The 83,861-nt window shown below is 30.3% G+C and carries 72 protein-coding genes, 2 pseudogenes and 1 riboswitch; of the genes and pseudogenes, 55 read left to right on the forward strand and 19 right to left on the reverse strand.

Going from position 1 to position 83,861, the window contains the following annotated elements; translation table 11 throughout:
- Nucleotides 1-130: 130 nt before the first annotated feature.
- Complete coding sequence (locus KMP12_RS02875; protein ID WP_215756240.1) at nt 131-2,386, forward strand: DEAD/DEAH box helicase family protein; 2,256 nt, start codon at nt 131-133, stop codon at nt 2,384-2,386.
- Nucleotides 2,387-2,681: 295 nt separating this feature from the next.
- Here KMP12_RS02875 and KMP12_RS02880 read toward each other — a convergent pair whose 3' ends face one another.
- A complete protein-coding gene (locus tag KMP12_RS02880) occupies nt 2,682-3,314 on the reverse strand; it encodes a superoxide dismutase (protein WP_215756241.1) in 633 nt (210 codons plus the stop codon).
- Nucleotides 3,315-3,464: 150 nt separating this feature from the next.
- Between KMP12_RS02880 and yaaA the strand changes: the two genes are divergently transcribed.
- From yaaA to KMP12_RS02935, 11 genes are all read left to right on the forward strand, one after another.
- Nucleotides 3,465-4,190, forward strand: coding sequence for a peroxide stress protein YaaA (gene yaaA / locus KMP12_RS02885; protein WP_215756242.1), 726 nt, complete (start codon nt 3,465-3,467; stop codon nt 4,188-4,190).
- Nucleotides 4,191-4,200: 10 nt separating this feature from the next.
- Nucleotides 4,201-4,785 (forward strand): flavin reductase family protein, encoded by a 585-nt coding sequence (locus KMP12_RS02890; protein WP_215756243.1) that lies wholly within the window; start codon nt 4,201-4,203, stop codon nt 4,783-4,785.
- A 261-nt stretch (nt 4,786-5,046) separates the two neighbouring features.
- Nucleotides 5,047-8,319: a DNA polymerase III subunit alpha gene (locus KMP12_RS02895; RefSeq protein ID WP_215756244.1), complete on the forward strand. Its 3,273-nt coding sequence runs from the start codon at nt 5,047-5,049 to the stop codon at nt 8,317-8,319.
- Nucleotides 8,320-8,434: 115 nt separating this feature from the next.
- Nucleotides 8,435-9,397: a 6-phosphofructokinase gene (gene pfkA, locus KMP12_RS02900; RefSeq protein ID WP_215756245.1), complete on the forward strand. Its 963-nt coding sequence runs from the start codon at nt 8,435-8,437 to the stop codon at nt 9,395-9,397.
- A 13-nt stretch (nt 9,398-9,410) separates the two neighbouring features.
- Nucleotides 9,411-10,853 (forward strand): pyruvate kinase, encoded by a 1,443-nt coding sequence (gene pyk / locus KMP12_RS02905; protein ID WP_215756246.1) that lies wholly within the window; start codon nt 9,411-9,413, stop codon nt 10,851-10,853.
- A gap of 1,001 nt (nt 10,854-11,854) precedes the next feature.
- Nucleotides 11,855-12,502: a phosphatase PAP2 family protein gene (locus tag KMP12_RS02910; RefSeq protein ID WP_215756247.1), complete on the forward strand. Its 648-nt coding sequence runs from the start codon at nt 11,855-11,857 to the stop codon at nt 12,500-12,502.
- Nucleotides 12,492-12,974, forward strand: a complete 483-nt coding sequence (locus tag KMP12_RS02915) for a GNAT family N-acetyltransferase (protein WP_215756248.1) — start codon at nt 12,492-12,494, stop codon at nt 12,972-12,974. The genes KMP12_RS02910 and KMP12_RS02915 overlap by 11 nt, the downstream gene beginning before the upstream one ends.
- 108 nt (nt 12,975-13,082) lie before the next feature.
- On the forward strand, nt 13,083-13,586 hold the full coding sequence (tpx, locus tag KMP12_RS02920; RefSeq protein WP_215756249.1) for a thiol peroxidase: 504 nt from the start codon (nt 13,083-13,085) through the stop codon (nt 13,584-13,586).
- Between the two features lie 9 nt (nt 13,587-13,595).
- Entirely contained in the window at nt 13,596-14,216 is a 621-nt protein-coding gene (locus tag KMP12_RS02925) for an MptD family putative ECF transporter S component (protein ID WP_215756250.1), read from the forward strand.
- A gap of 1 nt (nt 14,217) precedes the next feature.
- A complete protein-coding gene (locus KMP12_RS02930; RefSeq protein ID WP_215756251.1) occupies nt 14,218-14,913 on the forward strand; it encodes an energy-coupling factor transporter transmembrane component T family protein in 696 nt (231 codons plus the stop codon).
- Between the two features lie 58 nt (nt 14,914-14,971).
- Complete coding sequence (locus tag KMP12_RS02935) at nt 14,972-16,411, forward strand: ATP-binding cassette domain-containing protein (RefSeq protein ID WP_215756252.1); 1,440 nt, start codon at nt 14,972-14,974, stop codon at nt 16,409-16,411.
- Between the two features lie 346 nt (nt 16,412-16,757).
- Here KMP12_RS02935 and KMP12_RS02940 read toward each other — a convergent pair whose 3' ends face one another.
- From KMP12_RS02940 to KMP12_RS07790, 3 genes and pseudogenes are all read right to left on the reverse strand, one after another.
- Nucleotides 16,758-17,252, reverse strand: a complete 495-nt coding sequence (locus KMP12_RS02940) for a universal stress protein (RefSeq protein ID WP_215756253.1) — start codon at nt 17,250-17,252, stop codon at nt 16,758-16,760.
- A 163-nt stretch (nt 17,253-17,415) separates the two neighbouring features.
- Nucleotides 17,416-17,661: an immunoglobulin-like domain-containing protein gene (locus KMP12_RS07785; protein WP_371821656.1), complete on the reverse strand. Its 246-nt coding sequence runs from the start codon at nt 17,659-17,661 to the stop codon at nt 17,416-17,418.
- Nucleotides 17,641-17,961: pseudogene (locus tag KMP12_RS07790) on the reverse strand (YuzB family protein); the annotation flags it as partial. The gene KMP12_RS07785 and the pseudogene KMP12_RS07790, both read right to left, overlap by 21 nt.
- A gap of 766 nt (nt 17,962-18,727) precedes the next feature.
- On the opposite strand from KMP12_RS07790, the gene KMP12_RS02950 reads away from it, so the two are divergent.
- Nucleotides 18,728-19,036: a methionyl-tRNA formyltransferase gene (locus tag KMP12_RS02950; RefSeq protein ID WP_215756255.1), complete on the forward strand. Its 309-nt coding sequence runs from the start codon at nt 18,728-18,730 to the stop codon at nt 19,034-19,036.
- A gap of 26 nt (nt 19,037-19,062) precedes the next feature.
- On the opposite strand, the gene KMP12_RS02955 is transcribed toward KMP12_RS02950, so the two are convergent.
- Complete coding sequence (locus tag KMP12_RS02955; protein ID WP_215756256.1) at nt 19,063-19,962, reverse strand: LysR family transcriptional regulator; 900 nt, start codon at nt 19,960-19,962, stop codon at nt 19,063-19,065.
- Between the two features lie 298 nt (nt 19,963-20,260).
- Between KMP12_RS02955 and KMP12_RS02960 the strand changes: the two genes are divergently transcribed.
- The 4 genes from KMP12_RS02960 (at nt 20,261) to KMP12_RS02975 (ending at nt 24,067) form a co-directional block, all read left to right on the forward strand.
- A complete protein-coding gene (locus tag KMP12_RS02960; protein WP_215756257.1) occupies nt 20,261-20,455 on the forward strand; it encodes a hypothetical protein in 195 nt (64 codons plus the stop codon).
- 157 nt (nt 20,456-20,612) lie between these two features.
- Nucleotides 20,613-20,780: a hypothetical protein gene (locus KMP12_RS02965; protein WP_215756258.1), complete on the forward strand. Its 168-nt coding sequence runs from the start codon at nt 20,613-20,615 to the stop codon at nt 20,778-20,780.
- A 595-nt stretch (nt 20,781-21,375) separates the two neighbouring features.
- Nucleotides 21,376-22,491, forward strand: coding sequence for an alanine dehydrogenase (ald, locus tag KMP12_RS02970; RefSeq protein WP_215756259.1), 1,116 nt, complete (start codon nt 21,376-21,378; stop codon nt 22,489-22,491).
- 202 nt (nt 22,492-22,693) lie between these two features.
- On the forward strand, nt 22,694-24,067 hold the full coding sequence (locus KMP12_RS02975) for an amino acid permease (protein WP_215756260.1): 1,374 nt from the start codon (nt 22,694-22,696) through the stop codon (nt 24,065-24,067).
- A gap of 107 nt (nt 24,068-24,174) precedes the next feature.
- Here KMP12_RS02975 and KMP12_RS07500 read toward each other — a convergent pair.
- Together KMP12_RS07500 and KMP12_RS02990 are read right to left on the reverse strand one after the other, a co-directional pair.
- Nucleotides 24,175-24,696 (reverse strand): annotated as a pseudogene (locus KMP12_RS07500) (SDR family NAD(P)-dependent oxidoreductase).
- 107 nt (nt 24,697-24,803) lie between these two features.
- Nucleotides 24,804-24,953, reverse strand: a complete 150-nt coding sequence (locus KMP12_RS02990) for an SDR family NAD(P)-dependent oxidoreductase (protein ID WP_215756262.1) — start codon at nt 24,951-24,953, stop codon at nt 24,804-24,806.
- A 346-nt stretch (nt 24,954-25,299) separates the two neighbouring features.
- Between KMP12_RS02990 and rnmV the strand changes: the two genes are divergently transcribed.
- The 16 genes from rnmV (at nt 25,300) to KMP12_RS03070 (ending at nt 41,192) form a co-directional block, all read left to right on the forward strand.
- Nucleotides 25,300-25,848 carry a ribonuclease M5 gene (rnmV, locus tag KMP12_RS02995; protein WP_215756263.1) on the forward strand — a complete coding sequence of 183 codons (549 nt, stop codon included), beginning with the start codon at nt 25,300-25,302 and terminating at the stop codon, nt 25,846-25,848.
- Entirely contained in the window at nt 25,845-26,714 is an 870-nt protein-coding gene (gene rsmA / locus KMP12_RS03000) for a 16S rRNA (adenine(1518)-N(6)/adenine(1519)-N(6))-dimethyltransferase RsmA (RefSeq protein ID WP_215756264.1), read from the forward strand. The genes rnmV and rsmA overlap by 4 nt, the downstream gene beginning before the upstream one ends.
- An 18-nt stretch (nt 26,715-26,732) precedes the next feature.
- Nucleotides 26,733-27,017 carry a nucleotide pyrophosphohydrolase gene (locus KMP12_RS03005; RefSeq protein ID WP_215756265.1) on the forward strand — a complete coding sequence of 95 codons (285 nt, stop codon included), beginning with the start codon at nt 26,733-26,735 and terminating at the stop codon, nt 27,015-27,017.
- Nucleotides 27,018-27,055: 38 nt separating this feature from the next.
- Nucleotides 27,056-27,367 (forward strand): metal-sulfur cluster assembly factor, encoded by a 312-nt coding sequence (locus KMP12_RS03010; protein WP_215756266.1) that lies wholly within the window; start codon nt 27,056-27,058, stop codon nt 27,365-27,367.
- A 325-nt stretch (nt 27,368-27,692) separates the two neighbouring features.
- Complete coding sequence (locus KMP12_RS03015; RefSeq protein WP_252344679.1) at nt 27,693-28,934, forward strand: MFS transporter; 1,242 nt, start codon at nt 27,693-27,695, stop codon at nt 28,932-28,934.
- A gap of 150 nt (nt 28,935-29,084) precedes the next feature.
- Nucleotides 29,085-30,077 (forward strand): YybS family protein, encoded by a 993-nt coding sequence (locus KMP12_RS03020; protein ID WP_215756268.1) that lies wholly within the window; start codon nt 29,085-29,087, stop codon nt 30,075-30,077.
- On the forward strand, nt 30,078-32,030 hold the full coding sequence (locus tag KMP12_RS03025; protein WP_215756269.1) for a DHH family phosphoesterase: 1,953 nt from the start codon (nt 30,078-30,080) through the stop codon (nt 32,028-32,030). It begins immediately after the preceding gene.
- A 44-nt stretch (nt 32,031-32,074) separates the two neighbouring features.
- Complete coding sequence (gene rplI, locus KMP12_RS03030; RefSeq protein ID WP_215756270.1) at nt 32,075-32,518, forward strand: 50S ribosomal protein L9; 444 nt, start codon at nt 32,075-32,077, stop codon at nt 32,516-32,518.
- 89 nt (nt 32,519-32,607) lie between these two features.
- A complete protein-coding gene (dnaB, locus tag KMP12_RS03035) occupies nt 32,608-33,963 on the forward strand; it encodes a replicative DNA helicase (RefSeq protein ID WP_215756271.1) in 1,356 nt (451 codons plus the stop codon).
- A 3-nt stretch (nt 33,964-33,966) separates the two neighbouring features.
- A complete protein-coding gene (gene sppA / locus KMP12_RS03040; RefSeq protein ID WP_215756272.1) occupies nt 33,967-34,932 on the forward strand; it encodes a signal peptide peptidase SppA in 966 nt (321 codons plus the stop codon).
- Between the two features lie 10 nt (nt 34,933-34,942).
- On the forward strand, nt 34,943-35,623 hold the full coding sequence (locus tag KMP12_RS03045) for an RDD family protein (RefSeq protein ID WP_215756273.1): 681 nt from the start codon (nt 34,943-34,945) through the stop codon (nt 35,621-35,623).
- A gap of 96 nt (nt 35,624-35,719) precedes the next feature.
- Nucleotides 35,720-36,628, forward strand: coding sequence for a class I SAM-dependent methyltransferase (locus tag KMP12_RS03050; protein ID WP_215756274.1), 909 nt, complete (start codon nt 35,720-35,722; stop codon nt 36,626-36,628).
- Nucleotides 36,629-37,033: 405 nt separating this feature from the next.
- Nucleotides 37,034-38,767, forward strand: a complete 1,734-nt coding sequence (locus tag KMP12_RS07795; protein ID WP_371821655.1) for an ABC transporter ATP-binding protein — start codon at nt 37,034-37,036, stop codon at nt 38,765-38,767.
- Nucleotides 38,754-40,496 (forward strand): ABC transporter ATP-binding protein, encoded by a 1,743-nt coding sequence (locus tag KMP12_RS03060; RefSeq protein ID WP_215756275.1) that lies wholly within the window; start codon nt 38,754-38,756, stop codon nt 40,494-40,496. The genes KMP12_RS07795 and KMP12_RS03060 overlap by 14 nt, the downstream gene beginning before the upstream one ends.
- Nucleotides 40,497-40,531: 35 nt before the next feature.
- Entirely contained in the window at nt 40,532-40,894 is a 363-nt protein-coding gene (locus KMP12_RS03065; protein WP_215756276.1) for a DUF1304 family protein, read from the forward strand.
- A 16-nt stretch (nt 40,895-40,910) separates the two neighbouring features.
- A complete protein-coding gene (locus tag KMP12_RS03070; RefSeq protein WP_215756277.1) occupies nt 40,911-41,192 on the forward strand; it encodes a hypothetical protein in 282 nt (93 codons plus the stop codon).
- 147 nt (nt 41,193-41,339) lie between these two features.
- Here the strand turns inward: KMP12_RS03070 and glmS are convergent, their stop codons facing one another.
- Together glmS and KMP12_RS07800 are read right to left on the reverse strand one after the other, a co-directional pair.
- Complete coding sequence (glmS, locus tag KMP12_RS03075; RefSeq protein ID WP_215756278.1) at nt 41,340-43,139, reverse strand: glutamine--fructose-6-phosphate transaminase (isomerizing); 1,800 nt, start codon at nt 43,137-43,139, stop codon at nt 41,340-41,342.
- A gap of 363 nt (nt 43,140-43,502) precedes the next feature.
- Complete coding sequence (locus tag KMP12_RS07800; RefSeq protein ID WP_371821657.1) at nt 43,503-43,880, reverse strand: DUF6612 family protein; 378 nt, start codon at nt 43,878-43,880, stop codon at nt 43,503-43,505.
- Nucleotides 43,881-44,069: 189 nt separating this feature from the next.
- Here KMP12_RS07800 and KMP12_RS03085 point away from each other — a divergent pair, with 189 nt between their 5' ends.
- The 5 genes from KMP12_RS03085 to KMP12_RS03105 all read left to right on the forward strand — a co-directional run bounded on the left by KMP12_RS03085 (nt 44,070) and on the right by KMP12_RS03105 (nt 50,292).
- Nucleotides 44,070-44,945, forward strand: coding sequence for a YitT family protein (locus KMP12_RS03085; protein WP_215756280.1), 876 nt, complete (start codon nt 44,070-44,072; stop codon nt 44,943-44,945).
- A 191-nt stretch (nt 44,946-45,136) separates the two neighbouring features.
- Nucleotides 45,137-45,775: an ATP-dependent Clp endopeptidase proteolytic subunit ClpP gene (gene clpP / locus KMP12_RS03090; RefSeq protein WP_215756281.1), complete on the forward strand. Its 639-nt coding sequence runs from the start codon at nt 45,137-45,139 to the stop codon at nt 45,773-45,775.
- Nucleotides 45,776-46,051: 276 nt separating this feature from the next.
- Nucleotides 46,052-47,794, forward strand: a complete 1,743-nt coding sequence (locus KMP12_RS03095; RefSeq protein ID WP_215756282.1) for an ABC transporter ATP-binding protein — start codon at nt 46,052-46,054, stop codon at nt 47,792-47,794.
- A 65-nt stretch (nt 47,795-47,859) separates the two neighbouring features.
- Nucleotides 47,860-49,569 (forward strand): ABC transporter ATP-binding protein, encoded by a 1,710-nt coding sequence (locus KMP12_RS03100; RefSeq protein ID WP_215756310.1) that lies wholly within the window; start codon nt 47,860-47,862, stop codon nt 49,567-49,569.
- Between the two features lie 126 nt (nt 49,570-49,695).
- Entirely contained in the window at nt 49,696-50,292 is a 597-nt protein-coding gene (locus KMP12_RS03105; RefSeq protein WP_215756283.1) for a TetR/AcrR family transcriptional regulator, read from the forward strand.
- A 157-nt stretch (nt 50,293-50,449) separates the two neighbouring features.
- On the opposite strand, the gene KMP12_RS03110 is transcribed toward KMP12_RS03105, so the two are convergent.
- The 8 genes from KMP12_RS03110 to gshAB form a co-directional block, all read right to left on the reverse strand.
- Complete coding sequence (locus tag KMP12_RS03110; protein ID WP_215756284.1) at nt 50,450-51,595, reverse strand: MFS transporter; 1,146 nt, start codon at nt 51,593-51,595, stop codon at nt 50,450-50,452.
- 484 nt (nt 51,596-52,079) lie between these two features.
- Nucleotides 52,080-52,931: a hypothetical protein gene (locus tag KMP12_RS03115; protein ID WP_215756285.1), complete on the reverse strand. Its 852-nt coding sequence runs from the start codon at nt 52,929-52,931 to the stop codon at nt 52,080-52,082.
- A gap of 6 nt (nt 52,932-52,937) precedes the next feature.
- On the reverse strand, nt 52,938-54,161 hold the full coding sequence (locus tag KMP12_RS03120; protein WP_215756286.1) for an MFS transporter: 1,224 nt from the start codon (nt 54,159-54,161) through the stop codon (nt 52,938-52,940).
- Nucleotides 54,154-54,906 carry a pepsin/retropepsin-like aspartic protease family protein gene (locus tag KMP12_RS03125; protein ID WP_215756287.1) on the reverse strand — a complete coding sequence of 251 codons (753 nt, stop codon included), beginning with the start codon at nt 54,904-54,906 and terminating at the stop codon, nt 54,154-54,156. Before KMP12_RS03125 ends, KMP12_RS03120 begins: the two co-directional genes overlap by 8 nt.
- 779 nt (nt 54,907-55,685) lie before the next feature.
- Nucleotides 55,686-56,102 carry a cytidine deaminase gene (locus KMP12_RS03130; protein ID WP_215756288.1) on the reverse strand — a complete coding sequence of 139 codons (417 nt, stop codon included), beginning with the start codon at nt 56,100-56,102 and terminating at the stop codon, nt 55,686-55,688.
- A 1-nt stretch (nt 56,103) separates the two neighbouring features.
- Nucleotides 56,104-56,979, reverse strand: a complete 876-nt coding sequence (locus KMP12_RS03135; protein ID WP_215756289.1) for a Cof-type HAD-IIB family hydrolase — start codon at nt 56,977-56,979, stop codon at nt 56,104-56,106.
- Nucleotides 56,980-57,153: 174 nt separating this feature from the next.
- Nucleotides 57,154-57,480, reverse strand: a complete 327-nt coding sequence (locus tag KMP12_RS03140; protein WP_215756290.1) for a DMT family transporter — start codon at nt 57,478-57,480, stop codon at nt 57,154-57,156.
- Between the two features lie 153 nt (nt 57,481-57,633).
- Complete coding sequence (gene gshAB, locus KMP12_RS03145; RefSeq protein ID WP_215756291.1) at nt 57,634-59,889, reverse strand: bifunctional glutamate--cysteine ligase GshA/glutathione synthetase GshB; 2,256 nt, start codon at nt 59,887-59,889, stop codon at nt 57,634-57,636.
- A gap of 210 nt (nt 59,890-60,099) precedes the next feature.
- On the opposite strand from gshAB, the gene murA reads away from it, so the two are divergent.
- From murA to KMP12_RS03170, 5 genes are all read left to right on the forward strand, one after another.
- A complete protein-coding gene (gene murA / locus KMP12_RS03150) occupies nt 60,100-61,368 on the forward strand; it encodes a UDP-N-acetylglucosamine 1-carboxyvinyltransferase (protein WP_215756292.1) in 1,269 nt (422 codons plus the stop codon).
- Between the two features lie 10 nt (nt 61,369-61,378).
- Nucleotides 61,379-61,579, forward strand: coding sequence for a DNA-directed RNA polymerase subunit beta (locus KMP12_RS03155; protein WP_215756293.1), 201 nt, complete (start codon nt 61,379-61,381; stop codon nt 61,577-61,579).
- Between the two features lie 18 nt (nt 61,580-61,597).
- The gene (pta, locus tag KMP12_RS03160; RefSeq protein ID WP_215756294.1) at nt 61,598-62,587 is read left to right on the forward strand and encodes a phosphate acetyltransferase; all 990 of its coding nucleotides are present in this window, start codon (nt 61,598-61,600) and stop codon (nt 62,585-62,587) included.
- 51 nt (nt 62,588-62,638) lie between these two features.
- Nucleotides 62,639-62,744, forward strand: a riboswitch (SAM riboswitch).
- 126 nt (nt 62,745-62,870) lie between these two features.
- A complete protein-coding gene (gene metK, locus KMP12_RS03165) occupies nt 62,871-64,052 on the forward strand; it encodes a methionine adenosyltransferase (protein ID WP_215756295.1) in 1,182 nt (393 codons plus the stop codon).
- Between the two features lie 83 nt (nt 64,053-64,135).
- The gene (locus KMP12_RS03170; RefSeq protein WP_215756296.1) at nt 64,136-64,495 is read left to right on the forward strand and encodes a truncated hemoglobin; all 360 of its coding nucleotides are present in this window, start codon (nt 64,136-64,138) and stop codon (nt 64,493-64,495) included.
- A gap of 337 nt (nt 64,496-64,832) precedes the next feature.
- Here KMP12_RS03170 and KMP12_RS03175 read toward each other — a convergent pair whose 3' ends face one another.
- Nucleotides 64,833-65,162, reverse strand: a complete 330-nt coding sequence (locus KMP12_RS03175) for a hypothetical protein (RefSeq protein ID WP_215756297.1) — start codon at nt 65,160-65,162, stop codon at nt 64,833-64,835.
- A gap of 225 nt (nt 65,163-65,387) precedes the next feature.
- On the opposite strand from KMP12_RS03175, the gene tig reads away from it, so the two are divergent.
- From tig to lpdA, 7 genes are all read left to right on the forward strand, one after another.
- Nucleotides 65,388-66,662: a trigger factor gene (gene tig, locus KMP12_RS03180; protein WP_215756298.1), complete on the forward strand. Its 1,275-nt coding sequence runs from the start codon at nt 65,388-65,390 to the stop codon at nt 66,660-66,662.
- Nucleotides 66,663-66,791: 129 nt separating this feature from the next.
- Nucleotides 66,792-67,676 (forward strand): GIY-YIG nuclease family protein, encoded by an 885-nt coding sequence (locus tag KMP12_RS03185; RefSeq protein WP_215756299.1) that lies wholly within the window; start codon nt 66,792-66,794, stop codon nt 67,674-67,676.
- A gap of 325 nt (nt 67,677-68,001) precedes the next feature.
- Complete coding sequence (locus KMP12_RS07685; RefSeq protein WP_256442614.1) at nt 68,002-68,127, forward strand: hypothetical protein; 126 nt, start codon at nt 68,002-68,004, stop codon at nt 68,125-68,127.
- 531 nt (nt 68,128-68,658) lie between these two features.
- Nucleotides 68,659-69,639: a thiamine pyrophosphate-dependent dehydrogenase E1 component subunit alpha gene (locus KMP12_RS03190; protein WP_215756300.1), complete on the forward strand. Its 981-nt coding sequence runs from the start codon at nt 68,659-68,661 to the stop codon at nt 69,637-69,639.
- A 50-nt stretch (nt 69,640-69,689) separates the two neighbouring features.
- Nucleotides 69,690-70,676 carry an alpha-ketoacid dehydrogenase subunit beta gene (locus tag KMP12_RS03195; RefSeq protein WP_215756301.1) on the forward strand — a complete coding sequence of 329 codons (987 nt, stop codon included), beginning with the start codon at nt 69,690-69,692 and terminating at the stop codon, nt 70,674-70,676.
- A gap of 31 nt (nt 70,677-70,707) precedes the next feature.
- Nucleotides 70,708-71,826 carry a dihydrolipoamide acetyltransferase gene (locus KMP12_RS03200; RefSeq protein ID WP_252344680.1) on the forward strand — a complete coding sequence of 373 codons (1,119 nt, stop codon included), beginning with the start codon at nt 70,708-70,710 and terminating at the stop codon, nt 71,824-71,826.
- A 68-nt stretch (nt 71,827-71,894) separates the two neighbouring features.
- The gene (gene lpdA / locus KMP12_RS03205) at nt 71,895-73,643 is read left to right on the forward strand and encodes a dihydrolipoyl dehydrogenase (protein ID WP_215756302.1); all 1,749 of its coding nucleotides are present in this window, start codon (nt 71,895-71,897) and stop codon (nt 73,641-73,643) included.
- Nucleotides 73,644-74,190: 547 nt separating this feature from the next.
- Here lpdA and KMP12_RS07690 read toward each other — a convergent pair.
- The gene (locus KMP12_RS07690; protein ID WP_256442615.1) at nt 74,191-74,313 is read right to left on the reverse strand and encodes a hypothetical protein; all 123 of its coding nucleotides are present in this window, start codon (nt 74,311-74,313) and stop codon (nt 74,191-74,193) included.
- A gap of 202 nt (nt 74,314-74,515) precedes the next feature.
- On the opposite strand from KMP12_RS07690, the gene KMP12_RS03210 reads away from it, so the two are divergent.
- The 5 genes from KMP12_RS03210 to KMP12_RS03230 all read left to right on the forward strand — a co-directional run.
- A complete protein-coding gene (locus tag KMP12_RS03210) occupies nt 74,516-75,973 on the forward strand; it encodes a S1C family serine protease (protein ID WP_215756303.1) in 1,458 nt (485 codons plus the stop codon).
- A gap of 196 nt (nt 75,974-76,169) precedes the next feature.
- Nucleotides 76,170-77,048 (forward strand): UTP--glucose-1-phosphate uridylyltransferase GalU, encoded by an 879-nt coding sequence (gene galU / locus KMP12_RS03215; protein WP_215756304.1) that lies wholly within the window; start codon nt 76,170-76,172, stop codon nt 77,046-77,048.
- A 253-nt stretch (nt 77,049-77,301) separates the two neighbouring features.
- Nucleotides 77,302-77,763, forward strand: a complete 462-nt coding sequence (locus KMP12_RS03220) for an S-ribosylhomocysteine lyase (protein WP_215756305.1) — start codon at nt 77,302-77,304, stop codon at nt 77,761-77,763.
- A gap of 65 nt (nt 77,764-77,828) precedes the next feature.
- Nucleotides 77,829-79,175: a glucose-6-phosphate isomerase gene (locus tag KMP12_RS03225; RefSeq protein WP_215756306.1), complete on the forward strand. Its 1,347-nt coding sequence runs from the start codon at nt 77,829-77,831 to the stop codon at nt 79,173-79,175.
- Between the two features lie 255 nt (nt 79,176-79,430).
- The coding region (locus tag KMP12_RS03230; protein WP_215756307.1) for a DUF1542 domain-containing protein at nt 79,431-83,861 on the forward strand (4,431 nt) is incomplete at its 3' end.

Genomic DNA, 83,861 nt, shown 5'->3' on the forward strand with positions numbered 1-83,861 from the left:
GAAAACTATTTATTAGCTCGGGTATCTTCTTATCAAGAAGCCATCAAAGAATACTAGACGAAAAAAAGATAAGCATAACAGAAATTCCAGAATATTACTACAGAAGTGAACTTAAGGAGGTTGGAGAAATATGATTGGATTAAAATTAAAAAACTTTCAAGAAAAAGCAGTAGACTTTCTTTTTGAAAAAACAACAAATAGTGAGTCTAAACCCAAAATTGTCCTGCAAAGTCCTACAGGAAGTGGGAAAACAATAATTTTAGTAGCCTACATTGAAAAATATTTAGATTATCATGAAGATGATATTATTTGTTGGTTTTGTCCGGGCAAGGGAGAACTTGAAGAACAGTCAAAAGAAAAAATGTGTCGATTTTCACCGACTTTAAAAACAGGAACTTTATTTGATATTTTATCTAGTGGATTTGTTTCTGGTACAAACTACTTTATTAACTGGGAAACAATTACTAAAAAAGATAATACTGCCATAAGAGAAAGCGAAAGAAAAAATCTTTTCGAAAGAATTTCTGAAGCACATAGAAAAGGTAAAAACTTTATTATTATCATAGATGAAGAACATCAAAATAATACATCTAAGGCGGATGATATTATTTCAAGTATCAATGCAAAATATGAAATAAGAGTATCTGCTACACCAAATAAAAGAGTTGTTGGAGAATTTTATGAAATACCAGAACTTGATGTAATCAACGAAGAATTAATTACACGTTTTATGTATATTAATAAGGGATTAGAATCGGTAAGTGTGATTGACCCCAAAAATGAAGCAGAAATACTACTAGAAAAAGCAGACGAGCTTAGAAAAGAAATTGCACAAGCCTATATAGATGAAAAAGAAGATGTAAGACCTCTTGTTTTAGTTCAATTTCCAAATTTAAATGATGAACTTATTGAATTTGTAGAAAACAAATTGAATAACATGGGCTATAATTATCAAAATAAACTACTGGCTTCATGGTTTAGTGCAGAAAATAAGGAAGACAAAGACAGGAAATCTAAAAAACTAGGAAAAATAAATATCGGAACAAGAGATGAAGACAGCATTACAAAAGCTAATGCAAGCCCTGTATTTTTACTTTTCAAACAAGCACTAGCTACTGGCTGGGATTGCCCTCGTACCAAGATACTTGTAAAACTGCGTGAGAACATGAGTGATACATTTGAAATTCAAACGCTAGGTAGACTTAGAAGAATGCCAAAGGCAAAACATTATGGAAGAGATATATTAGACTGTTCATATCTATATACATTTGATGAAAAATATAAATTAGATGTAATAAAAGCTGGTAGCGGATTTGAAACGCAGAGATTATTTTTAAAAGATGAAGCAAAAACTATAAAACTTAAAAAAGAATTTAGAAATCAAGACGGCAACTATGTAGACGAACAAGAAATGCGTAATCGTATCTATGAATTTTTTAAAGAAAAATATTCATTAGACAGTATAAAACAAGAAAATAGAAAAAGACTAGAAAATGCCGGTTTTATTTTTGGTACAAGCTTAAAAAGAAAATACCTAAGAGGTAAATATTCTACCCTAATGCAAGTAAATGAAGAACATGCACAATATGGAATAATGGATATTGAAGTAAATACCCACATTCACGGTATTGATAGACAGCATTGCGTTGATGCCATTAAAAAACATATCGGACTTAGCTATGACAAGACACATCAAATACTTAAAAATCTATTTTTAAAAGGTTTTGCTAATAAGAGATATAAATTATTAAATTTAAACCTAAGAGAATTTTACGCTTTTATTATTAATAATGTCGATAGATTAAAAGAAGATTTTATTACATTTTCCGGAATAAAATATTTGCAGGCCCAGTGGCTGGAAAACAGAATTGAAGATTTTGTAATTCCGTCTGAAGAACATTATCGCTATCTTCCATTTGAAACCAACGTAAGAAATTTAGAAACGAATGTGTATAAGGAATATAATACATCTATGATTACAGACGATTTTCGTTCTACATCAGAAAGACTATTTGAAAAATATTGCGAGAAAAATCCTAATGTGAAATATGTGTATAAAAATGGAGATAGTGGACAACAATATCTATCAGTAGTTTATGGAACAAATTTTGATAAACAAAGACTATTTTATCCCGACTATATTATTCAACTTCAAGATGGTTCAATCTGGTTGATTGAAACTAAAGGAGGAGAGAAAAACGGACAAAGTAAAAATATCGATATTCAAGTAGAAAATAAGTTTGAAGCATTTAAAGAATTTGCAAAAAAACACGGATACAAGTTTGGTTTTGTTAGAGATAGAAATGATGAACTATATTTAAATAATACAGAATATGTAGAAGATATGAAAAATAATAGTTGGCTTTTACTTGCGGAGATATTCTAGTATGCAGTAAGTTCAAATAAATTTTATCAGGTCTGAAAAATTTGGGTAATAAGCAGTAAAGATTTAAAAGACATAAGAAATAAAAAGAGGGGGAGCAGAGAAAAAATTGTTAGTAATAAATACTGGGGAGTGCAAAGAAGATACAGAAAAATTTGAAATATAAATACTTATAATTTATTTTAAAAATTTAAAATGAAATTTATTATGGCATAAAAATTTTAAGAATATATAAAAAATTTATAATTTACCTGAGAAAATAAAAATCAACTAAGAATTTCTTAGTTGATTTTTATTTTTATTTATTGCAACCACAGTGGTTTTTAGCTTTTTCTAAACGAGAGTTTACGAAATCCCAGTTTACTACCCTGAAAAATTCTTTGATGTATTCTGGTCTGCGGTTTTGGTAATTTAAGTAATAGGCATGTTCCCAAACATCTAGTCCAAGAAGTGGGAATTTTCCTTCCATTACAGGCGAATCCTGGTTTGGAGTTGAGATAACTTCTAGTTTACCGTCTTTGTTAAGAACAAGCCAAGCCCAACCACTTCCAAAACGACTAGTTGCCGCCGCTGAGAATAAGTCTACAAATTTTTCATAACCTCCAAGGTCGCCCTCTATTTTTTCTTTTATTTCTCCAGTCAAGACAGAAGTATCTGGAGCTGCTAGAGATTTCCAAAATAGTAGGTGATTTAAGTGGCCACCTCCATTGTTGATTACAGCCTGTTTAATGTCGGCAGGAACTTTATCAATATTTTCCAATACACTGCCTATACAGGTAAACTCAAAGTCGGAATGTTTTTCCAGGGCTGCGTTTAGGTTATTTACATAGGCGGCGTGGTGTTTAGAGTGGTGTATTTCCATAGTAGCCTTGTCTATTACTGGTTCTAAGAAATCATAGCCGTAGGGTAATTTTGGTAATTCAAACTTCATTTTTTATTCCTCCAAGAAATTAATTTATATTTATTATAACTAATTTTAATATTTTCAACAAAGTATTTGCTTATATCTAAAATAGTTTTTAATTGCAAAAGAAATTTTTTTGTATATAATGGTTAGTGTATTAAATTATAGGAGTTGTACATGAAAATTTTAATACCTACTGCTAAGGAAATGAAAATTGATAGTAGTAACCAAAAACTTCAGACCTTGCCTGAAAAAAGTAAGATGATTTTAGACGTTTTATTGAAGTATGATATAAAAGACTTAGCAAGGATATACAAAATTAAAGAAGAGCAGGCTCAAAAAGAAATCCTGCGTTTAAAAAATATAGCTAGTCTTGATGCCAAAATATACGAAGCTATAAACTTATTTGACGGTTTGATGTATCGTAATATAAAAAGAGTGGACCTAACCTCCAAGGAGAAAGACTATGTGGGTGCTAATGTTTTTATTGCCTCGTCCTTTTATGGTATTATTAGTGCATACGAAAAAATATCCGAACACAGACTAGATTTTCTTCAAAATATCAAGGTAGGGAGTATGTCCTTAAAACAATACTGGCGTAGTGAATATGACGAATTTTTAAAGAATGAAGATTTTGCTATTTCTCTACTCTCAAAAGAATTTGAAGAAGTTTTTTCAAAAGACTTGAGGAGTAAACTTATAAAAATCATATTTATGGAGAAAAAAGACGGAGAATTAAAAGTTCATTCTACTATTTCTAAAAAGGCTAGGGGTAAATTTTTAAGTCAGCTCATAGAAAAGAATATTGATAGTATTGAAGAAATAAAAAATATAGAATTTGATAATTATCGTTACAAAGAAGACTTATCTTCTGAGAAAGAATTAATTTTTGTTAGAAATTAAGAGGGAAAATATGTTTATAAAAGAAAAATCTGAAATTCACACTAAAAAATTATATTATGCTTTCCCAGTGGTTTTGGTTGGCTACAAGGATGATAAGTTTAAGTACAATGCAACAACAATAAGCTCGACATATTCTTTGGGAAATACAATTAATATGGGAATAACTTCGGATAGTCATGCGGCAGAGCAAATAAAAAAATATGGCGAATTTACAATAAATTTACCCTGTGATAGTCTGATGTCTGAAATAGAAATATGCGGTTTTTTCAGTGGTAACAACAAGTTACAGCAGGCTGACCTGCCCTATACGGTAGGAAATTTTGTAGACGCCCCCCTAATTGATGAATGTTTTTTATCAATGGAATGCAGGGTGAGTGAGTGTATAGAATTTGAAGGTTATGTACATTTTATAGGCAAGATAGAACGCCGTATTGCCGACAAAAATCTTGTTGATGAAGATGGTAATTTTATAAGTGAAAAAGCAAAAACGGTACACTTTATAGGTTGTTCAAACAAGCGTGTTTATCGCTATCTCAAAGAAGAAACTAAGGACTTGGGGGACTTTATAGAGGGTGGCACAAGCAACTGTGGCTAAGTCAAGGCAGTAATTCAAGAAATTGAGTTATTGCTTTTTATTATGACCATATTAAAGTTTAAAATAATTTGTATTTAAAAATTTTAAATATTTTTATCCACTTACTGAAAAAAATATTTTATGAGCAACAAAAAAATAAAATTAATATTTTTTATTCATATTCACTGAAAATATTTTTTTTAAAATATAAATTAGCTAAATTTTATTTTTTTTCTATTTATAGTATAATTAAAATATTATTAATTAAGAAGGGTGGATAGTATGAAATATTATAACTTGCAGGTGCACACCAGCTATGACTTGTTAAATAGTACCATAAAATTAGAAAATTTATTTCAAAAATTAGAGGCTGACAAGCAAGAAGCAGTCTGTATCACAGACCCAAATATGTATGCAGCTATCCAAAGTCATAAACTAGCTAAAAAATATAATATATCTTTAATCCAGGCCCTAGAAATAAAAGTAAGCAACGAACTAGATTTTCTAAACTTAAATATTTTATGTAAAAATGAAAAAATGTTTAAGCAACTTCTAAAAATTTCTAGTCTTATACAAACTAAGGGCAAAGAATTTTCTTTAGAAGAAATGGCTGAGACCTTATCTGATTTTAAAGATGACTGCCTCCTTATAGTTGCATCGGAAATATTTTCTGTAAATCAAGCAAAAGATATTGTAGAAAAAATAAAAAATTTAGATTACTACTTCGCATTTAATGAAAGTTATAACTACAAGGTCTATCAATATATTAGTAAATTAGTTTATTCCAAAGCAAGTTACTATTTAGACTATAATAATTATCAAACTCTTGTTGTTGCTAGGGCAATAAGAGATAACAGAAAATTAAATATAGAAGAATTAGTTGTAACTAGGGGTAATGATTTTGTTTACACCCAGGATAATATCATAAAACTTCTTGATAATATTATTAATCCCTTGGCTAAAAATTTATTGGAAAAAGCTATTGCAAGGCAAGAAGAAATTATTAAAAAAACTAAATACAGCTTAGAATTTAAGGGCTATCATCTACCCAAATATGTCTATAATAAAGATGAAGAAATTTTCAAACAAAAATCAAGCCTTGAATATCTGCACTATCTTGTGGTGAAAGGAGCAAAACAAAAATTAGGTGGTAAAGATTTTTATAAATATAAAAAACGTTTTGATTATGAACTTAAAACAATTTATGAAATGGGCTTTGCTGATTATTTCTTAATAGTTAGAGATTTTGTAAAATATGCCAAAGAAAATGGAATTTCTGTTGGGGCAGGACGTGGTAGTGCAGCAGGAAGTTTGGTCTGTTATTTGCTGGATATTACAGAGGCTGACCCACTAGAATTTAATTTGCTATTTGAAAGATTTTTAAATAAGGATAGAATTTCTATGCCTGATATTGATATAGATTTTCAGGATACTCGTAGAGATGAAGTAATAAAATATGTAGAAGAAAAATATGGCAGCAATAGGGTAGCCCAAATCATAACCTTTAATACTTTTCAATCCAAAAGTGCTGCTAGAGAAAGTGCTAGGATACTGCAATTTTCCGATGAAAATTTAAAGTATATCAGTAGACTAATTAATTCTCGTATGAGTTTAGAAGAATGTTACGAAGAAAATTTAGACTTGAGAAATTTTGTTCATTCTAGCCAGCAAAATGAACGCTGGTTCATTGTTGCTAAGAGTTTAGAAAATTTACCACGCAATACCTCAGTACACGCAGCAGGCTTAATTATTAGTGATGAAAATAATTTATATAATTATACTGCCCTAGAAAAAGGAAATCTTGTAAGTAACCTAACCCAGTGGACTATGGACGATATAGAATATGTGGGACTTTTAAAAATAGATTTTCTTGGTATAAGATACTTAACAATGGTAGATAATATTGTTAAGGAAATTCAAAAAACAGAAAAAAATTTTGATATAAAAAATATAAATTACAAAGATAAAAATGTTTATAAGCTATTTGCTGAGGGTAAAACAGAAGGGATATTCCAGTTTGAAAATAGCGGTATAAAAGAAAAATTACGCCTCTTACAACCGACAGAATTTAATGATATTGTAGCCATGACTTCCTTATATCGACCAGGACCCATGTCCCACATAGAAACTTATATTAATAGAAAACACGGCAAAGAAAATGTAAAATATCCTCACCCCAAACTTGAGAAAATTTTAAAAGACACTTACGGAGTTATTGTCTATCAAGAACAGATTATGCTCATAGCCGTAAATTTTGCCAATATGAGTTTGAATGAAGCGGACAATATGCGTCGAGCAGTTAGCAAAAAGAAAAAAGAAGACTTAGAATATTACGGTAAAATCTTCATAGAAAAATCTGTTGCCTCTGGTTACGACCTAAAAATAGCCCAGGCTATTTTTGAAATGATAGTAACCTTTGCCAACTACGGTTTTAATAAATCTCACGCTGTGGTCTATAGTATGTTAGCTTACAAACTTGCTTACTTAAAATATTATTACAACCACTATTTCATGACAGCTTTATTAAATAATGTTGTCAACAGTGAAAATAAAATAAATGAATATAAACAAGAATTAAATATCCACAATATAAAATTACTCAATCCAGATGTCAACATAAGTGGAATTAATTTTACAGTTCATAAAAATAATATCAGCTTTGCTCTAGTCGCAATAAAAAATGTAGGTTTTAGGTCGGCAACAGAAATAGTAAATGACAGGCTAAATTTTGGTAAATACTTAGATATTGATGACTTTTTAAGAAGAATGAATAAAAAAGTAGACTATCAAGCGGCAACTTCTTTAGTAAAGGCTGGGGCCTTGGATAGCTTTGGTTATAATCGAGCCACTGTAATGAAAAAAATAAAAGATTATTATGAAGATACTAGACAACACATTGACAAGGTGAGATTTGCTATAAATACAGAAGGTCTAACTTTGAAAATTGAAGAAGTTGAAGACTATACAGTACAAGAAAAAATAAAAATGGAAAAAGAAGTTACAGGAACTTATTTTTTAAAACATCCAGCCCAAGTAGAAAAAGAAAAATATCACTACCTGCCACTTAAATATCTAACAAATGAAAGTAGCGATACTTATGTAGAAGTAATTAATATCAAAGAAATAAAAACTAAAAAAGGAGATACAATGGCATTTTTAACCGTAAATGACGGCAGGGCTGACTACGACCTTACAGTATTTCCTGATGTATATAAATATGTCCTTGCCATGTTAAAGACAAATAATTTTTTTGTAATTTCTGTCAAAGCCCAAATTAGAAATGACAGACTACAATATATTTTAGAAAAAATAAGGACACTAGAAAAATATCGAGATTATTGCTTAAATAATATCAAACAAATATATGTTCTGATAGACGAAGAAAATATTAATTTTGTAAAAGAGTATATTGCTAGTGATGCAAAGGTTAAATTAATTTCCGTTTTTAAAAATAATAAAATAACTAAAAAAACTCACATAAAAAACGAACAAGAATTTGTTTGTAAATTTTTGCAAGCCTACCCTGAAAAAGCTATTAAATTAACTTATACATAAATTAAATAAAAAGAAAAAACAAACAAAAAAACAAAAATAATCCTTTTTTCTCTAGTAATAAAATAAAAAATATGTTATTATTTATATGAATAAAATAAAAAAGGAGTTCTTTAAGATGAAAAAAATAGCAGTCTTAACAAGTGGTGGAGATGCTCCGGGCATGAATGCTACCGTTCGTGCAGTTGTAAGAACAGCGATTTTTAATGGTATCGAAGCCTACGGTATATTTCAAGGATACAAGGGTATGCTAGAAGGTAAAATAAAAAAACTTGAATGTGGGGATGTTGGTAACATTATAAATCGTGGGGGAACTTTTTTAGGTTCTGCAAGATTTCCAGAATTTGCCAATCCTGACGTAAGAAAAGGCGCTATTCAAAATTTAAAAAATCTGGGTATTGATGGGCTTGTAGTTGTTGGTGGTGATGGTTCTTATCGTGGTGCCATGGCACTTAGTAGGGAAATGGATATAAAAACTATTGGTATCCCAGGCACCATAGATAATGATATTTGCGGGACTGATTTTACTATCGGTTTTGACACAGCCTTAAATACAATAATTGACGCCATAGATAAAATTCGTGATACAGCATCAAGCCATGAAAGAGTATTTGTTATAGAAGTAATGGGACGTAATGCAGGAGATTTAGCCCTAGTTGCAGGTATTGCAGGTGGTTCAGAATCAATAATAATTCCAGAAAAAAAAGAATCTCTTGAAGATGTAATTTCAAGAGTACGCCAAGCAGAAGCTAGGGGGAAAAAACACTCAATCATCATCTTAGCAGAAGGAGTTATGTCTGCACCTGAACTATCAGAAATGATAAAAAAAGATTATGGCATCAATGTAAAATATGCCATTTTAGGTCATATTCAACGCGGTGGGACACCTAGTGCTATGGATAGGTTGCTAGCATCAAGACTTGGTAACTATGCAGTGCAATTACTTATTGCTGGAGAATCGGGAAGAGCAGTAGGTATTCAAAATAATAGATTGGTAAGTTCACGCTTTGAAGATGTCTTTGAAGACGAACACACAGTAGACTTAGATATGTATGAAGTGTCAAAACAACTTTCAATATAAAACGAGGTAAAGAATGAGTAAAAAAACAAAAATAATTTGTACAATAGGGCCAAAATCAGAAAAAAAAGAAATCTTGAAAAAAATGGCAGAACTAGGAATGAATGTTTGCCGTCTTAACTTTTCGCACGGAGATTATGAAGAACACGCGGCACGTATCGCTACAATAAAAGAGGTTCGAGAAGAAACTGGGAAAAATATAGCCATACTTTTAGATACTAAGGGTCCAGAAATTAGAACTAATGAAATGGAAAATGGAGCCATACTTTTAGAAAAAGGAAAAGATGTTATCGTATCTATGAAAGAAGTATTAGGAAGTCCTAAGATGTTCTCAATTACTTATGGAGAATTGGTTCATGATGTAAAAGCTGGTGATACAATATTATTAGATGATGGCTTAATAGGACTTACGGTAAATAAAGTTGATGTGGAAGCTGGATTGATATACACAACTATTCAAAATGGTGGAGTTCTTAAAAATAAAAAAGGTGTAAATGTGCCAGGTGTATCAACTAAATTACCAGGTATTACTGAAAAAGATGAGCAAGATATTCGTTTTGGCTGTAAACAAGGTATTGACTTTGTCGCTGCATCATTTGTTCGTACTAAAGAAAATGTTTTAGAAGTACGCCGTATTTTAAAAGAAGAAGGTTGCGAACACGTTCAAATAATTCCTAAGGTAGAATGCCAAGAATGTGTTGATAATATAGAATCAGTTTTAGAAGTATCAGAGGGAATTATGATTGCTCGTGGAGATTTAGGTGTAGAAGTTCCAGCAGAAGAAGTGCCGATTATCCAAAAAGATATTATTCGTCGTTGTAATAAATCTGGAAAATTTGTTATCACTGCTACACAAATGTTAGATTCAATGCAAAAAAATCCACGACCAACACGTGCAGAAGTATCAGATGTAGCTAACGCTATTTTTGACGGTACAGATGCAATAATGTTATCTGGAGAATCAGCCGCGGGTGCTTATCCTGTTGAATCGGTAGAAACAATGGCAACAATCGCCAAACGTGCAGAAGATATGCAGGACTATTCAAGCATTATCAAAGAAAGATCAAAAACTGACAAAAAATGTAATGTTACGAATGCCATAGGTATTTCTGTTGGCTATACGGCCCTTAATTTAGACTTGCATACCATAGTAACTTATACAGAATCAGGTCAAACAGCCCGTCTAATTTCTAAATATCGCCCTAACGCTTCAATCCTAGCAGTTACTCCAAGTGAAAAAGTAGCTAGAGGACTAAGTTTAGTATGGGGAGTGGATGCAAAAGTTTCTCATCAAGTAACTTCAACAGATGAAATGTTAGAAACTGCAAAAGATATTGCTGTTGAATCTGGTTATGCTAAAAAAGATAATGCAATTATCATAACCGGAGGTATCCCAGTAAATGCAGGTAAGAGTAGTGTAGGAACTACTAACTTTATCAAAGTTTCATTAATAGATTAAGCTATGAAAATATATTAAAAATATAAAATATTAAGAAACACAGGTAAAACTAAACGTTATAATAAACATATCAAATGGAGTTTGACAATTAAGCGATTTTCTAGATCTATTGTAAAACTCCATTAGATTTTTTATTAATTCTACCAAGTTAATTTTAAGTAAATAAATTTCCTTGCTACAATAGCCTATAAGCAATTAGTTAGGCTTTTTTTACTAGCTCTTTATCAGGCTGAATGGCTAGTAAGAAAAATATGGCTCTATTCCCATTTTCTCAATTTCTTTTTAATAAGAAAATTCTTTCCCACTTTCTCAAATAAAACTTTTTAAAGTGAATTTTGCTAAAGAACTTATCAATTTTTCATAGTTTCAAACATTTAATCTTTACTACTTTTATATTTTTTATTATAGAAGTTTCATTATTAAATTTTCCTCTACTTTCTTTAGCAATTTTTGTCCTAGTTTTTTTAAGTTTGGTGATATCAAATTTATAAGGACAGAGTAAGGGCAAATATACAGTTTTAAAATAAACTAAAGCCTATAATAGTGCAGAAGTAATTTGTGCTTACTTAGCATTTAATATATTAATCCCTATAATTTTAATCCTATAAATAACTTTTGTCTTTATCTATTTTTATAGTTTTATAAATTACTTTACACCTTTTAAGTTCTCTAGCCTTTCTATAATGCTGAAGTCCTAAAGTTTTCTATTATTCTAGTCTAATATCCATAAGTCCTTAAGCCTTTTATCTTATTTATATCATTTAGTTTTAAATATTTTTAATTCATGATATTTTCTTGTTTTTTTGTCGTTTTTAATATTTTTTATGAAGTTAGTATGTTTTTTCTTATATAGAATGTAGATTTTTATTTTATAATATATATTTGCTCAATATATTAAGCTTTATTTAAATATTTTTTACTTTATCAAAACTTTTGCTATAATTATAAAAATTTATATATAATAAAATTAAAAATTTTTCTGAATGGAGAAAATATAAATAATGAAAAATAAAAATTTATATTTATTAAGTCTTATCAGTAGTTTACCTTTTTTTATAATTATTTTATTTGGTTTGGGTGAACCTAGTAATAATAAGTGGCAAATTGATAATAAAATTTGGTCTTATATTTTAGAAATAAGAAATATTAATATGACTAAAATTATTGTAACTATTACTCACATGGGTGGTTCTTTATTTTTAACAATTTTAGTTCTTGTAGTTTGTTTGATATTAATATTAAAGAAAGAATTGAAATTAGCTATTTTCTTGGCTATGAGTAGTTTGTTAGGGGCATTTTTCCTAAATAGAATTTTAAAATATATTTTTGCAAGACCTAGACCTTATTCAGATTCTTATATAGAAAATTTAATTTCTGTTAAGGGTTATTCTTTTCCGAGTGGACATGCTATGGCATCTGCAATAATATATATTCTTTTGGCTTATATCCTAACAAAAAATATAAAAAATAAAAAGATTATTTTGTTTATATACTCTTTAGCTATAATTTTTAGTTTATTTATTTGCTTTACTAGAATTTATTTAGGAGTTCATTATCCGACTGATCTTATAGCTGGATTTTCAATGGGTTTATCTTGGGCTATATTATCAATTTTAATATATAAGAGGTGGTTAAGTAATGAAAGTTAGAAAAGCAAGAATGGAAGATTTAGAGGAAGTATTACTTATATATTCTATTGCAAGAAATTTTATGATTGCAAATAATAATCCTCAGCAGTGGAGAAATAATCATCCTAAGAAAGAATTATTAGTTGATGATATAAAAAAGGGGCAACTCTATGTTGTTGGAGATGAAAAAAACATCTATGGTGTCTTTGCCCTTATCTTTGGTATGGACGAAACTTATAATTATATAGAAGGAAATTGGCTTAATGATAATGACTATGCAGCAATTCATAGAATAGCAAGTAGGGGTAGTAAAAAGGGAATTTTTGATTTTGCTATATCATATTGTAAAAGGCAAATTTCAGATTTAAGGATAGACACACACGAAGATAATTTGCTAATGCAAAGACTCATTACAAAAAATAATTTTCAGTATTGTGGTATTATTTATGTAGAAGATGGGTCTGCTCGTTTAGCCTACCACTATTCAGACTAGAATTATAATTTTTATTACATGTTTTCAATTGATAACTATTCTCTTTTATAATAAATTATGATATTATAATATTATAATATATAGTATTCTAGGAAGGAAGTAGAAATTATGAATAAAAATATTACATTTAAGGGACGTCCAGTCGAAGTTACTTTTAAGGGGATAGAAATTGGTAGTAAGTTTCCAAATTTTAAGGCAGTTAATAAGGATATGACAGATTTTAATTTGGCAGATTATGCTGGAAAGATTATAGTTGTTAATGCTTTTCCCTCAGTAGATACTGGTATCTGTGCTATGCAAACTGTAAGATTTAATCAAGAAGTAAAAAATTATGAAGATTTAGTAGTTGTTACGGTATCGAAAGATTTGCCTTTTACGCTTAATAGATTTTGTGCAGATAAAGATGTAAATAATGCTATCACTGTTTCAGATTATCGTTATAGAGATTTTGAAAATAATGTCGGGGGCCTGATTAAGGATATAGAATTATTGGCTCGTCAAGTTATAGTTTTAGATAAAAGTGGTCAAGTTAAATATTTAGAATTGTGTGATGAAGTTAGTTCAGAACCAAATTTTGAGGCGGCCTTGGCAGTAATAAAGGAATTAGTGTAGGTAGTTATTATGACTGAATTAAAGTATATTAATAAAGAAAATGATAATAAGTTGAAAACAAAAGATTTAATAACTTTAGGGCTATATACCCTACTTTTAATTTTACTAATGGCAGTAGGTCTCGGAGTTTGTGCAGGGGTATTTTCTGTTTTATTTGCTGGTAAATTATATTTTTCTGTTTTTACTACGGTAGCAACAGGACTTTTTGCCGCACCTGCCTATACCCTAATATTTAATAAAATAAAAAAAGACTATGCCGTGTTTATTGCAGCTTTTATAATTGGTGTCTTTTTACTTTTATCAGGGCATCCATATATTGCCTTTCCTATTACTATTTTAGGAGGTTTACTAGCAGAATATTTCTTTAGAAAAAATAATGAGTATCTTTCTTATATTTTCTTCACATTGGGTGGGCTAGGTGCTTTGATGCCTATGTACTTTATGCGTGATAGTTATATTGAACACTTAAAAGCCAGAGGTTTCAGTCCAGAAAAAATAGATTTTGTAATGTCTAATTCAAGTATGAATATTTTTATTGTTGTAGTTGTGCTAACTATTGTTTTTTCTGCACTAGGAACATACATAGGAAGAAAATTATATTTTAGAAATTTTGACAAAGCAGGCTTATAAAATGAATCTAAGATTAGATATTAGAACAAAAATATTGCTACTTTTACTTGCCAATGTTTTTATGTTTAAAAAAATGTCAATTTATGAACATCTAATACTAGCAACTATTTTCAGCCTAATAGTTTTTATATTTTTTAATCAGTATCGGGCTTTAAGAATATATGCCATATACCTATTATTTACACTTTATGAATTATTTTTAGCTAAGGTAGGTAGTCTAGGTTTTATAGACAATCTTGTATTATTTAGTTCTTTGTTGTTTAAGACGGTTTATTTTCCTATATGTGCAGGTATGGTATTGGTTGGTAGTTCTAAGGTTTCTGAGTTAATAACTTTTTTACGCAAGATTAAACTATCCAATAGTGTAATTATCGTCTTGGCAGTTGTTTTCAGGTTTTTTCCTGTTATGTTAGCTGATTATAGTATGATAAAAAATTCTTTGAAGATTAAGGGTGTAGGGAATAGTCCTTTTTACTATTTTAGACACCCCTTAAAATTTATGGAATATGTTTTTGTTCCCTATGTAATTATAAGTACCAACATAGCTAATGAATTATCAATATCTTGCTTGTGTAGGGGGATTGAACACAAGGGTAAAGCAAGTTCTATACAAGTATTAAAATTTAAAATTACTGATTATTTATTTATGATATTTTTAGTTAAATTAGTAGTTTTTGTATTTATATTTAAGATATAGTAACTTGGTTATTCAACGAAAATTTGAGGAGTTAAGTTATATAGTTAGTAGGTAAATTATGATAGAATTTAAAGACTTTAATTTTAAATATAGCAAGTCTGAAAAATTAAATATAGAAAACTTAAATTTAAAAATTTCTAAGGGTGAATGTGTCTTATTTACGGGTTCGTCTGGTTGTGGGAAAACTACAATTTTAAGAATGTTAAATGGCCTAGCCCCAGAATTTTTTGAGGGTGGCTTTAGTGGTAGTATGAAGCTTGCTCATCTAAAAATTGGCGATAATTTAACCGAATTTTCTAGTATTGTAGGAAGTGTTTTTCAAAATCCAAAAAATCAGTTTTTTCATCTAGATTCTACAAGTGAATTAGCCTTTAGTATGGAAAATTTTGGTTTTGCTCCTCAAAAAATTTTAGAACGTATAAATTTTTTGGTTAAAGAATTTGAAGCAGAAAATTTACTAGACAGAAATATTTTAGAAATTAGTGGGGGAGAAAAACAAAAATTAGCCTTTATGGCTAGCATGATGTTAGATGCTGATATTTATGTTCTTGATGAAATAACAAGTAACCTTGACCTTAAAGCCATATCTTTAATAGCAGATATTATTGCTAAATTAAAAAAAGAGGGTAAGACTATTGTCATAGCAGAACACAGGATATACTACCTGAAAAATTTAATTGATAGAATGTTTATAGTTAAAGATGGAAAAATTATTCATGAATTTTTTAAAGAGGACTTAAAAAATTTTGATGGCAGTCATTGTCGTACACGTCAATTAGATTTGAACTTGGTCAAGTTAGCAGACAAGAAATTAAAAAATATTGGTAAAAATTATTTGCAATTAAAAAATTTTGAATATAAGGTAAATAATAAAAACCTTATTCATAGGGAAGAAAATTTCCCTAGTGGTTTAGTTTATGCCATAATAGGAGATAATGGTTGTGGCAAGACTACTTTTGCAAATGCTCTGTCAGGATTTTTAAAATCAAAAGGTCAGCTAATTTTAAGTGGTAAAGAATTGAAGAAAAAAGATTTAGTAAATACTTGTTTTCAAGTTATGCAAGATGTCAATTATCAACTATTTACTAACAGGGTAGAAACAGAAATAAAGTTGGGTTGTAAAGACTTAAGAAATTTTGATAATATAGTTACTAAATTAAAGTTAAACCATTTACTTGATAGGCACCCCAACACCCTATCAGGCGGAGAAAAACAGCGTGTTGCCATCGCTTCTGCCCTCCTGTCAGGGAAAAAGATTTTAATATTTGATGAGCCAACAAGTGGTTTAGATTTTATCAACATGAACGAATTATCAAATCTCATTCAAGAAATAAGTAATAAGGAAATAATTATATTTATTATTACGCATGATTATGAATTTTTATGTAGTAGTTGTGATGAAGTTCTTTATTTTGATAAAAAAGGAATTGCAGAAAGAATAAGCCTAAATCTTGAAACAAAAGATAGAATATTAAAAATTATGACTAGGGTAAAGTAGGATTTTATTTTTATCAAATTTAAGAAATAGTTTTATAAAAAGAAATTAGTGTGTGGGAGAAACTTACACTAATTTTTTTATATTTTTAATAGATATGTATAAAAATTTTTTATTAAAATTGAATAAAGTTTTAAAGATATTTTTTAAAAACAAGCTAATAAATATTTATTTAAAAAAGTAAATTATTAATACAGAAATTGCATACTAATAAAATTTATTTTCAGGGAAATTAATAAGAAATTATTTTAAAATAAAATAGATTAGTGCAAAAAAGTTGCACTAATTTTTTATAAAAACTTATTTAAAATAAAAAACCTGCAAAATAAATTGCAGATTTTATAATAAATTAATCTTCTTTTTGGAATTGTAAAGCAATTTTTGGTTCGAAATCTTCTGGTATAGATTTTTGTTTGATGATTATAACATCACATTTAGCATAACGCACTATTCCTTCTGATACAGACCCCATAAGCATTCTCTTGAATCCTGTTAGACCAGAAGAGCCACAAACCACTAGGTCAATATCTTTTTCGTCAACTATATCTTCACTAAGAACTATTTTGGGAATACCTTGTTCAACGATACCATGTACATGATTTAGTCCTTCTTTTTTAGCAACTTCTACATAACTTTCAACTAAAGCCTTGGTTTTTTTGTAGAAAGAATTAAAAATGTATGGGTCTGATAGACCAGATGTTGCTATTGTAGCATCAATGACTGAAGCTATATATAAGTACGCATTTTCATTACGTTTTGCGATTGATACTGCATATTTGAATGCCCATTCTGCTTGTCTTGAACCATCAACTGCGACTAGAATTTTTGAATATCTGTTTTCCATGATAGATACCTCCTTATCCTTTATAGCTTTATTATAACACAGATTTCATAAAAGTAAATAATTTTAGAATTTTCTTTTTCTAATTATTAATATAATTTTATGTTTTTTAGAGTAGAGTAAAAATTTTTTGAATTGTTAATATTTTATTAGGATATAATATACTCTATTCTACTGTAATTAATCTAGTTCTCGTATAGTGTTTTCCTTCTATATCAACCGAATATATAATTTCATAAACCCCTTCTTTATTCGTGTCAAGATTAGAAGATATTTCCACCTTATCCAAGAATGACCTGCTGGCTTTTCTTGCAATAATTCCCTCTTTAGTAATTGAAAAATTTTCATTTCTTTTTATTGTGGTATTTTCTGGTACAACAAAGTAAAAAGTTCTTTCTAGCCTGCGTTGCATGCGTTTATAATATTTTTCCTCATCTTCAGCTGATACTTTTTCCTTTAATTTTTCATCAACTAGAGGCATTAATTCAATTTCTGTATCGGCTATACAAATTCTACTATTTACCAGAGTAAAAGTTTGTTTTCTACCCGGTCCACAATAAGATTGACATCCTATAATAAATTCAGCATTGGGAGCCTTCTTTTTAAGTTTTGGTATTAAAGTTTTTAAGTTTACGCCAAGGCATTCATCACAAACACGAAAAATAACTTTTTCTTCTGTAACTAAACCTTTATTATTTTTAATGTCGCTCATTTTTTATCCTTTCAAAAATTATCTTAAATATTATAGCATATATTGACCTTAAATTAAAAATAAATTTTTGTAGAATTTTATTTAGAACTATAATAATTAGTAATAATAAAAAATAACTAATTATTTTAATATAAAATAAATAGAAATAGAAATGTGCTTAATAATAAGTATTAATTCAAGTGAATAGAAAAATTTTAAGTTATAAATAAGCACTAAATAATTTCATCTAGCTTAGTTATGTGTTTCTCAAATTAATAGAGTTAATAAAAATGTCTTTGTAAGAGATGAGAAATTATTAGATATATAATACTTACTATGTTGAAGATATGATGGTTTATTTTTATTTAGGATATATTTTAATTATAAAAAGATTAGTTTATAAATAAATCTTATGATAATATGCTATTTATGATGGTTATATGTATGTTAGGACTTAAAACATAACTTTTTCAAAATTATTTAATGTAGAAAAGAAGATATTGAGTTAATTTCTGAAAAAATACTTGTTACTGAAAATAATTTTAATATTGCTAGACAAGCTACGGAAAATTCGATAAACTCTAAACAAGCATATTTTATTACAAATACTTTTATAAATATAAATAATTTGGATAAAATAGCCAGAGATATAATTAAATTGTAAATAAATATAAAATACCAAATTTTAAAATGAATTTGGTATTTTTCTTTTTATAAGGGCATTTTTTGATTTTTTTTTAATAGCATAGTATAATTATTATGATTAAATTTCAGGAGAATATTTGTTATGAAAAATAAAAAAATAGCATTTATGGGAACACCTAATTTTTCAGTTCCAATTCTGAAAATGTTGATAGATGATTTTGGTGTCGATTTAGTAATAACACAAGCAGATAAAAAAATAGGGAGAAAAAAAATATTAACTCCTTCTCCTGTAAAAGTATTAGCAGAAGAACATAATATAAAAGTTTTACAACCTATTAATATTAGCCATGATGAAGAAGTATTTAATGAATTAAAAATTTTAAATCCAGATATTATAATAACCGCTGCCTATGGACAATTAATACTAATACAAGAAAAAATTTATAAATAAAAAAGTTGCTAAAATTTAGCAAGCCTTTAATATGTTTTTATATATTTACTTAATTTATAATTACTTACATATTTTATAAATTCATAAACAACAGGTATGTTCACCAGGTCTTTTAAATAGGCTAGATAAAAAATTCTATTTTGTTCTATGTCTTCTATGTGTATTTTATTAAGATCTAAACTTTCTAAAATTGGCATATCTGGAACTATAGAAATTCCAAATCCTTGTGCAACCAAACCAGCAACTACTTGGTCTTCTTCTGCTGTGTATTTTATATGAGGGTATTTTTTTATTTTTGCAAAGTTGGGCATAATTATATTGTTTAAACCTGTATTTTTTTGGAAACCTACAAAATCATATTTTAAAATTTCTTCTAAACTTACAGTGTTTCTGTCGCTTAACTCATGATTTTTAGGAGTTATTAAAAGAAGTTCTTGTTTTCCTAAGGGGACATATTCTATAGACTCATCACTATTTATTTTAGATGTAAATACTACATCATACTCGCCACTTTTTAAGCCTGCTATCAATCTTTCTGAAAAACCGTTATAAAAGTTAAAATTAATTTCCTTGTCCTTATTATCTTCTTTAAATTTTCTACATAAGGTAGGTATTGAAGATACACCTAAGGTCCTTAAAAATCCAATATTTATTAATCCATCTCCAGCATTTATTTTTTGTACATAATCAACGGCGTCATCTATATTGGTAACTGCAGCTTTAATTATATTAAAAAATATGTTTCCAGTTTTTGTAAGAATAATATTTCTACCTTTTTTTTCAAAGAGTTTTACATTTATTTCTTCTTCTAAGCTAGCTATTGCATGACTAAGGCTGGGCTGAGTTATATTTAATTCTTTTGCCGCTTTGGTATAATGTTCTAACTCTGCTAATTTAATAAAATATTTAAGATGAAATAGATTCATATTAATAGCCTCCATTTTTATATTTAAATAATATTTAAATTTGATTATATATCAAAGTATGAAAAAAATCTATTAATTTTATTGTTTTTATTAATTAGACAATAGAAAATTTAGGGTGTACAATAACAGTGAAAAAATTAATTTTAGGAGCTTTTATTTTTATGAACTCAAATTCACAAAAAGTCCGTAATTCATTGACGACTTAACGCCAGTTGTAAAACTGGAAGGAGAGGTTAATACATTAGTAAATAACAATGAACACTTACTAGGAGATACTACTGATGGAACAGGTTGTATAATGGCTCTTGAAGAAAGAAGATATAATACAAAAGGGAAAACTTTAACTATTTTAGGTGCGACTGATCTAGCAACAAGTATCATCTCTCAAACGGCTATTAATGGAGTAGGAAAAATTAATATCGTCTCACTGGAAGACAAATACTTTGAACCTATGAAAAAACGGGTAGCAAAAATCAACGAAACAACAGATTGAACAGCATAACTATGTACTTTTTATAATCTTGATTTATTTAAAGAAAAAATGAACCAAAGCGACTTTTTGTTCAAGTTACTGGAGTAGGAATGAAACCTCAAGAAGAATCAGTAATTCCTGATGTATCATTCTTCAAAAAAGATTTAGTAGTTAACGAATGTATTACAATCCTCGTGAAACTAAAACAATGGAATTATCAAAAGAAGCTGGCTGTAAAGAAATAATAAACGGTCTTGACATGATGATTTATCAAGATGCCACAGAATTCAAACAATTTACTGGAGAAAGTAGGTCAGTAAGTTTTATAAAATATATAATCCTTTAAAATATTTTTTGTTTATAAAGTATAATTGCTTTTAAATAGAAATAATTAATTTTTATTTTTAATTTAGCTACTATAGAAAGTTTTAAAAATTTTTAAAGATGGTAGATATATTTGTCAAAAAAATTTAAAATCAATTTTTTAATTTATTTCAGATAAAATATTTATGTATAAAAATAATGTTATAATTAATGAAATGTCAAAATTTTTAAAAAAGATGTTTTTCCTACATTGCAATGATTTAGTAATTATAATTTAATACAAGAAAGAATCTAATTAAAATATGTCAAGTATTAAAAATGGGTAATAATTATAGTGGAGAAAAATTTTATGATAATTTATTTTGTACCTAAGTTCAATATTTTTATATAGGAGATATATAGTAATTAATTAGTTGCATTAGGACTTTATAAGGTTTATTTTATTGGAAAAATATAATACAGTAGACTATTAATTTACAAAACACATTTCAAATAATAGAATGATGTATTGAAAATAAACATTTTGATAAAATTAATTCATAAAATAAAGTGTTTTCAAAATGCTATGCTTATGTTAGAATATAAATGTACAAAACAAAATACTAAGGAGGGGTATAATGAAAATAGGAATACCAACAGAAATAAAAAATAACGAGAACAGAGTTTCGGCTGTACCAGGAATAGTACAAGAACTTGTTTCAGCTGGACATGAAGTGTTCGTCGAGAAAGGAGCAGGATTAGGTTCAGGAATTACTGACTCTGAGTATGAAGCATCAGGAGCTATTTTATTAGATACAGCAGAAGAAGTATGGAGCAAAGCTGAACTAATATACAAAGTTAAAGAACCACTAGAATCTGAATACAAATACTTTAGAGAAGGGCAATTAATTTATACTTATTTACATTTAGCCGCCGAACCACACCTAACAAAAGCACTTGTAGATAGTAAAGTAACAGGTATAGCTTTTGAAACAGTTAGAGTTGGAAGAGGTTTACCATTACTAAGACCGATGAGTGAAGTAGCAGGAAGAATGGCTGTTCAAGAAGGTGTAAGATTCTTAACAAAACCTCATGGAGGAAAAGGATTATTAATTCAAGGTGTGCCAGGTGTTAAAGTTGGTAAAGTTGTAGTTGTAGGTGCAGGTATTGCTGGTTCTGCTGCTACAACAGCTGCTGTTGGTCTTGGAGCAAACGTTACAGTATTAGACGTTAATATTGATAGATTAACAGAATTATCTAACCAATTTGGTCGTGATATAGAAACTCTATATTCAACAAAAGCAAACATAGCTCAAGCAGTAAAAAATGCAGACTTAGTAATTTCTACTGTATTAATTCCTGGAGCTAAAGCACCTAAATTAGTAACAAAAGAAATGGTAGCAAGTATGCAAAAAGGTTCTGTAATTGTTGATGTAGCTATTGATCAAGGTGGGTCAACAGAATATACTGAAGGACGTGCGACAAGCCACTCTGAACCAATATTTGTAGAAGAAGGAATTTTACATTATTCTGTAGCTAACATTCCTGGGGCTGTACCAATCACATCATCTCATGCTTTATGTAATGCAACTTCTAAATATATTAAAGTTATTGCAAACCTAGGATTAGAAAGAGCAATTGAACGTTTTCCTGAATTAGCAGGTGGAGTAAATACTCTAAATGGTCATGTAACTTATAAAGCAGTAGCGGATGATTTAGGATATGAATATGTAGAAGTAGCAAAAGCTTTCTAAAATAGAAATAGTTTAAACTAAACATTTTTATTTCTCATATTAATATTATAAATATGATAATAACTTTTAATTTAAAATAACAATATAATTATTTTAAAAATTAAAAAGCATATTTCACTTTTCTTTTCTTTTCTTTTCTTTTCTGTTATAATTTTAAAACAGTTTATACTGTGTTTATATTTATTAAAAGGAGGATATTAATATGAGTATTTTTAGAAAAAAATCTATTACAAATATACTGAATGAAAATAAGAAAAAAACCCTTACTCCCACACTGAAAACAATAGACTTAATTTTATTTGGTTTAGGTGCAATTATTGGTTCTGGAGTAATGGTTCTTACAGGTATAGCCTCAGCTAGTGCAGGACCAGCTATAATTTTTTCTTTTTTAATAGCAGGTATTGCTTGTACAATTGTAGCTTTATGTTATGCAGAAATGGCTTCTGCTTTACCATCTAGTGGTAGTACTTATACTTACATGTATGTTTCAATTGGAGAAATTGGTGCTTACGGAATAGGTTGGGTACTTATGGGGGGTTATATAATTATTGCCGCCGCTGTTGCTGCTGGTTGGTCAAAATATTTTAATTCATTACTAGCAGGCTTAAATATAAACCTGCCAGAGGAATTTTTAAACATACCAAAAGAAGGCGGTTATGGGAATATCCCTGCTATATTACTTGTATTGCTACTTACATTTATTATTTCAAGAGGAACAAGTGAAAGTAAAATTATCAATAATTTTTTGGTATTTATAAAAATAGGAGTAGTAGTTTTATTTATTATAGTAGGTGCTTTCTATGTTCAACCACATAATTTGACTGATAATTTTGCTCCTACTGGGGTTAATGGTGTAATGTTAGGTGCGACAACTGTATTCTTTGCTTATTTAGGTTTTGATGCTATATCAACTTCATCAGAAGAAACAATCAATCCTGAAAAAACCATGCCTAGGGCAATTATTATCACGTTATTAATATGTACTATAATTTATATGATGGTTTGTCTTGTTTTAACGGGAGCAGTTCATTATTCTGAATTAGGTTCAGGTAATGCTCTTGTTTATGTTTTAAATAAAGTTGGTCAAACCAAAGTTGCAGGTATAATTTCTCTAGGAGCGACCATAGGACTTATGGCAGGAGTCTTGTCATTCATTTTTGCAAGTGCTAGGATTGGTTTTACAATGGCTCGTGACGGCTTGTTACCTAAAGCTTTAACTAGTGTTAACAAAAAACATGTACCTAGTACTATAACTTGGTTAGTAGGTATTTCCGCTGCTATTTTTACAGGCTTTTTACCTCTTGATCAATTATCAGAAATAGCAAATGTATCTTCTATGATAGGATTCATGTTAGTTTCTTATTCAACAATAGTATTTAGAAAAACACATCCAGATACTAAAAGAGGATTTGTTATGCCAGCAGTTCCAGTATTGCCAGGAATAGCTATTTTAATATTCGGATTTTTATTATTATTTACTGTTAGTTCATTAACTTGGTTAATCTTCTTTGTATGGTTGTTTATTGGATTAGCTGTTTACTTTATATATTCAAATTCACACAGTAAATTAAAATAAAAGAAGTGGAAATTTTCCACTTCTTTTATTTTTTTCTATTTTTTAAATATTCTATTGCTTAACCACGTCTGCCACCTGGTTTTGGTGTCATATCACCCATTATAATATCAAAGACACCTTATAATCGTAAATCTTGTAGCGTTTGTATAATTATAGAGGTCGCTTGATAAGTAAAGAACAGCGTTAGCTACATCTTGAACATTACCTATACGTTTAGAAGCTGTTAGTCGTTTACGTCCTTCTTCTACTTCTTGGTCAGCATAAAAACTGGCTGATAATGGAGTTTGTACAAAGCAAGGTAGGATAAAATTACTTCTTACTCCATGTTTTCCCCACTAAGCTGCAACTTGTTTAGATAACATATTTACTGCTGCTTTTGTCATTGTGTATGCACCAGAGTATCTTTCTGGGAAGTGAGGAGCTATTGATGATATGTGAACTATATTTCCGTATTTTTGTTCAATCGTTATACATCCAAAACCTTGTGTCATTAAGAAATATCCCTTGATGTTTACGTTGATAGTTGCATCATAATCAGCCATATCTAAATCTTCAAATGGAGCAAAGTGTAAAATCGCTACTGTATTTACTAAAATATCAACACGTCTACTAAAATATCGACACGTCAAAATTCTTCCTTTACTAATTTCACTGCCGCGTCTACCGATTCTTCACTTGTAGTATTACATTTAATTTCTAAAGTTTTTACTCGGTATTTAGTGTTAAGTTCTTTAGCCTACTCTCTTGCTTTGTCTACTAATAAATCTACTAAGACAACATTTGTTCCTTGCATAGCAAATTTTTTACAAATTTTTGAACCCATTCCAGCTAAAGCACCTGTTACTACTGCTACTTTATTTTCTAAGTTTAACCAATTATTAGTCATTAAATAATAACCTCCAAATTTTATTTTATTATTTGTTACAAATTAATTATAACTAGTAAAAATAAGCCTAGTCAATACAATAAAATATGAAATAGTTTGCTAGAATGTATAAAGAAAATTAATAATTTTTATTTTGTTTTTTAATTGATAAGAGCTAGTATATTTTTAAAAATTTTAAGTAGTTTTTTATTTATTTCTTATAGTAAAAATTATTTTTAATTTGAAATTATCAAAATTATATTTTTTGCTGAAAAATTATATTTTAAAATTTAAAACTTTATTTTTTAATTGTTAGGAATTTTGAAATGTGTTATTATAAGTAGAATAAATTTTTTAAGGATAAGAAATGAGAATAAGAGAAATTATTGTAGTTGAAGGAAGAGATGATACAAATAGGGTGAAAGAAGCTCTTGATTGTGATACTTTTGAAACGAACGGGTCAGCTATTACTAGAGAAAAATTGGAAAGATTAAAAGTTTTAAATAAAAATCGTGGTATAATAGTTTTAACTGACCCTGATTATGCTGGCAAGAGAATTAGAAATATAATTGAACGTCATATTCCTACTGCTAAGCATGCTTATATTTCTAGTAAAAAAGCTATTGATAGTAAGGGGAAAATAGGTATCGAAGCTGCGAGCAAGGAAGATATTATTTTTGCTTTGGAAAAATGTTATACTCCTGCTAGTGAGCTGAAATACGATATAAGTAATGATTTGTTGATAGAACTTGGTTTGGTTGGGGGTAGCTTGTCAAAAATACTTAGGGAAAAGTTGTGTGAAGAGCTGAATATTGAATATACAAATGGCAAACAGCTACTAAATAAGTTGAATATGTATAGTATTTCTAAAGAAAAATTGATAGAAACGATGAAAAAGATAGAGGATTATGTATGATAGGAACTTCTAAAAAAACTTTTCAAATTTTAAAAAAATATAATTTTAATTTTAAGAAGAGTTTAGGTCAAAATTTTTTAATTGATAGTAATATTTTAAATAAAATAGTTAATTCAGCTAGTATTGATAAGGATACTGGAGTTATAGAAATAGGTTCTGGTATTGGTTCTTTAACAGAAGTTTTAGCCAAGTCAGCAAAAGAGGTGATTTCTTTTGAAATAGACGGCAGATTATTGCCGATTTTGGCAGATACCTTAGCTGCTTATGATAATGTAGAAATCATTAATAAGGATATATTAAAGGTTGATGTTGATAAAATTATTAAGGAAAAATTTTCTACTTGTTCTAAGATTATGCTAGTTGCAAATCTACCTTATTATATTACCACACCAATCCTAACTCATTTATTAGAAAATACAAGTTTAATAGACGGTTATGTGGTTATGATGCAAAAAGAAGTTGCTAATCGTTTGAATGCTAAAGTCGGAACGAAAGATTATAATTCTTTAACCATATTATTAAATTATTATACTGATGTTGAATATTTATTTACCGTACCTAAAAAAGTTTTTGTCCCAGCTCCTAATGTTGAGAGTGCAGTGGTGAAAATTATGACTAAAAAGGAAAAGGATATTTATATTGCAGATACAGAAGAATTTTTTAATTTTGTACGTAATTGTTTTGCTCAGCGTCGTAAAACTTTAATGAATAATCTTATTGCAATTTCTGGAAAAGATAAAAAAGAATCTTTGTTGTCAGCTTGTCAAAGTTTGGGTATAGAACCTAGTAGGAGAAGTGAAACATTGACAATATTTGAATTTAATAAACTACATACAGACTTAAAAAATAGGGAAGTTATTAAATAAATTTATAGGGGGAACATTATGGAAGAATTGAAGAAAACTATTGTAGAATTTAGGGAAAAAAGAGGCTGGATAGAATCTAATACGGAGGCGAATTTGGCTCGTAGTATTATTATTGAAGCGGCAGAACTTTTGGAACAGTTTCAGTGGCAGGACAATAATTTTGACAAAAAGGCAGTTTGTGATGAGTTGGCAGATGTTCTAATTTATTCTTTATCTATGTGTTATCACATGGGAGTAGACCCCAAGGATATTATTACTGAAAAATTGAAAGATGTAGCTAGACGCTATCCAGAAAAGAAATAAATATGTTATAATAATAAAAAAATAGAAAGGAAGCACACATGTCAGAACTAAAAGATAGAGTTATTGAGGCTTTAGAAACGGTTATAGACCCAGAATTAGGTATTGATATAGTAAATCTTGGTTTGTTATACGATGTTAAGATGAATGATGAAGGTCATGCAATCGTAGAAATGACACTTACTTCTATGGGTTGTCCCCTAGCTCCGCTAATTATTGAACAGGTAGAAATGGCTATGCTAGGTATTGACGAAGTAAAAGCAGTAGATGTTGAATTAATCTGGGATCCACCTTGGACAAAGGATAAAATGTCTCGCTATGCAAAAATAGCTCTAGGCATAGCAGATTATTAATAAGAATTAAATTTTTTATTTACAAGATTTTATTTTACAAAGATAATTTTAAATTAATATAATTTATAAATGTAATTTTTAATGTAGCTTAATAGTTATATAAAAAATAATAAATATTTATTATAAATGAAAATATAAATCAAAAAATTAAAATTCTTATTAGAATTTAATAAAATAAAAATAAAATTTAAAAAGTGAGGTTATTAATAATCTCACTTTTGTTTTGAATTAATTAAAATAGTATAAAAAAATTTTTTTTGCTATAATGTATAGGAAAATATATAAGAGAGGATTGAGAAAGATTAAAATTTTATTTTCTATTGTAATGATTTTTATAATTTTAGCTGTCGTTATTTTTTTAACAAAAAAATATAAATTAAATAAAAATCAAATTATTATTTTTTGGATTTTAGTTTTATTTTGGTCAACAATAAGTATTATTAGGGCATATAGAAAATTATATGCCATAACTCCCGCAGAACAAGGAGGCTTGTCCCTAACGGCAGAAATGGCAGCCCAAATAGCTGCTGCTTATGGTTTAATGAGTTTATTTGTTAGGCTACCCATGTTTGTTATAAGTGATATTTTAAAGAAAAGAAAATTCTTTATTCAGATAGCCTTATTTACTTTAGTGGTTTCATCATTTTTAGTTTTTTATAAACCTTCTTATGATAGCCTTTATTTTTCATCTCTAGCTTTGGGTCTTGGAGCTACCATGCTAGCCATGTTTAATGTTATTTTTTCAGAAACATTTGAAAGTGATGAAGTGGTAGTGTCGGTTTCTATCCTATCGGTAGCACCACTTCTGGCAGAGTTTATAGCAGCACCTATACAATATCTGTTTACTTATGACCAATATAAAAATTATAATTTTATGTGGCTTTTTGCTGGATTTTTAGCCTTACTAACATTTATTTTAAGTTTTAAGATGAAAGATTACATACCGACAGAAAAAATTTTTTCATTTGATAAATTAAAAGTAGTAATCAAACATAAGAGTTTTATTTATATTTGTCTTTTAGCCCTATTAGTTTCCTTTATAAAATTTTCAACGAGTGGGGCTAATATGCTTACTTTTGGCAAGGTTGAATTGAAAATGTCGCCTCTTATGTTAGCTTATATGGATACTGTTTTTGCTCTGCCACAATTAATTGCCGGAATACTGGCTGGAACCTATTTTGCTAAAAAATTTGGTATTCAAAGAACTATGATTTTTTCATTCTTATTAGCCATAATATTTTTCTTAGTAGCTCTTTATGTTAATAATCCCTATATCGTTTATGTTGCTTATATTTTTAACGGCTTTTTTTATGGAGGTATCTATAATCTTCTAATTTCTATGGCTATGCAATACTTCGACAAATATTATCGCAATATAAGTATGGGGGTTTATCAAGCCTTTTTTGCTTTAGGAATTTATTATGGAGATTACGTATATGTTGTTTTGGCAAGACATTTAAAAGATGGTCTACTTGGGTTTAACCAAAATAAATCCATATTTTTAATAACATTAATATTATCAATAATTAGTATTTTTCTATTAAAATTTAGAGTAAAGAATAAATAAGAGGATAGCTATGTAAGATAACTGCTCTTTTATTTTCAATATACTAGCCAAAAAATTACTAATAGGGTATAATAAAATGATTGAGATATATTAAAATTAAAAAATAAGATTAATTTTTAGATTAATCAAATTGTTAAGGAGGCAACTATATTGACTAATGAAGTTGCTAAGTTTGAAAAAAAATTACAATTAATTTTTAGTAAACAATTTTTCTTTAGAGAACCAGAAAGAAAAAAAATATGGCTACACAGTATTTCATATTTATTAATCAATTCGTTAGGAATTGTTTTGAATATATGGCTTATTACAGGAATAGCTTCTGTTTCTCTTGCCATATATACACTAGGAGCTAAGGGCTATAAAATTTTCACACCACTTGCCTCATTATCCATATTAATTGCCCTTTTATTCGGTAGTTACTATGCTCTTATTTGGACGATAATACACACTATTATAGTTTTAATAATATATTTTTCTATAATTAATAGATTTTCAAAAATATTAATATTAGTTTACACAGCAGTATTTTTATTTTTTTCTATAAGTTTATCCTTTAGCATTTTAATAAAATTAGGCTATATCAATTTCAATCCTCAAGCTATTCAAAACTATATTGATGAATATATAAGAAGCGTAGTTAGCTTGCAAACAAATATTGATGTTGATTTATTACGTTTAAGTTTTGAAGATATAAAAAGGCATTTCCCATCGCTTGTCTTTTCTACCATATTTTTATATTCTTTAATTTTATTAAATTATAGCCTAATATTTTTATCAAAAGAGAAGGTAATAACGCCAGTATTTCCTAGGTTTAGTTATGTTTTGGTACGTTCAAGATATACTATTTACTATGTGATACTATCTTTTATCGTGTACTTTGCACAGCTATTAATAAGTAATAAGTATGATATGAGCCTACTAATATTGGAAAATTCTCTTTATATATTCCGTTGGATTTTTGTCTTAAATGGTTTGTTCACTTGTTTTTATTTTGTAGAAATTAAAAATAAAAATAATATGTTTGTAAAAACACTATTAGCTGTATCTGCATATTTATTTAATTCTATATTTGAAATTATTGGAATTGTCGATTCTGTATTTCAAATTAGAGAAATGTACTCTAGGCATAAAGGAGGTAAGTAGATGTTTAAAAAAGGAAATTTTTATCTTAGTATTGCAACTGCTTTTGTGGTACTAGGAGGAATAATTTTATTATTAATTGATATATACAGTTTTTTTGTCTATCTTGCTGTAATTATTGGCTTGTTTTTACCAGCATATATGTATGGTAGAAAAATTGAACAGACTAATCAGGAGTATGTAAACGAAATAACAAATAAAATTAAGGATTCTTCTGACAAGGGGCTTAATAAATTTCCTATTGGAATTATTATTATTGATGAAAAAAATAATATTGAATGGGCAAATAATTATATCTATAAGCACTTAGACTTAGATGATATTATAGGAGAAAATATATTAGAAGTTATCCCAGAAATAAAATCTTTATTTGGAGTAGAAGCATCAGTCGACAACCAGTTTATCATAGAAGACAAATATTTCAGGGTAAACTATAAAAAAGATAGTGGATATATTTATTTTTTTGATATTACAGAAATTAAGGTTGTTATGCAGAGATTTAGGGATACTCGACCAGTAGTAATGTCTATAAATATTGATAATCAAGAAGAAGTTTATGACGGCTTAGAAGATGAAGTAGCGACTAGACTAGATTCAAAAATAACAAGTATGCTTACTGATTGGGCTAAGAAAAATGGGGTATATCTAAAGCGTACTGATGAAGATAGATTTTTAGGTCTACTTAATATTAAAGACTTAAAAATTATAGAAAAAGAAAAATTTTCCATACTAGATGAAATTAGAAATTTAAAAGAAGAATTTGACACCCAAGTAACAATTAGTGTTGGTGTTGGTTTGGGAACTGACTTTTTACCAGAATTGGGAGAACTTTCCAAAACAGCCTTAGACCTTTCTTTAGGAAGAGGGGGCGACCAAGTTGCCATAAAAGAAGTTGACGGTACTATCAGACTTTATGGAGGAAAAACCAATCCTCAAGAAAGACGTACTCGTATTAAGGCGCGTGTCATTTCTAATGCCCTAGCTGATATTGTAAAAGAAAGTGATAGGCTTATAGTTATGGGGCATATTCAACCAGACTTTGATGCCATAGGAGCTTGTATAGGAATTTACGAATTTGCAAAACTTAATAACAAGGAATGTTACATTGTTTTAAATGATAGTGATAAGGATGAAACTATTAAAAAAATAATGACCGAAATTGAAAAAGAAGAGAATTTAGCTGAAATTTTTGTTGATAGCGATAAGGCTTGGGACTTGATGACACCTCTAACAACTTTGGTAATAGTAGATACGTCAGATTCTGACAGGGTAATAGATGTAGGCATATTAAATAAGGCTAACAAAAAAGTAATAATCGACCACCACAGAAGAGGGGAAGATATAATTGCTAATCCTCTATTAACCTATATAGAACCCTATGCTTCATCAGCTTCTGAACTTATAGCAGAACTTATAGAATATCAAGCTAAGGGTAAAAGATTAGATAATTTATCTGCAACCATTATGTTGGGTGGAATTGTTGTTGATTCACAAAATTTTGCTATAAGAACAGGATCAAGAACATTCGATGCGGCAGCCTATTTAAGAAGTAATGGGGCAGACCCTATAAAAATAAAAGCAATTCTTAAAGAGCCACTAGAAAACTTTATTAATAGGGCAGAAATAATTAGTTCGGCTACTCAGATAGCTGATAACATTTTAGTATCTCTTGCTCCTGACTATAAAGAATATACTAATGTTATGCTTGCTCAGAGTGCTGATATACTTTTAACAATTAAAGGAATTGATGCTAGTTTTGTAGTGGGTAAATTAGGAAAAGACAAAATAGGAATATCAGCCCGATCTTTAGGCAACTTAAATGTTCAAGTTGTTATGGAGCGTTTGGGTGGTGGAGGACATCTATCTAATGCTGCTACGCAGATAAGTGGAGATAATTTAGAAGATGTAAAAGTTGAACTTATCAAGGCTATTGAAGAAATATTAATTTCAAAATAAATTATTCAATTAAGAAGAAAAAATTAAAAAGTGAGGTAAATTAAATGAAAGTAATTTTTATTGAAGATGTAAAAGGAAAAGGGAAAAAAGGAGAGGTCAAAGAAATTGCTGACGGTTATGCAAAATTTCTTTTATCAAATAAAAAAGTTTTAGAGGCTAATAATGCCAATATGGCAGTATTAAGAGGTCAACAACAACGTAAAGAAAAAGATAAGGCTGAAGAATTGGCTAAGGCTAAAGAAGTCGCAGAAAAATTATCAAAATTAGAAATCAAAATACTTGTAAAAGCTGGTGAGGGTGGTCGTCTATTCGGTTCAGTTTCGTCAAAACAAGTAGCAGAAGAATTAAGAAAACAACATGACCTAAAAGTTGACAAGAAAAAAATTGAATTACCTTACGGTATTCAATCATTAGGCTACACAAATGTAAAAATAAAACTGCACAACCAAGTAGAAGGTGTGATAAAAGTTCATGTAGTAGAAAAATAATTTTAATAATTAAATTGCAATAAGAAGTTAAATAAATTCTTACTAAAATTAAAAATTATTTCATTATCCTATAAGAAAGGAGAGAAAGTATGAACAATAATGAATATGAGGCAATACTCCAGGCAGAGCAATCTGTTTTAGGAGCCTTGATGATAGATTCTGATAAGCTAGTTGAAGTTCGTGGTATTTTAGAAGAAGATGATTTTATAGATGAGCGTAATAAAGAAATTTATAGGGCAATAATCAAATTAAATGATGAAAATATAGAACCCGACCATGCAACTATTTTTAGTGAAGTCTATGGCAAGGGAGCCTTTAGAAATATTGACGCCTCAATTTATATAGTAGAAGTTTATGAGATTACACCAACATCAAGAAATGTTAGCCATTATGCCAATATAGTAAAACGTAATTCTATTTATCGGGAAGTCAAGAGTGTCTTATCAAATAATATTAAAAAAATGAATGATGGAGAAACTGACCTTGATTCGATAGTTGCAACGCTAATGGAGCAAATAGAAAGAGCGACAGAAAGAGCAAAAACTTCTGAATTTAAGGATATAAAAAATGTAACTCAAGACGTTTTTAATGAAATTATCGCTAAGATGACCGGTGATGGAAATAATAATGCAGTGCCGACTGGTTTTACAACTTTAGATAATATTTTGCATGGTTTTTCTAAGGGAGATTTGGTTATATTAGCGGCTCGTCCGTCTATGGGCAAAACAGCATTCGCACTTAATATAGCCTTAAATGTTGCAGGGAGAAACGAAAAACCTGAAAATAAAAAAACGGTAGCTTTATTTTCATTAGAGATGGGGGCAGAACAGTTAGTATCTCGTATGCTTTGTAGTGAAGGTATGGTTGATTCGGAGAAAATTCGCACAGGAAATATGTCGCAAGAAGACCTGCAAGCTCTTGAGGTGGGTATGGCTTTTTTAAATAATAAAAATATCTATATAGATGATAGTCCTTTTATCAAGGTTAATGAAGTTAAAGCCAAGTGCAAGACCTTAAAAAATGAAGCTGGCTTAGATTTGATAATTATAGATTATTTACAGCTATTACAGAGTTCAAGAAAAACTGATAATAGGCAGCAGGAAGTTTCAGAAATTTCAAGAAGTTTAAAACAGATGGCAAGGCAATTAGAATGTCCAGTAGTAGCCCTTTCTCAATTATCTCGTAGTGTGGAAAGTCGTCAAGATAAAAAACCTATGATGAGTGATTTGCGTGAATCGGGAAGTATAGAGCAAGATGCCGATATTGTTGCATTTTTATACCGAGACGACTACTATAATCGTGATAAGGATGAAGACATGCCAGAAAACAAGGATGTAGCAACCGTAGAAGTAATTGTCGCAAAACACAGAAATGGTTCTACGGGTAATGCAGAATTATTATTTTTAAAGAAATACAATAAATTTAGTGTCAAACAAGGAGCGTAATCAATGAAAAATAAGAAAAGACTAATAGCATTAATATCATCAGTAGTAATATTAATATTGTCAATATCTTTTGGAAATTCTGTTTCTGTAAATAAAAAATCTGATGATAATTCATTTGTAAAATCTTTACTTAATAAAGAAATTACTGGTAGTAAAATAGTTTTACGTGATGGAGATAGCAGTAATGTAATCCAACGTATAAAAGTTAAGGGAACTATTGATGATGCAATGGCAGATGAAGAAGCGGCTTATTCTGTAATCAACCAAATTCACATGGCAAAAAACGACCCTAATGTAAAAGCAATTTTACTTGTAGTAGATAGTCCAGGTGGTGGTGTATATGAAAGTAATGAACTATATAACGCCTTGGTAAAAAGTGGTAAAGATGTTTATGTTTCAATGGAAAGTTTAGCTGCGTCTGGCGGTTATTATATTTCTATGGCTGCTAAAAAAATATATGCACATCAAGAAACTATTACAGGTTCCATAGGGGTAATCATGAGTAATCTTTCTGCCCAACAATTTTTAAATGAACACGGTATAAAAAATCAAATTATTCGTTCAGGAGAACAAAAAGCAGTTGGTGGCTTAACAGAGGATATGAATGAAGCAACTATTGCAACTTATAAAGAACTGAATTTAGAATCTTATAATCGTTTTGTAGACCTTATAGCCAAAGGTCGTAACATGGATAGGGAAAAAGTATTATCTCTAGCAGATGGAAGAATTTATAGTGCAGAGCAAGCCCTAAAAAATGGTTTGATTGACAAAATAGCTTCGCAAAAAGAGTTAATAAGTGATATAGAAGCTGATAAAAAAATATCTAATGCTCAAGTGGTAGAATACAAGGCTATTGATGTTAATGCAGGACTGTTAAATAGATTTATTAATGGTTTATCAAAATCAATAGTAAAAGAAATTCAGTCTGCATCAGCAGAAACAAATATCCAAAGAAATTATTTAGGTTAGGAGTAAACTTATGAGTGAACAAAATAACCCAAAAGAAACTAATTACATTGAAGAAGAAAATATTGCTGAAAATAATTTAACTACTAAAACTACTGAACAAGTAAACAATAATTTTTCAGATTTTGAAAATCAAATAAAAGAAAATACTGAAGAAAATCATAATAAAAAGGCTAAGGATATAAAAATAGAAAATACACTAGATGAATATTTAAGTATTTCTAAAAATTTTTATGGAGGATTTTTCCTTAGATTTGTAGCCTACTTAGTAGACTTATTAATTGTAATTCATTTAACAAGATTACTTAATACTTTGACCTTTGGTTTTTTAGATTTTGATTACAGCATACCAGTATTTAATTATACAATTTTATTTGCCATTACTTATTTTCTTTATTTCCTTTCTATGACTTATTTCTTATCTCAAACTTTAGGTAAGATGCTATTAAAATTAAAAGTTGAAAAATATAATGGAGAAAAACTTTCTTTAGTAGATACTTTTTACAGGGAAATAATAGGAAGATTTTTATCTCAAGTATTATTCTTGCTACCTTATTTAGCAGTAGCTTTTACAAATAGAAAAAAAGGTTTACATGACTATATAGCTGATACGGTAGTTATCAAAGAAGATTTTTCTAATTTAAGAGCCAAATTAAATGAAAGTTTGAAAAAGGAAGTTAAGATTATAAATTAGCTAGTTATAATTTTAAGTATGACTAGCTATATATTTTAATAAGATAGATTTATATTAATCTTAAAATATAAATTATAAAATTATTTAGGAGTATATATGTCTAATATAGAAAAATTATTTAATAAAATAGATAGTAAAACTGAAGAGATAAAAACAAAAACAGGTGATAATTATTTAAAGGCACTTGTAAAATATTTAAAGTTAGAAGATGATAATGAATATTTTGAAATAGTAGATAATTATTCAAAGGAAGAAATAAAAAAAGTTTATCACTTTTTAGTTTTAAAATCTTTTAAGGAATTGCAAAATATTAACTATAATGTTACACCAGAAATTATAGGTTTTTATATAGCTAATCTAGTTAAAGAAATTTATGACGATAAAAAAATTAGTGTAACAGACTTGGCTAGTGGTAGTGGAACACTCTTACTTTCATTAGCGGAAAAATTAAATTTAGAAACTAACTTTACATCTGTTGATGTAGATTTTGATTATGCTAGTCTACAAGCAAATATTTTTAATTTGCTGGAACAAAAAGTAGATATTATCAACCAAGACGGACTAAAAAAAATAAATATTCCCAAGCAAGATGTTATTGTTAGTGATACGCCCTATGGTTATTATACTGATGAAGACAACAGCCTTAATTTTAAATTATGTAGCGAGGAAGGTTATAGCCTAAATGCCCTATTATTTTTAGAGCAGGCAACAAATTATTTAAAAGATGATGGTCTTGCAGTTTTGCTTATGCCAAAAGAAATAATGAACTTTGATGAAAAAATTAAAAAGTTTATTGAAAAAGATATTAATTTTAATGCCTTTATTGTCTTGCCAGAAGAAATGTTTAAAAATAAAAATCAACAAAGAGTAATAGTCCTTGCAACTAAAAAGGGGCAGACTATCTTACCAAAGCAGGTGTTTTTAGCTGAATTGCCAGCCTATCAAAATAAGAATGTTTATTTGAATTTCATAGCCAACTTTAAAAAATGGTTAGCAAGTAAATAATAAAGAAAATATTTAGTTTAGTAAAAAGCTAGGCTAAATATTTTTTTTATTTTTTCTAAAAGAAAATTAATTTTGAATTTATTACTAGTAGAAGTATAATGTTTTTTTAAATACTTATTGAAATTTTAAAAAGTTTTGCTAAGTATAGTACATTAAAAAATTTTTTTGCTGGAAAGATTAATAAAATTTTAAAAGTTTTTTTGCTTTGCCACATAAAAATAAAAATTTTTTCCAAAATAATTTAGAAATTTTTTTATAGTTTGATTTTGAAATATTTTTAAGTGAAATTTTATTTGATATTTTTCTTAAGGATTTATTTAATTATTTTTGTAATTTTAAAATTGAAAAAAATTTTTATTTATGCTAGTATTATATGATGTTAAAATGTAGTAAGGAGGGGATTTTGTGAATAGTGTTTTAAGATTTTTTAAAAGAGATAAGTGGCGTGTTTTTGCAGTAACGATAACTTCCATGATTTCAAATTTATTGACCCTTTATCCTGTAACGAGGGTGTCTTATATTGTGGATAGTATTTCAACAAATACTATAACCTATAATGACGTTGTTCGAGAAACTTTGCTTTTACTTCTTGTCGGTGTCTTAAAATATTTAATTAGTTCTTTAAATGACTATATTACTTTTCTAGGTTACTTTTCTTCTATAAAATATTTGAGCCAAGATGTGCAAGAGGCAGTTTATAAGCATACGCCAATTTTATTTAATAAGATTAGTATAGGTGATGTTATAAGTAGGTCTACCAATGATGTTATTGACTATATAAGTCCCATGGCTTCTTTTGGTCTTTTTTGTTTTTTAGAGGGAGTTATTTATAACGGCTATATCACTTTTTTAATTTTTTCTAAGTCAACACTTACCTATACGGTACTAATAATTTTACCCTACATAATTCAAACAATTTATCTGTATCGTCATAAGGGCAAGCAGGAAATTTATTACGACAAAATGTTAAAAATTATGGATAAGATTACAGACGAAACTTTAGAAAATGTTAAGGGTGTAAGAGTTATTCGTACCTATAATTTATTAAATAAAGTAAGACAAAGTTTTGTAGAAAAATTAAATCTTTATGCTGATAATAATTTAGAATATATGAAAAATGTTAAACTATTCCAGCCAATTAATATGATTTCAACAGCAGTTTCTTATTTTATTTCTGTTGTATATGGTTTCTATTTAATTCAGTCATCACAAATGACTATCGGCGGAATTATGGCAATTTTTATTGTCCTTGTTTTGATACAATGGCCCTACATAGCCCTATCACAATTTATAATTTCTTGGGTGGAAACTAAAAAGGGAATGGAGCGTATCGAAGAAATTGAAAATGAAAAAATTCTAGTGAACAATGACTTAGCAACAGAAAATTTCGATTTTGATAGTGCCATAGAATTTAAAAATTTTTCTTTTAAATATGACAATGAAGAAGTTTTAAAAAATATTAATCTAAAAATTAACAAGGGAGAAACTATCGGCATAGTTGGCAAAACAGGTTCAGGCAAATCAAGCTTAGTAAAACAATTATTGCGTCTGTACCCGGTAGCAGAAAATCAATTAATTTTAGACGGAAAAAGTATCGAAAAATATTACGACTATTCAATAAGGTCTAAAGTAGCCATAGCTCTGCAAGAGTACCAACTATTTTCTAAAAGTTTAAAAGAAAATATTTTGTTTTATAGAAATAATCTTGAAGAAAATTTAGAAGAGGCTTTACTTATTGCTGATTTAAAAAAAGATGTTGATAGGTTTGAAGATGGAGTAGAAACTCTAATTGGAGAAAATGGTCTGTCCCTATCTGGAGGTCAAAAGCAGCGTATCGGAATTGCTCGAGCTGTAATTGGCAATCCAGAAATTTTAATTTTAGATGATAGTCTTAGTGCAGTTGATGCAACAACAGAAAAAAATATTATAGCTAATATTAAAAATAGTCGTCAAGGCAAAACAAATATTATTGTAGCCCACAGAATTTCTGCGGTTCGTCATGCTGATAAGATAGTCGTTCTTAGTGAGGGTGAAATTATCGGACTAGGTAGCCATGAAGACTTGATAAAAACTTGTCTGTGGTACAAAGAGTTAGACGAATATCAAAATAAGGAGGTAGAAAAAAATGAAGAAGAATAACAAAACTTTATTTCAGTTCATTCCTTATATGAAAGATGCTAAACGTGAATATATTTTTGGGTTGGGTGCAGCCTTGCTATCAACTTTAGGAAGTGTAGTGGCAGTTTATCTTCTTGCCAAAATTTTTGATAATGTCGAGGGAACTATCACCCAAAAAATAATCTATCGTTCCCTGCTTATTGTTGCAGGTTACGGAATAATGCAAATGGCTTCAGGTCTACTTACCTACATCAGAAATATTTTTTTGGTTGCTGGTGCAAACAAGGTTTATGTGAGTATTCAAACAAGGATATATGACCATATTCAAAATTTACCTATCAGTTATTTTGATAATATGCCAGCAGGTTCTGTGGTTTCAAGAATAATAAGTGATGCTAATGTAATAAGAAAATTTTTTACCGATACCTTTGTCAATATAGTAGTAATATTTTTAAAAGTATTTTTTATCTATATCGTTCTCTTTAGCGTAGATATTTACTTTGCATTCTTTATGCTGCTTTTGATACCACTTATGTATTTTATAATGGTGCTTTACAATAAATTTACTGTTAATACCATGATAAAATATCGTAAAACTTATTCAGAGTGTAGTGCTATTATAAATGAAAGTTATCAAAATTTAGAAATTATAAAATCTTTTAATAAAGAAGAAGAGAGTTTAAATTATTGGAAAAAAGCCAACGATAGACGCTATAAATACGGCTTGAAAATTAATTTTTTTGACGCAACTTTGTTGCATACTCTGACAGGTTTTTTACAAATATTAATTTTTACGGCAGTAATTTTTTATTACAGCTACTCATATTTTCATGATAATAAATTCGGTATTACAATCGGAATGGCTTATCTTTTTATTAATTACAGCCAAGATATTATTTATCGTTTGACTGATTTTACAGCAGAAATTTCAGTCTATACAAGGGCGATTAGTGCCGCAGTAAATATTGGAGAAGTTTTAGAATTAAAAGTAGAAGAAGATACTGGAAAAATTACAGCTAAAGATAATTTTCAAGGAAATATAAAATTTGAAGACGTATCTTTTGCCTACAAAGATGATAGCTATGTCTTAAAAAATATCAATTTAGAAATAGAAAAAAATCAAACTGTTGCCTTTGTCGGTTCTACCGGTAGTGGTAAGAGTACAATTATGAATTTATTAATTAAATTTTACGAGGCTAACAAGGGCAGGGTAAGTATAAGTGGCGAAGATGTAAAAAATTATAGCCGTAATTACTTGCGTGAACAGATAGCCATAGTTTTACAAGATTCATTTTTATTTGAAGGAAGTTTGCTAGACAATATAACTCCAACTGGTGATGAAAATTTAGCAGAAAAATCACTAGAACGTGTGGGAGGAAGTTTTATTTTAGAGCAGGGAAGAACTCTACAATCAAAAGTTGAAGATGGAGGTAATAATTTTTCGACTGGTGAAAAACAATTAATCTGTCTGGCTCGTGCCTTAGCAAAAAATCCAAAAATTTTAATTTTGGACGAGTCTACTGCCAATGTTGATAGCCAAACAGAACAATATGTCAGTCGTGCCATAGAAGAATTAAAAGTAGGACGTACAACTCTAATAATTGCCCACAGACTATCAACTATAAAAAATGCAGACAAAATTTTTGTCTTACATTACGGGGAACTCGTTGAAGCAGGAAATCATCAAGACTTGCTTGAACTAGGTGGACGTTACAGTAAAATGTACAGAACACAAACAAAGGGAGAATAATGTGAATATATAATTTTATAAAAGAGAGGAATTACATGAATTTATTAATCACAATATTATCAATCTTAACAGGACTAGAATTTTTATACATTATGTATTTAGAAACTATCGCAACAACTTCAAAAACAACATCAAGAGTATTTGAAATGTCTAAAGAAGAGTTAGAAAGAAAATCAGTAAATACCCTTTTTAAAAATCAGGGTCTTTACAACGGTTTGCTAGGTTTATTAATTATCACAGCTACAATTTTAGGAGATTTAAGATGGCAAATTTTACTGTTAGTCTATGTAGTTTTAGTAGCAGCTTACGGAGCCTTAACATCTAATCCTAAAATTTTATTAAAGCAAGGTGGTTTAGCAATCTTAGCCTTAATAATAATAGCTATAAATATTATTTAAAATATAAGGAGGGAATATGACAAGATATATCTTATTTTTTAGCGACAAGTGTCCAGATACGCAAGCGTTTGTTGCTGAGCTTAAAGCCCAAAATATCCAGTATCAAGAAGTAAATATTACAGACTCTATGGCAAACTTAAAACAATTTTTAAAATTACGAGATAGCAGAGTAGAATTTGAAGAAAGAAAATTGTGGGGCTTTGTTGGCGTGCCAGTTTTACAACTACCCAATGACAATTTAATTTTTGACCTAGCAGATTTAAAAGGTTTGTCTTGTAATCTAACAAGCAGAGATTAAAAAATATTTTGAAATAAATATTAAAAAATACTTTCTAAAACTTCTGAAGTTTCATAAAAAATAATTTCTAAAATTTAATTACTTCACGGCAATTTATAATTTATTTTCACTTTTTATTTGTTAAATTTATTTAAAAATTTTTTATTTTTATTCTACCGTAACTGATTTTGCAAGATTTCTTGGTTTATCTACATCTAAACCACGATTTACAGCTGCATAGTAAGCAAATAATTGAGTTACTACAATACTCACTATAGGTGCTAATTCTTCGTGAACATTAGGAATTGCATAATCTCCCTTGCGGGCAAGTTTTTCAAGAGTGATAACTAAAGTATTAGCTCCACGACTAGCAACTTCACTAATATTGCTACGAGTATTTAAGTCTAATCTTGTACTTGTTATTAGGGCAATAACAGGAGTTTTTTTCTCGATTAGGGCGATAGTTCCATGTTTTAATTCTCCACCAGCAAAACCTTCTGTTTGAATATAAGAAACTTCTTTTAATTTTAAGGCGGCTTCACAAGCAGAATAGTAGTCAGCTCCACGTCCTATATAAAAAGCATTTCTTTCTGTGAAGAGATTAGTAGCTAAGTTTTTAATATTTTTTGTATCATCTAAAATAGATTCTATGGCATTAGTAACTACTGATAATTCTTTTTCAATATCAATTTTTAGTTTGTTACCTAATCTTTTAGCAACTTCATAAGCAAGAATACTCAAGATTGCAATTTGAGAAGTATAAGCTTTTGTAGAAGCAACTGCAATTTCCACTCCGGCGTGTAAGAGCAAAGTATAATCACATTCGCGACTTAGGGTTGAAGCATCTACATTTGTTAGAACCAAAAATTTTAATTCTGGATATTTATCACGTACTTTTGTTAGAACTGCACGTAGGTCGGCAGTTTCTCCTGATTGTGATAGGAATATAAACATTGGTTTTTTTGAAAGTAGGGGCAGGTTATAAGCAAATTCTGATGCTAGGTGAACTTCTGTTGGAATTTTTGCCCATTTTTCAAAATATTCTTTTCCTACTAGTCCAGCGTTGTAACTTGTACCACAACCAATTATATATAATCTATCAGATTCTTTTACTGAATTTATTATATCTTCATCAATACTTACTTCTTTACCCTTAAAGTATTCAGAAATTATATTACGCATGGCAAATGCTTGCTCGTTTATTTCTTTAATCATATAGTGGGCGTAAACACCCTTGTCAATTTCCCCGTATTTTATGTTTGGTGTGAAAGATTTTCTATCGATACTTTGACCTGTGCTATCTTCTATAACAACACTATCTTTTTTTACTGTTACTATTTCACCGTCATTAATTTCTAAAAATTTGTTAGTGTATTTAATCATGGCAAGAGCGTCACTACCAACATAGTTACAGTCTTGCCCCAAACCTACAAGAAGTGGACTTTTATTTTTTGCTACATAGATAGTATCAGCATTTTCTTTATCCATTAAACATAGGGCGTAAGAACCATGTAATTTTGAGATTGCTTTTAAAAATGCTTCTTTTGTTGTTAAACCATCTTTTGCAAAAAGTTCAATTAGTTGGACTATAATTTCTGTATCTGTTTCTGAATTCATTTGAATTTTTTTGAAAAATCTATCCTTTAGTTCTTGAAAATTTTCTATTACTCCATTGTGAACAAGGGTAAATTTACCGCTAAAACTTTGATGAGGGTGTGAATTTTTTGTATTCACTCCTCCGTGTGTAGCCCAACGTGTATGACCGATACCGATATTTAATTCTAAATCACTTGGAATTAAGTCTTCTAAATTTTTAATACGACCAATAGTTTTTATAATTTCTGTTTTACCATCCACAACTCCAGCTATCCCACAAGAGTCATAGCCACGATATTCAAGACTACTAAGACCGTCAATTAAAAAATCTACTCCGTTATTATTTCCTATAAAACCTACAATTCCGCACATATATTTTTCTCCTAATTTATTTTTTAATAAGTAATAATAAAACTCTATTTACTTATGAAAATAGAGTTGATTATATACTACTCTTTACATAAGCAAATAAAGGTTTATGCAACCTTATTTTGAATATTGTAAGAGATAGTAACAATTTTGTGGAATAATAATTCTTTTGTATGTTATCTAACGAAACTCTAAATTCCGAAAAAGTATCCGCCGAATTTTCGATAACTTTTTTCCTCGGCAAGTAAATTTATTTTAAACTTTAAAACTTAGTTCGGGAGCTATAATTATAAAAAAATATCTCCGATTTTTAACAAATCAGAGATATTATAACATAATAATATTTTTTTTGCAAATTTACATTTATTAGTCCTTGTATGCTACTTGAGCATTAAGTGCTTCTGCTGGTAGAATTATTTCTGCAACATTATTTATATTTGAAAATTCTGTTTCTGAAATCATAGTAACAATCTCGCTACTTCTTTGTCCCTTATTAAGAACATAAAATTCTGCTTTTGTAGTTGCTGATATAATTTGGAAAGTATTTTTATTTACTAGATACTCCATGCTAGCAGATTTTATTTCTATGTTTTCTATTGCATCATCTAAATCAGTTGCCTCTCTAGCAGAAGAATTTTCTAGAGCATCTTTTATTATATCTTTATATTGCTCATCTGTTCCCTCATAAACTATTTGATATTTGCCATCTTTTTCATTTATTTTAATTCCTTTGTATAGTAATATTTATTATAATTTAAAAATTTTAAATATAAAGAATTTAATTATAGGCTTAGTATATATTTTATATAGCAATTGAAATTAAGCAAATTAACTTTTAATTTTATTTTAAAAATATTTATAATTTTCATCTTGCTTTTTTCTATATTACTTATTACAATAGTAGGGTAAATATATGAAAGAATGAGAAAAATTATGTTTAAAGATTTTTTTTTCCAAGTAGAACAAAAGAAAACTACAAAACAATTTTTATTTCTATTTGTAGGAATAATTATATTTTCTGTTTATGCAGGAATATTGCTACCTGCTAATGATTTAGGAACTGGTGGAGCCTTGGGGCTTGCCTTTGTTTTAAATAAGTTTACAGGTATTAATTTAGGGACAGCTCAGCTACTGTTAAATATCCCTTTATTTTATATAGGTTTTCGTTATGTAGGAAAGAATTTTATGATTTTAACAACAATAGTTGTCCTATCTTCAGCCTTTTTAATTAATTATTTACCCCTGGTAATTCATCCGGTAGACTTGCAAGACAAGTTAGTTGCTACCATATTTTCTGGAATTCTATCTGGTATTTCTATGAGTTTTATTATTATAGCTGGTGGCTCAACTGGGGGTACTGATATTACAGGGAAATATATTGTTAAAAAATTTAATTTAAATCTTCCTACGGTATTTTTGGTGCAGGATCTTATAATATATTTAATAATTTGGTTTTCTTTTGATATTCGCTACGTTATGTATGCCTTTATTATGAGTTTTGTTAGAAATCAAACTATGATAACTATTCAAAAATTTTTATCAGCCTATGTTCAGTGTACAATTATTTGCGACGATACAGAAGAACTTGTAGAAGTTATAAATACTAAAATGAATAGGGGTTCTACTATCATAGACGTAGAGGGTGGCTATAGTCATCAAAAACGCCGTATGATAATTTTAGTTATCCAACAAAATGAAATGCACATTTTAAGAAAAATAGTTAATAAACATTGCCCAAATGCCTTCATCACAACCAATAGTATTAATGCAATTATGGGTAACTTTAAAGAGCATTCTTACAGGTGGTAAGTAAATAATCTTTTAATTAATTTTATAAAAAATATTTAGTGGTTGGGCTGCTAAATATTTTTTTGTTTGAAAAAAATTTTTTTAAAAGTTTTATAAATTTTTTGTTTCAGTCCTACAATTATTTTAATTTCTTTACTAAAGCAAGTATTTCAAGTATAATTAAGATAAGAAAACTTTACGGAGGAAGAGAGATGAATTTAATTCCAACAGTAATTGAGCAGACTTCACAAGGTGAAAGAGCCTATGATATTTACTCAAGATTGTTAAAAGATAGAATTGTAATTCTTGGTTCAGATGTAAATGACCAAGTTGCTAACTCAATAGTTAGTCAATTATTATTTTTAGAAGCACAAGATAGTGAAAAAGAAATCTACTTCTACATAAATTCACCAGGAGGAAGTGTAACGGCCGGGTTTGCAATTTATGATACTATGCAACATATTAAATGTGATGTAGTAACTATATGTATGGGTATCGCCGCTAGTATGGGAGCATTTTTACTTGCTGCTGGAACAATAGGTAAGAGATATTGCTTGCCAAATGCAGAAGTAATGATTCACCAACCACTAGGAGGGGCTCAAGGACAAGCAACAGAAATAGAAATAGCTGCCCGCCATATCCTAAGAACAAAGGCTAAATTAAATAAAATATTAGCTGACAGAACGGGTCAAACTATCAAGGCAATAGAAAGAGATACAGAACGTGATAACTATATGACTGCTGAAGAAGCATTGGCTTACGGCTTAGTAGACAAGGTAATGTATCCAGAAAATAATAAATTACAAAAAAAAGAAAAAGTAAAAAAATCAAATAAAAAATCAGAAGAATAAAATTATGAACTAACCTGAAAAGTTGGAACTAAATCTAACTTTAGGTTAGTTTTTATTTTTTATAAAGAAAAATAATTTTTCTAATTAAAAAAATATAAAAGAAATTTTAGACAAAATTCTAAATAAAAATTTATAAAATAAATTAGCAATAGAATATTTAGGAAAAAATTTTATAAAAATAAAAACTTATTAAATAAAAATTTAATTAATCTTTACTTTTTTTTGTAAAAGTTGTTATAATAATTATTGCATTATAATTTGAAGAAAGGAATTTATATGAATCTCATAAAAAAATTGAGTTGGTTCTTAAAACTTGAAAAGAAGCAATATATTATAGCCATATCATCACTGATATTAGTTAGTATTTTAAATTTAATACCACCAAAAATTATAGGTATCGTGATAGACGGAATTACAGACGGTAATTTAACAGATTCTCAGTTGCTTATAGATGTTTTTGTTTTACTCTTGTCTGCTCTTGCCATGTATTTTTTACGTTATATCTGGCGTGTAAATTTATTTGGTTCGTCTAGTAGACTGGGAAAAATTTTGCGTTATAAACTTTATTCTCATTTTACAAAAATGTCGCCGTCATTTTATCAAAAATATAGGACTGGAGATTTAATGGCTCATGCGACTAACGACATAAATGCCGTAACGCAAACTGCTGGAGCTGGAGTTATGTCAGCAGTTGATGCAACAATTACTGCCTTTGTAACCCTGCTAACAATGTTTATAAGTATATCTTGGGAATTAACTTTATTAGTTTTAATCCCCCTACCATTTTTATCTTTTGCAACTAATCGTTTAGGAAAAAAAATTCATTTAAGTTTCAAAGAATCTCAAAATTCATTTTCTGAACTTAATAATAATGTTCAAGAAAGTGTTAAGGGTATCAAAGTTACAAAAGCATTTAACTACGGTAAGCAAGAAGTAGAGAAATTTAAGCAAACTAATGATAAAACTTATGCAAAAAATTTAAAAACTATGCGATATGATGTTTTATTCGACCCAGCCATTTTGGTATTTATAGGTTTGTGTTATTTAATTTCTTTAACTATGGGAGGTTATTTTGTATCTGTTGATAAAATAACAATAGGAAACTTGGTAACTTTTATTACCTATCTTGATATGTTAGTTTGGCCCTTGCTTGCTATGGGATATTTATTCAATATCATACAAAGAGGTAATGCTTCTTATGGAAGAATTGAAAAATTATTGAATGAAGAAAGTGATGTTGATAGCAACGAAAATTCTAATCTAACAATAGCAAATGGAAAATTAGAATATAATATAGAAGAATTTATTTATGAAGATGTTACGACACTTGCAAATATAAATTTTTCTTTAGAAAAAGGAGCAACACTGGGTATAGTAGGTCCAACTGGTTCAGGAAAAACAAGCCTATTAAAATTATTACTTAGAGAAAGAGATGTAAGTAAGGGAAATATCTCATTAAATAATCATAATATAAATGATTATAAGTTATCAGATTTAAGAAGTTTAATAGGTTATGTTCCCCAAGACCAAATATTATTTTCAGCATCAATTCGAGATAATGTAAAATTTGCTAATCCTGATTTATCTGATGAAGAAGTTGCAGAAGCAACAAGATGGAGCGGAGTTTATAGGGATATAATTTCTATGCCAGCTACTTTTGATACCATAGTTGGTGAACGTGGAGTAGTCTTATCTGGCGGACAAAAACAACGTATTGCAATTAGTAGAGCCTTGATTACAAATCCAGAAATTTTAATTTTAGATGATAGCTTGAGTGCAGTTGATGCCAAAACAGAAGATTTAATTTTAAATAATTTACGTACACTTAGAGAGGGAAAAACCAATATTATTACAGCCCACCGTTTGAGTGCAGTTGTGCATGCAGATTTAATTATTGTTATGGATAAGGGAACTATTTTAGAAAAAGGAAATCATAATCAACTATTAGCAAATAATGGTTGGTATGCAAAAACTTATCACAAACAACAGATAGAACAAACATTGGAAGGGGAGGAATAGAATTGAAAGAAGAAGAAAAAAATATTCCATCAGCCACTAGACAATGGCAGGTATTTAAAAGATTAATGTCTTACGCTAAAAATTATAAATTATTGTTAGTAGTAGCCTTGTTAGCCTTATTTACAACAACCATAATACAAGCAATTATACCTAGAGTTGCAAAATATTTTATTGATAATTTTATTGGGAAAAATTTTGCTTTTAAAAATACGGTAGTAATGATTTTAGTAGCCTACTATCTGCTATATTTATTACAAGCCCTATTTAATTATATTGGGAAAACTACTTTTGCCAGAGTCTCATTCGGTATAGTAAGAGATTTACGTAACGATGCTTTTGCAAATATTCAAAAATTAGGAATATCATATTTTGATAAGGTAGCTGCTGGTTCTGTCGTATCTCGAATTACTAATGATACAGAAGCAATAAGTAATATATTCGGTGTAATTTTTAGTAGTTTTATTAGGGGAACTTTTTTAATTTTTGTGAGTTTATATTCTATTTTCACACTTAATGTGCAGTTAGGATTTTTAATGCTACTCCTAATGCCAATAATTTTTGCCTGTATGTATTATTATCGAAAATTAGCAGTTAGTGCCGTAGCAATAACAAGAAGTAAACTAAGTACCATTAATGCCAAACTTGCAGAAAGTGTAGACGGAATGAGAATTATCCAATCTTTTCGCCAAGAAGAAAGATTGATAAGAGATTTTGAAAAAACAAATGCTGAACACAATGACTACTACATAAAATATTTAAAAATAGATAGTCTGTTATTAAGACCAGCTCTGTCGCTTTTAAAAATTGTCGCCTATGCAATTTTACTTATGTACTTTGGTTTTAGGGGAGAGTATTTAGGTTTTACAGCAGGGATAATGTATGCTCTTATTCAATATGTGAATAGATTATTCGACCCGCTAATAGAACTAACACAAAGTTTTTCATCATTACAGATGTCTGTGGTATCAGCAGAACGTGTTTTTGATGTAGTTGATGAAAATAATTACGAACCAAAACAATTTGACAAAGATATAAAAATTGAAGAAGGTAACATAGAATTTAAAAATATAAGTTTTAGTTATGACGGTCAGCACGACATCTTAAAAAATATTAGTTTCAAAGCTAACAAGGGAGAAACTATTGCCTTTGTCGGTCATACAGGTTCAGGTAAATCTTCTATCATAAATTTATTTATGAGATTTTACGAATTTGATAGGGGACAAATATTAATAGACGGACACGATATTAAAAGTTTCAAACGTGATGAACTACTAAAAAAAGTTGGTTTAGTTTTGCAAGACCCATTTTTATATCACGGAGATATTGAATCAAACATAAAACTTTTTGCTGAGAACCTAACGAAAGAAGAAGTTATCCAAGCAGCTAAATTTGTTGATGCCCATAATTTCATAGCAGAATTTGAAGATGGCTATAATCACAAGGTTACAGAAAGAGGAAGCACCCTATCATCAGGGCAAAGACAATTAATAGCCTTTGCTAGAACCATAGCCCTAGCACCAAAAATATTAATTTTAGACGAAGCAACTGCCAACATAGATTCTGAAACAGAAGAATTAATTCAAAAATCCCTAAAAAAAATGCGTAAGGGGAGAACTACTATCGCCATTGCCCACCGTTTATCTACTATTCAAGATGCAAATTGTATTTACGTTTTAGACAAGGGAAAAATAATAGAATCTGGTTGCCACGAAGAATTACTAGCTAAGCAGGGAACTTATTACAAAATGTATCAATTACAAACTGGTATGATGTAAAAAGTTTTATAAATAATAAGATAAAAAATTTTTAAATGTAATAAATAGATTGATTAATATATATGAAAATGTTATAATTTTTATAATATAATGTTGATTGCGAATTATCCTTTAAGGAGAATAAGGATGACATTAAATAATAAGTCAAGAGAAAATATTATCAGAGAAACTGTTAAATTAGTTCAGAAAAATGGATATGCAGGTACAAGTATCCAAGATATTATAAAAAAATCTAAAGCTCCTAAAGGGAGTATGTACTACTATTTTCCAAAAGGAAAAGATGATATGATAGGTTCATCTCTTGATAAGATAGATGCAGAATTTCAAAAAAAATTTAAAAATGCTGTAGCTTCGTGTGAAAATTTGTCATGTACATTGACTACTTTAGTAGATTTATTTAAACACAAGGAAAAAGTATACGGAACCCCAAGTTTTAGACTGACCCTACTAGCCTTAGAAACTATCGGGCAAGCTCCAGTAGTTGCAGAAAAATGCTCTGACATATTAAAAAGTTGGAAAAAATTATTGGCTGAATCAATCGAAAATGTAGGTATTGATGCAGAAGTTAGTGAAAATATAAGTGAATGGTTCTTTACTACGGTGCAAGGTTCCATTTGTGCCTCTGTAATTCAAGACGACACAGCATTTATGAAAGTAGCAGACCAATCTATAAAATTAGTACAAAATATGGACGCAGAAGCTTTAAAAGAAATGTTTTCATAAAAAAAGACTACTAAAATAGTAGTCTTTTTTGCTCTATATATAATATTTAGTGAATATAAAAAAATTCTAACTAAATATTCTTTATTATTTTTTATCGACATAATTGACAGAGACTTTTTACTTTTAATTTAAAATCTACAAATTAGTTATAAAATTTTTATCTTCCTTTTAATCTGAAGTATAGAGCTAAATTAAAAAGAATTACACAACTTGTAATGTAAAAAGGAGTTATAAATAAATCTATATTTAATTTTTCTAATAATTTTGTTAAAACTAGAGGTGTTATTATAACTCCAATATTTCCAGCAGTTAGAAACATACTTACTACAAAATTAATTTGATTTGACTTATATGTTTTTGAAATATAGAAAAATGCAGATGATACAAAACCAACGAAACCAGCTCCTATTAGGAGAGCCCCAACATAAAATAATATTTTATTATTAGCTAGAGTAAAGAGTAAATTTCCTATACCCATTAAGGCGTTCATGAGTAATAATACTTTAAATCCTAGTTTTTTTGTTAATTTACCAAATATGATACCTATAATAGTTCCACTAAAGGCTAAAGCTGTTAGCAAATTACTTGCTAAAACACTTGAGTATTGATATTTTGTAACTAAAAGTGTTGGTATTTTTATTGTTGCACCTATGTAGCTAATTCCTCCAAAAAAGCTTATTAACATTAGCACAAAAGTATCACTATTGAAGATAACAATAGATTTAATATTTTTTATTTTATTTTCAACTGGGGGTACATATTTATAAAATAGAAAGAATACAGGAATAACTAATAGATAAACTAAAAATGTATAATTAGCTCCCAGTAATAGTGCATAGCCTGCTATAAGAGTTGTTAGAGCTTTTCCTAGGTTTAGGGTTGCTGTTCTTAGGCCAATCATACTAGCCATAACATCACCCTCGTAATAATCACTAATTATACTAATTGATAAGGAATTATATAGCCCAATACCTATACCTAAAAGCAGCCTACAAATAAATATAAGTGTAAAGTTTGTAGTTATAAAAGATACAAGACCAGATATTAGAATCAATATTAAACCCAGTAGAACTGTATTTTTTTTACCAAGCTTAGCAATTACAAAATTACTTAGAATTACAAAAATAGTAATCATCATGGCAGGAATGGTAACTAAATTTTCCACTGATGCTAAACCAATACTATTATTTTTAGAATGATATAAATCATATAGTTTTGGTATGGCTGGGGCAATAGCAACATGGGAAAATACAAATATTGATATTGATAAAATAGCAATTTTTATTGATAATTTATTGTACATAATTATCTCCTTTAATATTTATTTTTTATAAGTATATAAATAAATTTTTTATATGTCAAGTAATAATTTCTATAAAAATAGTCTTAAATTATATATTATAATTTAAGACGTTTTTTATTTTTTAAATATTTTTTTACACCACATGGCGAATAAGTTCCTAATAAATTTTATTTTTCTAAATCTTTTTTTGAAAAGCTAAGAGGTAAAACTTCCTCGAAAAAATTATAGACCTTAAAATTATCCTGCGAATTTCCTAGAATAATTTCAAAATTTTAATCTCTGGTTAGGCTTGAAATTTTAGGTTTGAAATTTGCTTCTGTAATTACTTCTAAGGCTTCGTAATAGGTACGACCACTTGCTACTAAAATTATACGCAATTTTTTTCTAGAGTCTTATACCGCCTTTAAATTATCTTTTGTAATCTTGTGTTCACTATTAAGAAATTTTCCGTCCATGTTGCTTGTTATTAGTTTTACCAATTAATTTATTTGTCTAATATGTATCTATCACAATTCTTTATATAAAAATGTATATATTTCTGCCAATATATACATTCTTGTGATAATATTTCTTTAGCTTCTATAAAGTATTTTTTTGCTTCTAAAATCAAATTAAGAAATAACTTTTTATCATATTTTGGTATAGTTTCTTCTCCATATTCAATATAATATCTATTTACGTAAATATTAAATTGTTTAGCTTTATAATCATCTATGAAATCCTCAAGATCATCTAAAATCTGCCTTCCATATGCAAACTTGTCGTGTGATTCATACAATTCATTGATTATTTCTTCACTCATATATTCTTTTGATATTTTATGATATAGGTACAAAGCAATTTTTGCAAATGAATATTTACTATGCACATATTTTTCTTCTTCTTGCAAATTTAGAATTTTATTATATTCATAAGAGTATTTTTCATTAAATAAGCTTGCCAATGTTTTAGCAACATTTTCTATAATATATACATCTTCTGGAAAATTACTCAAATACTTCATATTTATTGAATATTGTTCTAATAAAAGTAATAATTCTAGAGGTTCGTCAATTTTCTGCGAATCATAAATTTTATCTAATAAAAATAATGATGTAAAATGATTATGAGAAAATACAATCAATTCTTCCAATTGTTTATTTGATAAATTAAATTTTTCCCTAAACATTAATGGATACAAAGAATAAATCGACAAGGACTGTAACTTTCTTGTATCTTTCAAAAATACTAAACTTCTCCCAAGTGAAAAATTCAAACTATTATTTATAATATTATAAAAATATTCTAATTCTTCACTGGTAATTTCTAAAATTTCTTTTACCATACTAACTTTCATAAATAATCACTCCAATTCATCATTGGCTAGATTTATTTTAAATATCCCGGGAATAGGTATAGAAACTATCAATAACATACCAGCTGAAACAAAAAATATTATCCCTGCATCTAGCCTAGCAAACATGTATCCATATATTAGTATACTTAGAGGCATTGTTATTTGGGTAACGGTATTTAATATAGCAAATACTCTTCCTTGGAATTCTTTAGGAATTTTAATCATAGACCAGCTTGATAACAATATATTTCCTATAGTCATAAAAAGCGCTATAGACATTGAATACATAGCTATTACAAAATACCATGTATTATTAGAAAAATCTAATCCTAAAAGACCACTTAAAATAAGTGTTACTATCCCCATAAGAATAATAGAATATCTAGCAAATCTTAACTTTGTGCTGGTATTTATTGTTGTTGTAATTAATGCTCCTAATATAAGACCAATTGCAAAAATACTATCATTTATTGCATAAGCAGTATTTGAAAATTTTAATACCTGTATTTGCAAATATGGAAGACCTACATTTATTACACCAACTATAAAATTTATTACTAAAACAAATAACATTCCAAATATTATTTTTTTATAGCTAAAAATAAATTTCATTCCTTCTTTAAACATGAATAATAGTGAATTATTAGTACTATTTTTTATTTTATTATATTTAAAGTCTATATTCCAAAAAATAATTAAAACAAAAAATTCTATAACAGCTGATATTATAACTGCTCCAGCAATAGATAATTTATCATATATAAAAACTGCTATAATTGGAGATAAAATCATACTTGCTGCTTGAATCAATTGTAGATGGGAACGAAATGATTGTATATTTTTTTCATTTATTAGACTACTCGTTGATGCAGTAAGTGTAGTTGATAGAAACTGATCCGAAATCTTCAAAATAATCAGCAACACGACTATATTAGCAAAATTTACCTCATTTTCTCCATTCAGTAAATAAAATAATACTAATGCTATACAACTTGCAAATTGAGAAAATTTTATAATTTTATTCCTATTAAATTTATCAACAATACTACCAAGAATAGGAAGCAATAATAGGGCTACTAAGGGAGCGATAATTTGTGATAAACTATATAAAAATACTGAATTAAGTACTTTAAAAATATATAAACCTAATGCAAAAGATAAGACACTACTTCCAATTTGACCTAATCCATTTCCAATCAACAATAGCTCTTTTAAATAATTTTTATTCAACTATAACCATCTCCTTAATTGAATTTTTCAGGAAAATTTTTCTATTTTCAAAAAAATCCATTCCTAATTTAAATTTCCAGTTAAAATTTTCTGATTTAATTAAAAGTTTCCTAGATTTATATTCTATTCCAGCAATGTTTAAAATAATATTTTTAATTGTTGCTACTTTAATCAATTTAATACCGTTTATTCCTAGAACAATATTTCTTTCCCAAATAACATCATAGTTGTTGAAAACTTCTTGAGTTACAAATGATTCAGTAGCTCCTAAATCTATCAAAGCACTATGCAAATCATTCTTATATTTCATTTCTATTACTAATTGCTTGTCTGATATGATAGGCGTTCCTATTTTCTTATTTTGAGTAGTTTCTGTTACAAGGCTGAATATTTTATTTTTTATGTCAATAAGCAAATCTAGTTTTTTTAATATGTCCCAACCTAATATTCCATCTATTCCTAAATATAAAAATAAACTATTTCTTTTTTTCTCTAAAATCTCTACCTTATGAATAATTGTATTATCTATATTTATTTTTGGAAATATGTATTTATTTTTTAAAAATTCTTCTCCTCCAATTCCTTTAACTTTTATTTTTTCTAAAATATTTTGTTTGTATTTCTCAATGTTCTTATTTCTCACTATAAAACTTCTTTCAGAACCTGTATCAACTAAAAACTTATAATATATTTCATCTATTTTTATTTTTATAATTATCATATTTCTTTTAAGAATAAATCTCATATATAAAATTTCCTATATTATAATAAAGGACTCGGAATAAATCCAAGTCCTGATTTTACCATTTTACTGTAACTTTTACTTCTGGTAATGATTCAATTTCAATAACAGATGAATCTACAGAAAAAACAACTTCTTTTTCAGAATTTAACACTGTATCTTGATTTTCCATTTTTATTTCCTCCTAATTATTTAATATATAATTAATACTTTAAATATTTATAATAGCTAAAATTAGTTTTAATCACCTCACCTTGTTTATTTTTTAAATTATATCTTCTAAAAAACTAATTGTCAATATTTTTTAATAAGTTTTTGTATTTTTTATTTATTCATTTATTATTTTCAATTCTCTAGCTATTAATTCTCATTTTAGAATATGACTTTGTTGTTTTTTTAATATTTTTCGCACACCACACGGTGAACAAGTTTCTAACAAATTTTATTTTTCTAAATCCTTTTTTGAAAAGCTAAGGGGTAAAACTTCCTCAAAAAAGTTATAGACCTTAAAATTATCTTGCGAATTTCCTAGAATAATTTCAAAATTTTCATCGGCAAATTCTACAATAACTTGCCTACACACCACACGGTGAACAAGATTCTAATAAATTTTATTTTTCCAAATCTTTTTTTGAAAAGCTAAGGGGTAAAACTTCCTCGAAAAAGTTATAGACCTTAAAATTATCATGCGAATTTCCTAGAATAATTTTAAAATTTTCATCGGCAAATTCTGCAATAACTTGCCTACACACACCACACGGTGAACAAGATTCTAATAAATTTTATTTTTCCAAATCTTTTTTTGAAAAGCTAAGGGGTAAAACTTCCTCGAAAAAGTTATAGACCTTAAAATTATCATGCGAATTTCCTAGAATAATTTTAAAATTTTCATCGGCAAATTCTGCAATAACTTGCCTACACACACCACACGGCGAGCAAGTTTCTAATAAATTTCCGTCTGGACCTCCGACTACGGCTATTTTTTCAAAGTCTCTAACGCCCTCACTTACTGCCTTAAATATTGCTGTACGCTCTGCACAGTTGGTGGGTGTGTAGCTGGCATTTTCTATGTTGCAACCTGTGTATATCTTACCATTTTTTGCAAGTAGGGCAGCACCAACTCGAAATTTAGAGTAGGGAACGTAGGCAAAGTTTGTCGCTTCAATTGCCTTGTTTATAAGAATTTTATTTATTTCCATTTTAGATACCATTTACTTCTTTCAATAATTTTTTTATCATACGTCCGACACCAGAATTATTGTTATCAAATTCTGTAATGTATTTTGACTTTTCTTTAACTTTAGGAGTGGCATTTTTCATGGCAACACTATATTTTGAAATTTCTAACATGGAAATATCGTTGAGATTATCTCCTAGGCTCATAACATTTTCTAGGTCTATATTCTTTTTCTTGCAAATATCTATCAGGGCATTTCCCTTTGACGCCTCTTTACTAATAATTTCTAAATTGTTGTAACCTGAAGAAGTAATTTCGATATTAGTATTTTTTTCTAGTAAGTTTTTAGCTTCTTCTAATTTTTTTCTATCTTGATGAAGAACAATTATTTTTATTGTTGGATTGTCAGCAAGATTAATATAGTCTTCGACATTAGCAACTTCGACTATATGCCCCTTGTCTTTTCTTCTTAAAACTTCCTTAGTAAGGCCTTCAACATCTGGTTCAAAACCTTGTCCTTTTACCAAATCAATAAAGGCTTGAATATATTCTTGAATACTGTCTGTGTATAGGCAGTTTTTTGTATAAATTTTACAAGTGATACCAATATTTTTTAATTCATTAATAATAAACTTAATATCCTTAATATCCAAGGGGAAAATTTTTGTAATCTCGCCACTGGTGTCGTAATTCACAGCTCCGTTTAGGGTTAATATTTCCGTTTTAAAATTTGCTGCTGTAATTACTTCTAAGGCTTCGTAATAAGCACGACCGGTTACTACTAAAAATTCTACGCCATTTTCTCTAGCGTATTCTACCGCCTCTAAATTTTCTTTTGTAATCTTATGTTCACTATTAAGAAATGTTCCGTCCATGTCGGTTGCTATTAATTTTATCATTTTACCTATCCCTCCATATTAATTGTATTTAGGAATTTAAACCTAGTTGTAACTTTCTCTATTATAGCAAAAAATAAAATTTTATTCTATTTGTCTTGGACTTTTTGTAAAAAAAATATGCAAGGATAAGACTTACATAATTTTTTTAAATAATATATTTTAAAAATAATTTTATTAATGACCAGCATTTCCAAATAAATTTACGATAATCACACCGACAACAATTAGAATAATACCTAGTATAGTAGTAACATTAATACTTTCTTTAAAAATTAAAACAGAAATAATAGAAGTGAAAACTATACCGACAGCTGACCAAGTTGCATAGGCAACTCCTAGATTTATTTTATTTAGAGATAGGGCTAAAAAGTAAAAACATATAGCAAAGCCAATTATAGAAGATAGAGCAGGGTAAAATTTTGTAAATCCCTCTGATAATTTCAACATACTTGAAGCAAAAAGTTCTATTAAAATTGCTATAAATAAATATAAGTAATGCATTATAATCTCCTTTAAAATTTTATATCGTAAAATTATATAATGAAAATATAAAGAAATAAAGAATTTTATTTTACTATAAACTTATAGCAATAAATTTAATAAAAAAATTTAAAAATTTAAAATAAAACAAGCTAGAATTTCTAGCTTATTTTTTTAATATTTTTCAGGAAATAAGATTTTCAAAACCTCTTCTGTTAACCTATGACTTTTACCCTCTGCTGGAAAAATGTGCATCATCATCATGGGGTTGAAGTTGGCTTCAATAACACCGTAATTTTTATTTGTGGCAACAGTCTCTATATCTTCTATAATTAGGTCGACACCGCAAATTTTTGCCCCCATAGCTTGCGTTATTCCCACAGCTAAATTTTTATAACTTTCATCTACTCGGTCTGTCATATCGATAGAGTCGCCACCAGTAGAAATATTAGAGTTGGCACGGAGATAGGCAATTTTCCCCTCAGCCAAGATACTAGTAGCATTTAAACCTTGCTCTTTTAGCTGTAATAATTCTATATCTCCCAACTGAATTTTTTTCAGGGGAGAGGATAGCCCATCACCACGCAGAGAATTTTCATTTTTTTTAGCAACTAATTCAGCTATTGTCGACTTGCCGTTGCCAATAACATTGGCAGGTACTCTTAGCAAGACTGCTAGAGTTTTATCGCCAAGAACAAAAAATCTATATTCTGTTCCCTCGATAAATTCTTCTACCATTATTTCCTTGTCTTCTTTCAAGGCGATTGACAGAGCCTTTTCGTAGTCGTCTAAATTATTAATTCCATTTTTAAAAATTGTAATACCCAGACCAAAGTTTGTACTTTTTGGTTTTATGACTATGGCCTTGCCCCTAATTTTTTCAAATTCGCTTTTTGCCTTGTCGATACTATTGTACTGATAACTTTTTGGCACTCTGAAATTATTTTCTGCCAATATTTTTTTTGTAACGACCTTATTTTCCATAATTAAGGGAGAAATGTAGGTGTCGTATTTTGTCATATTGCCATTTTTTACATATTCAGTGTGCTTGCCGTATGAAAGTTTTAAAAATTGGTCTTGTTCATCGAGAATTTTTATGCTAATACCTTGTGCAATGGCATCACTCATCAAGGCTTGTGTTGATAGTTCCATATTAGAAAAGGCAGTTAGTGAATAATATTTTTCTAGTGCTTGATTTTTATATTCTATGGCTAACTTACTTCCTAGGTCTGCCATGCTCCCAACTTTTTCATATTCAAGCCATAGTTTACCACCAACAGTTAGTTTAGGATTGTAGATTTCTTTTATTTTATTTTCAACTAATTTCTTATCTTCTAAACTAAAGTTTGCATTTTCTATTATTTCTAACAAGTTATTTAATAAATATTCAGCTTCTTTTAAAAATATAGGAGATTTAAGTGGATTATCTAGGGCAATTTGTTCACTATAATTTTTTCCTATCTCGACAGAAGTTTTTTCATCTTCTTCATCTAACCATAATAAGAGCATGGCAAATAATTGAATAAAACGAATATCTTCTTCCTTAATACCATAAGGAGCAAATGGATTAATATCAAACAACCTAAATTCTAAATACTGGATTCCTTTTTTCTGCAAGTCAAGAACCTTACCCGCTCCTCTAAAACGAACGCTCGAATAAAATTCTTTTTCTGCAATAAGTTTACCCTCAGCTACAAACCCAGTTAAAGTTTTTGCATACTCTTCTATGGAAGCAAAAGAAACTTTGATACTTTCATCATTGACATAACCATATTTACTCGTTCTAAGACTTCGAACTATTTTTTTAGGATTTTTCAGTTTTGTAAAAAATTCATCTGGTGCTAGGGGACTAGCCCCGTAAAAATAAACTAGTAGCCACTGATAACGAATAAATTGTCTAGCTAATTTCATATACAGCTTATTGCGTAAAATATTTTCTTCTAATTTTGTTATCTCTACCAATCTATTTATAAAATCTTGGGAGAAACCAAAATTATAATGAATACCAGAAATCATTTGAATATATTTGCCATAAACACTAACCAAATATTCACGGTATTCAACATCTTCTTTTTTATCAAATTGAGCAACCTGTATATCTTCTTCTTTAGGAAGAATTGCCGGAATACTAAGCGGCCATATAAATTCATCTTGTGGCAATTTTCTCAATAAAACTTCGTGGATGGCACTAAGATATCTATATACTTCCCTGCTATTTTCTTCTGGAGATGTTATTAATTCAACCTGCGATTCTGCAAAATCTGTTTGAATGTAAGGGTGATTTTGTCTATTTCCTATATTTTTAGGGTGAGGAGTTTTTGCTATTTCTGCATTTTTGAGAACTCTTTGCCCCTCTTTTTCAATTCCGATTGTTGCTTCGTTAAATAAAGCGAATAAATCCTGTTCTTTTATTATTTCTTTAAAATTCAAAGTAACACTCTCTTTCTATATTATAGTATTATAGTTAATTTTATTTGCATTAATAATTTTAGCATAAAAATATTTTTAAGAGTATTAAAAAGAATTTTTTAATTTTTCTTGAAGATAGATTAGAAATTTTTATTTTAAAATAATATTTTGTATTATTATTGTAAATGTGTTATTATTATTTCGATATATTGTGTTAATGGAGGAAATATTTTGAATAAAATAGTAGTTAAAGGTGGGAGACCTTTAATGGGAGAGGTACAAATAGAAGGAGCAAAAAATGCAGTTTTGCCTATCGTAACTTCAGCTTTGCTAGCTACCGAAGGAACAAGTAAATTTTATAATGTACCAAATCTTTCAGATTTAAAAATAATAAGTAATCTCTTAGCTTCTATTGGAGTTAAGGTTATTTACGACCCACAAGCAAAAATTTTAGAAATAGACGCAAGAAATAATTTGAAACAAGAAGCATCTTTTGAATTTGTCAGTAAAATGCGAGCTTCATTTTTAGTGGCAGCCCCCATATTAGCAAGAGAAAAATTTGCTAAAGTTGCTATGCCTGGTGGTTGTGCAATAGGGAGTAGACCCATAGAACAACACTTAAAAGGTTTTGAATGCCTTGGTGCTGAAATTATCCAAGATGCTGGTTATGTAGAATTAAAAGCAGAAAATGGACTTAATGGAACAACAATTTTCTTTGACTTTCCCAGTGTCGGAGCAACGCAAAATGTTATCATGGCATCTTGCCTAGCAAAAGGAACAACAATTTTAGAAAACGCCGCACAAGAACCAGAAATTGGGGATATGATAGCCTTTCTAAAAAAAATGGGAGCAAAAATTAGTGGAGAAAATACACCACGCTTAGTAATAGAAGGTGTTGAAAAATTACATGGTGCAGAACATACAATAATGCCTGACAGGGTAGAAGCCGCTACCTACATGATAGCTACCGCCGCAACAAAAGGTAATGTCTTAGTCAGGGGAGCAAGATATGAAGATAATGTAGCCCTAGTAGCAAAAATGCGAGAAATGGGTATTGAAATAGAAGTTTTAGAAAATGCAATGCGTGTTCGTAATACTAAAGAATATCTAAAACCCATAGATGTAAAAACTCTACCTCATCCAGGATTTTTAACAGATATGCAATCTATTATCATGGTATTAAGCTTACTAGCCAAAGGAGTTTCTACAATCACAGAAACAATTTTTGAAAATAGATTTATGCACGTCGAAGAACTAAGAAGAATGAATGCAAAAATTCGTATAGAAGGACGCAGTGCCTTAATCGAAGGTTTAACAAAACTAGAGGGTACAAATGTTAAGGCTACCGACTTAAGAGCAGGTGCAGCACTTATAATTGCTGGTCTTATATCTCACGGTCAAACTACAATATCTCATATAGAGCATATAGATAGGGGCTATGTAGATATAGAAAATAAATTAAGGAAATTAGGAGCAGATATTGTTCGCATAGAAGAATAGGAGTGTTTTAATGGCTGAACTACATAAGAAAACACAAGAAATAAATAAATTTTTTATTAAGGTATTAAAAGTTATAAAATTTTTAATAATTTGCTTTGCAATACTTTATATAGGTGTTATAATAGGATATAGTGTGATAGGAAACGGACGCATAATCGATGCAATAGATTTAACAGCCGTAAAACACATAATAGATATAATAAAAAATTAAAAAAGGGAGTTATTTAAAATGGTAACAGCAAGAAAAGATTTGTTCGAAGAAATACAGGAAAAACTTGAAGGCAAAAAAGTTCGTATAGTTTTTCCAGAAGGGAATGATAAACGTATTCTTTCAGCGGCGGTAAGATTAAGTCTTACTACTCACCTTCAACCAGTTGTTCTGGGTAAACCAGAGGAACTAAAAGAATTAGGTAATTCATTATTCTTACAAACAAGTGGTTTAGAAATTATTGATCACCTTAACTATGACGAAATAGATGAAATGCTTGCAGCTTTTGTAGAACGCAGAGCAGGAAAAGTAACAGAAGAACAAGCAAGAGAATTATTAAAAGATGTAAACTACTTCGGTACAATGCTAGTATACATGAAAAAAGTTGCTGGTCTTGTATCGGGAGCAACACATTCAACAGGAGATACTGTTCGTCCAGCTCTTCAAATAATAAAAACAAAACCAGGAGTTAAACGTACTTCAGGAGCCTTTATTATGAGCCGTAACGCAACAAGATTTATATTTGCAGACTGTGCTATCAACCCAACTTTAGATGCAGAAGGTCTAGCAGAAGTTGCAGTAGAAAGTGCAAAAACAGCAAAAAGTTTTAACGTAACACCAAGAGTAGCCATGCTAAGTTTTTCTACACTAGGTTCAGCGTCAACACCAGACAGCCAAAAAGTAGCCGAAGCAACAAAATTATTTAGAGAAAAAGCACCAATAGTACCAGTAGTCGGAGAAATTCAATTTGACGCTGCCTTTGTACCAGGTGTTGCAAAATTAAAATGCCCAGATTCAGAAATTCAAGGGGACGCAAATGTTTATGTTTTCCCAAGTTTAGAAGCTGGAAATATCGGCTATAAAATTGCACAACGTCTTGGACAATTTGAAGCTATTGGACCAATCTTGCAAGGACTTAATGCACCTGTAAATGATTTATCTCGTGGTTGTGATGAAATAGATGTAATTAAACTTGCCCTAATTACAGCAGTGCAATCATTACAAGGTTAATTTTATTGACAAAAAAAATTTCATATAATAAAATATAAAAGATAAAAATAAAACTTATCAAGAGTGAGTGAGGGATAAGGCCCGATGAACTCCAGCAACCTAGTATAAAATACAAAGGTGCTAACCTAAGCAAAGTATTTACTTTGAACGATGAGAAAAAATTACTCCTTTCTCGGACGTTCGAGAAAGGAGTTTTTATTTTGTTAAAAAATAAAAAATAAAAAATAAAAAATAAAAAATAAAAAATAAAAAATAAAAAATAGATTAATAGCGAGGAAGAAAAATGGCAAAAACATATTTATTTACATCAGAATCAGTAACAGAAGGACACCCTGACAAAATAGCAGACCAAGTGTCTGATGCAGTTTTAGACGCGGTTTTAGCCCAAGACCCTTATGGTCGTGTTGCTTGCGAAACAGCAGTTAATACGGGACTTGCAGTTCTAATAGGAGAAATTTCAACAACAGCAAATGTAGATTTTCAAAAAGTTGTTCGTGATACGATAAATAATATCGGTTATAACGATGCGAGTAGTGGTTATTCAGGAGATGCAATATCAGTTTTAGTTGCACTCGATAAACAATCGCCAGATATAGCTCAGGGTGTTGATGACGCCATAGAAACTAGAGAAAATTCTATTAAAGAAGTTGGTGCAGGCGACCAGGGGCTAATGTTTGGTTTTGCAACCAATGAAACAGATTCTTATATACCCCTACCAATTCATCTAAGTCATAAATTATCAAAAAAACTTGCAGAAATTAGAAAAGACGGAACTTTATCTTACTTAAAACCAGACGGCAAGGTTCAAGTAACTGTCGAATATGATTTGAATAACAAGGCACAGAGAATTGACACTGTTGTTGTATCAACTCAACACGCCGAAGAAGTTAGTCAAGAACAAATTCATAAAGATATAAAAGAGTATGTAATAAAACCTTGTCTTGATGAAAGTTTACTTGATGAGAATACAAAATATTTTATCAATCCGACTGGACGATTTGTAATTGGTGGGCCAGTAGGGGACGCAGGCTTAACAGGACGTAAAATTATTGTAGACACTTATGGCGGTTACGCTCGCCATGGTGGTGGAGCTTTTAGTGGAAAAGATGCAACTAAGGTAGACCGTTCAGCAGCTTACATGGCAAGATACATTGCTAAAAATATTGTGGCTAGTGGTGTTTGCGACAAGGTAGAAGTTCAGCTGGCTTATGCCATAGGTGTAGCAAATCCAGTTTCTATTTTTATAGATTCATTTGGAAGTTCTAAAGTTGACGAGGGGGATATTGTAAAAGTTATTAAAGAAAACTTTAGTTTGACACCGAACGGAATTATAGAAACATTAAATTTACGTCGTCCCATTTTTAGTAAAACGGCAGCTTACGGACATTTTGGGCGTGACGATAAAGACTTTACTTGGGAAAAATTGGACAAGGTGCAAGTCTTTAAAAAATTACTTACTAAATAATTTTATAAAAGTTCTAAAACTTGACATAAATTTGCCATAATTTTATAATAAGAGCCAAAAATAAATATACTCGGGAGACTATGATGAATTTATACGACCAAATAGGCGATGAAAAAATTGATTTATTAATTGATATTCTATATGATGAAATAATTGCTAATGATGACAGAATAAATATTTTATTCCATAACGGTTTTGAAAAGGTAAAAATGGAACAAAAAAGATTTTTCAGAATGTACCTAGGTGCACCAGGAAATATTTTTTCCATGCCTAACTTAAAACAGAAGCATTACATATTTCCTATCTCGGCAAAGGAAGCACGTTACTGGGCAGAAGATTTTGAAAAGGCACTAGAAAAATTAGAATTAGATGAGACGCTAAAACAATTTTTAGCCCAAAAAATTCGCACACTAGCTAGTCAAATGATAAATACTCTAAAATAAGATTTAATAAGGTAATCAATATTTATAAATATAAATACTGTATCTATATTATAAAATTTTAGAAAAATAATAATTTTATTTTTGAGATATTAGAAAAAATATAATTATTTTAAATTTAGATATTAATATTTTGTGTTATAAGTTTATCCATATAAAAAAAGAGAACCGTCAGGTTCTCTTTTTATTGACTTGCAAAGATAAGGGCTTCATTGCAACTTAAATCACGCAAGAAAATATCAGCATCATTTGTTGAGATGTGTTTTAATTTTCAGTATTTCATCAAAATTTTAATTGTAATTAAAAAGCTTATGTATATAAGTACATAAGCTTAAATATATTATTTAGCTAAAATATAACAATTTATAAAACTTTCTATTATTTTTTTTATTTTGTAATCATTTTTTAAATTTGGAAATTTTTCTTTAGTTTTTTCTATTAATAATTCTTTATTTATTAAATGAATATCTTTAGATGAAATTTTTTCCGTAATATCTGCATACAACATAAATAAATCATCTGCTTGGTCTCTGTTTAATCCATTTTTCATACAAGCGAATGTAAAAGATGCTTCTTCATCGTATTTTGTATTAAGATATTCATTTATTTCCGTAATAATTCTAAAATTTAATGATGTGTCATTATATATTCTTTCAATAATTGGATCCATATATAATTTCTCCTACGCTAATAATTTTTTCTATCTTCATAGAAATAATTTTTCTTTTGAAAATAATTAAATATAGTATAACTTATTTTTTATGAAAAGTATATAAATTTATTAAATCATTGTAAAAAATTGACTTTTAAGAGCATATCATATATAATAATTCAAGAGTTTTCGGGAACTTTCCGAAATATTATTGATAAACGTATTTTTGGAGGAAAAAATTAAATGTCAGAAATTTTAAAAAAAGAAGATGGACAAGTAGTTGTTGCATTTTCATCATCAAGTGAAGAATTTAACAAGGCACTAGATGTAGCTTTTAAAAAAGTTGTAAAAAGAGTTAATGCACCTGGTTTTAGAAAAGGAAAATTACCAAGAAATGTATTTAACAAAATGTACGGAGAAGAATCTTTATACCAAGATGCAGTAGATTATTTATTGCCACCAGCATACCAAAAAGCTATTGAAGACTTAGAAGTTAATCCCTTAGCATTGCCAGAAATAGATGTTAAAGAAATTTCTAAAGAAAATGGTGTGTCATTTGAAGCTACTGTAACAGTAAGACCAAATGTAGAACTAGGTGAATATAAAAATCTAGGCCTAGAAAAAGAAAAAGTAGAAGTTACTGACGCTGATGTGGACGCTAGAATTGAACAAATCTTATCAAGACAAGCTGAATGGGAAATTAAAGAAACAGCTTCAGAAAATGGAGATATAGTAGTTATAGACTTCAAAGGATTTGTTGGCGATGAAGCATTTGAAGGTGGAGAAGCTAAGGGATACGAATTAGAATTAGGTTCAAATTCATTTATTCCTGGCTTTGAAGACCAACTTGTTGGCAAAGTTGCACCAGTTGATGTAGATGTAAATGTAACATTCCCAGAAAATTACCAAGTAGCAGACTTAGCAGGTAAAGACGCTAGATTTGAAGTTAAAATTCATGATGTAAAAGGGAAAAAATTACCAGAACTAACAGATGAATTTGTAAAAGACTTAACAAAAGATTTAACTGATAATGTAGCAGACTACAAAGTTAAACTTAAAGAAGAAATTACCTTAGAAAAAACTGACTCAGCAGAAAAAGCATACGCTGATGCAGTCTTAGCAAAAGTTGTAGAAAATGCTACAATTAAAGTGCCTGCTAAACTTATCGACCAAGAAGTAGAAGGAATGTACTCTAATTTCAAATCTAATCTTGAACGTCAAGGTCTATCAGTAGAACTTTATGAGCAATTTACAGGAAAAACTTCAACAGCTGTAAAAGATGAAATGAAAGAAGAGGCCGAAAGAAAAATCAAAACATCATTCGTTTTAGATGAAGTTTCAAAAGTAGAAAATATTGAAGTAACAGAAGAAGATGTAACTAAAGAAATTCAAACTTTAGCAGACGCACACTCAATGACACCAGAAGATGTTAAGAAAAATTTAGGAACAAACTTTGATATCAAATCAGAACTAATTATCAAAAAAACTGTTGAATTTTTAAATGAAAATAATAAGTAATTTTATAATTAGCTTAAAATAAATAAAATAGCGAGTCAGTTATGCTGGCTCGTTTTTGTTTTCTAGTAAACATTTTAAATTTTTTGCTATAATACTAGTATGTAATAATAAATTAAATGGAGAACTCATATGAATAAAAGTAAAAATTTTAATCTTTTTCTTATTGACGGCCAAGTTACGGGAAGAATAAAGTTTACCTTGTCTAATTGGACAGGTCTTGCCTATAAAATTCCGAGAGCCTATTTAGAAAAATGTAAAGAAAGACAAGATTTAAAACAAAGTGGAGTTTATTTTCTATTCGGTAAAAATGATAACGACGAGGTAGAAGTTTACATAGGTCAAGCAGGTATAAGAAAAAATGGTGAGGGGCTACTTTTCAGAGTGTTGGAACATTTAAAAGATGCTACATATTTTACTGAGGCTGTTATGCTTACAACGCAAAATAATTCTTTTGGTCCTACCGAAATAAGTTACCTAGAAAATAAGTTTACAAATATGGCAATTGAAACAGACAGGTATAAACTTAGAAATTCTAACGACCCAAATCCTGGCAACGTAACGGAAGAAAAAGAATCAGAACTCGAAGATTTTGTAGAATATTCAAAAATGGTTCTCGGGGTTTTAGGTTATAAAATATTTGTTCCCCTGCTTAAATCTGAAAAAGAACAAGAGCAGAATGAGATGGTTTTCTACCTATCAAGAAAAATTAAAAAATCTAATCAAACAATAGAAGCCCAGTGCATAAAAACAAATGAAGGTTTTGTCGTTTTAGCAGGAAGTATGATTGAAGATATAGATGCAAAATCAATTCCAGAAACAATTAAAGAATTGAGATTAAAGTGTAAAAATAATAATGAAATTGTAGGTGGAAAAATTACAAAAAATTATCTTTTCAATAGTCCCTCTTATGCCGCCTCTTTTGTTTTAGGTATTAATACTAACGGAAGAACAGATTGGAAAAACAAAGAGGGCATATCATTAAAAGAATTAGAAGAAAGAGAACTACAAGAATAATTTTTTGTAAAAATATTTCCTCAAGCTTCAATAACTTTATTTATAGAAAGAAATAATATATAGATTTAAAAAGTATTTTTAAAAATAAGTTAATAAATAAAGAAAAACTTTTAAAATATGTCTTTACTTATAGCGATAAAAAATATATAATAAATATTTCCATATTAAATGGAGAATTTTTTGTAAATATTAGAAAGAAAATGCTAAAAAATAAAGTATACATCTAGCAAAAGACTGAAAAAATCTTAAAAATAATAGCCTAGAAATTCCTCATAACCACATTGAATTTAAGGTTTTTGAGCATAAAACAGGTGATGAATATGTCTTGCTACATATCGAGGAAGCTAGGGGAGAATTTCTTGGAGCTATTATGGCAGAGTGTGAAAAAATATTATCCAATATAGCAGGATTTTCTTTTACTTTAATAAGCTACAATGAGGCTAAGGTTTAAATATTTATATAGACTATTAAAAAAATTTATTTGGAAAAATTTTCTAAAGTTCCATATTATTTGCACCTAAACAACCTCTATAAATAAGAACTTATTTAATAATGAACTCAACTAACTTAATTTAAAGAAAAGACTTATAAGAGAGTTTTAGGCCGGGTTATAAAAGAAGAGATAGGAAAAAATTATTAATGATACATTGATTAATAATACACCTTAGTAGACTTGCATAAATAGAATCTTGAAGATTCTTTCTGTTAAATAGCGAACAAACTCAGAAAATAGGCACATAAAAAAGATTTGCTAGAAATAATAATTTGATAATAAATAAGTATAGGTCTCTTAAAGTTGATTAGGAATATTTTATAAATTTAAGATTAAAGGCTATAATTCAAAATTGGATTTTTATTTAAAATAATAGCTTAAAATAAAAAATTAAAACGCTTTATTTTATTTTGTTGACATTTATAATTTTTATATGTATAATAAGATATCAAGTAAAGTATTTTATACATATAGTTATGGAGGTAATTTATGGTGAAAACATCAAAAGATTTGACAAAAAAAGAGCATTTAGAAATGTATGAACTGATGCTTCTTATGCGACACTTTGATATGGAATTGAGTAAGCTTTACTCACGTGGCTTAGTTCACGGCATGACTCACTATTCTGTAGGCGAAGAAGCAGCTAATGTGGGGGCTATTTATCCACTTAGAAAAGAAGACTTAATGTTTTCTAACCACCGCGGCCACGGCCAAACTATTGCTAAGGGTATAGAAATAGACAGAATGATGGCAGAAATATTAGGCAAGGCCACTGGGCAATGTAAGGGGCGTGGAGGCTCTATGCATATTTATGATATAGAAAATGGCAATATGGGCTGTAACGGTATCGTAGGAGGAGGACACGGTCTATCAACTGGAGCGGCTCTTACTCAAAAAATGAAAAAAACTGGTAACATTGTTATTTGCTGTATGGGAGATGGGGCTACCAACGAAGGAAGTTTCCACGAATGTTTAAATATGGCATCTAACTGGGATCTGCCGCTTATCTTCTATGTTATCAACAATAAATATGGTATATCAATGGCACAGGAAAGATGTATGCGTGTAGAAAAAATAACTGAACGTGCAGCATCATACAGAATTAAATCAGTATACATTGGAGATGGAAATGATGTTCTTGCAGTCTACGACGGAATACAAGAAGCAATCGAACATGTAAGAAGTGGAAAAGGGCCTGTTTTAGTAGAGGCTGTAACATATAGATGGTTTGGACATTCAGCTTCTGATGCAGGAAAATATCGTAGTCGTGAAGAAGTTGCAGAGTGGAAATTAAAAGACCCAAATGCAAAATATAGATCATACTTGTTAGAAAATGCAATTGCAACAGAAGATGAATTAGTTAAACTTGAGGAAGCATCGAAAGCTATTATTGACGACGCTGTGGAATTTGCAAAAGAATCACCATTTGCAGAACCAGAAATAGCATTTCAAGACAACTATGCAGACTAATTATAAATTGTTACAATTATTATAGAAATAATTTTAGGAGAAATATTGATATGACAAAACAAACTATGACAGTACGTGAAGCTATAAAAGAAGCAATGACTGCTGAAATGCGTGCTGATGAAACTGTATTTTTAATGGGTGAAGATGTGGGTATCTTTGGTGGGGACTTTGGAACTACCGTAGGTATGTTAGAAGAATTTGGTCCTGAAAGAGTACTAGATACACCCATTTCAGAAGCCGCTATTGCCGGCTCAGCCGCTGGGGCGGCTGCCACAGGCATGAGACCAATTATTGATATTACATTTATGGATTTTATAACAATAGCTATGGATGCTATTGTAAACCAAGCGGCACCGATGAGATATATGCTAGGTGGAGAAGTCCAGGTTCCTGTAGTTTATCGTTGTGCATCTGGTTCAGGTACGGGAGCCGCCGCTCAACATTGTAAAGCCTTAGAATCATGGTTTTGCCATATTCCAGGCTTAAAAGTAGTAGCACCGGGAACACCACAAGATATTTATTCAGTCTTGCGTGCATCAGTTCGTGATAACAACCCAGTTATCTACATAGAACCAAAAGCATTATTCGGACGCAAGGGTGAAGTTGATACAGATAAAGTTTATCAAATCGGTAAAGGGGAAATCAAACACGAAGGCAAGGATATAACCCTGGTATCTTGGGGACGCATGCTAGAACGCTCATTACAAGCCGCCCAAGAATTAGCTAAAGAAGGAATCGAAGTAGAAGTAGTCGATCCCATAACTTTGGTACCACTTGACACAGAAATAATTATTAAATCAGTTAAGAAAACTGGTAGATTAGCTATTTGTCATGATTCATTTAAGACGGGAGGTTTTGGAGGAGAAATATCAGCTCGTATTTCAGAAAGTGATGCCTTTGATTTCTTAGATAGTCCAATATATCGTCTTGCAGGTGCTGATACAAATATTCCATCAGCTAAAAATTTAGAAAAATTAGTAGTCCCTGATGTAGAAGATATTAAGGAAAAAATTAGAAAAGCAGTAAATAAGCAATAAAAATCTCTAACCAAAGGAAGTGAAAAAACAAATGGCAGTAGAAGGAATAATATCAAACATTGGCAGAGAAATGGAAGAAAGAGATGATTTGAAAGAAGTAGAAAAAACATATTATTCTGGTATTCGAGCTACTCCCGCCGCAAGAGCCTATGCAAGAGAAAAAGGAATAGATTTAACAAGAGTTGCAGGTACTGGAGCAAAAGGGCGTATTCACAAAGAAGATGTAGTTAATTATAAATTGCACGATAAGATTAAAATTTCTCCCCTAGCAGAAAGAATAGCAGAAGTAGAGGGAATTAATATTAAATCTATCGTGGGAACTGGTCCTAAAGGGAAGATAATGAAAGAGGACGTTCTTGCCCTTATTAATGGACTTAAGCAAGAAGTTCCAAAAGCAGAAGCTAAACCAGCACCTAAGCAGGAAGAAAAATTACCAAATGAAAACAAATGGGGGCCTGTGGAAACAGTTCCTATGTCTCCAATGCGTAAGGTTATATCTAAACGTATGAGTGAATCTTACTTCTCAGCACCAACATTTGTAGTAAATGTAGAAGTGGACATGGCAGAATTACTAGCTCTGCGTAAAAAAGTACTGGACACAATCCTAGCAGAAACAGGTAAAAAAGCCACAGTTACTGACTTTGTATCACTAGCAGTAATTAAATCACTAATGAAGCACCCTTACGTTAATGCCTCATTGTCAAAAGATGAAAAAGAAATGTACCTACACCACTATGTAAACCTATCAATAGCTGTTGGTATGGATAGTGGACTAGTAGTACCAGTAATCAAGGGTGCAGATAAGATGAGCCTAAAAGAATTAGTAGTAGCTTCAAAAGAAATTACAACTAAGGCACTTGAGGGTAGATTAAAACCAGATGAAATGGCAGATTCAACATTTACAATTTCTAACTTAGGAATGTATGGGGTTCATAGCTTTGTACCCATAATTAACCAGCCTAACACAGCTATCTTAGGAGTTTCAGCAACTCAGGAAAAACCAGTTGTAAGAAATGGTGAAATAGTAGTTAGACCAATAATGATGTTGACATTGACAGCTGACCATCGTGTAGTAGATGGATTAGAGGGGGCTAAATTCATGAAGACTCTAAAAGAAGCTATCGAAAATCCAATATCATTACTAATTTAAAATTAAGATAAACTCTATATAAATTTAAGAATATTTAATTGAAAATAAAAACAAAGGAAGTGTCAAAAATGGCAGTAGAAGTAATAATGCCAAAAGCCGGAAGCGAAATGGAAGAAGGCGAAATTGTACAATGGTTTAAACAAGAAGGAGATGAAGTAAAAGAGGGAGAAGTTCTTTTAGAAATCGTAACCGACAAGGTAAATATGGAAGTAGAGGCAGAAGCAAGTGGAACCCTACTTAAAATTTTACACAAGGCAGGAGAAATAGTACCCGTAGTAGAAACTATTGCATGGATTGGTAAGGCTGGCGAAGAAATTCCTGGCATGGCCTCTTCATCAACAGAAGCGGCTAAAGAAGTTATTGCAGAAGTTTCAGCCGATGTAAAAGTACCAACAACAGCCAAGGAAGAAATTCTACCACAAAGAGAGCGTCAAGGAGATTATGACGTTTGTGTTATCGGTGGGGGACCAGCTGGTTATGTGGCGGCTATCAAGGCGGCACAACTAGGAGGTAAAGTAGCCTTAGTAGAAAGTAGAGAACTAGGTGGAACATGCCTTAACCGTGGTTGTATCCCAACAAAAACATTCCTACACAATGCAGAAATTATAAATCATATTAAATCTGCCCGCGACCGTGGTATCAAACTTGTAAATGATGCTTTTTCTGTTGATATGCAAAAAACGGTTGAAGTTAAAAACAAAGTCTCTAAAACACTATCTGGAGGAGTTGCAGGTCTTCTTAAATCATACGGAGTTAAAGTATTCAACGGAGTAGGACGATTAACTGCTGATAAAAAAGTTCTTGTAAATGATACAGAAACTATCGACGCTGATAAAGTAATTCTAGCTGGTGGTTCTAAGGTTTCTCGTATTAATATTCCAGGTATGGACAATGAAAAAGTTTTAACAAGTGATGAAATTTTAGACATTACAGAATTACCATCAAGAATGGTAGTAATCGGTGGTGGAGTTATCGGTTCAGAATTAGGGCAAGCATTTGCTACATTCGGAACAAAAGTTACAATAGTAGAAATGGCCGACAGACTAATTGCTAATATGGACAAAGATGCATCGGCAGTATTAGAAAAACAATTTAAAAAACAAGGCATAGAAATCCTTACATCTTCTAAATTATTAGAAATTAAAGATAATGGTCCTGATTTAACAGTTAAGCTTGAAGGTAAGGCAGATATAGTGGCTGATAGAGTATTACTTTCAATAGGACGTCTTCCTGACAATGAATGTTTAGGCCAACTAGCTGATAAATTTGAAATGGAACGTGGCAGAGTTAAGGTTAATGAATACATGGAAACATCAGTAGAGGGTATCTATGCTCCAGGTGATATTAACGGAACTAAGATGCTTGCTCACTCAGCCTTCAAAATGGGAGAAGTTGCAGCTGAAAATGCAATGGGACACCGTAAAAAAATTGACCTAAAATCTACACCGGCGGCAATCTACACCCACCCAGAAATCGCCATGGTAGGTTTAACAGAAGACCAAGCTCGTCAAAAATACGACATTAAGGTTGGACGTTTCAACTTTGGAGCGAATGGTCGTTCCCTAGCATCTAATCAAGGTGAAGGCTTTGTTAAGGTAATTATGGATACAAAATACAGAGAAATTTTAGGTATTCATATTGCAGGTCCAGTCGCCGCTGAATTAATCAATGAAGGTTCTACACTAATCCAAACAGAAATGACTGTCGATGATGTTATGGACGTCATACACGGACATCCGACATATTCAGAAGCGCTATACGAAGCAATGGCTGACTGTATAGATATGTGTATCCATGCACCTAAAAAGAAAAAATAAGGACTAAAATATTAAATTTACCTATGCAGGTAAAACTTATACTAAGTCTTGAAAAAAAGACTTGACGGCTAAGCCAAAAAGATTTAGTTTGTCCAAGATATTAGAATTTCACAAAAGCCCTAAAACCAACTCCTATAAGAAATAATCCGTCAAACTAAGAAATTAAACTTGCTATAGTTCTCATCTTCTTCAAATAGGATTTTAGAACTATAAAATAAAAATCCAAAGTTAAGGCTTTGGATTTTTATTTTTTACTTGCTTATAGGCAAAGTAAAGTATTAGTAAAATAAAATACTGGCTGGGTCAATCAAGGAAACTGTATAAAAATTCAACATTTCTTAAGACATTAAGAAAAAACTATTTATTACTGGGTACTCGAATTAAAATTCCACTTGCAAAAAAGCTGTATTTCTTGCAAAAATTAAAAATGAAATAAAAATTATTAGGCTAAGTATAAAGAATACAGGTCTGTATACCTCCACATAAAAATTATCAGGTTTTGGAAAGGGCTTATAGTAGAAAAAAACTATGGCACTTAATATTAGAGCTAGGGAAATTCCATTTTTTCATTTTGATTACTTTTTAAAATATCCTTTACAAAAATAGCTAGCAAGCCAAAAGCCAAAGTAAAAATACTAAAAATAATACTGGCATGTTGATAATATTTCATCTTTTATCAAGCTCTAAGTTGCTCGTCAAAGTATATAAAAATAATTTTAGTAGACAGTAAAAAATAAAATAATTTTTTAATCATAACAGCCCATAATTTTTTTAATTATAACATTTAGAAAACTTAAAAACAATATAAATTAAAATTTAAGTTTTCTTTTAATTAAGCATGCTAGAATAAAAACATACAGGAGGTAACTTTTATGAACGATAATAAAAATACGGAAAATGAAGAACTAAATAATAATTCTGCTAGACCAGCTGACAATTTTGAAGCTACTAATCATAGCAAAGCAAACAATAAGGAAAATTTTGAAGCTACTAATCATGGCAAAGAAAATAACAAGGGAAATTTTGAAGCTACTAACCATGGCAAAGAAAGCAATAAGGGAAATTTTGAAGCTTATTCTTCTAAAGAAAATATAGAAAATAATATTTCTAAAGACTCTGCAAATAATCAGGCTAATTTTAATGAAGCAGTAAAAAATAAAAATAATGTAAATTTAAAATACGCCCTAATGTTTGCAACAGTTTTTGCCCTGGGAGGATTAAGTGTTTTTGGAGTCCAAGGCTTTATGCAGGGGGCTAAAATAGTCCAAATTTCCAAAGTTGCACCGTCAGCCCAAGAAGAAGCTAGCGAAACAACAAATATTAATGCCGTTTCCAAGTCTAAGGACGCCGTTGTGTCAGTAGTTAGTTATGCCAGCCCAAAAAATCTTTCCGGCCTGTCTAATATTATTGGAGATAAGGCCAAAAAAGGAGACTTGCAGGCCATAGCCAATGGTAGTGGAGTAATTTATAAAAAAGATGGTGCTTATGCCTATGTGGTAACCAATCATCACGTAATAAATGGAGCAGAAAAGGTGGATGTGGTACTAAGTGATGGGACAAGCGTCGGTGCTGAAATACTAGGTAGCGATATTTGGACAGACCTAACAGTTTTAAAAATTAGTGCCGAAAATGTTAAGGTCATAATGGCCTTTTCAAATAGTGATGAGGTGGCAGTCGGCCAAACAGCCCTAGCCATTGGTTCTCCCCTAGGCCTGTCCCTATCTAATTCGGTTACTCGAGGCATAGTTTCATCCAAGGAAAGACAAATACCCATTGACATAAACAATGACGGCTCTTACGACTGGTATCAAACGGTTATTCAAACTGACGCCGCCATAAATCCAGGCAATAGTGGTGGAGCCCTAATCAATAGTTCGGGAGAATTAATAGGAATAAATGAACTGAAAATTTCTAATGTAAGAGAGGGAATTAGTGCCGAGGGTATTGGTTTTGTAATTCCAGCAAATGAAGTGAAAATAATAGCTGAACAACTAGAAAAAAATGGTAAGGTTTCAAGACCAGCCCTGGGAGTACAGTTAGCATCCTTGTCAACAATAAATAAAAATTTAGCCGAAGAAAAATTAAATTATGACACCAGCAAAAAAGGCGTGGTAATAAAAAGTGTCGAAGCTGGAAGTGCGGCTGAAAAATCAAACTTGAAAGACTATGACATAATTACCAAAATTAATGACACCAATATAGAAAGCATAGCCGACCTTAGAAAATACTTATTCGAAAAAACAAAAATAGGGGAAACAATAAATATTACCTACTACCGTCAGGGTAAGGAATATCAAACTAAATTAACCCTGGCCAGGCTAGATCAATAAAAAATACACCTCAAATATTTGAGGTGTCTTTTTTAACCTCTTATTTTTAAGATTTTTACTGGCTAATAATTTTTAAAAAATCAAATAAAATCCTCACTTATTAGAAAAAGCAAGAAAATCTATTTTAAAATAAGTAAAAAAATGTTATAATTTTACTGAAACTAAAAGTTTAATATTAAAATGTAAAGGTGATGAAATGAAAAAAGTAAAAAAAGCAATTATACCAGCCGCAGGCTATGGAACAAGATTTTTACCAGCAACCAAGGCCCTACCCAAAGAAATGTTACCCATTATTAATAAGCCCACCATTCAATACATAGTTGAAGAAGCCGTGGCCGCTGGAATAGAAGACATAATTATAATAACTGGCAAACCCAAACGTGCCATAGAAGACCACTTTGATAAAAATTATGAACTCGAAGCAGAATTAGAACAAAAAGGCAAGTTAGACTTACTAGAAAAAGTTAGGCAGGCCTCTAATCTGGCTAATATTTATTACGTACGCCAAAAAGAAATGGCAGGTCTAGGCGATGCAATTTTAACTGCCAAAAGTTTTATTGGCGATGAAGCCTTTGCTGTTCTTTTAGGTGATGACATAGTAGTTAATGACGGTCTTACGGCAACAAAACAGTTAATTGAACAACATGAAAAAACGGGAACTTCTATTGTGGGCGTGCAAAGAGTAGCCGATGACGCAACCCACCGCTACGGAATTATCGACCCAGCAGGGGGGCGAGATAGACTCTATGAAGTTAATAGCTTCGTAGAAAAACCAGCGGCGGGTACTGCCCCCTCAAATCTAGCAATCCTGGGCAGATATTTACTAACCCCCGGCATCTTTAAACACTTAGAAAAAAGACAGGTGGGAGCTGGAGGGGAAATTCAACTCACAGACGCTATTCAAATGCTAAATAAAGAAGAAAAAGTCTTCGCCTACGACTTCGAGGGCAGACGTTATGACGTGGGCGAAACTGACGGTTTTGTAAAAACTACCATTGATTTTGCCCTGCAAAGTGAATTAAAAGATGATTTAGTCCTTTATCTAAGAGAAAAATTAGCAGAACTAGAAAAATAAGTTTATTCACTACTTTGAAACTAATAATTTATAAAATTAATATTTTTGCTAAAATATTTAGGTTCTCTATTTACTGCATACTCTTTTAAAAATAAATCTATCCACTATACCACATAAAAATTTAAGAATTATTAATAAGATAAATTATTTGTATATAATAAATATTTATTGTAAAATAAATTATTTGTATATAATAAATATTTATTGTAAAATAAATTATTAAATTATAAAAATATAATTTTACAGGTGAAAAATGGCAAAGGTAGAAAGTTTTGACTTAGACCACAATAAAGTAAAGGCTCCCTATGTAAGGCGTGCAGGCCTAGAACAACACGCCAGGGGCGTAAGCATAAGTAAATTTGATTTGAGATTTTTACAACCCAATAGGGCCAGCCTGCCCACAGCGGCCTTGCACAGCCTAGAGCATCTACTGGCAATAAATATGCGTGATTATTTGGAGGGGGTAATAGACATATCTCCAATGGGCTGCCGTACGGGCTTTTACATGATAACATGGGGCAGGCCGACTATCCAAGAAGTAAGAGATGCCCTGGTAAAGGTTTTAGAAATTGTAGAAAAAACAGAAACTCTTCCAGCAACCACGGTCAAAGAATGTGGAAATTTTAGGGACCATTCATTATTCGGAGCTAAAATTTATGCCAGGGAAGTTTTGGAAAAAGGAATTAGTTTAGACCCTTTCGAAAGAGTAATATAATATTACTAAAAATTAGATTTATAACTTACAAAATGACGATAAATATAACAAGCTAGGAGGATTATATGTATTTGAAATTTGATTATTCAAAAGCACGCAACTTTTTTACCCAAGAAGAAGTAAAAAACATGATGGACTATGTAAAAGTAGCCCACGCACAACTACACAATAAAAGCGGCCCAGGAAATGACTATCTAGGCTGGCTTGATTTACCAACAAATTACGACAAGGATGAATTTACAAGAATAAAAAAGGCTAGTCAAAAAATTATAAGGGATTCTGACGTCCTCGTGGTAATCGGTATTGGTGGTTCTTATCTCGGAGCAAGAGCAGCAATAGAAATGCTAAATGACAGTTTTTATAATTTTTATGCCAAGGAAAGAAAAAATCCCCAAATATTTTTTGCAGGCCATACAATTTCTTCTACCTACACCCAAGAATTACTTACCTACCTAAAAACAACGGGAAAAGATTTTTCTCTTAATGTTATTTCTAAATCTGGTACAACAACAGAACCAGCAATAGCCTTTAGGCTCTTTAAAGAACTACTAGAAGAAAAATACGGCAAAGAAGAAGCAAGGGGTAGAATATATGCAACCACGGACAAAAGTCGAGGAGCCTTAAAAACTTTGGCAGACAAGGAGGGCTATGAAACCTTTGTCGTGCCTGATGATGTGGGCGGACGTTTTACCGTCCTAACAGCAGTAGGCTTATTGCCAATAGCAGTTAGTGGACTAGATATCGACAAGATGATGGCTGGGGCCAAACTCGCCCAAGAAGAACTTGCAAATCCCGACTTGGCAAAAAATATTGCCTATCAATATGCAGTCATGAGAAATATTTTACAGCAAAAGGGCAAACTAATAGAATCCCTGGTTACCTACGAGCCGTCCATGGTCTATTTTAATGAATGGTGGAAACAACTCTACGGTGAGTCGGAGGGGAAAGACGGCAAGGCCCTCTATCCAGCAAGCCTTTGTTTTTCAACAGACCTCCACTCCATGGGTCAGTACATCCAAGAGGGGAAACGTATTTTACTAGAAACGGTTTTAAAGGTAAAAGCTCCCAGACTTGATTTCACCCTAAAAGCTGAAAAAGAGGACTTAGACGGCCTTAACTACCTGGCAGGCAAGACCATGGACCTTGTAAATACAAAAGCCTTTGAGGCGACCCTGCTAGCCCACACCGACGGAGGTGTGCCGAATTTTGTAATAGAATTACCAGACATGACAGAATTTACATTCGGCTATCTAGTCTACTTCTTTGAAGTGGCTGTTGCAATCTCTGGCTACATGCAGGGCTTAAACCCCTTCGACCAGCCAGGAGTCGAAGCCTACAAGAAAAACATGTTTGCCCTCTTAGGCAAACCAGGCTTTGAGGAATTGAAAAAAGACTTAGAAGACAGATTATAAAATTAAAATCTAGGACTTAAAATAAATTTTCATAGCAGATTATATAAATCGCAGTTTTTCGAAAAAACAAAAAAACGTTCTAAAAACTAGGATTTTTAGAACGGATATATATAATTTAATTTTGTATGAATTAAAGGTAAAAAACCTTATTTTATTATCTTTATTTTGGAAAACAAAGTATATATAGATAATAACATAAGCGTTCTAAAAATCCTAGTTTTTAGAACAAATTAAAATATTACAAGGAGAAAAAATATGTATCACAAGAAAAAAGACAGGTTTTCAATACGTAAATTCAAGATAGGAGTAGGTTCAATTTTCCTTGGTTCTTTCCTTTTAGTTACGCCACAAGTTTTTGCCAGTGAAAAGGAAAATCCAGATACCCTGACAAGTGTCCAACCCCTAGCAGAAGCAAGTGGTTTAGAAAATCCAACAAGCCCAAAAGCAGGTAAGACAAGAGCTAAAGAGGATAAGAAAGAGGACAAACAAGAAGATAAGGAAAAAGCAAGCGCCCAGCCAAGTGGGGCAGAAGCCAAGACAGGAGACCAGGACTTAGAAAAGGGGGAGAGTCTGAAGCCAGCTGGACAAAAAAGCCCAGCCAATTTAGGCTCTGAAAATAAAAAAGCTGAAGATAGAGAAGCGACAGAAGAAAAAACAGAGGAAAAAGCAGAAGAAAAAGAGAGGCACATTACCATTGAAGACTTCAAAAACATGGCGCCTGAAGACTTAAAAAAGCTGACATTTAAAGACTTCGAAGACCTAAAACCTAGCCAAGAAGTGGTAGACAGCCTATCAGACGAGCAAAAAAAAGCCCTGCAAGAATCTGAAGCCTACCAGGAATACAAAAAGGCAAGCAAGCCCCTAAGAAGGACTAGAAGGGCTGCTCAAAGCAACAGACAAGCCAACCAAACGGGACTTATATCCGTACCCAACAAAGACATAAACAAAGACGGAATCTGGTCCAACTTCGCCAATGAAAATGATGCAAGAAATGACATAAAACTAGAATATAAATTTGGGGGGAGAAATAATAGTGATAAAAGTAAAATAGTTGTTACGGCAACCTATAATTCTGGTCATGTAAGAACCAGGCTGGGTAATGCTGCAACCTACTACCTAACAGTACCAGAACTAGTAACTAATGTTACTAGCGTAGGCTATTTCGGTTATAGAGAGGGATCTTCATCTTTAGCCGCTACTGCAGGTGGTACGGGAAGCTATACATCTTTAAAAGACTGGGTATCTGATACGGATAAAAGCCACCTATTGCATGCTGAAAGAACAGACGGCTACCCAACTGGTAAATCCTACGTGGAAAAAGGACAAGTCGGGGCAGGTAGATTTACAGGCCGCTTTAATGATAGATATGTAAATGTGCTAGATGGTTTATTACAAAGTGGTGGATATAAATCGGTGCAAGAGAAAGCAGATAGGATAAAAGATAAGACTAGGGCAATAGTATCCTTTGAAACAGAAGCTAACAACTATGAATACCAACTAACTTATACAGCTGACCTAAAAAATCCCATAGACAGCCTTGATGAGTTGGACTTTCTTGCAGGATATAAGACTTACGAAGGCGACCAGGATAGATACGGTATAGCCTACCTAAAAGAAGGGGTAGAAAAACCCCCAGCACCCCCAGCCAAAAAAGAACCCCTAGCTATCCATTTAAGTAATAATAATAATAAGTTAATCTTTTGGGAAAAAGAACCGACAAAAGAAGATATAGATATAGCAGATTTTGATGGGGATGTAGATCGGGTATTAGTTCTTGACCCAGCTACAGGACAAGATGTCAATCAGAGTGGAACTTCGGGAGTTAGACTAAAATTTGGATATGATAAGACTAGAAAAAAACTTACTTTAAAAGCTGGTTCGATAGTTTCCGAACTAGCAGATACTAATACTGGTCGTGCAGTACAAACAAAAGATTTCACACTTAGGATAACTGGTAAGGGTCAAAATGCTAATGAAAATGCTGAAGAAACTATTACCGTAGCAACGGCAAAACTAAATAAAGGTACTAAATTTGAATATAATGAGGGAAATTCTCCTTTCGGTTTATCACAAGTCTTAAAAGATCTTCTTGTGCCAGCTTACTCTGGATACAAAGAAGATGGAAGTGAAGCTGATGATATACCAATTCAGGCTCTGGGTAGCGGAATAGAAGAAGTAAAAAGAAATGGTAGAAAATTAAATATTTCACCTTCTTCGATTAAAGACCTACCAGACGAAAGAGGGCTGAAAATAAAATTAGAAGTCAAAACACTTACTGGTGCAACAACTGTTGTTGATGTAACAGTAAATAGATTAGCCAAAGAAGCAGCCAAGACAAGATTAGATAAGATAGCAGAAGATACAAAAAGGGAGATACAAGACAATAGAACCCTAACATCTCAAGAGAAAACTTCCAAACAAAATGAGGTGGATACAAAACTACAAGAAGCAAAAAGGAATATAGATAGAGCATCTTCAGTAAGAGGTGTGGATGCTGCTGAACAAGCAGGAAAAGAAGCAATAAGAGCGATAGTAGGGGATTCTAAAGTAAAAATTGCTGCAAGAGATGAAATAGATAGAGTCGCAAGAGAAAGAAAAACAGTAATAGAAAACAAGCAAGACCCAGGCGACAACCTAACAGAAGATGAAAGAAGAGAAAAACTAGCAGAAGTAGACGATCTAGCAAGTCAAGCAAAATCCAATATTACCTCTGCAAGAGAAGATCAAGATGTAGAAATTGCCAAAGAAACAGGAACTCAAGCCATAAACGCTGTCTCAACAAGATCACCTAAAAAGATGCAAGCATCAGCAGACCTAAATCAAGCCAAAACAGATGCATACACTGCAATAGGTGGATACGGACACCTAAGCCCAGAGCAAACAAGAGCGGCCAAACAAGAAGTAGACCGAGCAGTAGCTGATGCAATAGCAGCTGCAAATGACGCAACAACAAACAACCAAGTAGACAATGCAATACAAAAAGGAACAAAAAAAGTAGAGCTAGCCAAAGCAAAAGCAGAAGCAATAGATGGAATCTTAGCAAGAGTAGAAGCAGAAAATGCTCTAATAGACAATGAAGCAGGGCTAACTCCCGAGCAAAAACGATTAGCAAAAGCAGAAGTAAAAAAAGAAGCAGACAAAGTAATAGCGTCAGTAAACGGAGTAACATATAATGATGCTGATCCTACACGTGACTATGTAGTAGATGTAACAAGCTTTAAAACAGCAGGATTAGAAGACGTTGGGCTGAAAAAAGCAAAAGAAGTAGCTAAAAAACACCTGGACAACAAACTAGCTGAAAAAACAGCTGAAATAAACGGACCAAACTCAAACCTAACAACTTCAGAAAAACGAGTTGCAGTAGCAGAGGCAGAAAGGCTAAAAACTGAGGCAAGCAGTGCAATAGATGGAATAACTGACGTAAACCAAATACCACAAGCCCAAACAACAGGAGAAAACAACATAGCTGGTGTAAGTAGCACAAACTCACCATCAAAAGCAGCCGCAATAGAAGAAGTAGAACTAGCCAGATCAAACGCCAAAGCAGCAATTGAGCAAAATAACCACCTAAGCCCAGAACAGCAGCAAGCAGCCAAAGACGAAGTAGACCAAGCAGCAACTGATGCAATAAGAGACATCAACGCTGCAACAGACAACAACGGAATAAACACAGCCAAAGCAAGCGGCTTAACAGGAATAGACCTAGCCAAAACAAAAGCAGATGCAATAGATGCAGTAGAGGCAGCAGTAGAAGCAGCACAAGCAGATATAGACGGTGATGATCTCTTAAATACTGCTGAAAAAGCAGAAGTCCTAAATGCAGTAAAAGCAGAAGCAGCAAGAGTAGTAAATAGCATAAAAGCTCAAACAGACAAAAATAATATACCAGATGTAAAAGATGCAGGAATAGAAGATATTGTACTGAAAAAAGCAAAAGAATTAGCTAAAAAACGTGTAGAAAAAACAGCAGCAAACAAAGAACAAGCAATAACAAACTCAAAAATGACAGAAAGCGAAAAACAAGATGCAATAAGAGACGTAAGACAAGCTAAACAAGATGCAATAGATGCAATAGATGCAATAGATAATACACATACAAACACTGAAGGTGCAGCTAAACAAGCAGGACAACAAGGTGAAACAAACATAAACAACGTCTCAACAGAATCAAGAGCAAAAACAGATGCTAAAAATGCAATAGATCAAAGAAAAACTGCCAAACTAGGAGATATAGACGGTCCAGGAAACAACCAAACAGCTGAAGAAAAAGCAGCGACAAAAGCAGAAGTAGAAAGACTGGCAAGAGAGGCAAAAGCCAATATCGACGCTGCAACTACAGACCAAGCTGTATTAGATGCTCAAAGAGATGGAACAAGAGTTATAGAAGGCGTTCCAACAAACTCAGCTAAAAAAGACACAGCAGTACAAGAACTAGGACAAGCCCAAACAGATGCAGACACTGAAATAGACGGCAAAGCTGCCCTAAGTCAACAAGACAAAGATACAGCCAAACAAAAAGTACAAGATGCAACAAATGCAGCAATAAGAGCAGCAGGGGATGCAACAACAGATGCAGACTTAAACACAGCAAAAACAACAGGAACAGACAAAGTAAATGCAATAAAAGCCCTGGCAGAAAAACAAAACGAAGTCAATGAAGCAATAAACAACAACCCAGACCTAAGA

The sequence above is a fragment of the Gemella sp. zg-1178 genome (assembly GCF_018790995.1).
In the GTDB taxonomy this organism is placed as follows: domain Bacteria; phylum Bacillota; class Bacilli; order Staphylococcales; family Gemellaceae; genus Gemelliphila.

Bases quoted from the DNA above. Each gene is read 5' to 3' on its own strand.
- KMP12_RS02875 (WP_215756240.1), top strand. From the start codon at position 131: ATGATTGGATTAAAATTAAAAAACTTTCAAGAAAAAGCAGTAGACTTT.
- KMP12_RS02880 (WP_215756241.1), bottom strand. From the start codon at position 3,314: ATGAAGTTTGAATTACCAAAATTACCCTACGGCTATGATTTCTTAGAA.
- yaaA (WP_215756242.1), top strand. From the start codon at position 3,465: ATGAAAATTTTAATACCTACTGCTAAGGAAATGAAAATTGATAGTAGT.
- KMP12_RS02890 (WP_215756243.1), top strand. From the start codon at position 4,201: ATGTTTATAAAAGAAAAATCTGAAATTCACACTAAAAAATTATATTAT.
- KMP12_RS02895 (WP_215756244.1), top strand. From the start codon at position 5,047: ATGAAATATTATAACTTGCAGGTGCACACCAGCTATGACTTGTTAAAT.
- pfkA (WP_215756245.1), top strand. From the start codon at position 8,435: ATGAAAAAAATAGCAGTCTTAACAAGTGGTGGAGATGCTCCGGGCATG.
- pyk (WP_215756246.1), top strand. From the start codon at position 9,411: ATGAGTAAAAAAACAAAAATAATTTGTACAATAGGGCCAAAATCAGAA.
- KMP12_RS02910 (WP_215756247.1), top strand. From the start codon at position 11,855: ATGAAAAATAAAAATTTATATTTATTAAGTCTTATCAGTAGTTTACCT.
- KMP12_RS02915 (WP_215756248.1), top strand. From the start codon at position 12,492: ATGAAAGTTAGAAAAGCAAGAATGGAAGATTTAGAGGAAGTATTACTT.
- tpx (WP_215756249.1), top strand. From the start codon at position 13,083: ATGAATAAAAATATTACATTTAAGGGACGTCCAGTCGAAGTTACTTTT.
- KMP12_RS02925 (WP_215756250.1), top strand. From the start codon at position 13,596: ATGACTGAATTAAAGTATATTAATAAAGAAAATGATAATAAGTTGAAA.
- KMP12_RS02930 (WP_215756251.1), top strand. From the start codon at position 14,218: ATGAATCTAAGATTAGATATTAGAACAAAAATATTGCTACTTTTACTT.
- KMP12_RS02935 (WP_215756252.1), top strand. From the start codon at position 14,972: ATGATAGAATTTAAAGACTTTAATTTTAAATATAGCAAGTCTGAAAAA.
- KMP12_RS02940 (WP_215756253.1), bottom strand. From the start codon at position 17,252: ATGGAAAACAGATATTCAAAAATTCTAGTCGCAGTTGATGGTTCAAGA.
- KMP12_RS07785 (WP_371821656.1), bottom strand. From the start codon at position 17,661: ATGCAACGCAGGCTAGAAAGAACTTTTTACTTTGTTGTACCAGAAAAT.
- KMP12_RS02950 (WP_215756255.1), top strand. From the start codon at position 18,728: ATGAAAAATAAAAAAATAGCATTTATGGGAACACCTAATTTTTCAGTT.
- KMP12_RS02955 (WP_215756256.1), bottom strand. From the start codon at position 19,962: ATGAATCTATTTCATCTTAAATATTTTATTAAATTAGCAGAGTTAGAA.
- KMP12_RS02960 (WP_215756257.1), top strand. From the start codon at position 20,261: ATGGCTCTTGAAGAAAGAAGATATAATACAAAAGGGAAAACTTTAACT.
- KMP12_RS02965 (WP_215756258.1), top strand. From the start codon at position 20,613: ATGTATTACAATCCTCGTGAAACTAAAACAATGGAATTATCAAAAGAA.
- ald (WP_215756259.1), top strand. From the start codon at position 21,376: ATGAAAATAGGAATACCAACAGAAATAAAAAATAACGAGAACAGAGTT.
- KMP12_RS02975 (WP_215756260.1), top strand. From the start codon at position 22,694: ATGAGTATTTTTAGAAAAAAATCTATTACAAATATACTGAATGAAAAT.
- KMP12_RS02990 (WP_215756262.1), bottom strand. From the start codon at position 24,953: ATGACTAATAATTGGTTAAACTTAGAAAATAAAGTAGCAGTAGTAACA.
- rnmV (WP_215756263.1), top strand. From the start codon at position 25,300: ATGAGAATAAGAGAAATTATTGTAGTTGAAGGAAGAGATGATACAAAT.
- rsmA (WP_215756264.1), top strand. From the start codon at position 25,845: ATGATAGGAACTTCTAAAAAAACTTTTCAAATTTTAAAAAAATATAAT.
- KMP12_RS03005 (WP_215756265.1), top strand. From the start codon at position 26,733: ATGGAAGAATTGAAGAAAACTATTGTAGAATTTAGGGAAAAAAGAGGC.
- KMP12_RS03010 (WP_215756266.1), top strand. From the start codon at position 27,056: ATGTCAGAACTAAAAGATAGAGTTATTGAGGCTTTAGAAACGGTTATA.
- KMP12_RS03015 (WP_252344679.1), top strand. From the start codon at position 27,693: ATGATTTTTATAATTTTAGCTGTCGTTATTTTTTTAACAAAAAAATAT.
- KMP12_RS03025 (WP_215756269.1), top strand. From the start codon at position 30,078: ATGTTTAAAAAAGGAAATTTTTATCTTAGTATTGCAACTGCTTTTGTG.
- rplI (WP_215756270.1), top strand. From the start codon at position 32,075: ATGAAAGTAATTTTTATTGAAGATGTAAAAGGAAAAGGGAAAAAAGGA.
- dnaB (WP_215756271.1), top strand. From the start codon at position 32,608: ATGAACAATAATGAATATGAGGCAATACTCCAGGCAGAGCAATCTGTT.
- sppA (WP_215756272.1), top strand. From the start codon at position 33,967: ATGAAAAATAAGAAAAGACTAATAGCATTAATATCATCAGTAGTAATA.
- KMP12_RS03045 (WP_215756273.1), top strand. From the start codon at position 34,943: ATGAGTGAACAAAATAACCCAAAAGAAACTAATTACATTGAAGAAGAA.
- KMP12_RS03050 (WP_215756274.1), top strand. From the start codon at position 35,720: ATGTCTAATATAGAAAAATTATTTAATAAAATAGATAGTAAAACTGAA.
- KMP12_RS03060 (WP_215756275.1), top strand. From the start codon at position 38,754: ATGAAGAAGAATAACAAAACTTTATTTCAGTTCATTCCTTATATGAAA.
- KMP12_RS03065 (WP_215756276.1), top strand. From the start codon at position 40,532: ATGAATTTATTAATCACAATATTATCAATCTTAACAGGACTAGAATTT.
- KMP12_RS03070 (WP_215756277.1), top strand. From the start codon at position 40,911: ATGACAAGATATATCTTATTTTTTAGCGACAAGTGTCCAGATACGCAA.
- glmS (WP_215756278.1), bottom strand. From the start codon at position 43,139: ATGTGCGGAATTGTAGGTTTTATAGGAAATAATAACGGAGTAGATTTT.
- KMP12_RS03085 (WP_215756280.1), top strand. From the start codon at position 44,070: ATGTTTAAAGATTTTTTTTTCCAAGTAGAACAAAAGAAAACTACAAAA.
- clpP (WP_215756281.1), top strand. From the start codon at position 45,137: ATGAATTTAATTCCAACAGTAATTGAGCAGACTTCACAAGGTGAAAGA.
- KMP12_RS03095 (WP_215756282.1), top strand. From the start codon at position 46,052: ATGAATCTCATAAAAAAATTGAGTTGGTTCTTAAAACTTGAAAAGAAG.
- KMP12_RS03100 (WP_215756310.1), top strand. From the start codon at position 47,860: ATGTCTTACGCTAAAAATTATAAATTATTGTTAGTAGTAGCCTTGTTA.
- KMP12_RS03105 (WP_215756283.1), top strand. From the start codon at position 49,696: ATGACATTAAATAATAAGTCAAGAGAAAATATTATCAGAGAAACTGTT.
- KMP12_RS03110 (WP_215756284.1), bottom strand. From the start codon at position 51,595: ATGTACAATAAATTATCAATAAAAATTGCTATTTTATCAATATCAATA.
- KMP12_RS03115 (WP_215756285.1), bottom strand. From the start codon at position 52,931: ATGAAAGTTAGTATGGTAAAAGAAATTTTAGAAATTACCAGTGAAGAA.
- KMP12_RS03125 (WP_215756287.1), bottom strand. From the start codon at position 54,906: ATGAGATTTATTCTTAAAAGAAATATGATAATTATAAAAATAAAAATA.
- KMP12_RS03130 (WP_215756288.1), bottom strand. From the start codon at position 56,102: ATGGAAATAAATAAAATTCTTATAAACAAGGCAATTGAAGCGACAAAC.
- KMP12_RS03135 (WP_215756289.1), bottom strand. From the start codon at position 56,979: ATGATAAAATTAATAGCAACCGACATGGACGGAACATTTCTTAATAGT.
- KMP12_RS03140 (WP_215756290.1), bottom strand. From the start codon at position 57,480: ATGCATTACTTATATTTATTTATAGCAATTTTAATAGAACTTTTTGCT.
- KMP12_RS03155 (WP_215756293.1), top strand. From the start codon at position 61,379: ATGGCTGAACTACATAAGAAAACACAAGAAATAAATAAATTTTTTATT.
- pta (WP_215756294.1), top strand. From the start codon at position 61,598: ATGGTAACAGCAAGAAAAGATTTGTTCGAAGAAATACAGGAAAAACTT.
- metK (WP_215756295.1), top strand. From the start codon at position 62,871: ATGGCAAAAACATATTTATTTACATCAGAATCAGTAACAGAAGGACAC.
- KMP12_RS03170 (WP_215756296.1), top strand. From the start codon at position 64,136: ATGAATTTATACGACCAAATAGGCGATGAAAAAATTGATTTATTAATT.
- KMP12_RS03175 (WP_215756297.1), bottom strand. From the start codon at position 65,162: ATGGATCCAATTATTGAAAGAATATATAATGACACATCATTAAATTTT.
- tig (WP_215756298.1), top strand. From the start codon at position 65,388: ATGTCAGAAATTTTAAAAAAAGAAGATGGACAAGTAGTTGTTGCATTT.
- KMP12_RS03185 (WP_215756299.1), top strand. From the start codon at position 66,792: ATGAATAAAAGTAAAAATTTTAATCTTTTTCTTATTGACGGCCAAGTT.
- KMP12_RS03190 (WP_215756300.1), top strand. From the start codon at position 68,659: ATGGTGAAAACATCAAAAGATTTGACAAAAAAAGAGCATTTAGAAATG.
- KMP12_RS03195 (WP_215756301.1), top strand. From the start codon at position 69,690: ATGACAAAACAAACTATGACAGTACGTGAAGCTATAAAAGAAGCAATG.
- KMP12_RS03200 (WP_252344680.1), top strand. From the start codon at position 70,708: ATGGCAGTAGAAGGAATAATATCAAACATTGGCAGAGAAATGGAAGAA.
- lpdA (WP_215756302.1), top strand. From the start codon at position 71,895: ATGGCAGTAGAAGTAATAATGCCAAAAGCCGGAAGCGAAATGGAAGAA.
- KMP12_RS07690 (WP_256442615.1), bottom strand. From the start codon at position 74,313: ATGAAATATTATCAACATGCCAGTATTATTTTTAGTATTTTTACTTTG.
- KMP12_RS03210 (WP_215756303.1), top strand. From the start codon at position 74,516: ATGAACGATAATAAAAATACGGAAAATGAAGAACTAAATAATAATTCT.
- galU (WP_215756304.1), top strand. From the start codon at position 76,170: ATGAAAAAAGTAAAAAAAGCAATTATACCAGCCGCAGGCTATGGAACA.
- KMP12_RS03220 (WP_215756305.1), top strand. From the start codon at position 77,302: ATGGCAAAGGTAGAAAGTTTTGACTTAGACCACAATAAAGTAAAGGCT.
- KMP12_RS03225 (WP_215756306.1), top strand. From the start codon at position 77,829: ATGTATTTGAAATTTGATTATTCAAAAGCACGCAACTTTTTTACCCAA.